This is a genomic window from Pseudomonas gessardii (assembly GCF_001983165.1).
GTDB lineage: Bacteria > Pseudomonadota > Gammaproteobacteria > Pseudomonadales > Pseudomonadaceae > Aquipseudomonas > Aquipseudomonas gessardii.
Map to the genome: position 1 here is coordinate 1 of NZ_MNPU01000005.1, position 114,423 is coordinate 114,423.

At 61.4% G+C, this 114,423-nt stretch carries 98 protein-coding genes, 2 tRNA genes and 2 pseudogenes (1 of these 102 only partly in view); 59 read left to right on the plus strand and 43 right to left on the minus strand.

Annotated elements, in window-relative coordinates:
• Positions 1-205: 205 nt before the first annotated feature.
• Positions 206-1,522: an OprD family porin gene (locus BLL38_RS05445; protein ID WP_076961628.1), complete on the plus strand. Its 1,317-nt coding sequence runs from the start codon at positions 206-208 to the stop codon at positions 1,520-1,522.
• A 79-nt stretch (positions 1,523-1,601) separates the two neighbouring features.
• On the opposite strand, the gene BLL38_RS05450 is transcribed toward BLL38_RS05445, so the two are convergent.
• From BLL38_RS05450 to BLL38_RS05465, 4 genes are all read right to left on the minus strand, one after another.
• On the minus strand, positions 1,602-3,167 hold the full coding sequence (locus BLL38_RS05450; protein ID WP_076961629.1) for a M48 family metallopeptidase: 1,566 nt from the start codon (positions 3,165-3,167) through the stop codon (positions 1,602-1,604).
• Positions 3,168-3,179: 12 nt separating this feature from the next.
• Complete coding sequence (locus BLL38_RS05455; protein ID WP_076961630.1) at positions 3,180-3,545, minus strand: hypothetical protein; 366 nt, start codon at positions 3,543-3,545, stop codon at positions 3,180-3,182.
• 38 nt (positions 3,546-3,583) lie between these two features.
• Positions 3,584-4,927, minus strand: a complete 1,344-nt coding sequence (locus tag BLL38_RS05460; protein ID WP_076961631.1) for a CHASE2 domain-containing protein — start codon at positions 4,925-4,927, stop codon at positions 3,584-3,586.
• A gap of 138 nt (positions 4,928-5,065) precedes the next feature.
• Positions 5,066-5,944 carry an EamA family transporter gene (locus tag BLL38_RS05465; protein ID WP_076961632.1) on the minus strand — a complete coding sequence of 293 codons (879 nt, stop codon included), beginning with the start codon at positions 5,942-5,944 and terminating at the stop codon, positions 5,066-5,068.
• Positions 5,945-6,061: 117 nt separating this feature from the next.
• Here BLL38_RS05465 and BLL38_RS05470 point away from each other — a divergent pair, with 117 nt between their 5' ends.
• Positions 6,062-6,859, plus strand: a complete 798-nt coding sequence (locus tag BLL38_RS05470) for an AraC family transcriptional regulator (protein WP_076961633.1) — start codon at positions 6,062-6,064, stop codon at positions 6,857-6,859.
• On the opposite strand, the gene BLL38_RS05475 is transcribed toward BLL38_RS05470, so the two are convergent.
• The 3 genes from BLL38_RS05475 to BLL38_RS05480 form a co-directional block, all read right to left on the minus strand.
• Positions 6,813-7,451, minus strand: a complete 639-nt coding sequence (locus BLL38_RS05475; RefSeq protein ID WP_076961634.1) for a Fic/DOC family protein — start codon at positions 7,449-7,451, stop codon at positions 6,813-6,815. The two genes, BLL38_RS05470 and BLL38_RS05475, sit on opposite strands and share 47 nt — an antisense overlap.
• Positions 7,448-7,615: a YhfG family protein gene (locus BLL38_RS30335; RefSeq protein WP_090412833.1), complete on the minus strand. Its 168-nt coding sequence runs from the start codon at positions 7,613-7,615 to the stop codon at positions 7,448-7,450. Before BLL38_RS30335 ends, BLL38_RS05475 begins: the two co-directional genes overlap by 4 nt.
• A gap of 290 nt (positions 7,616-7,905) precedes the next feature.
• A complete protein-coding gene (locus BLL38_RS05480; protein WP_076961635.1) occupies positions 7,906-8,358 on the minus strand; it encodes an Lrp/AsnC family transcriptional regulator in 453 nt (150 codons plus the stop codon).
• Between the two features lie 181 nt (positions 8,359-8,539).
• Between BLL38_RS05480 and BLL38_RS05485 the strand changes: the two genes are divergently transcribed.
• From BLL38_RS05485 to BLL38_RS05495, 3 genes are read left to right on the plus strand one after another with little or no spacing between them, the layout of a single operon-like run.
• Positions 8,540-9,157: a LysE family translocator gene (locus tag BLL38_RS05485; protein ID WP_076961780.1), complete on the plus strand. Its 618-nt coding sequence runs from the start codon at positions 8,540-8,542 to the stop codon at positions 9,155-9,157.
• A 25-nt stretch (positions 9,158-9,182) separates the two neighbouring features.
• Positions 9,183-10,025, plus strand: a complete 843-nt coding sequence (gene panB, locus BLL38_RS05490; protein ID WP_076961636.1) for a 3-methyl-2-oxobutanoate hydroxymethyltransferase — start codon at positions 9,183-9,185, stop codon at positions 10,023-10,025.
• Between the two features lie 30 nt (positions 10,026-10,055).
• Entirely contained in the window at positions 10,056-10,529 is a 474-nt protein-coding gene (locus BLL38_RS05495; RefSeq protein ID WP_076961637.1) for a MaoC family dehydratase, read from the plus strand.
• 242 nt (positions 10,530-10,771) lie between these two features.
• On the opposite strand, the gene BLL38_RS05500 is transcribed toward BLL38_RS05495, so the two are convergent.
• A tRNA-Thr gene (locus tag BLL38_RS05500) sits at positions 10,772-10,847 on the minus strand.
• Between the two features lie 443 nt (positions 10,848-11,290).
• Between BLL38_RS05500 and bcsQ the strand changes: the two genes are divergently transcribed.
• Positions 11,291-12,184, plus strand: a complete 894-nt coding sequence (bcsQ, locus tag BLL38_RS05505) for a cellulose biosynthesis protein BcsQ (RefSeq protein WP_076961638.1) — start codon at positions 11,291-11,293, stop codon at positions 12,182-12,184.
• Positions 12,185-12,426: 242 nt separating this feature from the next.
• On the opposite strand, the gene BLL38_RS05510 is transcribed toward bcsQ, so the two are convergent.
• From BLL38_RS05510 to BLL38_RS05530, 5 genes are all read right to left on the minus strand, one after another.
• Positions 12,427-13,641 (minus strand): methyltransferase, encoded by a 1,215-nt coding sequence (locus BLL38_RS05510; protein ID WP_076961639.1) that lies wholly within the window; start codon positions 13,639-13,641, stop codon positions 12,427-12,429.
• A complete protein-coding gene (locus BLL38_RS05515) occupies positions 13,622-14,311 on the minus strand; it encodes an ABC transporter permease (protein WP_076961781.1) in 690 nt (229 codons plus the stop codon). The genes BLL38_RS05510 and BLL38_RS05515 overlap by 20 nt, the downstream gene beginning before the upstream one ends.
• A gap of 38 nt (positions 14,312-14,349) precedes the next feature.
• Positions 14,350-15,045 (minus strand): ABC transporter permease, encoded by a 696-nt coding sequence (locus BLL38_RS05520; protein WP_076961640.1) that lies wholly within the window; start codon positions 15,043-15,045, stop codon positions 14,350-14,352.
• Between the two features lie 75 nt (positions 15,046-15,120).
• Complete coding sequence (locus tag BLL38_RS05525) at positions 15,121-15,870, minus strand: ABC transporter substrate-binding protein (RefSeq protein WP_076961641.1); 750 nt, start codon at positions 15,868-15,870, stop codon at positions 15,121-15,123.
• A 13-nt stretch (positions 15,871-15,883) separates the two neighbouring features.
• Complete coding sequence (locus BLL38_RS05530; RefSeq protein WP_029295861.1) at positions 15,884-16,657, minus strand: ABC transporter ATP-binding protein; 774 nt, start codon at positions 16,655-16,657, stop codon at positions 15,884-15,886.
• Between the two features lie 553 nt (positions 16,658-17,210).
• On the opposite strand from BLL38_RS05530, the gene gabP reads away from it, so the two are divergent.
• On the plus strand, positions 17,211-18,602 hold the full coding sequence (gabP, locus tag BLL38_RS05535) for a GABA permease (RefSeq protein ID WP_076961642.1): 1,392 nt from the start codon (positions 17,211-17,213) through the stop codon (positions 18,600-18,602).
• Between the two features lie 223 nt (positions 18,603-18,825).
• Here the strand turns inward: gabP and BLL38_RS05540 are convergent, their stop codons facing one another.
• Positions 18,826-19,239 carry a hypothetical protein gene (locus tag BLL38_RS05540; RefSeq protein WP_076961643.1) on the minus strand — a complete coding sequence of 138 codons (414 nt, stop codon included), beginning with the start codon at positions 19,237-19,239 and terminating at the stop codon, positions 18,826-18,828.
• Positions 19,240-19,309: 70 nt separating this feature from the next.
• On the minus strand, positions 19,310-20,218 hold the full coding sequence (locus tag BLL38_RS05545) for an alpha/beta hydrolase family protein (RefSeq protein WP_076961644.1): 909 nt from the start codon (positions 20,216-20,218) through the stop codon (positions 19,310-19,312).
• A 322-nt stretch (positions 20,219-20,540) separates the two neighbouring features.
• Between BLL38_RS05545 and BLL38_RS05550 the strand changes: the two genes are divergently transcribed.
• Complete coding sequence (locus tag BLL38_RS05550) at positions 20,541-22,181, plus strand: ArnT family glycosyltransferase (protein WP_076961645.1); 1,641 nt, start codon at positions 20,541-20,543, stop codon at positions 22,179-22,181.
• Positions 22,182-22,198: 17 nt separating this feature from the next.
• On the opposite strand, the gene BLL38_RS05555 is transcribed toward BLL38_RS05550, so the two are convergent.
• The 6 genes from BLL38_RS05555 to BLL38_RS05580 form a co-directional block, all read right to left on the minus strand.
• On the minus strand, positions 22,199-24,343 hold the full coding sequence (locus BLL38_RS05555) for a TonB-dependent siderophore receptor (RefSeq protein WP_236408491.1): 2,145 nt from the start codon (positions 24,341-24,343) through the stop codon (positions 22,199-22,201).
• A 192-nt stretch (positions 24,344-24,535) separates the two neighbouring features.
• Complete coding sequence (locus BLL38_RS05560) at positions 24,536-25,204, minus strand: hypothetical protein (RefSeq protein ID WP_076961646.1); 669 nt, start codon at positions 25,202-25,204, stop codon at positions 24,536-24,538.
• A 144-nt stretch (positions 25,205-25,348) separates the two neighbouring features.
• Positions 25,349-25,424, minus strand: a tRNA-Phe gene (locus BLL38_RS05565).
• Positions 25,425-25,527: 103 nt separating this feature from the next.
• Positions 25,528-25,800 (minus strand): oxidative damage protection protein, encoded by a 273-nt coding sequence (locus BLL38_RS05570; RefSeq protein ID WP_038445278.1) that lies wholly within the window; start codon positions 25,798-25,800, stop codon positions 25,528-25,530.
• The gene (gene mutY / locus BLL38_RS05575) at positions 25,797-26,864 is read right to left on the minus strand and encodes an A/G-specific adenine glycosylase (protein ID WP_076961647.1); all 1,068 of its coding nucleotides are present in this window, start codon (positions 26,862-26,864) and stop codon (positions 25,797-25,799) included. Before mutY ends, BLL38_RS05570 begins: the two co-directional genes overlap by 4 nt.
• Positions 26,861-29,080 (minus strand): AsmA family protein, encoded by a 2,220-nt coding sequence (locus BLL38_RS05580; protein ID WP_076961648.1) that lies wholly within the window; start codon positions 29,078-29,080, stop codon positions 26,861-26,863. Before BLL38_RS05580 ends, mutY begins: the two co-directional genes overlap by 4 nt.
• 297 nt (positions 29,081-29,377) lie before the next feature.
• Here BLL38_RS05580 and BLL38_RS05585 point away from each other — a divergent pair, with 297 nt between their 5' ends.
• The 7 genes from BLL38_RS05585 to BLL38_RS05615 all read left to right on the plus strand — a co-directional run bounded on the left by BLL38_RS05585 (position 29,378) and on the right by BLL38_RS05615 (position 35,188).
• Positions 29,378-31,039, plus strand: a complete 1,662-nt coding sequence (locus tag BLL38_RS05585) for an OFA family MFS transporter (protein WP_076961649.1) — start codon at positions 29,378-29,380, stop codon at positions 31,037-31,039.
• Positions 31,040-31,320: 281 nt separating this feature from the next.
• On the plus strand, positions 31,321-31,914 hold the full coding sequence (hisB, locus tag BLL38_RS05590) for an imidazoleglycerol-phosphate dehydratase HisB (protein WP_003218037.1): 594 nt from the start codon (positions 31,321-31,323) through the stop codon (positions 31,912-31,914).
• Complete coding sequence (hisH, locus tag BLL38_RS05595) at positions 31,914-32,552, plus strand: imidazole glycerol phosphate synthase subunit HisH (protein ID WP_076961650.1); 639 nt, start codon at positions 31,914-31,916, stop codon at positions 32,550-32,552. Before hisB ends, hisH begins: the two co-directional genes overlap by 1 nt.
• Positions 32,552-32,809 carry a DUF2164 domain-containing protein gene (locus BLL38_RS05600; protein WP_076961651.1) on the plus strand — a complete coding sequence of 86 codons (258 nt, stop codon included), beginning with the start codon at positions 32,552-32,554 and terminating at the stop codon, positions 32,807-32,809. The genes hisH and BLL38_RS05600 overlap by 1 nt, the downstream gene beginning before the upstream one ends.
• A gap of 39 nt (positions 32,810-32,848) precedes the next feature.
• Positions 32,849-33,586, plus strand: coding sequence for a 1-(5-phosphoribosyl)-5-[(5-phosphoribosylamino)methylideneamino]imidazole-4-carboxamide isomerase (hisA, locus tag BLL38_RS05605; RefSeq protein WP_076961652.1), 738 nt, complete (start codon positions 32,849-32,851; stop codon positions 33,584-33,586).
• Between the two features lie 9 nt (positions 33,587-33,595).
• Positions 33,596-34,366 carry an imidazole glycerol phosphate synthase subunit HisF gene (gene hisF, locus BLL38_RS05610; RefSeq protein WP_003171107.1) on the plus strand — a complete coding sequence of 257 codons (771 nt, stop codon included), beginning with the start codon at positions 33,596-33,598 and terminating at the stop codon, positions 34,364-34,366.
• Positions 34,367-34,432: 66 nt separating this feature from the next.
• Positions 34,433-35,188 (plus strand): substrate-binding periplasmic protein, encoded by a 756-nt coding sequence (locus BLL38_RS05615; protein ID WP_076961653.1) that lies wholly within the window; start codon positions 34,433-34,435, stop codon positions 35,186-35,188.
• Between the two features lie 3 nt (positions 35,189-35,191).
• On the opposite strand, the gene BLL38_RS05620 is transcribed toward BLL38_RS05615, so the two are convergent.
• The 4 genes from BLL38_RS05620 to gpmI all read right to left on the minus strand — a co-directional run bounded on the left by BLL38_RS05620 (position 35,192) and on the right by gpmI (position 40,886).
• A complete protein-coding gene (locus BLL38_RS05620) occupies positions 35,192-35,965 on the minus strand; it encodes a divergent polysaccharide deacetylase family protein (protein WP_076961654.1) in 774 nt (257 codons plus the stop codon).
• Position 35,966: 1 nt separating this feature from the next.
• Positions 35,967-37,274 carry a S41 family peptidase gene (locus BLL38_RS05625; RefSeq protein WP_076961655.1) on the minus strand — a complete coding sequence of 436 codons (1,308 nt, stop codon included), beginning with the start codon at positions 37,272-37,274 and terminating at the stop codon, positions 35,967-35,969.
• A 29-nt stretch (positions 37,275-37,303) separates the two neighbouring features.
• A complete protein-coding gene (locus tag BLL38_RS05630) occupies positions 37,304-38,590 on the minus strand; it encodes a murein hydrolase activator EnvC family protein (RefSeq protein WP_076961656.1) in 1,287 nt (428 codons plus the stop codon).
• A 769-nt stretch (positions 38,591-39,359) separates the two neighbouring features.
• The gene (gene gpmI / locus BLL38_RS05635) at positions 39,360-40,886 is read right to left on the minus strand and encodes a 2,3-bisphosphoglycerate-independent phosphoglycerate mutase (protein WP_076961657.1); all 1,527 of its coding nucleotides are present in this window, start codon (positions 40,884-40,886) and stop codon (positions 39,360-39,362) included.
• Between the two features lie 151 nt (positions 40,887-41,037).
• Here gpmI and BLL38_RS05640 point away from each other — a divergent pair, with 151 nt between their 5' ends.
• Genes BLL38_RS05640 through secB form a run of 3 tightly spaced genes read left to right on the plus strand, consistent with a single transcriptional unit; the run spans position 41,038 to position 42,237 of the window.
• Complete coding sequence (locus BLL38_RS05640; protein WP_076961658.1) at positions 41,038-41,451, plus strand: rhodanese-like domain-containing protein; 414 nt, start codon at positions 41,038-41,040, stop codon at positions 41,449-41,451.
• A 1-nt stretch (position 41,452) separates the two neighbouring features.
• On the plus strand, positions 41,453-41,707 hold the full coding sequence (grxC, locus tag BLL38_RS05645; RefSeq protein WP_076961659.1) for a glutaredoxin 3: 255 nt from the start codon (positions 41,453-41,455) through the stop codon (positions 41,705-41,707).
• Positions 41,708-41,751: 44 nt separating this feature from the next.
• Positions 41,752-42,237, plus strand: a complete 486-nt coding sequence (gene secB / locus BLL38_RS05650) for a protein-export chaperone SecB (RefSeq protein WP_029295909.1) — start codon at positions 41,752-41,754, stop codon at positions 42,235-42,237.
• Between the two features lie 152 nt (positions 42,238-42,389).
• Here secB and BLL38_RS05655 read toward each other — a convergent pair whose 3' ends face one another.
• Positions 42,390-42,845 (minus strand): tRNA (cytidine(34)-2'-O)-methyltransferase, encoded by a 456-nt coding sequence (locus tag BLL38_RS05655; RefSeq protein WP_057437141.1) that lies wholly within the window; start codon positions 42,843-42,845, stop codon positions 42,390-42,392.
• Between BLL38_RS05655 and BLL38_RS05660 the strand changes: the two genes are divergently transcribed.
• Positions 42,844-43,284, plus strand: coding sequence for a hypothetical protein (locus BLL38_RS05660; RefSeq protein WP_076961660.1), 441 nt, complete (start codon positions 42,844-42,846; stop codon positions 43,282-43,284). The genes BLL38_RS05655 and BLL38_RS05660 overlap by 2 nt on opposite strands.
• A gap of 428 nt (positions 43,285-43,712) precedes the next feature.
• On the opposite strand, the gene ntrC is transcribed toward BLL38_RS05660, so the two are convergent.
• The gene (gene ntrC, locus BLL38_RS05670) at positions 43,713-45,149 is read right to left on the minus strand and encodes a nitrogen regulation protein NR(I) (RefSeq protein ID WP_076961661.1); all 1,437 of its coding nucleotides are present in this window, start codon (positions 45,147-45,149) and stop codon (positions 43,713-43,715) included.
• Complete coding sequence (gene glnL, locus BLL38_RS05675; protein ID WP_076961662.1) at positions 45,146-46,231, minus strand: nitrogen regulation protein NR(II); 1,086 nt, start codon at positions 46,229-46,231, stop codon at positions 45,146-45,148. Before glnL ends, ntrC begins: the two co-directional genes overlap by 4 nt.
• Positions 46,232-46,653: 422 nt before the next feature.
• Between glnL and BLL38_RS05680 the strand changes: the two genes are divergently transcribed.
• From BLL38_RS05680 to BLL38_RS05735, 12 genes are all read left to right on the plus strand, one after another.
• A complete protein-coding gene (locus BLL38_RS05680) occupies positions 46,654-47,820 on the plus strand; it encodes an efflux RND transporter periplasmic adaptor subunit (RefSeq protein WP_076961663.1) in 1,167 nt (388 codons plus the stop codon).
• Positions 47,817-50,993, plus strand: coding sequence for an efflux RND transporter permease subunit (locus BLL38_RS05685; protein ID WP_076961664.1), 3,177 nt, complete (start codon positions 47,817-47,819; stop codon positions 50,991-50,993). Before BLL38_RS05680 ends, BLL38_RS05685 begins: the two co-directional genes overlap by 4 nt.
• On the plus strand, positions 50,990-52,483 hold the full coding sequence (locus BLL38_RS05690; RefSeq protein ID WP_076961665.1) for an efflux transporter outer membrane subunit: 1,494 nt from the start codon (positions 50,990-50,992) through the stop codon (positions 52,481-52,483). The genes BLL38_RS05685 and BLL38_RS05690 overlap by 4 nt, the downstream gene beginning before the upstream one ends.
• Before the next feature lie 59 nt (positions 52,484-52,542).
• The gene (locus tag BLL38_RS05695) at positions 52,543-55,098 is read left to right on the plus strand and encodes a heavy metal translocating P-type ATPase (RefSeq protein ID WP_076961666.1); all 2,556 of its coding nucleotides are present in this window, start codon (positions 52,543-52,545) and stop codon (positions 55,096-55,098) included.
• A gap of 63 nt (positions 55,099-55,161) precedes the next feature.
• Positions 55,162-56,181, plus strand: a complete 1,020-nt coding sequence (locus BLL38_RS05700; RefSeq protein WP_076961667.1) for a 2Fe-2S iron-sulfur cluster-binding protein — start codon at positions 55,162-55,164, stop codon at positions 56,179-56,181.
• A gap of 1 nt (position 56,182) precedes the next feature.
• Positions 56,183-56,431, plus strand: coding sequence for a hypothetical protein (locus tag BLL38_RS05705; protein WP_076961668.1), 249 nt, complete (start codon positions 56,183-56,185; stop codon positions 56,429-56,431).
• Between the two features lie 90 nt (positions 56,432-56,521).
• The gene (locus BLL38_RS05710; protein ID WP_076961669.1) at positions 56,522-56,716 is read left to right on the plus strand and encodes a heavy-metal-associated domain-containing protein; all 195 of its coding nucleotides are present in this window, start codon (positions 56,522-56,524) and stop codon (positions 56,714-56,716) included.
• Between the two features lie 512 nt (positions 56,717-57,228).
• Positions 57,229-58,197 carry an HOASN domain-containing protein gene (locus tag BLL38_RS05715; protein WP_076961783.1) on the plus strand — a complete coding sequence of 323 codons (969 nt, stop codon included), beginning with the start codon at positions 57,229-57,231 and terminating at the stop codon, positions 58,195-58,197.
• A 41-nt stretch (positions 58,198-58,238) separates the two neighbouring features.
• Entirely contained in the window at positions 58,239-59,216 is a 978-nt protein-coding gene (locus BLL38_RS05720; protein ID WP_076961670.1) for an HOASN domain-containing protein, read from the plus strand.
• Between the two features lie 30 nt (positions 59,217-59,246).
• Positions 59,247-60,680, plus strand: coding sequence for an adenylosuccinate lyase (gene purB, locus BLL38_RS05725; RefSeq protein ID WP_076961671.1), 1,434 nt, complete (start codon positions 59,247-59,249; stop codon positions 60,678-60,680).
• Positions 60,680-62,131: a class-II fumarase/aspartase family protein gene (locus tag BLL38_RS05730; RefSeq protein WP_076961672.1), complete on the plus strand. Its 1,452-nt coding sequence runs from the start codon at positions 60,680-60,682 to the stop codon at positions 62,129-62,131. The genes purB and BLL38_RS05730 overlap by 1 nt, the downstream gene beginning before the upstream one ends.
• A gap of 46 nt (positions 62,132-62,177) precedes the next feature.
• Positions 62,178-63,251, plus strand: coding sequence for a class I SAM-dependent methyltransferase (locus BLL38_RS05735; RefSeq protein WP_076961673.1), 1,074 nt, complete (start codon positions 62,178-62,180; stop codon positions 63,249-63,251).
• Positions 63,252-63,395: 144 nt separating this feature from the next.
• Here the strand turns inward: BLL38_RS05735 and glnA are convergent, their stop codons facing one another.
• Positions 63,396-64,802 carry a glutamate--ammonia ligase gene (glnA, locus tag BLL38_RS05740; protein WP_029295916.1) on the minus strand — a complete coding sequence of 469 codons (1,407 nt, stop codon included), beginning with the start codon at positions 64,800-64,802 and terminating at the stop codon, positions 63,396-63,398.
• 333 nt (positions 64,803-65,135) lie between these two features.
• Between glnA and thiI the strand changes: the two genes are divergently transcribed.
• Positions 65,136-66,590 (plus strand): tRNA uracil 4-sulfurtransferase ThiI, encoded by a 1,455-nt coding sequence (gene thiI / locus BLL38_RS05750; protein ID WP_076961674.1) that lies wholly within the window; start codon positions 65,136-65,138, stop codon positions 66,588-66,590.
• Positions 66,591-66,729: 139 nt separating this feature from the next.
• Entirely contained in the window at positions 66,730-68,550 is a 1,821-nt protein-coding gene (typA, locus tag BLL38_RS05755) for a translational GTPase TypA (protein WP_076961675.1), read from the plus strand.
• Between the two features lie 174 nt (positions 68,551-68,724).
• On the opposite strand, the gene BLL38_RS05760 is transcribed toward typA, so the two are convergent.
• Complete coding sequence (locus BLL38_RS05760) at positions 68,725-69,159, minus strand: YkgJ family cysteine cluster protein (protein ID WP_032862271.1); 435 nt, start codon at positions 69,157-69,159, stop codon at positions 68,725-68,727.
• A 239-nt stretch (positions 69,160-69,398) separates the two neighbouring features.
• Between BLL38_RS05760 and BLL38_RS05765 the strand changes: the two genes are divergently transcribed.
• The 4 genes from BLL38_RS05765 to BLL38_RS05780 all read left to right on the plus strand — a co-directional run bounded on the left by BLL38_RS05765 (position 69,399) and on the right by BLL38_RS05780 (position 77,551).
• Positions 69,399-71,849 carry a glycogen/starch/alpha-glucan phosphorylase gene (locus BLL38_RS05765; protein ID WP_076961676.1) on the plus strand — a complete coding sequence of 817 codons (2,451 nt, stop codon included), beginning with the start codon at positions 69,399-69,401 and terminating at the stop codon, positions 71,847-71,849.
• A gap of 185 nt (positions 71,850-72,034) precedes the next feature.
• Positions 72,035-75,091: a DUF2339 domain-containing protein gene (locus BLL38_RS05770; protein WP_076961677.1), complete on the plus strand. Its 3,057-nt coding sequence runs from the start codon at positions 72,035-72,037 to the stop codon at positions 75,089-75,091.
• Complete coding sequence (locus tag BLL38_RS05775) at positions 75,088-76,428, plus strand: DUF3999 domain-containing protein (protein WP_090412824.1); 1,341 nt, start codon at positions 75,088-75,090, stop codon at positions 76,426-76,428. Before BLL38_RS05770 ends, BLL38_RS05775 begins: the two co-directional genes overlap by 4 nt.
• Positions 76,429-76,540: 112 nt before the next feature.
• Entirely contained in the window at positions 76,541-77,551 is a 1,011-nt protein-coding gene (locus BLL38_RS05780) for a class 1 fructose-bisphosphatase (RefSeq protein ID WP_057437154.1), read from the plus strand.
• Positions 77,552-77,585: 34 nt separating this feature from the next.
• On the opposite strand, the gene BLL38_RS05785 is transcribed toward BLL38_RS05780, so the two are convergent.
• Positions 77,586-77,768, minus strand: a complete 183-nt coding sequence (locus BLL38_RS05785; protein ID WP_076961678.1) for a hypothetical protein — start codon at positions 77,766-77,768, stop codon at positions 77,586-77,588.
• 319 nt (positions 77,769-78,087) lie between these two features.
• Here BLL38_RS05785 and BLL38_RS05790 point away from each other — a divergent pair, with 319 nt between their 5' ends.
• Positions 78,088-78,342 (plus strand): lipoprotein, encoded by a 255-nt coding sequence (locus BLL38_RS05790; RefSeq protein ID WP_038445326.1) that lies wholly within the window; start codon positions 78,088-78,090, stop codon positions 78,340-78,342.
• 30 nt (positions 78,343-78,372) lie between these two features.
• Positions 78,373-78,942 (plus strand): lipocalin family protein, encoded by a 570-nt coding sequence (locus BLL38_RS05795; protein ID WP_076961679.1) that lies wholly within the window; start codon positions 78,373-78,375, stop codon positions 78,940-78,942.
• A 202-nt stretch (positions 78,943-79,144) separates the two neighbouring features.
• Here the strand turns inward: BLL38_RS05795 and BLL38_RS05800 are convergent, their stop codons facing one another.
• On the minus strand, positions 79,145-80,509 hold the full coding sequence (locus BLL38_RS05800) for a formimidoylglutamate deiminase (RefSeq protein WP_076961680.1): 1,365 nt from the start codon (positions 80,507-80,509) through the stop codon (positions 79,145-79,147).
• A 78-nt stretch (positions 80,510-80,587) separates the two neighbouring features.
• Between BLL38_RS05800 and hutC the strand changes: the two genes are divergently transcribed.
• The 20 genes and pseudogenes from hutC to BLL38_RS05900 all read left to right on the plus strand — a co-directional run bounded on the left by hutC (position 80,588) and on the right by BLL38_RS05900 (position 105,287).
• Positions 80,588-81,367, plus strand: coding sequence for a histidine utilization transcriptional repressor HutC (gene hutC, locus BLL38_RS05805; RefSeq protein WP_154220425.1), 780 nt, complete (start codon positions 80,588-80,590; stop codon positions 81,365-81,367).
• Entirely contained in the window at positions 81,364-81,924 is a 561-nt protein-coding gene (locus BLL38_RS05810; RefSeq protein WP_076961682.1) for a HutD/Ves family protein, read from the plus strand. Before hutC ends, BLL38_RS05810 begins: the two co-directional genes overlap by 4 nt.
• Before the next feature lie 391 nt (positions 81,925-82,315).
• A complete protein-coding gene (hutU, locus tag BLL38_RS05815; RefSeq protein ID WP_076961683.1) occupies positions 82,316-84,001 on the plus strand; it encodes a urocanate hydratase in 1,686 nt (561 codons plus the stop codon).
• Between the two features lie 175 nt (positions 84,002-84,176).
• The gene (locus BLL38_RS05820) at positions 84,177-85,640 is read left to right on the plus strand and encodes a purine-cytosine permease family protein (protein ID WP_076961684.1); all 1,464 of its coding nucleotides are present in this window, start codon (positions 84,177-84,179) and stop codon (positions 85,638-85,640) included.
• A 68-nt stretch (positions 85,641-85,708) separates the two neighbouring features.
• Positions 85,709-86,677, plus strand: a complete 969-nt coding sequence (locus BLL38_RS05825; RefSeq protein ID WP_076961685.1) for an ABC transporter substrate-binding protein — start codon at positions 85,709-85,711, stop codon at positions 86,675-86,677.
• A 72-nt stretch (positions 86,678-86,749) separates the two neighbouring features.
• A complete protein-coding gene (locus BLL38_RS05830; RefSeq protein ID WP_076961686.1) occupies positions 86,750-87,601 on the plus strand; it encodes an ABC transporter permease in 852 nt (283 codons plus the stop codon).
• Positions 87,598-88,422: a quaternary amine ABC transporter ATP-binding protein gene (locus tag BLL38_RS05835; RefSeq protein WP_076961687.1), complete on the plus strand. Its 825-nt coding sequence runs from the start codon at positions 87,598-87,600 to the stop codon at positions 88,420-88,422. Before BLL38_RS05830 ends, BLL38_RS05835 begins: the two co-directional genes overlap by 4 nt.
• A gap of 142 nt (positions 88,423-88,564) precedes the next feature.
• Positions 88,565-90,088 carry an HAL/PAL/TAL family ammonia-lyase gene (locus tag BLL38_RS05840; RefSeq protein WP_076961785.1) on the plus strand — a complete coding sequence of 508 codons (1,524 nt, stop codon included), beginning with the start codon at positions 88,565-88,567 and terminating at the stop codon, positions 90,086-90,088.
• Positions 90,089-90,107: 19 nt separating this feature from the next.
• Complete coding sequence (hutH, locus tag BLL38_RS05845; protein WP_090412821.1) at positions 90,108-91,646, plus strand: histidine ammonia-lyase; 1,539 nt, start codon at positions 90,108-90,110, stop codon at positions 91,644-91,646.
• Positions 91,647-91,756: 110 nt separating this feature from the next.
• Positions 91,757-93,166 carry an amino acid permease gene (locus tag BLL38_RS05850; RefSeq protein ID WP_076961688.1) on the plus strand — a complete coding sequence of 470 codons (1,410 nt, stop codon included), beginning with the start codon at positions 91,757-91,759 and terminating at the stop codon, positions 93,164-93,166.
• Positions 93,167-93,181: 15 nt separating this feature from the next.
• Positions 93,182-94,387, plus strand: a complete 1,206-nt coding sequence (gene hutI / locus BLL38_RS05855; RefSeq protein WP_076961689.1) for an imidazolonepropionase — start codon at positions 93,182-93,184, stop codon at positions 94,385-94,387.
• Positions 94,388-94,398: 11 nt separating this feature from the next.
• A complete protein-coding gene (hutG, locus tag BLL38_RS05860; protein ID WP_076961690.1) occupies positions 94,399-95,199 on the plus strand; it encodes an N-formylglutamate deformylase in 801 nt (266 codons plus the stop codon).
• Between the two features lie 255 nt (positions 95,200-95,454).
• The gene (gene pip / locus BLL38_RS05865) at positions 95,455-96,426 is read left to right on the plus strand and encodes a prolyl aminopeptidase (protein WP_076961691.1); all 972 of its coding nucleotides are present in this window, start codon (positions 95,455-95,457) and stop codon (positions 96,424-96,426) included.
• A complete protein-coding gene (gene dtd / locus BLL38_RS05870; protein ID WP_076961692.1) occupies positions 96,423-96,860 on the plus strand; it encodes a D-aminoacyl-tRNA deacylase in 438 nt (145 codons plus the stop codon). The genes pip and dtd overlap by 4 nt, the downstream gene beginning before the upstream one ends.
• 324 nt (positions 96,861-97,184) lie before the next feature.
• Positions 97,185-98,864 (plus strand): glucan biosynthesis protein G, encoded by a 1,680-nt coding sequence (locus BLL38_RS05875; RefSeq protein ID WP_169864002.1) that lies wholly within the window; start codon positions 97,185-97,187, stop codon positions 98,862-98,864.
• A pseudogene (gene mdoH / locus BLL38_RS05880) lies at positions 98,857-101,429 on the plus strand (glucans biosynthesis glucosyltransferase MdoH); the annotation flags it as partial. The gene BLL38_RS05875 and the pseudogene mdoH, both read left to right, overlap by 8 nt.
• Before the next feature lie 227 nt (positions 101,430-101,656).
• On the plus strand, positions 101,657-102,457 hold the full coding sequence (locus tag BLL38_RS05885) for a transporter substrate-binding domain-containing protein (protein WP_076961695.1): 801 nt from the start codon (positions 101,657-101,659) through the stop codon (positions 102,455-102,457).
• Between the two features lie 222 nt (positions 102,458-102,679).
• Positions 102,680-103,477, plus strand: coding sequence for a transporter substrate-binding domain-containing protein (locus BLL38_RS05890; protein ID WP_076961696.1), 798 nt, complete (start codon positions 102,680-102,682; stop codon positions 103,475-103,477).
• Between the two features lie 123 nt (positions 103,478-103,600).
• Positions 103,601-104,560: an amino acid ABC transporter permease gene (locus BLL38_RS05895; protein WP_076961697.1), complete on the plus strand. Its 960-nt coding sequence runs from the start codon at positions 103,601-103,603 to the stop codon at positions 104,558-104,560.
• Positions 104,553-105,287 (plus strand): amino acid ABC transporter ATP-binding protein, encoded by a 735-nt coding sequence (locus BLL38_RS05900; protein WP_038445359.1) that lies wholly within the window; start codon positions 104,553-104,555, stop codon positions 105,285-105,287. The genes BLL38_RS05895 and BLL38_RS05900 overlap by 8 nt, the downstream gene beginning before the upstream one ends.
• A 15-nt stretch (positions 105,288-105,302) precedes the next feature.
• Here BLL38_RS05900 and BLL38_RS05905 read toward each other — a convergent pair whose 3' ends face one another.
• The 11 genes and pseudogenes from BLL38_RS05905 to BLL38_RS05950 all read right to left on the minus strand — a co-directional run.
• A complete protein-coding gene (locus BLL38_RS05905) occupies positions 105,303-107,210 on the minus strand; it encodes a methyl-accepting chemotaxis protein (RefSeq protein ID WP_076961698.1) in 1,908 nt (635 codons plus the stop codon).
• Between the two features lie 187 nt (positions 107,211-107,397).
• Entirely contained in the window at positions 107,398-108,270 is an 873-nt protein-coding gene (locus BLL38_RS31805) for a methyl-accepting chemotaxis protein (RefSeq protein ID WP_415756548.1), read from the minus strand.
• A 30-nt stretch (positions 108,271-108,300) separates the two neighbouring features.
• A pseudogene (locus tag BLL38_RS31810) lies at positions 108,301-109,314 on the minus strand (methyl-accepting chemotaxis protein); the annotation flags it as partial.
• Positions 109,315-109,426: 112 nt separating this feature from the next.
• Positions 109,427-110,134, minus strand: a complete 708-nt coding sequence (locus BLL38_RS05915) for a 16S rRNA (uracil(1498)-N(3))-methyltransferase (protein WP_076961700.1) — start codon at positions 110,132-110,134, stop codon at positions 109,427-109,429.
• Positions 110,131-110,922, minus strand: coding sequence for a twin-arginine translocase subunit TatC (tatC, locus tag BLL38_RS05920; RefSeq protein ID WP_032862241.1), 792 nt, complete (start codon positions 110,920-110,922; stop codon positions 110,131-110,133). Before tatC ends, BLL38_RS05915 begins: the two co-directional genes overlap by 4 nt.
• The gene (gene tatB / locus BLL38_RS05925; RefSeq protein WP_076961701.1) at positions 110,919-111,326 is read right to left on the minus strand and encodes a Sec-independent protein translocase protein TatB; all 408 of its coding nucleotides are present in this window, start codon (positions 111,324-111,326) and stop codon (positions 110,919-110,921) included. The genes tatC and tatB overlap by 4 nt, the downstream gene beginning before the upstream one ends.
• A 10-nt stretch (positions 111,327-111,336) precedes the next feature.
• Complete coding sequence (locus BLL38_RS05930; RefSeq protein ID WP_076961702.1) at positions 111,337-111,606, minus strand: twin-arginine translocase TatA/TatE family subunit; 270 nt, start codon at positions 111,604-111,606, stop codon at positions 111,337-111,339.
• 28 nt (positions 111,607-111,634) lie between these two features.
• On the minus strand, positions 111,635-111,967 hold the full coding sequence (locus tag BLL38_RS05935) for a phosphoribosyl-ATP diphosphatase (protein ID WP_003187881.1): 333 nt from the start codon (positions 111,965-111,967) through the stop codon (positions 111,635-111,637).
• Positions 111,968-111,969: 2 nt separating this feature from the next.
• Positions 111,970-112,362, minus strand: coding sequence for a phosphoribosyl-AMP cyclohydrolase (gene hisI, locus BLL38_RS05940; RefSeq protein ID WP_076961703.1), 393 nt, complete (start codon positions 112,360-112,362; stop codon positions 111,970-111,972).
• A 64-nt stretch (positions 112,363-112,426) separates the two neighbouring features.
• Positions 112,427-114,031, minus strand: coding sequence for a ubiquinone biosynthesis regulatory protein kinase UbiB (gene ubiB / locus BLL38_RS05945; RefSeq protein ID WP_076961704.1), 1,605 nt, complete (start codon positions 114,029-114,031; stop codon positions 112,427-112,429).
• A protein-coding gene (locus BLL38_RS05950) for a ubiquinone biosynthesis accessory factor UbiJ (RefSeq protein WP_076961705.1) crosses the window boundary here: on the minus strand, positions 114,028-114,423 show its 3' portion. The gene runs 228 nt beyond the window's last position; only the last 396 of its 624 coding nucleotides appear in the window; the start codon falls outside the window, past its right edge — the gene reads right to left on this strand; it ends in the stop codon at positions 114,028-114,030. Before BLL38_RS05950 ends, ubiB begins: the two co-directional genes overlap by 4 nt.

Consider the following 114,423-nt stretch of genomic DNA (forward strand, 5'->3'; position numbering starts at 1 on the left):
ATGGTGAGTGAGTCGGTATCGATCTACAACGGCGAGCGTCCGCACCTGTCTTTGAAATACAAAACGCCCGATGCGGTGCATCGGGCGTTAGGGTGAAACAGGTGTAAACCTATTTCAGGACTAGACAAGGGAAAGTCGATACAAAAAAAGCCAAATGGAGTCAGGTGTCACAGCGCGTACTCAACCAGTAATAAGGAATAAGAAAATGTTGAATAAACGGATGGGTCTGATTGCTCTGGGGATTTTGAGCGCTACTCAGGCAATGGCAAACGACCAGGAGCAATCCAAAGGCTTCGTGGAAGATAGCCACTTGAACATCGCGGCGCGTAATGCGTATATCAGCCGCGATTACAAAAATGGCAAGCAAGACAAAGCTGAATGGGGTCAGGGCTTCATCGGTAAACTCGAGTCTGGCTTCACCCAAGGCACCGTTGGTGTAGGTGTGGACGTGATCGGTCAGTACGCCATCCGTTTGGATGGTGGCCAAGGTCGCGCTGGCGCTGGTGGTATCGACTTCTTCAAGCAAGGCAACGGCACTGTTGATGCCAATGGCAAGCCAAACCCTGGCCCGGCACCACATGACCTGGCCAAAGGCGGCGCTGCCGTGAAGTTTCGAGTGTCCAACACCGTGCTCAAGTACGGTGATCAGTTCCCTGCCGTACCTGTACTGCAGTACGACAACTCCCGTCTGTTGTCGGAAACCTACACCGGTACTTCGATCGTTTCCAAAGAGATCGCTGGCCTGCAACTTGATGCTGGTCACTTTACCAAGGAAGCTCGCAAGAGCATGGAAGGCACCGACAGCGGTCGCCTGAAGAGCATCGACTACATCGGTGGTAGCTACAAATTCACCGAAAGCCTGTCGGCCGCGCTGTACGCTTCCGACATGCAAGATGTACTGAAGAAGCAATACATCAACGTCAACTATGTGTTGGCCCTGCCACAAGAGCAGTCGCTGACTTTTGACTTCAACGGCTACAAAACCAAGCTGGACAAGAGCTTCGCTCTGGAAAACCAGAAAAACGAAGACGCCCGTGACAACAAGATCTGGAGCCTGGGCGCTACGTGGGCCGTTGGCGCGCATAGCTTCACCGTTGCTCACCAGCGCAGCACCGGTGACACCGGCTACCTGTACGGCGGCTACCGCAACGCTGGCGGCATTGGCGACGGCGGCAACACCATCCTGTTGGCCAACTCCTACTGGTCTGACTTCAACGGTAAAGACGAACGCTCCTGGCAGGTTGGCTATGGTCTGGACTTTAGTGCCTTCGGCGTACCAGGCCTGACCTACAACGTCGCTTACGTGCGCGGTACCAACATTGACGACGGTACCAACCGTGGCGATGGCTCCGAGCGTGAAATCTTCAACCAGTTCAAATACGTCGTACAAGCTGGTCCAGCCAAGGACCTGAGCCTGCGCGCTCGGGCGTCCTGGTTGCGGGTTTCCAACAACGCCAGTGAATACAACGTTGGTGGTAACGAAATCCGTCTGTTCGCCGACTACCCGATCAACGTGTTCTAAGATCGTACGTCGTGCCTGATACCAGGCCATAAAAAACCCCGACGTGTCGGGGTTTTTTTATAGCGGCGAAACGTCAAGCCTAGGCTTTGACCTGCGCCAACTTTTGGCAGTTGGCCTTGCGCGCCGGGTACTGCCCACACTTGCGCAGCACGCTTTGCACCTGCTGGGCATTCTGCAATTGCTGGTTGGCCAGCAGCTTCTCGGTGATAAACAACTCTTCCGAACCCAGGTGGCGCTCGGCTGTGTCGATCATTGCCAGCGCAGCCTTGCCGTCGCCGCGCTTGAGGTAGTAGCTGATCATCAAGTCATAGGTCGAAGGCCCGGCCAGGGACCAGTCCTTGATCGCCTGCAACTCCTTGAGCGCCTCGGCGTTCTTGCCCTGGGCCAGGCGCACGGCGTAGGCGGTGCGGCGGATGTTCGGCTGGTCCTTGACCGGTGAGCGCAAGGCCCGCCGGATAAACGCATCGGCCTCGGGCACCTTGTTTTTGGCCAGGGCCGCAGTGGCGGCATAGGCGTCCTTGTAACCCTGCATGGCCTTGGCCACTGGCGCGGCGTCACGCACCTTTGGCCAACTCGTGGTGTTGACCCGGGCGCGGCGCTCCTTGCGGTACTCGCGTTGCAGGTATTGGCGCAGCTCGGTATCACGGTCAAGAGCGGACATGTGGGAGCGGTTGAAGTACTGGCTGGTGGCGGTGAGGGTGGTGCTCAGGCCGTCCTTGACCAACACGTCCAACTCTTTGGTAAAACGATCAAGGTTGAACTGCTGCAACGAGTCTTGCATCGCGTCCTTGCGGGCGGTGAGAAAGCCCGTCAGCAATGGTTTCTGCTTACCCTGGAAATCATTCAGCCGTTCCAGGCTATGGGTGGCCGCACGGGGAGCGTAGCCGGCCCGGATCATCAGGTCGGTGCCGAGTAGATCTGCCTGATCTTCCTGGCTGCGGCCCCACGCAGTGCTCCAGACGTTGTCGGAAAAACTGTTGGCCAGCGAGGTATACAACACAGTATTGCCGATGGTTTTTTGCGTGCCGGCCGGGTCTTTGCTGAACAGTTTCATGGTGCCGGAACTGCTATCCACCCCGGTATTGGCCGCCACGGTTGCCAGGGCCACGGTAGAGGCCACCGTGGTAAACATTTCCTTCTGCTGCTGGAAAGCGGCGGCGCGATCATGGTGATGCAGCAGCACATGGCTCATTTCATGGCCGAGCATGGCGGCGATTTCGTCTTCGCTACCGACGTTTTCCAGCATGCCCAGGGGCACGAAGATATTGCCGTACGGGTCCGCCGACGGCCCGAAGCTGTAGCTGTCGGTGATCTTTACCTGCAACAGCGGCAACTGCCCCGGCCAGCCCTTGGACAGGCGCGTGACGATGCCCTGCAAGTACACCTGCAGCATCGGGATATCCACCAGGTTCTGCTGGCGTGCCTCGGCGGCAGGCACGGTGCGGCCGTCGTAACTCAGGCGCTGCTGGCCCGCGCGCTGCGGGTCGAGCTTGTAGTACTGGCGCACGTCGGCGTCATTTACATAGTGGCCCTGGACCTGCGACTGGGTTGATGGCCCCACCAGGTTCAGAAACGCCTGGTCTACACCTTTCAGGGTGGCGCAACCACTGAGCAATGCACTGGCCAGCAATAGATATCCCTTCACCGCGATACTCCTTTATTGGCTGCAGCCGGCGCCGTAGCCGAGCGTGGATTTGTTGTGCGTGTCGCTGGCCAGGCTCTGGGGCATTTGCTGGCACGGTAGCTCCATGACGTTGAGTGGCGGCTCGATGCGCAGGTCTCCAACATCCAGCCAGATTTTCTGGCCGGCCAGTTCCACCTGCACCAGATCCAACGCCTTGTTGAGCTGCAACACCGCAATGGGCTGCTTGGGTGTGTCCTTGCGGGCGATTTCCCGTTGCAGCTTGCCTTGCTCGTCCACCACCTCCACCGGGTCGGCCAGGAACGCCTTGATGACGTGGGTTTCGGCCAGTACCGCCTGGCTGTAGAGCGCGACGAGCAACACGATGAAAATTCTGGTCATCCTTGGTTTCCTTGAGTGAGACGACATGGCGGCACCCTTTAGCGGCCACGGTCGAAGAAGGCTTCGATCCGTTCGCTGAACAGCGCCAATGACAGCAAAACAATACCCAGCACGTTGACCAGGGTGATGTGGTTCAGATACAGCACCCCACACACCGTCAGCAGCATCAGCATGACCAACCCCCACGACGGGTAGGGCGAAGTGAAGAAGCGGACCTCCTGCTGCCGCCAGCGAGTCCAGGCAGGCAAGCCCGCCAGGCGCCGGGCATGCAGGGCCTTGAGCACGATAATCAGCGCTAGCAGCCCAAGCTCCAGCACGTCCACCCAATGCAGGTTCCATCCGGGGAAATTGGCCGGCTCGCGGTCGTAATCCATACCCTTGTTGATCAGGTTGTCCAGGGCCATGGCATGCAGGTAAACCCCGGGGATCAGCCCATGCACGGGCGACTGCACCAGGTCGCCGGTGGAGGTGATACTGGCCCCGACCATCACCAGCCGGTCGCGCAACAAACCGGCCACCAGCGCTTGATCCTCCGGCGCGCTGACCTCCAGGTCGCTGGCCGACAGGGTCAGGCTATACGGGCAACGGGCCTGGGCGGAGTCGTCGAGTTTCCAGAACACCGCCTGGAAAAACTGCGCCACCCAATCCAGCACAAAATTGCGCGGGGGTGCGCAATGCCGGATATCCGCAATCTGCGCCTGCCCGGGTGCCAGCTTCAGGCCCCACTGCACGGCGATCGGCTGCAACTGCGCAGCCGCTTCGGCATCCCGGGGCAGGTCTGCACACGGCCGGTCCTTGCAGAACTGGCGGTACAGCGCCAGGGCCGGGGTCTCCATCAGCCCCAACGCGGTCGGCATCGCCAGGGGGTACTTGTCATCCACCCCCGACCACATCACCAGCCCCGGCTGGCTGAACGCGGCAAATTGCTCGAGGGTATTGGCCTGCCCATTCTCGCCCCGCGTCACCCCGGTATTGGCCAACAGTAAGGGAATACCCCGGCGTTGATAGCGCTCGAACACATTCGCCAACACCTGACTGCCCCGCGTCGGGTCGCCCTGGGAGTGATCGTGGCTGTACAACAGGTCCACAAACACCGCCTTGGGCTTGTAGGCCAGCAAGCGCTTGAACAACTTGCTCTGCTCGCTATATGGCATTGGCCACGAGGTGTTATTGCGCATCAGGTAGGCGTCATCGACCAACACCACGGCAATGTGTTGCTGACCGGTGCTGGGGTACTTGCTGGAGAACATCCGGTTGAGCCACTGGGCGGATGCCTTGTCACTGGAGCTGGCCAGGCCGAAGGGGTCGAGCACTGCCAGCAAGACGATAAAAAACGCGAGCAAATAACGGCGGCGATTAAACAGAGGCGGGTTCTTCGACATCCATGTCTCGATAAAAAACGGCGGGTGCTGTTGGGGGCAGGGTTTCCCGCAGCGAATGCATGGGGTTTTAAAGGACGGGGAGGGGGGTGTCAATTAGAAATATGGCTAAGTGCCATCTTATGCTCGTCGCCCTTGGCATCAAGCGGGAGATGACGTCCTCGCTGGGCGAGATTTCACCAGCCCCACGGCCAATGCCGACACAATCAGCGCAATCGAGATCCCCTCGTTGAGATCGACCCGATGCCCCAGCAACAGCATGGAGCCGGTGACGCCAAACACCGGGATCAGCAACGACAGCGGCGCCACCTTGGAGACCGGGTACTCGCGCAGCAGTAGGTTCCAGCCCCAGTAACAAAAGTGCGTGGCCGCGTACACCTGAAACAACAGCGAGAACACCGTCAGCCACTCCATATGGGTGACCAGCGCAGTGAACGGCGCCGATCCATGGGCCAGCCACGTCAGCAGTAGCAACGGAAGCGGCGGGAACAGACTGGCCCACACCACAAAGGCAAACATCTCGCGCACTTTTGATTGCTTGATGATGACGTTGCCCACACTCCAACTGAACGCACTTACCAGCAACAGGCCATAACCCAGGGTTGTCGCCTCGCCCGGACTGCTGGCGATAATGCCGATCAGTCCTACAGCCGCCAGCCCCACCCCGAGGATCTGGCCGACGTTCAGTTGCTCGCGAAACAACAACACCCCCCAACCCAGGGTAAAAAACGCACTGAACTGGATCAACAAGGCCGCCGTACCTGGCGGTACACCCTGTTCAATCCCCAGGTTGATCAAGGCCCACATTGCCACCCCGAAAATCAGCCCGTAGGCCACCAACCACTTCATGGCAATGGCCGGACGCCGTACAAAAAACACCCACGGCAACGCCGCCAGTGTAAAGCGCAGGGCGGTCAGCAACAGCGGATCGATCCCCGCGAGCCCCAACTTGGTAATCGGAAAATTCAGCCCCCAGACAGCCGTCACCAACATGGCCAGGGCCAGATGTTTCTTTTGCATGGTGTTCTGATTCCACAAAGCAGCGCCGGCACCTCTGCGCCAGCCAAGGCGCAACTATGCGCAATAGGTGCGATGGCTTGCTTGCACTATCAGGTCATAAATCATTAAATTCGGGCCATGCGCCAAACTGAAATCGACCCCTACGAAAACACCCCCCGCGACGCCGTGGTCACCGCCAACGACTATGCCGACGGCCAGCACTTTGCGTTGCATAGCCATCGGCGTGGGCAATTCGCCTACGCAGCCTGCGGCGTGATCACCGTCTTCACCCAACAGGGCAACTGGGTGGTGCCACCCCACCGCGCCATCTGGGTCCCGGCGGGCGTGCCCCACGAAATGAGCATGAGCGGCCCGGTGACCATGCTCAACACCTACATCCGCACCCACGCCGCAACCCGCCTCAACCTGCCCGCCCAGTGCCAGGTGTTCGGCGTATCGACGCTGCTGCGCGAACTGCTGACCCGCGCTATCGACATACCGGCGCTGTACGAAAAGGACCATCTGCACGGCCGCCTGATGACCCTGCTGCTCGACGAAATAGCCGATATGCACCCCCTGTCACTCAACGCCCCACTCCCCAACGACCCCCGGCTGGCCCACATTTGCCGCCACCTGCTGGAACAGCCATCACTGGAAATCGGCATCGACGATATGACCCAACGCCTCGGCATGAGCCGCCGCACCTTCACCCGCTTGTTTCGCCAGCAGACGGGCATCAGCTTTGTGGAATGGCGCCAGCAAGCCTGCCTGTTGGCGGCGGTGGTCAGGTTGGGGAATGGGGAGTCGGTGACGCGGGTTGCGATTGATTTGGGGTATAGCAGCTCGAGTGCGTTTACGAGTGTTTTCAGGCGGGTGTTGGGGGAGGTGCCTAGTCGGTATTTTGCGAAGGGATCAGGTGGGCATTGTCTTCCCTGATTGGCAGGCCGATGCAACGGTCAAATATGTTGATCAGTGGGTTATCGTCGCCATGGAATGACTGATGATTTGCTTCAACCCATTCTTGTTTGTCGACTTCCCACCAATTGATCTCGTAGCCCACGTTGACGATGATCCACTCAAATAGAACTCGCTGGGCTCGCCCATTACCTTCGCGGAAAGGGTGTGCAACGTTCAGCGTGCCGTAGGACTCGGCGATGGCTTTGACCAGCAAGTTGCGTGAATAGCCTTCAAACCAGGCATTGGCCTCGATTTTTCGGAATTCTCTGGCAGCTTCCGGTTCTATGCGCTCAGGGATGCAAAACTGATTTCTACCCTTGCTGATCTTCACTGTCCTGATCTCGCCGGCCCAACTATAGATAGTTGAGAACAGGGTGCGATGAATTTGTTTCAGCGTGTCTAGGCTGTAGGGTGGCTCTGTAAACTCAAGTTGCTCTGCGGCAGATTCAGTGAGATAGCGCTCGGCCTCGTTGAGGTCGTCGTCTTCGTGCAAATCAAGCAGGTTTTTGAGGGTGGCTGTTCCCGGGTAACAGTAGGGGTCCTGATCGACCCCGTATTTGTCGTTACTCAAGCTTTGATTTGCCGAACGGCCACAAGTGCAGCCTCACGAGTCGGTAGCTTGTGATCGTCATTTTGGGAGGTCGTAAACCCCTCGAGGCGCAAGCTGGCCGCGAAGTTGGATTTGCGGTGTTTGGCGAAGTAGGCTTTTTTGGCTTGAAAACTCAGCTTTTCCACGTCTGCTCTCCACGAATGTGTGCTTGGCAGTATAGCTTATTCAACTGTCTGTTTGGTTCTGCATCAGCGGCACTCGTCGCCTTGGGGGCCACTTTGAAAACCGTGCTGACAGCAAAAGAAAGTGGTTTCTTCCCGACTCTTTTACTTTTGGCAGAGTCTTCCAGACTCGGATTTCACGTAGCGGCGTGCAAAAAAGCGTTTTAACAGTCAATGAGCGAGCTGTTTGGGCTGAGCGACTTTTCAACAGAATCGGCTAAAAGCGGCCTCAACTGCACAGCGACTACGCAAGATCACAACGGCAGCGGCCGATCCTGAACAACCCGTTTCATCACCAGCGTCGAGGTCAGGCGCTGAACATTGGGCAATGTTGAAAGGCTCTCGTCATACAGTCGCTGAAAGGCCGGCAGGTCCTGGGTGATGACGTGCAGCAAATAATCCGGCTCGCCAAACAGTCTTTGCGCATCGACCACCTGGGGGATCTCAATCAGCGCCGCCTCGAACGCCTCTACCGCTTGCCTGTCGCCCTCTCGCAGGGTGGCGAATACCATGGCGGAAAAGTTCAGGCCGAGCGCGGCGGGGTCCAGTTGCGCGCGATAGCCCAGCAATACACCGGACTCTTCCAATGCCCGCACTCGACGATGACAAGGTGAAAGGCTCAGGCCGACCCTTTCCGCCAGTTCAGTGACCGAAAGGCGACCATCTTTTTGCAGTTCAGCAAGAATATTTCGATCAATTCTATCCATTCAATAAAACCTTCCAATCTGAATTGTCATTGCGACAATCTTTGAAAGAATATTCTAGCCGGTTTTCATTATTCTTCCTCCAGCCATAAACGGCCGGGCTCTTCCAAAGAGGCGCGATCCTTGATTGACAGGAAGCGATAATGACAAAAACAACGTTGTCTCAATGGGCGTGGGTGACGCCATGACCTTCAGTGTGTTCGTCGCGTTCTGGGCAGTGTCGATTCTGTTCGTCATCACCCCGGGAGCAGATTGGGCCTACGCGATATCCGCAGGCTTGAAGCATCGAGTGGTTATTCCCGCTGTGGGTGGGCTGTTATCCGGCCACTTGATCGCCACAATGATCGTCGCGGCCGGTGTCGGCACGCTGGTTGCCAATCACCCGCTGGCCTTGTCCGTGCTGACGGTGGCCGGCGCGGGTTACCTACTTTGGTTGGGGGCCAATATGCTTGCCCGCCCTTCCACCCCCCGCGCTGATGAAAGCCAAACGACCGACTCATGGGTGCGATGGGGGCTAAAGGGGCTTTGCGTGAGCGGGCTGAATCCGAAAGTGTTTCTGCTGTTTCTGGCGCTCTTGCCGCAATTCACCGATACCACCGCGCCGTGGCCCGTGCCCATGCAGATGATTGTGCTCGGGCTGATCCACACCATCAGTTGCGGAGTGATCTATCTGCTGGTCGGATTTGGCTCACAAGTCGTGCTTCGAGCACGCCCTGGCGCTGCGCATCTGGTCAGCCGTTTGTCCGGAGTGATCATGATCATCATCGCGCTGGTGCTGCTGATCGAGCAGTTACGTGCCTAACCCATCCTGCCAGCGAGACGTCCCGATGAGCGAGCAAACTTCACCCTACGACCGTTCCCCCGAGACAAAACCTGCAACACGAATCCGGATCCCGCACCTCAAACAGATGAAAGTGGAAGGTCGCAAGTGGGCGATGTTGACGGCGTATGACATGTACAGCGCCGCCATTTTCGAGGATGCCGGCATACCTGTCCTGCTGGTGGGCGACTCCGCCTCTAACAATGTCTACGGTAATGAATCAACGCTTTCGGTCACCGTCGACGAACTTATCCCGCTGGTGCGCGCAGTCAACCGCTCGACACAGCGGGCACTGGTGATTGCCGACCTGCCTTTCGGCTCCTATCAGGCCTCGCCGGAGCAGTGCCTGCATACCGCCGTTCGATTCATGAAGGAAGCCGGTGCCCATGCCGTCAAGCTGGAAGGCGGGATCGAGTTGCTGCCACACATCGAAAAACTCACTCGTTCGGGTATCCCTGTCATGGCGCACATCGGCTTCACACCACAGATGGAACATCAACTGGGCGGCTATCGTGTACAGGGCCGAGGTGAAGATGCACAACGCTTGATAGACAGCGCCAAAGCACTGGAAGCCGCCGGTGCCTTTGCGATTTTGATCGAGATGGTACCCGGTGAAGTTGGAGCCGCAATCACCGATGCTGTTTCCATACCTACCGTCGGGATAGGTGCCGGAAACCAATGTGATGCTCAGGTACTGGTTTGGCAGGATATGGCCGGTTTGCGTCAGGGGCGTCTACCACGCTTCGTCAAACAGTACGCCGACCTCCGCTCTGTGCTTCAAACCGCAGCAAGAGATTTTGCACAAGATGTAGAAGCCGGGATATTTCCTGGCCCTGAGCACACTTTTTAACGACCGGCCCGCCGCTACCAGGAAGCCCTTATGAAAAACCCGAGAGAACGCGCTGCCGAAGGGCTGAGCGTAGGAGACCGCTTCACCGTTGTCCGCTGTTTTTCGCTAGACGATATCCAGCAATTCGCGCAGATCTCCCGGGACTACAACCCGGTCCACTGCGATGCGCATTACGCGCAGTTGCGCGGGTTCAAGGCACCCATTGCACACGGCTTGCTAACAGCAAGTTTGATTACCGAGATCGGCGGGCAGATCGGTTGGTTGGCTACCGGCATGAACTTCGAGTTCAAGCGTCCCGTATACCCAGAAGAACAAATCACCTGCCATTGGCTCATCGTTGACATTGATGAACGCGGTCATGCGAAAGCCGAGGTCAGGGTACTCAACGAAGAGGGAGTCACTGTGCTGCTGGCGATGACAACGGGCATGTTACCCGGTACCCAGGAGCGTGAATGCTTGAAGCGTATGCTTGCCGAGGGAGATCCTACCAACGCTGCGCTGTGAGGATGGCATTCGGCCAGGGGGGAGATAATACCCTGTGCAGTAAACAAACCCAGTCATTGAATTTGGAAAAGGGAAAAGGGGACGGATTTATTTTCACGTAATATGCAGGCCGTGAGTACCTCGGGTGGTAAATAGCCAGGTGAGGACGACGAGGACGTACACGGCAGAGTGGAAAAGACGGGTACGCTCATCCCCTCAGAAACAACAAAGCCCCCACATTTCTGTGGAGGCTTCGTTTTGTATGGTGCCGGCACCAGGAGTCGAACCCGGGACCTACTGATTACAAGTCAGTTGCTCTACCAACTGAGCTATACCGGCGTGTTAGGGCGACGATTATAGCGATTGGAAAGGTTCTGTAAACCCCTGAATTCTGACTATTTTTCAGCGCGCGATTTTTCCACGGCCGGTCGCGGGCTCCAGCGGTTTCGCAACGGGTGATGAGTGCCGCCTTGAGGCCCAGGGTTTGAGCATGGTTGGTCATCAGGGGGCCTTGACGGTGAGCAGACAATCTCAAGCCGGAATGGGTCGCACCGGGGGGAGTATCCCGTCGACCTGGCGCGGGTCAGTGCGTCCAGTGCCGGGCAGGTTGCCGAGCAGTGGGTGTACATAAAAAGTCATTAATTTGACGATTGTCCGCTCGTCGAATTGAGTGAGATAAAAAACAGCAAAATAATGACACTCTCCACATCCTGTCACACACTGTTTGAACAACAAGTGCACCCATGCTCTGCAAGAGGTGCCGTGGCAAGGGAGGATGGGCTGTGAGCCAGGACGATGAGTTTTTTGCAAAAAAGACGGCCAGTCATGACCGCCCGATGACGTCGGCGCTGCAGTTTTTTGAAGATACCCCCATCGACGCTGCCTCTTCCCCCGCTGAACAACCCCAGCCTACCGTTATGCCGGCCTGCCGAGCACAGGTGGTGGTGTTGGCGTCGGTCAATGGCGGAGTGGGCCGCAGTACCCTGGCGACGGCCTTGGGCAGTGGCTTGCAGCGCCTGGGGCGTGGGGTGACGGTCCTGGAGCTGGACCCGCAAAATGCCCTGCACCTACACTTTGGCCTGCCCCACGACGCCTTGGGCATCGGTCGCGCCAGCCTGGGCAATCAAGCGTGGGATCATCTCGCCCAGCCCGGTTTCTGCGGCTGTCGGGTGCTGGTCTTTGGCGAGACCGACAGGCAACAGCAGGAAGACTTGCAGCGCTGGCTCAAACAGGACCCGGATTGGCTGGCGCAGCATTTGTCGCACCTGGGCTTGAGTGAGCAGCACAGCGTCATTATCGACACCCCGGCCGGTAATAACGTGTACCTGCACCAGGCGTTGAATGTCGCCAATACCGTCGTCATCGTTGCCCTGGCGGACGCCGCATCGCTGAGTGCCCTGGAGCCGATGCAGCGGTTGCTGGCGCCGTACCTTGCGCGGCCATCGACACTGCGCTGTCACGTACTCGTCAACCAACTGGATGAGGGCAGTGCCTTCAGCCTGGATATGTTGGACGCATTCAAGCGGCGCCTTGGGGAAGATGGCATGGATGTGATCCATCGCGACCCGTTGATCAGTGAGGCGCTGGCTTTTGCCGATGACCCGCTGGACTGTGGGGCCGTGAGCATGGCCTGTGAGGATATCCATGGGCTGTGCCGGCGACTGAATGGCACTTGAATCGCGACTTGTGCGACGCCTTATACGGTTGTCTGCAGATGCTTATGCACAATCTGTTGCTCGGACAGGTGCTGAAACCGTCATTTTGTGGAGCTGTTCTCATTACGCTGCAACTGCCTGTTTTGCGTGCGTTTTATTTTGTGAACAAAAAATGATCAGTCAGCATTTTCCTCTGTAGCGCCCGCCTCTACGGCGTCCTACAGAAATTCATCAACAGAGTTATCCACAGGGCGCCTTGCCCTTTAATCGCGCTCGGCCAGCACCATCAGGTTGCGCGGGGTCAGGGCTGTTTCGCAGAAGCGGCCCACTTGAGCCTTGTAACCGTTTTCTTGCAGGAACAATGCCCGATCCAGAACCAGCCACACTTCCAGCGGGCGACGAAACAAGCTACGCACCAGTTCCAGGTTTCGTACATGGGCCAGACGTTGCCAGCCATGCTGTTCCAGGGCTGCCCAATCCTGCGCACCTGTGGATAACCCTTTGAGCGTCGCCAGGTGCTGGCAGTAGTCTGCGAAGGAGCGGTGCAGCCATTCGCTGGGCAGCGAAGGCGTGGGCAGGTACTCATCGCGCCCACGCAATTGCCGTTGTAACTGATCGAAGCCCAGGCGCCGGGCCATGGAGGTGTCGCGTTGCAGGCGCACCCGGGCGCCAGCGGTGACGGTTTCGCTCAGGGGCAAGCCAAGGTCCTCCCGTGACAAGCGCAGCGCCGAAGCGCGGGCCGCGGCCGACAGCGCCTGGTATTGCTCGCCGGCGATGCGGTTGTAGCAGCAGGGCGCCACGGCCAGGTGTTTGCAGCCGGCGGCGCTGGCCAATTGCAGCAGGCGTACGTGCAGGTCGCCACAGGCGTGCAGGGCCACAGGCGTGTGTTCGGGATTGATCGCTACATCCGCCATCACGTCTTGCCAGCGGTGGGTGGCGGGCAAGTGGTGGTGCGCGCTCAAGGCCTGACCAGCAGCGATCAGTGCCGGGTCGTACTCCAGACAGGTCAGGTGTTGCCCCGGTTGCAGCAGCCGACGGCCGAGGTGGCCTTTACCGGCGCACCAGTCGAGCCAATGGGTCGGGCGCTCGGCAAACTGCAGTGCGCTGCCAAACGCCTCGATTTGCTGCCATTTGCGGCCCGGTACATCCACATTCAGGCGCGACGACGGCGCATGCAGCACGCCCGACGGTAACTTATCCACAGCACTCAGGCGCGCGGCCAGCTCCGCCCATTGCGGAAACGGCGCCGGCGCCTGTAGGGCAGTGGGCAGGTTATGGCTGCTTTCGGCCTGTGCCAGCGAGCGCCGGCGCAGCCATTGGGCCAGCGCTGGATGCTGGGCTTCCCAGGGTAATTGCAGGTGGGTGAAGGGGCGTGGTCGCCACAGCCCTTGATGTTCGGTGAGGAACGCATCCAGTGCGAGAAAACGGGCCAACAGTCGCTCGCCCGTCAATCCGCTGTCAGCGTCCTTGGCAGGCATCGACCCGCAACCAGCGTTCCAGCAGCTTGAAGCCGCGCACCAGCACATAGGCCATCAGCAGGTAGAACATGCCGGCGGCAAAGAAGATCTCTACCGGCAGGTAAGTGCGGGCAATGATGGTGCGGGCCATGCCGGTCAATTCCAGCAGGGTCACGGTACTGGCCAGGGCGCTGGCCTTGAGCATCAGGATCACTTCGTTGCTGTAGGCCGGCAGGCCGATGCGCGCGGCACGCGGCAGGATGATGTAGAACAGCGCCTTGGGCTTGGACATGCCCAGCGCCCGCGCCGCTTCGATCTCACCGGGCGGGATGGCCTGGATCGCGCCGCGCAGGATCTCGGCGATGTAGGCGGCAGTGTGCAGGGTCATGGTGACGGTGGCGCACCAGAACGGGTCCCGCAGGTAGGGCCACAGGGCGCTTTCGCGCACGGCGTCGAACTGCGCCAGGCCGTAGTAGACCAAAAACAGCTGCACCAGCAACGGTGTGCCACGGAAGAAGAAAATGTAGCAGTAAGGCAGGGTGCGCACGTACCACCGGCGCGAAGAACGGGCGATGCCCAGGGGGATCGCCAGCAGTAGCCCGGCGATCACCGCGATGGCCACCAGTTCCAGGGTCAGGGTCGCGCCCTGGGCCAGTCGTGGCAGCCACTTGATGATCACGGCCCAGTTCAGGCCCAGGTCGAAATGCGCCAGCCAGCTGTAGTCGCCGTTCATTGCGTGCTCCTCGCAAAGCCGCGAGCGGCGCGTTTTTCCAGGAAGTACATGCCGGCCATGGCCAGGACGGTGAGGCCCAGGTACATAAAGGCCGCGACCATGAAGAAGGTGAAGGGCTGCTTGGTAACGGTCACGCCGATTTGCGCGTGGCGCATGATTTCTTCCAGGCCGATCACCGAGACCAGCGCGGTGTCCTTCATCAAAATCATAAACAGGTTGCCCAGGCCCGGCAGGGCGATGCGCCACATCTGCGGCATGATCAACCGGGTGAAAATACGCAGTTTCGACAGGCCCAGGGCAATGCCCGCTTCACGATGGCCTTTGGGGATCGCCAGGATCGCGCCACGAAACACTTCGGTGGCGTAGGCGCCAAAGCACAGGCCCAGGGCAATCACCCCAGCAGCGAAGGCGCTGAGCGACAGGTCGGGGTTGCCGAAAAACTCCCCCAGGGCCCGCATCATATTGACCGTGCCGAAATAGATCAGCAGCACCCACAGCAGTTCGGGAATGCCGCGGACAATGGTCGAGTAAGCGCCGCCAAGCCATTGCAGGAACTTGTACGGGGAAGTCTTGGCCAAGGCGCCGGCCAGGCCGAGCACCAGCCCCAGGCATAACGCCGTGAGTGCCAGTTTGACGGTCATCAGCGCGCCGGCAGCGAGTGCGGGGCCGAATCCGTAGAGATCGAAATTCATGGTTTTTTCATATCGCGCAAGGCATTGCGAAAAGCCGGCGCGCTCAAGCGAGCGCGCCGGTCTGGCCAGTCAGGATCATTCGATGCTGAAAGGGAAGTACTTGTCGTTGATCTTCTTGTAGGTGCCGTCGGCCTTGATTTCCGCCAGGGCCTTGTTCAGGCGCTCGCGCAGTGGGTCGCCTTTGCGCACGGCGATGCCGATCTTGTCGCTTTCTACAACCGGATCGCCCTTGAACTCGTAGGCCGAACCGTCTTTGCTCTTGAGCCACTCGTATTGCACGTACTTGTCGGCGAGCATCCCGTCCAGGCGGCCGGACGTCAGGTCGAGGTAGGCGTTTTCCTGGGTGTCATAGAGCTTGGCGGTGGTGTCTGGCAGTTTGTCTTCCAGGTAGGTCCCGGCCAGTGTCGCGCGCTGCGCCCCGATGATCTTGCCTTTGAGGTAGTCGGCGTCGGTCTTGAAGTCCTTGATGGACTTGGCCGCGATGAACTGCAGCTTGTTGGAGTAGTACGGGTCGGTGAAGTCAACGGCCTGCTTGCGCTCGTCGGTGATCGACAGCGACGACACCAGGAAGTCGAACTTCTTGGCGTTCAGGGCCGGGATGATGCCATCCCAGTCGGAAGTGACTACGCTGCATTCGACTTTCATCTTGGCGCACAGGGCGTCGCCGATGTCTTTGTCGAAGCCGACCACGTTGCCACTGGCGTCTTTATTGTTGAAGGGCGGGTAGGCCGCCTCGATCCCCATTTTCAAAGTCTCGGCCATGGCCGTGGCGCTGAACGCCATGGAAACGGCGGCGGCCAGGAGGAATTTTTTATAGTTCTGCATGCATGTTGCTCCGTTAGCGGTTGCTGGACATGAATTGTTTGCAGCGCGCCGAAAGCGGGTTCTCAAACACCTGCTGTGGCGATCCTTGCTCTTCGACCAGCCCCTGGTGGAGGAACACCACTTCGCTGGACACTTGGCGGGCAAAGCCCATTTCGTGGGTGACCAGCAGCATGGTGCGGCCTTCTTCGGCCAGCGCGCGGATCACATTAAGTACTTCCTGAACCATTTCCGGGTCAAGTGCCGAAGTGGGCTCATCGAACAGAATGACTTTGGGTTGCATCGCCAGGGTGCGGGCGATGGCCGCGCGTTGTTGCTGGCCGCCGGACAATTGCGCCGGGTAGGCGTGGCGCTTGTCGCCAATACCGACCTTGGCCAGCAGGGCCTCGGCCACTTCGATGGCTTCGGCCTTGCTCTGGCCGAGCACGCGGCGTGGGGCCTCGATGATGTTGTCGAGGATGCTCATATGTGGCCAGAGGTTGAAGTTCTGGAACACAAAGCCGATTTCGCTGCGCAGGCGGTTGATCTGCTTGCCGTCAGCGGCCATCAGCTCGCCGTTTTTCGCGGCCTTGAGCTTGAGCTCTTCGCCGGCCACCAGGATCTGGCCCTGGTGCGGGTTTTCCAGCAGGTTGATGCAGCGCAGGAACGTGGATTTGCCGGAACCGGAGGAGCCCAGGATCGAGATCACATCGCCGTCGCGAGCGGTCAGCGAGATGCCTTTGAGCACCTCCAGCTCACCATAGCGTTTATGCAAGTTGCGGATTTCAAGCGCGGGCGCGGCCAAAGCCATGAGCGGTCCTCATTGTGTGCATTGCGTTCCTGCTGTTGGGTCGCCTTCCTGGCGTGGCGCCAAGCTAGCATAGCGTTCGGATGACAGCCAACAGCGCCACGGGCGTTAAACAGACAGTGTGTGACAGGTTGTCGCATCGACACAGCAGCGTGTCGCGCCATCAACAACCGAACAGCCGTTTTAACCGATAAACCCATGGCAGTCGCGTAAAAAAGGGCGCGATGTTGCCAGCTTTGGCCGGGTGTTGGAAGGGTTAAACGGGTAAACGGTGCCTACGGGCCCTTTAATTGGGTGTCACATACTTTCTGTGTGGGTTTTTGGTGGACTCATTGGTTCTGGATGTGAGTCGGCCGGTAACGTTGTGGCGAATTGCCATTGATCTCAATGGCTTGCGAGCGCTGAAGGATTGTCCTATAGCCCGCGTCAACCTTGGCTTTGTAACATTTTGGCGCAAATCTTGCGTAAAGAATAAAGAACGCCCTGTTTGTTTCTTTTCACGAAGGCGCAGCAGGCCGGGCGGACCGTATTCGCAATTCCTCGCAAAGGTGTGTCAATGAGTCGTACGCAAAGCTCCAATGACCTCGAACAGGGGCTCAAACCGCGGCATGTCACCATGTTGTCAATTGCCGGTGTGATCGGCGCCGGTCTGTTTGTCGGCTCCGGCCATGCGATTGCGGCAGCCGGGCCCGCCGTGCTGCTGGCCTATGTCGCAGCCGGTACGTTGGTGGTGCTGGTGATGCGCATGCTGGCCGAGATGGCCGTCGCCTCACCCGACACCGGTTCATTTTCTACCTACGCCGACCGGGCTATCGGCCATTGGGCTGGCTTTACCATCGGCTGGCTGTACTGGTGGTTCTGGGTATTGGTCATTCCCCTGGAAGCCAACGCCGCCGCGACCATCCTGCATGCCTGGTTCCCTGATGTGGCGATCTGGGCCTTTACCCTGGTCATTACCTTGTTGCTGACGGCCACCAACCTGTTCAGCGTGAAGAACTACGGCGAGTTCGAGTTCTGGTTTGCCTTGATCAAGGTTGTCGCGATCATTGGTTTTGTGATCCTCGGCGTGCTGGCGATCTTCGGCTGGCTGCCGGGCAGCCAGGTCAGCGGCGTCTCGCACCTGTTCGACACCCAGGGCTTTTTGCCCAACGGCATGGGCGCGGTGTTGGCGGCGATCCTGACCACCATGTTTTCGTTCATGGGCACCGAGATCGTGACCATCGCGGCCGCAGAATCGAAGAACCCGGGCCAGCAGATCACCAAGGCCACCAACTCGGTGATCTGGCGGATCGGCTTGTTCTACCTGGTGTCGATCTTCATCGTCGTGGCCCTGGTGCCATGGAACGATCCGACCCTGGCGGCCGTCGGTTCCTACCAGACTGTGCTGGAGCGCATGGGCATCCCGAATGCCAAGTTGATCGTTGATCTGGTGGTATTGGTCGCCGTGACCAGTTGCCTGAACTCGGCGCTGTACACCGCGTCGCGCATGCTGTTCTCCCTGGGGCGTCGTGGCGATGCCCCGGCGGTCGCCAAGCGCACCAACAAGAGCGGCACGCCTTATTGGGCGGTAATGCTGTCCACGGGCGCGGCGTTCCTTGCGGTATTCGCCAACTATGTGGCCCCGGCGGCGGTGTTTGAATTCCTGCTGGCCAGCTCTGGCGCGATTGCGTTGCTGGTGTACCTGGTGATTGCCGTGTCGCAACTGCGCATGCGTCAGAAACGTACCGCGGCGGGCGAGAAAATTGCCTTCAAGATGTGGCTGTTTCCGGGCCTGACCTATGCGGTGATCGTGTTTATCGTCGGCGCGTTGACCATCATGCTGTTCCAGGAGGCGCACCGGGTGGAGATTATTGCGACCGGTGTGTTGAGCCTGCTGGTGGTTGCGGCGGGGTTGCTGGTGGCAAGCCGGCGCCGGGCCCAGAAGTTGGGGGCTGCGGTGCTCAACTGACGAGTCGAAATGCGTGTTGCCTAGCGCCAAAAAGCACTGTGGGAGCGGCGGTTCGACGATTCGACTTGCCCGCGATGGCGGTGGTTCAGTCGACTACGATATTGACTGGCCCACCGCCATCGCGGGCAAGCCCGCTCCCACATTTGATCTTCACTGCTTTGAGCATTGCGCTCGCTTAACTGATCGGCATTAGGGCAAGCCCGGCTCCCACATTGGTGTTGTATCAATCCTGCGCGCTGGTCAGCGTCTGGGATGCCGCCACGTAGTCCGCCTGGAACTGCGGCGATTCAATCCACGCCAACGCCGCCGTTTCATCGTCGCTGTCGGTGGACCACTGCCGATACTCGATCAGCGCCGCCAGGATAAAGTCCGTGGCGTTTTCTTCGCCTTCCTGCTCCAGCACCAGCGCCAGCAGCGGGTGCGCCAGGAATGCCGCACACAGCGCCTGCTGGCTGGTCTCGCCGGCCGCGCGCATTTGCACGAACAGTTCGGTCAAGTCCACCGACTCAAGGTCAATACGCTCGTCGTCACCGGCAAACGCATCCTGCTTCGGCGCATTGGCGCGCTGGGTGCGGTTCTGCTTGGCCTTGGCTTTGGCCCGTTGGGCACGTTTTTGCTGCTTGTCTGGCGAAGCCATGGGCTCACGTCCTTGGTTCAGGATCTGGGTGGCGTATTGAAACGCAGGTCTGGCGAAATCCCAAGGGTTTCTACAGCTGCGTACCCGGTGTGTCGCTCGCCAGTTGGCCGTGCTGCAGCCACGCCAGTGCAATCGGCCACAACCGATCCTGATATTCACTACGGAAAAACGCGAAATGCCCGACGGCTTCTTCGCCAATATCCATGGGGGCGATGCGCAAGTGCGTGCGTTCGCTGGCCTGGAAGTAATTCAGCAGGCGCTCAATGGCGGGCACCGTGCCAAACGGGTCGTCGCTGAGGCTGATGGCCAGGATCTGCGCCTGTACCCGGGCAAAGGGCAGTTCGCCCAGGACGCGCCCGCTGGGCCGTGTCTCATAGGTGGGCGTGGGTGTGCTCCAGTCGCGCACCACCCCGGCGGGCGTGTCTTCCAGCCAGCCCAGGCGCTTGCCCGGGAAGTACCCGCAGAGGGCGGTCACCAGTGGCATCACCAGGTGCCACTTGGCAAACATCCGCCAGCGCCCGTTCGCTTGATAGTCCCGCCAGTAGGCAAACTGCGCGCCCACGGTAACCAGGCGCCTGATGGCCGCCCCCGACGCCCCGAGACCGGCCGCACAGCCGCCAAAGCTGTGGCCGACCACATCAATGGGCTGCCCGGCAAACTCGCGCTGCGCTCGTCGCAGGATGGCCTCGAAATCCAGCCGGCCCCAGTCCGACCAGGAGGCCTTGAACCCACGCAACGAGCCACTACGCGACTCGCCGATACCGCGATAGTCGTAGGTGATGACGTCCAAACCATTGGCAAACAGATAGTCGGCAAAGCGCGAATAGTGGCGGCAGCGCACCGAGGTGGCGGCGTTGATGATGACTACCGGGCGCTCGATATCGGTGCGGATATGGCGCCAGGTGAAGCCGCCGATGGGGTAGTTGTCGGCGGCGGGCTCGTGGAATGTCTCGGGGTGCGGGCGGCTGGGCAGGTTCATCACTGGCCTCGATCCATGCGCTTTCGATGGGGGGTGAAGACCCGTGCGCAGTTTTTATTGGAGGCTGACACTAACAAAATCGCCAGCCAAAGGCGCGCGATACCTGCCAGCCAATCCCGTAAAAAAGTCTGTTGTGGCGAGCGGGCTTGCCCGTGTTGGGTCGCGCAACGGCCCTAAAAAATGGGACAGCTATGCAGTCCAGCGCGGGCAAGCCCGCTCGCCACAGGTGTGTACAGGTAAATGTTGCATTCGGTTCAGGCGTGATTCAGCCGGGCTGCCGGCAATATACGCCAGCATCTCCCCCGCCCTGGCAGGTTAAACCATGGAACACCGCAACCGTTTTCGTCTGGAGGCCCTGGGTGTTTTCCTGGTGGCCTTGTTGTTATTTACGCTGGGCATCTGGGATCAACAGCCGCAAGGCTTTGACGGACGCTGGGCGGTGTTCATGCAGGAGATGTTCCGCCACGGCGCGAGCCTCTTCCCCACCACCTACGGTGAGCCTTACCCGGACTATCCGGGCACCGCCACCTATTTGAGCCTGCTCTTTGCCCGATTGTTCGGTGCGCCCAACGACCTGGCCAATGTCATGCCCACCGCCCTGGCGTCGGCCGGGGTCATGGCCCTGGTCTACCGTTTGCTGGTGCCCTCGGGGCGGACATGGGCGTTGCTGACGGTATTGCTCACGGCCTTGACGGCGCAATTGCTGGAAAAGTCGCGCTCGGTCTGCCTGGACCAGATGGTCTCCCTGCTGTGCCTGGGCTGTTTCTACCTGCTGCACACCGGCGAGCGTTTGGGTTCAAAGCTGCGCCAGTACGCAATCTTTCCCTTGTTCGTGGCGGCGTTTGCCATTCGTGGCCCTTTGGGGTTGATCGAAGTCTGTGGGGTTGCCTGTGTGTACTGGGCGCTGGGGCCTGCCCGCTCGCGGGAAGAGAAGATTGGCCTGCTGAAAAAGGTGATGGCCCACGGTGTGATCGGCCTGGTCCTGCTCCTTGCCTGTTGGTGGGTGCTGTTGAAGCTGGCGCGGATCAGCGGTGGCGATGGGTTTGCCGACGAGGTGATGAAGATGCAGGTGGCCGGCCGCCTCGATGAAAGCGGCGAACCGTTCTACTTTTACTTCAAGCTGAGCTTGTACCGTTATTTCCCGGTGATCCCGCTGGCGCTGGCGACGTTGATTGCCCTGCGCCACACCTGGTCGGCGCGCAATGAGGATGCCGATGTGCAGTTGATGCTGCGCCTGGGCGGTTGTGGCTTGATGATCCTGCTGGGGCTGTCGGTGCCGAACTTCAAGCGTGCCTACTACATCGTGCCCATGGTCCCGATGTTTGCCGCTGTGGCGGCCTATGGGCTGCTTCAGGCCCGCGGCTGGTTGCTTGGCGTGCGGCGGGGGTATGAGTGGCTGGTGGCGATCCTGCCGCTGCTGGGGGTTGTCGTGGTCTTGGTCTGCCGGCAGCTGTGGAGCAAGCACGGTTACTGGCCTGATGTTTCAGTGCCGGGATTGATTGCGCTGCTGATCGTCCTGCAACTGGCGGCGGTGGCTGCCTGGCGTCGTATGCGCGGCCGTGTGGGGCCGCGATTGGTGGTGCTTAGCCTGATCGCGTTGGCCACTCAATGGCTGGTGCTGGTGACAGTCGTGGAGCCGGCCAAGGATCTGCAATTTGACACCAAAAACTTTGTTGGCGCGGTGGAAGCCCTGCGCGCCGAGCGCCCCGGGCCGCTGGTGTTTCTCAACCTCGGCAAGGACACCTGGGCCATCCGCTACATCATGAATCTGGATCATGACGAGCAGCCGCTGTTTGTCGGGCGTGACGACCTTGCGCGCCTGAACGCACTGCCGCGTTCGTCCTGGGTCATTGTGGCGCGCAAAGAAACCGAATTACTGCGGGGAACACCGCTGGAGCATCTGACGCCCGTGTTCAATGGGCGTCTCAATGACAACCCATTGCTGGTGTTCCGGGTGCCGTGATCCGTTTTACCACTCGGTCAAAAGTTGTAGGCCAGGGTACCGACAAGCGTACGGCGGTTGCCGATGAAGCAGTCGCCTCGCGCCAGGCAGGTTGTGTAGTAGGTCTTGTCTTCAAGATTGGTCGCGTTGAGGGTCAGGTTCCAGTTTTGGTAACGGTAGCCGAGCATGGCATCCACCAGGGTAGTAGATGGGGTTTTCAGGCGGTCGGCGCCATCCCAGCTTGTTCCTACATAGCGAACGCCTGCACCGACACTGAACCCGGATATATCGCCGATGCTGAACCGATGTTGGCTCCATACCGAGGCCATGTTCTCGGGAACGCTGGCCAGGCGTTTGCCTTGTTCGGCGGGTGAGCCCTTGATGACGGTGGTGTCGGTGTAGCTGTAGGTGCCAATCAGGTCCCAGTCGGGCGTGACCGCTACCAGGGCTTCGAGCTCCAGGCCACGGGCGCGGGTTTCACCACTTTGCAGGGTGTTCATTGCATCCAGGGGGTCGGGCATGCGGCGGTTCTGCTCGCGTATGTCATATACCGCTGCGGTGTAGAGACTGTTGCTGCCAACGGGCTGGTATTTCACGCCCAGCTCCCACTGTTTGCCCTTGAGCGGCACGTAGGGTTCCAGTGTTCGTCGGTTGAGGCCGACTTGCGGCTGGAATGATTCGCTGTAGCTCAAGTAGGGTGCTATGCCGTTGTCGAACAAGTAGGTCAGGCCCGCGCGGCCGGTCACTTTGTCGTCCTTTTGCCGGGCACTGCCCTGGGCCTGGCTGGCGGCCCAATCTTTGCGCAGGCCCAGGGTCAGCAACCACTGTTCGTATTTGATCTGGTCCTGGGCATACAGCCCTTGTTGCATGACCCGTTGTTCCGGGCTGGCGGTGAGGCGAATGACCGAGGGATCAAAGGTGCCATACACCGGGTCGTACACGTTCAGTGGTGTTGCCGGGCCGCTGGCACTGTCCTGGTTGATGACAGCATGTTGGTAGTCGCCCCCCAGCAGCAGGGTGTGTTGGAGCGGGCCAGTGTCAAACCGGGCCTCGGCGTTCTGGTCGGCGACCCACACTTTGACCTCAGGTTTGGAAACGTAATAGACGCGGTCGAGGGTCTGGTTATCGGGCTTGAACAGTGGTTTTTTGGCGAATGCCGAGTAAATCGATTGGTAGCTGACTTTGCTTTTCTGCCAGCGCAGGTTTTGGCGCAGCGTCCACGTATCGTTCAGGTGCCACGAGAATTGCGACGTCAGGGCTGTCTGGTCACTGTCGTATTCGTCAAAGCCGGGCTCGCTGGCGAAACGGTTGCTGTGGATCCGGCCATAGGGCGCATTCCAGACGGTGCCTGTGTGTGGGAAGAACTGTGTGGTGGAGCCGCTGTCATCACGCTGGATGTTGGCCAGGATGGTCCAGTCGATATCGTCGTTGGGGCGCCAGGTCAGCGATGGCATCAGGACCTGCCGGTTATCTTTGACATGATCAACCTGAGTATCACTGTCGCGCTGGATCGCCACCAGCCGGTACAACAGCGTGCCTTGTGGGTTCAGGGGGCCGGTGGTGTCCACGGCGACCTGCTTGCGGTTGTAATTGCCGTATTGCAGTTGCAGTTCGGTGTGCTGTTCGGTTTTGGGGCGTTTGCTGACCTGGTTGATCAGGCCCCCCACCGGGCTTTGCCCATACAGCATCGACGCAGGGCCCTTGAGCACTTCAAGGCGTTCCAGGGTGAAGGGATCGGTGCGTACGTTGGTGTAAGTGCCGAAGCTCTGCTGTAAACCATCAAGGAACAGGGCCGGCGAGCTGCCTCGCACTTTCGACCAGTCTCCCCGGCTATCCAGCCCGAAGGTCTCGGCCCGTACCCCAGAAACATAACGCAATGCGTCTTGCACGGTCAGTGCGCCCTGATCGCGCATACGGTCGGCGCTGATAACGGAAATCGACTGAGGGATCTCAGTGATGGGTGTGTCGGTCTTGGCCCCCGTTGTGCTGCGCTTGGCAACATAGCCGGTGATCGGGCCATCGGCCGTTTCTTCTGAGGCTGTTGCCGTAATGCTTTGGCTGGGCAGTTCGAGCTGGCCTTTTTCCTCGGCCGCGACGGCGACGGGGGCAAGCATCGAAGCGAATCCGAAGGGGGCCAGGCCGAATGCCTTCAACCATGAACCTGGCTCGCGTGCAGAGGGCATCGCAGCTCCTTGATTATTTTTAGTGGGGCAGGGGAGGATTTTGCGCGCAAGCTTAAATGATAATAATTGTTATTAGCAACCGTGGGTGGCAGTCGAGCCTGGCTTTTGCGGGAGGATTTGATGCGGGCGACCTGATGGGGTCGCCTTGTGCGGGGAGGGGGCAACCAAGGCTGGCTGTCGTGGGTTGACGAACTATTTGCAGCGGTAACCCTCGGGCATCGTGACGCTGTAGTTGCGCTGCACACGGTCCTGGAAATTCAGGTTCTGCAGGCCCTGCTGCACCACAAAGGCTTCGACTTTGGCGGCTTGGCAGTCATCGTTATAGGACGTGACACGCAGCAGGTACACCGCGCGTTTGCTCGCTTCATCCCGGGCGGTGGCGGTGAAGGTGGTGAGGGTGGTGTAGCCGGTACGCTCCGAGCTGCCCACCGGGCCATAGGTGGTGTTGGGCGTGCTGGTGCAGATCATCTGGTCGCTTTTTTTCTTGCTGTTCTTGCACACCGTGGAAGTGCTGGTTGGCACCTGTCCATAGTCGGTGGCGGTGTAGCGGTAAGTCTCCCGACGGCTGTCGATATCGAGGGTGACGGTCATTTTCGGTGGTCGATTCTTGGGGAGGGTCATGTCGGTATAGACCTCGCGAAAGCCCTGGTCCTTCATGGCGCTGACCATATCGCGCAGGTAGTAGCGGGCATTGAGCGCACGCTCGTCATTGCCACCGACCGACGTCACCAGCACCGTTGCCTGGCGGTCAAAGCGATAGTCCGGGTCAGGTGTGGCATTGATCGCCACGTCCATTTGCGTGGCGCATCCGCTGAGCAGCGTGGTCAGCAGGCAGAGTACGCAGAACAAGTACCGGGTCATGAGGTCATTACCTTGCAACTGAAAATTGAGTAAAGGCTAAACGAGGGAGCCTCGCAATAAACAACTCTCAAGCCTGTAGCCATTAAATCGCAGGCAATAAAAAACCCCAAGGAATCATCTTCACTTGGGGTTTTTCGGTATTAGTGGTGCCCAGAGACGGAATCGAACCGCCGACACGGGGATTTTCAATCCCCTGCTCTACCGACTGAGCTATCTGGGCAACGGGGCGCATTAAACGGGTTTTTCAGGGGGTCGTCAAGCAAGTTTTCAAAAAATATTTAATTATTACCGTCGCTTACGTGCCAACCCCGGTTTTTGCTCAATTATTGAGCAGGCGGCACGTAGCCGTCGGCCTTGGCGTAATCCTCGCCGGAAAAGTACTTGTCCATCTCGCCCTGCAGATATTTGCGGTCTTCGGCGTTCATCATGTTCAGGCGTTTTTCGTTGATCAGCAGGGTCTGGTGCTTCTGCCAGTCGGCCCAGGCCTTGGCGGAAACGTGGTCGAAAATGTCCTGGCCCTTGGCGCCCGGGAATGGGGCGCGTTCCAGGGCGGGCAGTTCTTCGTGGTACTTGCGGCAGATGATGGTGCGGGTCATGACGAAACTCCTGCGTTCAATACGTCGGCCGCGCGCTTCAACAGTTTTTTCACCGGGGCGGCAAGGCCCAGGCGCGGCGGGGTGGCGAGGTTATACCAGAGCCAGTCGGCCTCGGCCACGTGATGGGCCGATTCCTCGACCTGCACCAGCCAGGGTTCGATCGCCAGCTGGAAGTGGCTGAAGGTGTGCACCAGCCCCGGCAGTTCCTGGTGTTTGCCCAGCGCCAGCGAGTGCTGGTTGGCCAGGTGTTCCAGGTCATCCAGGTCGTCCAGCTCCGGCAGGCTCCACAGCCCGCCCCACAGGCCCGTGGAGGGGCGCCGGTAAAGCAGGATCGCGCCCTCCTGGTTGGCCAGCAAGGGCATCAGCGTGCGCTTTTGCGGGATGGACTTGCGTGGTTTGGGGATCGGGTAGCGGGTTTCCAGGCCCAGCATGTGCGCCTCGCAGCCCTTCTCCAGGGGGCACAGCAGGCAACTGGGCTTGCTGCGGGTGCAGAGGGTGGCGCCCATGTCCATCATGGCCTGGGTGTAGGCATTGACGCGGGTCTGCGGGGTAAAGCGCTCGGCGGTGGCCCACAGCTGCTTGGCCACCTTGGGCTCGCCCGGATAGCCTTCCTGGGCGGTGAAGCGTGCCAGCACGCGCTTGACGTTACCGTCGAGGATCGGCGCGCGCAGGCCCATGCTCAGGCTGGCGATGGCGCCGGCGGTGGACAGGCCGATGCCCGGCAGTTCGGTGAGTTTCTCGACGTCGCGCGGGAATTCGCCACCGTATTGGGCAACCACGATCTTGGCGGTCTTCTGCAGGTTGCGCGCCCGGGTGTAGTAGCCCAGCCCGGTCCACAAGTGCAGCACTTCATCTTCCGGCGCGGCCGCCAGGGCCTCGACCGTTGGCAGCGAGGCCATGAAGCGGTCGAAGTAGTTGAGCACGGTGCTGACCTGGGTCTGTTGCAGCATGATTTCCGAGACCCACACCCGATACGGGGTGATGCCCTGTTGCCAGGGCAGGTCATGGCGACCGTGGCGGTCGTACCAGTCCAATACGGCCGCTGAAAATTGTTCGTTTTTCATCGGTTGAACAAACCTTTGAGGGCGTCTTTGAGCTTGGGGTTGACCTTGTCGAGCTTCTCTTCAATTTTCTCGCTGAGCTTGTTGCCCGCCATCTTGGCGGCCACCTGGCCCAGGCCGTCCTTGTCCAGGCGGCAGGCCTTGGCGCCCAGTTCCAGCGGGCCACGGCAGCGCAGCGGCACTTCGATGCCCTGGAAGTTCGAGCCGACCTGGCAGGCCGGGTCCGGCATGTCGCGCTTGTCGCCTTCGACGATGATGCCCACGCGGTAGTCCATGCCCAGCACGCGCAGGTCCACGTCGCCATTGCCGTTGACGGTCAGGCCGGGGATGCGCACTTTCAGGTCCGGGTTGCTGGCCACGCCGTTGCGCAAGGTCAGGTTGCCCTTGAGTTCCTGGAACGGTGTGTCCTTGCTGCGTGGCGTGGTGGCGAGCGTCTTGCGGTTGAGCAGGGCAATGCCGGTGCACAGCTGTTGCTCAAGGTTGGCATTGAGCAGCACGCCATTGTTGATGACGAAGCTGGCGGTGCCGTTGAGGCTGTCGACCAGGGCTTTCTGGCTGTTGCCGCGCCCGGTCAGGTTGCTGTCGAGGGTGATTTGGCCCTTGACCGGCGGGGTCTGCCCCTGGGCCTGCAGGATGCGTTCGACCGGCACTTGCTTGATTTTGGTCTGCAACGCCAGCACCGGCACATCTTCGCGGGCGTCGAGGCTGCCGCTTGCCTGGAACGTGCCGTTGTAGAGGCCGCCGCTCAAGGTGTCGAGCTTGAGCTGGCCACCCTGGCCGGAGGCCTTGAGGGCTGCATTCTCGATAGGCAACTGGCTCAGGGTCAGTTGGCCGAAGGACAGGTCGGCAATCACGTCCAGGTTGCGCAGGCGCGCCAGGGGCAGCAGTTTGTCGGTGCTCCAGGCGCCTTGGGTCGGCGCATCCGGCAACGGCGTGGTGCCACCGGCGGCCATGGCCCCGGCTTCGCTGCTCTGCACTTGGGCCTGGCGCGCGACGGCGGCGCTGTTGGCGGCCTCGGACTTGGCGGGCAGGTAGTGGTCGGCATTGAACGTGTCGGCCTTTAACTGCACGCGCAGGGCTTGCCTGGCAAAGTCTTCCACCGCCAGGCGCCCGGTAAAGGTGCTGCCATCGAGTTTCAGGTTGAGGTCTTCCAGGGCCAGGCTCGACGGCGTGCCTTGCAGGCGGCTGACCAGTTCGACCTTGCCCAGGCTCCCTGGGGCCATGGCCGGCAGGGGCTGGCCGACGCTGTCGAGGAACTTGGCCAGGTCGAACTGGGCAATCGACAGGGCGCCGCTGAGCTGCGGGGTTTTATCCAGGTCGTTGACCTTCAGTTCGCCCAGTGCCCGCAGTTGGTTAAGCGAGAGCTTGAGGCCGGTCCACTCGGCAATGTTCGCCGACAGGTCCACCAGCAACTGGCCCTGGGTGGCAAAGGTCACGGTCTTGCCTTGCAGTGGCTCGCCAGTGGCTTCGCCGGAGAATTTCATGTCTTCAAACTGGTAGCGCTTGAGGGCACGGTCAAAACGCAGCTCGCCGTTGAGCTCGCTCTTGACCCGCATCACCGGCTGGTTGCTGCCGAAGAAGGCGGTGAGCTTGACCGGAATGCTCGCGCCTTCATGCACGGCGCCGGTGCTCAGTTGGATGCTTTCGGCGCTGAACTGCTTGCCGGTCTGCTCGTCGTTGTACTCGATACGGGCGTTGTTGACCGTCAGGCTGTCGATATCCAGGCGGATCGGCTGGGCCGGCTTCTCTGGCGCTGGCGCCGTGGTTGGCGCGCTCGTCGCGGGTGCCTCGGGGGTGCCGGTGGCCGCAACGGGCGGTGCCTTGCCGATATCTTCCCAGTTGCCGTGGCCTTGCTTGTCACGGCTCAGGCGCAGGTTCAGGCCTTCGACGCGTACATCGCTCATCTGCACTTCGCGGCGCAGCAGCGGCAGCACGCGCACCGACAGGCCGAGCATTTGCAGGTCGGCAAACGGTTGGGCAGGGTTGCTCAGGGTGGCCACGCTGGCTTCATGCAGCTCCAGGCCCAGCCAGGGGAACAGGCTCCAGCCGATATCGCCATTGAGCGTCAGCTCGATGTGGGCCTTGTCGCGGGCAATCTGGCGAATCTCTTCTTTGTAGTCGTTGGGATCGAAGAGGTGGGTCAGGGCAAAGCCCAGAGCCACAATGATCAGCAACAGCCCGAGGAGTACCAGACCCAGGATTTTGCCGAACGCTTTCATGGGCGAGTCCTTGTATGTCGATTTTAAAATTTAGCCGCAGAGTATAACGCCGCCAGGCCCATGGCTGTTTACGCATCGTTACATAGTGTCAAACAAAACAGATGAGCCGAAAAAGGTAGTGTCAGTTTGGTTTTTCTCGCCGCGCCAAGTGCTAATCTTTGCGCGTTCGCCCGCCTTCTGCGACGAAACGTCGCGCCTACAGGGAGCTTTAACTCAACAAAACGGCCACGCATTGCGTGCAAAGGCCGAGGAGGAGAGCGCCTGGCGAACACAGACTAATAACTGGGGGAAACACCAATGAGCACTAGCACTGCGGCGGGCATCTCTGCTGCGCAGCCTGCGTTCCTGTCCAAGGAGCGCATCATCGCCAAGCCCGGGTTCAACCGCTGGCTGGTTCCGCCGGCCGCCCTGGCCATCCACTTGTGCATCGGCATGGCCTACGGCTTTTCGGTGTTCTGGCTGCCACTGTCCAAGGCGCTGGGTGTCACCGCGCCGGTGGCCTGTGCACCGGACATGAGCTTTATCGCCCAGGTCTTCTCGTCGTCCTGCGACTGGCCGATCTCTATGCTGGGCTGGATCTACACCCTGTTCTTCATCTTCCTGGGCTGCTCGGCGGCGATCTGGGGCGGCTGGCTGGAACATGCCGGGCCGCGCAAGGCCGGTGTGGTCTCGGCCCTGTGCTGGTGTGGTGGCCTGCTGATTTCGGCGTTGGGGATTTATACCCACCAGATCTGGCTGATGTGGCTCGGCTCCGGGGTCATCGGCGGTATCGGCCTGGGCCTGGGCTATATTTCGCCGGTCTCGACCCTGATCAAATGGTTCCCGGACAAGCGCGGCATGGCCACCGGCATGGCGATCATGGGCTTTGGCGGTGGTGCGATGGTCGGCGCGCCCCTGGCGGCGGCGCTGATGGGCCACTTTGCCTCGCCGGCCGGCGTGGGGGTGTGGCAGAGCTTTTTGGTGATGGCCGCGATCTACTTCGTGTTCATGATCGGCGGTGCCTTGTCCTACCGCGTGCCGCCGACTGGCTGGAAGCCTGAGGGCTGGACCGCACCGGCGAAAAAAGCCAGCAACGCGATGATCACCCACCGTCACGTCCATGTGAACGTGGCCTGGAAAACCCCGCAGTTTCGCCTGGTGTGGCTGGTGCTGTGTCTGAACGTGTCGGCCGGTATCGGTATCCTGGGCATGGCGTCGCCATTGTTGCAGGAAGTGTTTGGCGGCAAATTGCTGGGCGTGGATGTGCCATTTGGCCAACTGGATGCTGGGCAACTGGCCTCCATCGCGGCCATTGCGGCGGGTTTCACCGGGTTGTTGAGCCTGTTCAACATTGGTGGGCGGTTCTTCTGGGCCTCGTTTTCCGACTACCTGGGCCGCAAAAACACCTATTTCGTGTTCTTCGCCCTGGGTTTTGCCCTGTATGCGCTGATCCCGAACCTCGGCCACCTGGGCAACGTCTCGCTGTTCGTGGCGGCGTTCTGCATCATCCTGTCGATGTACGGCGGCGGCTTCGCGACTGTGCCGGCCTACCTGGCGGACCTGTTCGGTACGCAAATGGTTGGTGCGATCCACGGTCGCCTGCTCACCGCGTGGGCTGCAGCCGGCGTTCTGGGCCCGGTGCTGGTGAACTACCTGCGCGAGTATCAGTTGAGCATCGGCGTCGACCGCGCCGCAGCCTATGACATCACCTTGTATATCCTCGCCGGCCTGCTGGTGCTGGGCTTTATCTGCAACCTGCTGGTGCGTCCGGTGGCCGATAAGTACTTCATGACCGACGCGGAACTGGCGGCCGAACAGGCCCTGGGCCATGACAAGGGCGCCGATGCCAGCACGTCCCTGGAGTGGAAAGCCGCGTCCGGCACCGTGCCATTGGCCATTGCCGCCTGGCTGGTGGTGGGGATTCCGCTGGCGTGGGGTGTGTGGGTGACCTTGCAGAAGACGGCAGTGTTGTTCCACTGATCACCGCGCGATAATTGATCGTTCCCACGCTCCCGCGGGGGATGATCGTTCCCACGCTCTGCGTGGGAATGCCAACCCGGACGCTCTGCGTCCCGATCATGGGGTGACGCCGAGCGTCACGGGATGCATTCCCACGCAGAGCGTGGGAACGATCTTTGCGGTTGTATGGACATGTCTATGCCCGACAGGCCGTCAGTCTTATCCCCTTCGATGTTTCTGTTTAGCGCCCGCAGCCCCTATAATGGCCACCTTTTTCGCCCAATGATTTTGCGGAGCTGGTGATGGCCGAACGTAAGGCGTCCGTCGAGCGCGACACTCTGGAAACCCAGATCAAAGCCTCGATCAACCTGGATGGCACCGGAAAGGCCCGATTTGATATCGGTGTTCCTTTTCTTGAGCACATGCTGGATCAAATCGCCCGTCATGGGCTGATCGACCTGGATATCGTCAGCAAGGGTGACCTGCATATCGACGACCACCATACCGTGGAGGATGTCGGTATCACCCTCGGCCAGGCGTTTGCCAAGGCCATCGGCGACAAAAAAGGCATCCGCCGTTATGGCCATGCCTATGTCCCGCTGGACGAGGCGCTATCGCGTGTAGTCATCGACTTCTCCGGCCGCCCAGGCCTGCAGATGCATGTGCCGTACACCCGTGCCACCGTGGGCGGCTTTGATGTGGACCTGTTCCAGGAGTTCTTCCAGGGCTTCGTCAACCACGCCCTGGTCAGCCTGCACATCGACAACCTGCGTGGCACCAACACCCACCACCAGATCGAAACCGTGTTCAAGGCTTTCGGCCGCGCCCTGCGCATGGCCGTGGAGCTGGATGACCGCATGGCCGGGCAAATGCCTTCGACCAAGGGCGTTCTGTAATGCAGACGGTCGCGGTTATCGACTACGGCATGGGCAACCTGCATTCGGTGGCCAAGGCCCTCGAGCACGTAGGCGCCGGCAAGGTGCTGATCACCAGCGACGCACAGGTGATCCGCGAAGCCGACCGGGTGGTGTTTCCCGGTGTGGGCGCGATTCGCGATTGCATGGCTGAAATCCGCTGCCTGGGCTTTGACAGCCTGGTGCGCGAAGTCAGCCAGGACCGGCCGTTCCTCGGGATCTGCGTGGGCATGCAAGCCTTGCTCGACCGCAGTGAAGAAAACGGCGGCGTCGACTGCATCGGCCTGTTCCCGGGGGAGGTGAAGTTCTTCGGCAAGGACCTGCACGAAGACGGCGCACACCTGAAAGTCCCGCACATGGGCTGGAACGAAGTGCGCCGCACCGTCGACCACCCGTTGTGGCACGACATCCCGGACATGGCGCGTTTCTACTTCGTGCACAGCTATTACATTGCCGCCGGTAACCCGCGCCAGGTGGTGGGTGGCGGGCACTATGGCGTCGACTTTGCCGCAGCGCTGGCCGAAGGTTCGCGCTTTGCCGTGCAGTTCCACCCGGAGAAGAGCCATACCCATGGCTTGCAGTTGCTGCAGAACTTCGCCAGTTGGGACGGGCGCTGGTAATGGCCAAGAAGATCAAGCCGCCGATCCTCAATCTCACTCCCCAGCAGGAGAGTGAGGCGACCGACAAGGTCAAGCGCTTCATGGAAGACCGCTTCGAGCTCAAGCTCGGGTCGTTCGAGGTGGCTGAGATCCTCGAACTGTTCACCACTGAAATTGCTCCGCACTATTACAACAGGGCGATTTTCGATGTGCAGACGCACCTTAAAGAAAGGTTCGAGAGCATCGAAAGCGACTTGTGGGCGCTCGAAAAACCCTGATTTTCCGAGCAATGCTGAATATCGAATAAGGTTTGCCAGATGCTGATTATCCCCGCTATCGATCTCAAGGACGGCGCTTGCGTACGTCTGCGCCAGGGCCGCATGGAAGATTCCACAGTGTTTTCCGATGACCCGGTGAGCATGGCTGCCAAGTGGGTGGAGGGCGGCTGCCGTCGCCTGCATCTGGTGGACTTGAACGGCGCCTTTGAAGGCCAGCCGGTCAATGGCGAAGTGGTCACGGCCATCGCCAAGCGCTACCCGAACCTGCCGATCCAGATCGGCGGCGGTATCCGTTCCCTGGAAACCATCGAGCACTACGTCAAGGCGGGCGTGAGCTACGTGATCATCGGCACCAAGGCCGTGAAAGACCCGGCCTTTGTCGCCGAGGCCTGCCGCGCGTTCCCGGGCAAGGTCATCGTGGGCCTGGACGCCAAGGATGGTTTTGTCGCTACAGACGGTTGGGCGCAAATCAGCACCGTGCAGGTGATCGACCTGGCCAAGCAGTTCGAGGCCGACGGCGTGTCCGCCATCGTTTATACCGATATCGCCAAAGACGGCATGATGCAGGGCTGCAACGTACCCTTCACCGCTGCGCTGGCGGCCGCCACCAAAATCCCGGTGATCGCTTCCGGCGGTATCCACAACCTGGGCGATATCAAATCGCTGCTGGACGCCAAGGCGCCGGGGATCATCGGCGCCATTACCGGCCGCGCGATCTACGAAGGCACCCTGGATGTTGCGCAAGCCCAGGCTTACTGCGATGCCTACAACGGCTGAGGACTGACCATGGCGCTGGCCAAACGCATCATCCCTTGCCTGGACGTCGACAACGGTCGGGTGGTCAAGGGCGTCAAGTTCGAGAACATCCGTGATGCCGGCGACCCGGTAGAAATTGCCCGTCGCTACGACGAGCAGGGTGCCGACGAGATTACCTTTCTCGACATCACCGCCAGCGTCGACGGCCGCGACACCACGTTGCATACCGTGGAGCGCATGGCCAGCCAGGTGTTTATCCCGCTGACCGTGGGCGGTGGCGTACGCACCGTGCAAGACATCCGCAACCTGCTCAATGCCGGTGCAGACAAGGTCTCGATCAATACCGCGGCGGTGTTCAACCCGGAGTTTGTCGGCGAAGCGGCGCAGCACTTCGGTTCACAATGCATTGTGGTGGCCATCGACGCCAAGAAAGTCTCAGGGCCCGGTGAAACCCCGCGCTGGGAGATCTTCACCCATGGCGGGCGCAAGCCTACCGGCCTGGATGCGGTGGAGTGGGCGATGAAGATGGAAGGCCTGGGCGCCGGTGAGATCCTGCTGACCAGCATGGACCAGGACGGCATGAAAAACGGCTTCGACCTGGGGGTGACCCGCGCTATCAGCGATGCGCTGGGTATTCCGGTGATTGCGTCTGGTGGCGTGGGCAACCTGCAACACCTGGCCGACGGCGTTATCGAAGGCCACGCCAGCGCGGTGCTGGCGGCGAGTATTTTCCATTTTGGCGAATACACGGTTCCCGAGGCCAAGGCCTACATGGCTGCACGCGGCATCGTCGTACGCTAAACGCCACTGGACACCATGGCAGGCTCGCGGCACTCTTGGGCCTGCCATGGATTCCGGTAACCCTACATGCTCAAAGACCTGCTGCTTGCCCTCGCCAGTTCTTCCATTCTGTTGGCGGGCTCGGCCAACGCCGCCGAGCCTTCCGGCACCTCCCTGGTGCTGCTGACGGAAAACTTTCCGCCCTACAACATGGCGAAAAACGGCAAAAACTTCGCCAGGGACGAGAACATCGAAGGCATCGCCGTGGATATCGTGCGCGAGACCTTCAAGCAGGCCGGCATTTCCTACAACCTCACGCTGCGCTTCCCCTGGGAGCGGATCTATAAACTCGCCCTGGAAAAGCCAGGCTATGGTGTGTTCGTCATGGCGCGGCTGCCGGAGCGCGAAGCCCTGTTCAAATGGGTCGGCCCCATCGGCCCGGATGACTGGGTGCTACTGGCCAAGGCCGACAGCAAGATCCAACTGACTGACCTTGAGCAAGCCCGTAGCTACAAGATCGGTGCCTATAAAGGCGATGCCATTGCCCAGACCCTGGAAAAACGCGGTCTCAAGCCGACCATCGTGCTGCGTGACCAGGACAATGCGCAAAAGCTCATGGACGGGCAGATCGACCTCTGGGCCACTGGCGACCCTGCCGGGCGCTATCTGGCGCGCCAGGTGGGGGTTTCCGGGCTCAAGACGGTGCTGCGTTTCAACAGCGCGCAGTTGTATCTGGCGCTGAACACGGAGGTGCCGGATGAGGTCGTGGCCAAGTTGCAGGCTGCGCTTGATCAGCTACGCCAGGACGGCGTTGTGGACCAGATCATGGCGCGCTACCTATAGGTTTCAGCGGTAAACCCCATCCTTGCCGTGCCCAGCCATGGCCCGGTTGCTGCGCACACTGATCATCAGCTTGAGATCAATCCACTCGACGCCCTGGGCCTTGAGCTTGGGCAGCTCGCGCTCCAACACCGCCAGGGTCTGTGGGTAAGGGTGGCCGATCATCACCGCCGAACCCTGTTTGTGCGCCAGCTTTATCGCGGTCTGCAGCTGCGTGGTGATGGCTGCTTCGGTACGTTCATCATCGAGGAACACATCCCGTGAGACATGGGCCAGGTTGATTTTCTGTGCCTCGGCGGCGGCCACGGTCTTGGCGCTGGTGCGGCTGTCGACGAAGAACTTGTGCCGACGCTGCAACTCGCCCATCAACCACGCCATGGCGCCAGGCTCGGCGGTCATGCGGCTGCCCATATGGTTGTTGACCCCGGCGGTGTAGGGCACGGCCTTGAACGCCGCATCCAGGCGCTTGCCCAGTTCTTCGACAGGCAGCTCGGGGTGCCAGGCGAATGGGCCGGTGGCCGGATCCATAGGCATGTGCAGGATCACGATCTTGCCGGCGCGGTGGGCCTCGCGGGCGAATTCGGCGGCGTGGGGCGTGTCGGGCATGATCGCTGCTGTCACTGGGCCGGGCAGGGCCAGCACACGACGATCCCGGGGCAGGTTTTGCCCAAGGTCGTCGATGATCAGGGTCAGGTAGGCTTTGTGAGACTTATCGGCAGGGGTCGCTTGGGCGACCCCTGCCAGGCTGCACAGCACCGCGATGATCAGGGCAAAACGCATATCAACGATTGCGCGTAATGCTCAAGCCCTTGAGCAGGCTCAACGCCTGGGCCAGCTGGTAATCGTCGTCCTGCGGCATCGGCTTGGCTTTCGGGCCGCTGCCGGTCGGCTGGTCGGCGCCGCCGTTGCCATTGCCCAGGTGACCTTGCAGGTCGGCTTCCTTGAAGTACTCGTTGTCGCTCTCGTTGGTGATCTTGGCCCGGCGTACCTCGATATCCGGCACGATGCCCTGGGCCTGGATAGAACGACCATTAGGCGTGTAGTACAGCGCCGTGGTGATCTTCAGCGCGCGCTCGTTGTTCAGCGGCAGCACGGTTTGCACCGAGCCTTTGCCGAAGCTGGTGGTGCCCATCAGTACCCCGCGTTTCTGGTCTTGCAGGGCGCCGGCGACGATTTCCGAGGCCGAGGCGCTGCCGCCGTTGATCAGCACGGCCAGCGGCACGTTTTCGCTGAGGTCGTGGCCGGTGGCCGAGAAGTGCAGTTCGGAGTTGGCGATACGGCCCTTGGTGTAGACGATCAAGCCCTTGGTGATGAAGTGGTCGACCACTTCCACCGCCGATTGCAGCACGCCGCCGGGGTTGTTGCGCAGGTCCAGGACGATGCCGTTAAGCTTCTTGCCGTTGTCCTTGCGCAGCTTGGCCAGGGCCTTGGCCACTTCGTCGCCGGTCTTGACCTGGAATTGGGTGATGCGGATATAGCCGTAGCCCGACTCCAGCAACTGGCTCTTCACACTCTTGACCACGATGGTGGCGCGGGTCAGGGTCACGTCAAACGGGCTGCCGCCGTCGCGTACCAGGGTCAGGGTGATTTTCTGGCCGACCTTGCCGCGCATCTTGTCGACGGCTTCGGTCATGGTCTGGCCACGGGTCGGCTGGCCGTTGATCTTGACGATCAGGTCACCGGCCTGGATGCCGGCCTTGGACGCCGGGGTGTCGTCGATTGGCGACACCACCTTGATGATGCCGTCCTCGGCACCGACCTCAATGCCCAGGCCGCCGAATTCGCCGCTGGTGCTTTCCTGCAACTCGGCGAAATCTTCCGGGCCCAGGTAGGCAGAGTGCGGGTCGAGGTTGCTGAGCATGCCTTTGATGGCGTTTTCCAGCAGGGTCTTGTCGTCCACAGGTTCGACATAGGCTGCCTTGATCCGGTCCATGACCTCGGCGAAGGTGCGCAATTCGTCCAGGGGCAGCGGTGCCTTGGTGGTCGCGGCCGTGGCTGATGGCGCGGTCTGGTCGGCGAATGCCAAAGGCGCGCCGATCACCAGGGCGATCGTCAGGGCCAGCGAAGTGAGGCGGGACAAATGCAGCATGTCGAACGAACTCCTAATGTAGGTGCGGCCTATCCTTGGGCGCGACACCATTGTGCAGGGTCGCTCGGGCGGCCCTGCTGACGAATAGCGAAGTACAGCGCCGGGGTGTCCTGGCCACCACTGTTACCGACAGTGGAGATGGATTCACCGGCTTTTACAACATCACCTGCGGCCTTGAGCAACGTTTGATTGTGGCCGTAAAGGCTCAAATAGCCATTACCGTGGTCAAGAATCACCAATAAACCGGCGCCGCGCAGCCAATCGGCAAACACCACGCGCCCGCCGTGCACGGCATGCACCTGGCTGCCCGCAGAGGCGCTGATCATCACGCCGTCCCACTTGGTACGGGTGTCATCACCACGGGTTTCACCAAAGCGTGCCAGTAGTCGACCATTAACTGGCCATGGAAGTTTGCCGCGGGCAGTAGCAAAAGGCCCGCCAAACGACTCGCCGGCGCTGGAAACCAGGGGGCCAGGTGCTGCACGCGCCGGTTTACGCGGGGCGTCGCTGGCGAGCGCCTCGGCTTCACGCTGGCGCTTTTTTTCTGCTTCCTGCTGGGCGATCAGCGCTTTTTGCCGCGCCTGCTCCGCCTCGCGGGCCTGGCGCGCCAGGGTTTCCTCGATGGTTTTCAACACTTTGGCCAGATCGGCCTGGTCCTGTTGCCGCGCCTGCAACTTGGCATCACGGGCTTTTACGTCGCTGTTGAGCTTGGCCAGGGCCTGCTGACGCTCCTTGCGTACCTTGTCCAGTTCGTCGCGCTGGGTGTCCAGGCTGCTTTTTTGGGCCAGCAGTTGGCTTTGCTGGTCGGCGATTTCCTGCTCGACGTTGGCCAACTGGCGCAGGGTCTCGTTGAAACTCTTGAGCTGCTCCAGCCGCGCGGTGCTCAGGTAGTCGTAGTAGGTCAGGGTGCGGGCGAATTTTTCCGGATTCTGCTGGTTGAGCAGCAGCTTGAGGTATTCCTGGCGGCCGTTCTGGTAGGCAGCACGGGCCTGGATCGCGATCAGGCGTTGCTGTTCAACGCGCGCGCTCTGGAGTTTTTTTTTCTCACCGTCGAGTCGCTCCAGTTCCGACTCGCTCTTCTTTAGTTCTTTTTGCAGCTCCTGGACCTGCTTCTCCAGCTTGCCCATTTCGGTTTCCGTGCCGCGCAGGTCTTTCTGCACCCCGGATTTTTCTTCCTGGAGCTTGCCGAGCAGTTTCTTCAGCTCGGTAATGTCCTGACGCGTAGCGTCCAACTGTTGTTGGGTTTGCGCACGCTCGTCGGCCAGGGCCGGTTGGAGCACGCAGACAAGAGCAAGGGTAATCAAGGCGCGAAGCATAGAGGCGGGCGACACCAGGGAAAGGGACGGCCTAGTATGCCCGCCCCACGCTGCAAAAAAAACGCCCAATTCGGGCTGGCGGGCAAGTTAGGCGCTGAGTGGCGGGGGTGTGGCTAAAAGCCACCTTCAAAAACACCACTTACCCATGTGGGAGCGGGCTTGCCCGCGATTGCGTTGTGTCAGCCATAGAAATGTCGACTGATCCGCCGCTATCGCGGCATAGGTATCTACACAACTTTCTTTTGGATATGAGTACATATCCATTGCTGCGGTAACGGCCACTTAGGGTTCCGCCCTGACGGCGGCTCACTTTTGAAAAGCGCAAAAGTAAGCAAAACGCTCTTGCCCCACCACTCGGCACCTCGCCTAGGCTCGGTGTGCCCGTCATCCGACATTGATTTGGGGGGCCGCCGCGATGGGCCATCCATGGCCCAGCGCGGCTAAACCGGCGTCCTGCCGGTTTACCCCCCAAATCAATATCGGATGACGGCCAGCGTGGTTTAACGGGGCGCCTAAGATCAAAATCACAAGCAAAGCGAGGCGGCCTGACAGCCGACCTGATCCTTGAGGCGTGCGCGTACCCCTGTGGGAGCGGGCTTGTCGGGTCGCCGCATCGCCGCGATGACGGTGTATCAGTCGATAAATGTATTGGCTGACCGGCCGTTATCGCAGCAATGGATATGTACACAGACCGAGAAGAGAGTTGTGTAGATACCTATGGCTATCGCGGGCAAGCCCGCTCCCACATTGTTAATGGTGGGTTTGAGAGTCAGACCAGAATCGAGGTACCGGTCATCTCGGCAGGTTTCTCCAGGCCCATCAGCATGAGCATGGTTGGTGCCACGTCCGCCAGCACGCCGCCTTCGCGCACCTTGAAGTCGCGCTTGCCCACATAAATGAACGGCACCGGCTCGGTAGTGTGGGCGGTGTGGGCCTGGCCGGTGGATTCGTCGGACATCTGCTCGCAGTTGCCGTGGTCGGCAGTGATCAGTGCTTCGCCGCCGACCTTTTCCAGGGCCTCGACGATCCGGCCTACGCACAAGTCCAGGCATTCCACGGCCTTGACCGCCGCTTGCAGGTTACCGCTGTGGCCCACCATGTCGCCGTTGGCGTAGTTGACCACGATCACGTCATAACGCTGGTGTTCGATGGCGTCGACGATCTTGTCGGTCACCTCCGGCGCGCTCATTTCCGGTTGTAGGTCGTAGGTGGCGACTTTCGGCGATGGGATCAGGATGCGCTCTTCGCCCGGGAACGGTTCTTCACGCCCGCCGGAGAAGAAGAACGTGACGTGGGCGTATTTCTCGGTTTCGGCAATGCGCAGCTGGGTCTTGCCGTTTTTGGCCAGGTAATCGCCCAGCACGTTTTCCAGGCTGCCCGGGGCGAAAGCCGACGGGGCCGGGATGTTGGCGGCGTATTGGGTGAGCATCACGAACTCGACTTTCGGCTGGCGCGCGCGCGCGAAGTCTTTGAAATCGTCATCGACAAACACATGGCTCAGCTCGCGGGCACGGTCGGCGCGAAAGTTCATGAACACCACGGCGTCGCCATCTTCGACTTTCACCGGCTCGCCGAGGGTGGTGGCCTTGACGAACTCATCGCTCTCGCCACGGGCGTAGGCGGCTGCCAGGCCTTGCTGGGCGGTGGCCGCGTTGAATTCGGCGTTGCCGTCGACGATCAGGTTGTAGGCCTGGGACACGCGGTCCCAACGGTTGTCGCGGTCCATGGCGAAGTAGCGGCCGACCAGGCTGGCGATGCGGCCCTTGCCGAGGGCGGCGAAGGTGGCGTCCAGCAGCTCGATGGACGATTGCGCGCTTTTGGGCGGGGTATCGCGGCCATCGAGGAAGGCGTGCAGGTAGATCTTCTCGGCACCGCGCTGGTAGGCCAGTTCGGCCATGGCCACCAGGTGGTCCTGGTGGCTGTGCACGCCACCGTCCGACAACAGGCCCATCAAATGCACGGCCTTGCCGGCGGCGACGGCTTTATCCACCGCGGCGCAGAGGGTCGGGTTCTCGAAGAACTCGCCATCGCGGATGGCTTTGGTCACGCGGGTGAAGTCCTGATAGACCACTCGTCCGGCGCCCAGGTTCATATGGCCGACTTCAGAGTTGCCCATCTGGCCGTCCGGCAGGCCGACGTCCATGCCCGAACCGGAGATCAGGCCATTGGGGACACTGGCGCACAAGCGGTCCAGCACGGGCTTGTTCGCCGCGAATACGGCGTTGTCGTGGTGGTTTTCACTGTGACCGAAGCCATCGAGAATCATCAGGACCAAAGGTTTAGGCGTGGTAGTCATAGATCCTCTCGCGGCGGTATTAAAGGAAGGCGATTGAAAAGGGAGTGGCAGTTTAAAGCGAAGTTCCGATGCCGTCACCGCTTTACGGGGGTTGGCCCCCCATGGCGGCTGTGTATACTTACCGCCATTTTAACGCCCTGGAACCTCCTTGATGGTTGATCACCTGATTGCATTTGCTACCTCTCACTATCTGCTGGTCGGTGCCTTCGTCGTACTGCTGGCGCTGCTGATTGCTCATGAAGTGAGCCGTGGCGGCCGTAGCCTCAGCACCGCCGAGCTGACTGCGCTGGTCAACAAGGACCAGGCCGTTGTCGTCGATATCCGCCCAGTCAAGGACTTTGCCGCCGGTCATATCGTCGGCGCGCTGAATATTCCCCAGGATAAGCTGATTGCCCGCATCGCCGAGCTGGAAAAGCACAAGGCCAAGACCATTATCCTGGTCGACGCCCAGGGCCAGCATTCCGGTGGCCATGCCCGCGAAATGCTCAAGAGCGGTTTCACCGCCGCCAAGCTGTCGGGTGGTATCTCCAGCTGGCGCGCCGATAACCTGCCGTTGGTGAAGTGATATGAGCCAGGTTGTCATTTATTCCAGCGATTATTGCCCCTATTGCATGCGAGCCAAGCAGTTGCTCCAGAGCAAACAGGTTGCCTTCGATGAGATCAAGGTCGATGGCAAGCCGGCGGTGCGTGCCGAGATGACCCAGAAGGCTGGGCGTTCATCCGTTCCGCAGATCTGGATCGGTTCCAGGCACATCGGTGGATGCGACGACCTGTTCGCCCTGGAGCGCGCCGGTAAATTGGACGCGCTGCTTCACGTCTGACTCCAATACCCTAAAAGACCCCAAGATCAAGAAGGATCTGCGCGATGACTGACCAACCGAACACCGAAGCGGCAGCAGAAGAGGCTCAAGGCCCACAATTTTCCCTGCAGCGTATCTACGTGCGTGACCTGTCGTTTGAAGCGCCGAAAAGCCCGGCGATCTTCCGCCAGGAGTGGACCCCAAGCGTCGGCCTGGACCTGAACACCCGTCAGAAGCAGCTGGAAGGTGACTTCCACGAAGTCGTGCTGACCCTGTCGGTCACCGTCAAGAACGGCGAAGAAGTGGCCTTCATCGCTGAAGTGCAGCAGGCCGGTATCTTCCTGATCCAGGGCCTGGACGATGCGTCCATGAGCCACACCCTGGGCGCGTTCTGCCCGAACATCCTGTTCCCGTATGCCCGTGAGACCCTGGACAGCCTGGTCACCCGTGGCTCGTTCCCGGCCTTGATGCTGGCCCCGGTGAACTTCGATGCCCTGTATGCGCAAGAGCTGCAGCGCATGCAACAGGAAGGCGCACCGACGGTTCAGTAAGCGGCACGTCGATCCCATGTGGGAGCGGGCTTGTGTGGGAGCTGGCTTGCCTGCGATAGCATCACCTCTGTGTGACTGACACACCGAGGTGCCTGCATCGCGGGCAAGCCCGGCTCCTACACAAGCCCGCTCCCACATTTGGTTTTGGGGGGTTATTTGAACCCGAGCTGGCGCCAGCCCTCGTAGACCGCGACGGCCACGGTGTTGGACAGGTTCAGGCTGCGGCAGCCCTCACGCATCGGCAAACGCAGGCGCTGGCCGTCGGGCAGGGCGTCGAGTACGTCTGCCGGCAGGCCACGGCTCTCAGGGCCGAACAGAAAGGCGTCCCCCTCGGCAAAGCTGGCATCATGAAACGGCCGCGAGCCCTTGGTGGTGAACGCAAACAGGCGCGGCTGGCCCAGGCTCTCCAGGCAACTGGCGAGGTCGGCGTGGCGCTGCAGGGTGGCGTACTCGTGATAGTCCAGGCCCGCGCGGCGCAGGCGCTTGTCGTCCATCTCGAAGCCCAGCGGCTCGATCAAATGCAGGTGGCAGCCACTGTTGGCGCACAGCCTGATAACGTTGCCGGTATTCGGCGGAATTTCTGGTTGGAAAAGGATGACGTGAAACATGCACGGCTCCGAAGATAAAGATGCAGCGCATTCTACCCCTGAAGACGACCCCAGGCCGAAGCTATTGCCCAGGGTCCTGGGCTCGCTGGCGATTGTCGGCCTGATGGTGGGCTTGATGATCGGTCGCCTGACCACCCCGGACCCGACCGCCTTGCTGCAGGTCGAGCCCGCCACCGACGGCCTGGTGGTGTGGTTCAACCACGAGCCAAAGCTGCACGGCGAGCATATCGACGGCACCGTGGCGCTGCTGTTCGACGCCCAGGGCCCTGCGCAGGCGGGGCAATTGAAGGTCAATGACAAGGATGTGAACTGGCGCGTGCGCAAGACCGATGCCGGCTTGCTGCTGAACCTGGTGGCGGCGCGGCCGCTGCGCGGGGAGTGGTCGGGCCAGGCGGTCGATGACCGCTGGCGACTGGAGATCGATCTCCTGGAGCAATAAAAGAGGGAGTTCCCGGCCTGCCTGTACCAGGGCTCCCAAAACGGTTTGAAACTCGAATTAAAGAGGGGATTCTCGGCCTGCCTGTACCAAGGTCCCCGAAACTGGGTAGTACCAGGGTTATTGCAGGGGGCGTGCCAGAGTTGGGTGGTGGCCCAAAAATCTTATTCAGAAAGCGCAAAGCCCCGGATTACGGGGCTTTGGTGTTTTCGGGGTTCAGTGGGTATTTCATCCGGGCGTTGAATGTGTGCGCGATGCCGGTTCATGGTGCGTTGAAGCGGTGCACACGAAACAACTGTGGGAGCTGGCTTGCCTGCGATAGCGGTGTATCAGTGCCATATTTACTGGCTGACCCAGCGCCATCGCAGGCAAGCCAGCTCCCACACAAGCCCGCTCCCACAGGGGATCTTTACTGGCCTGGAGGGCTGTGTTCAGCCCTCTTCACCCTCGTCATCATCCCCACCATCGACCTTCATCCCCAACTCCTTGATCTTGCGGGTCAAGGTATTGCGGCCCCAGCCCAGCAGCACGGCGGCATCACGCCGCCGGCCAGCGGTGTGTTTGAGGGCGGTCTCGATCATGATCCGCTCAAAGGTCGGCACGGCGCTGTCCAAGAGGTTGGACTGGCCACGGGCCAGGGCCTGGTCGGCCCATTGGCGCAAGGCCTGTTCCCAGTTGGTCACCGGCGCCGAATCCTGCGGCAGGTTCAACAGCTCCGGCGGCAAGTCGCTGATATGCACTTCGCGCCCGGACGCCATCACCGTGATCCAGCGGCAGGTGTTCTCCAGCTGGCGCACGTTGCCCGGCCACGGCAGGTTCTTCAGGTATTCCTCGGTCTCGGTCTTCAGCAGCTTGGGTTCCACCGCCAGCTCCTGGGCGGCGCGGCTGAGGAAGTGGCGGGCCAGGGTCGGGATATCTTCGCGACGGTCCGACATGCGCGGGATATGGATACGGATCACATTCAGGCGGTGGAACAAGTCCTCGCGAAACTTGCCGGCGTGTACCAGGGTTTCCAGGTTCTGGTGGGTCGCGGCAATGATGCGTACATCGACCTTGACCGGCGTATGGCCGCCGACACGATAGAACTCACCGTCGGCCAGCACCCGCAACAGCCGGGTCTGGGTGTCGGCCGGCATGTCGCCGATTTCATCGAGAAACAGCGTGCCGCCATCGGCCTGTTCAAACCGGCCGCGGCGCAGGTTGGCCGCGCCGGTAAACGCGCCTTTCTCATGGCCGAACAGCTCGGATTCCATCAAGTCCTTGGGAATCGCCGCCATGTTCAACGCGATGAACGGCGAGGCGGCCCGTGGGCTGTGGCGGTGCAGGGCATGGGCCACCAGCTCTTTGCCGGTCCCGGACTCACCGTTGATCAGCACGGTGATGTTGGAGTGGCTCAGGCGCCCGATGGCGCGAAACACTTCCTGCATCGCCGGTGCTTCACCGATGATCTCCGGGGTGCGGGTCAGGGTCGGCGCCACGGCCTGGCCTTGCTGTTCCTGGGCGTGCTGGTTGGCGCGCTTGACCAGCGCTACCGCCTCATCGACGTCGAACGGCTTGGGCAGGTATTCAAAGGCGCCGCCCTGATAGGACGCGACAGCACTGTCCAGGTCCGAGTGCGCGGTCATGATGATCACCGGCAAGCGCGGGTGCTGCTCGCGGATCCGCGCCAGCAAATCCAGGCCACTGGCGCCGGGCATGCGGATATCGGAGATGATCACGTCGGGCTGCTGGCGCGCCAGGCGGCTCATCACCCCGTCGGCGCTGTCGAAGCTCTGGGTGGTCATGCCCTCCTGTTGCAAGGCTTTCTCCAGGACCCAGCGGATGGAACGGTCGTCATCGACGATCCACACAGTTTCACTACGGCTCATGTCGATGGGGCTCCTTGTTCCAGTGGCAGAAAGATCGAAAAAGTCGTGTGGCCGGGATGGCTGTCACATTCGATCAGGCCCTGGTGCTGGCTGATGATGTTCTGGGTAATGGCCAGGCCCAGCCCGGTACCGTCCGGGCGGCCACTGACCATCGGGAAGAAAATGGTTTCTTGCAGTTCGGCCGGGATGCCCGGGCCGTTGTCGATGATCTCGACCTTGGTCACCAGACGATGGCGCACATGGCCGATAGTGAACTGGCGCAAGGCGCGGGTGCGCAGGCTGATGCGGCCCAGGCGCAGCTCGTTCTGGCTGCTGATGGCCTGCATGGCGTTGCGCACGATATTGAGCACCGCCTGGATCATCTGCTCACGGTCGATCAACACGTCGGGAATACTCGGGTCATAGTCGCGCACCAGGGTGATGCAACCCTGGCTTTCGGCCTCCACCAACTGGCAGACACGCTCCAGCACCTCGTGCACGTTGGTCAGCGCCAGCGATGGCAGCTTGTTGGAGCCCAGCATGCGGTCCACCAGGTTGCGCAGGCGGTCGGCTTCTTCGATGATGACGTTGGTGTAGTCCTTGAGGTGCTCATCCGGCAGCTCGCGGGCCAGCAACTGCGCGGCGCCGCGAATCCCGCCCAACGGGTTCTTGATCTCATGGGCCAGGCCGCGCACCAGCATCTTGCTGGTTTCCTGCTTGGACAGCTGCGCCTCTTCCTTGGTGATGCGCAGCAGGCGGTCGCGGGGGTGCACCTCCAGCAACAGCAACGTGGTGCCGTGGCTCAGGATCGGGGTGACCGCGTAGTCGACAGTCAGCGTCTGGCCGGTAAGGGCGGTGAGCATTGCTTCGCGCTTGGTGAACGGGTGGGCCTGCTCCACGGCCTGGCGCAAGGAACTCAAGGCCTCGGCGGACTCGGTGAACAGCTCGCTGATAAATTGCCCATGGCTGCGCTGGCCGCTGATGGCCAGGAGCATTTCCGCCGCAGGGTTCATGTACTCAAGGCGCAGTTCGCCGTTGAGCAGGATGGTCGCGGTGGTCAGGTTGTCGAGTAGCAAGCGGTGCAGTGCGTCGCTGATGGTCATTAGGACCTCTTTTGGAGCAAGGCGCGGGCTTGAGGCTCACGCTGATACCAGGAAAATGCAAAAAACAAACCAAGGCTCCGAAAAGAAGCGTAAAAGCCCTGAAATGGGGGCTTTAGGCGCGAAATTATGGCGCTCTGCCAGCCTGCACGGGAGATTTCGACCCAAAATGGGTTGGTAACGGGGCGTTTGTGCAACCTATTGCACCAATATAGTGCGAATCCAGCACTTTGTTCAGCCTCCCTGCATTGGCAGCAGGCCGGCGGTTCAAACAGGGGGCTGGCCTGTGCCTGCGATAGGGCCCCGGCCATCCGTGAAGCGCGAAAAAAAAGGTTGACCTTCCTGACGTGTCAAGCCCGATAACCGCTGCGAAAGCTGTTTCATCTCAGCGAACCCAAGTCGAATCCAGCCCAGGAAGGCACACGATGAAGCTCACTCACATAACCCTGATCTCTGCGGCGATAGGTGTCGCGCTCACGCTGGCTGGCTGCAAGGAGACAGTGCCCTCCGCCGGGCCGCCACAACCCCCCAGTGTCCCGGTTGCACAGGTGATCGTTCGCCCGGTGACGCCATTTGTCGAGTTCACCGGTTCACTCACCGCCATCGAGCGGGTCGAACTACGTCCGCGCGTCGCCGGCTATATTCAGGACGTCAGCGTGCCGGAAGGGCGCCTGGTGGAGAAAGGCAGCCGGCTGTTTCTCATTGACCCGCGGGTATTCCAGGCGGCGGTGAATGTGGCCACGGCGCGCCTGCGGGAGGCTGAGGCCGCCTCATTGCTGGCCCAGGCGGAACATGTCCGGGCTGAACAGTTGTTCGTCAAAAAAGTCGTCGCCCGCGATCGCCTGGACACGGCGATTGCCTCGCGTAATGCAGGCAAGGCCCAAGTGGACGCCGCCAAGGCGGCGCTGGAGGCGGCGCAACTGGACCTGAGCTTCACCCGCGTCACCGCACCGATCAGTGGCCGTGTTGGGCATGCGCAAGTCACTGAGGGCAACTATGTCACCAGTGGCGTGACGCCCCTGACCACGATCGTCTCGGTCGACCCGCTGCATGTGTATTTCGATGTCGACGAACGCACCTACCTGAGCGCCCTTGCCCCCGGGCGAGCCAAGGCAACGGCCAAGGCCTCGCAGGCGCCGAAGGTCATGGTGGCGCTACTGAGCGACAAGACCTATTCACGCGCCAGCCGCCTCGACTTCCTGTCCAACACGGCCGATCGTGGGACAGGCACGGTGCGGGTCCGCGCGATTGTCGACAACCCGGATGGCCAACTGACGCCGGGGCTTTTTGCCAAGGTCAAGCTGGACACCGGCGCCGCGCAGAATCAGGTGCTGGTGTCCGATCAGTCAATTGGCACCGACCAGGGCAGCCGCTATGTACTGGTGGTCGGCGACGGCGACAAGACCCAATACCGGCCCGTGGAACTGGGGCCGATGGTCGATGGCTTGCGTGTCATCAAGCAAGGCCTGCAAGCCGGGGAGCGCATTGTCGTCAAGGGGCTGGTCCGCCCGGATATGCAGATCACGCCGAAGCTGGCCGAAATTGATGGCACGCCGATCGATCTGTCGCAAACCGTGGGAGTCACGCCATGACTTTTCCACGTTTCTTCATTGATCGCCCGATCTTTGCCATCGTCCTCTCGGTATTGATGATGATCGCGGGCGCAGTGGCCTTCTTCCACTTGCCACTGAGTGAATACCCGGCCGTGACGCCCCCCACGGTGCAAGTGACCGCCGCCTATCCGGGCGCCAACCCCAAGGTCATCGCGGAAACCGTCGCGGCGCCCCTTGAGCAGGCGATCACCGGGGTGGAGGGCATGCTGTACATGTCGTCGCAATCGGCAACCGATGGCCGGATGATCCTCACCGTCACCTTTGCCCAGGGGGTCAACGCCGACATGGCCCAGGTCCAGGTGCAGAACCGGGTCTCGCGGGTGCTGTCGCGGTTGCCCGAAGAGGTGCAGCGCCAGGGCGTGGTGACGCAGAAGACCTCGCCGGACATCTTGATGGTGGTTCATCTGCTGTCGCCCGACAAACGCTACGACCCCCTGTACATCTCGAACTATGCCTACCTCCAGGTTCGCGACGAACTGTCCCGTATCCAGGGGGTCAGCGATGTGCTGGTGTGGGGCGCCGGCGAGTACAGCATGCGCCTGTGGCTCGACCCGAACCTGATTGCCGCACGCGGGCTGACCGCTGGCGATGTGATTGCCGCCGTACGCGAACAGAACGTACAGGTGGCGGCCGGCTCGGTTGGCCAGGCGCCTGATTCCACTGCGGCATTCCAGATCACCGTGAACACCCTTGGGCGCTTGAGCGACGAAGAGCAGTTCGGTGACATCATCATCCGCACCGGTCAAAACGGCCAGGTGACACGCCTGCGCGATGTGGCACGCATCGAGATGGGCGGCGATGCCTACGCACTGCGCAGTTTGCTCGATGGCGAACCGGCGGTGGCACTGCAGATCATTCAGAGCCCGGGGGCGAATGCGCTGGATGTTTCCCAGGCGGTGCGCGAAACCATACAGCGGCTTGAAGGCAACTTCCCGGCAGGGCTCACCTCGCGCATTGCCTATGACCCGACGGTGTTTGTCCGCGCCTCGCTGGAGACGGTGGCGACCACGTTGCTGGAAGCGATCCTGCTGGTGGTCATCGTGGTCGTGGTGTTCCTGCGCAACTGGCGGGCTTCGCTGATCCCGTTGATGGCCGTGCCGGTATCACTGGTCGGTACTTTTGCCGTCATGCACCTGATGGGGTTTTCCCTCAACACCTTGTCATTGTTTGGCCTGGTACTGTCCATCGGTATCGTCGTCGACGATGCGATCGTGGTGGTCGAGAACGTCGAGCGCCATATCGAAAATGGCGAGCCTCCCACCCAGGCCGCCAGGCGTGCCATGGATGAGGTGACCGGGCCGATCGTTGCGATTACCTCAGTGCTCGCGGCGGTGTTTATCCCGACCGCGTTCCTGAGTGGCTTGCAGGGCGAGTTTTATCGCCAGTTCGCGCTGACCATCGCCATTTCGACCATTCTCTCGGCGGTCAACTCGCTGACCCTGAGCCCGGCACTCGCCGGCATGCTGTTGCGTCCACGTCAGGCTCAGGTCGCCCGCGACCCGCATAGCCTTGCAGGGCGCGCGGTGCGTGTGTTGCAAGTACTGGGGCGGCCCTTCCAGGGTGTTCCGGGGGCTTATGGCGACATCGTGCGCAAGGTCGTGCGGGTCCGTGGGGTGGCACTGCTGGCGTACGTGGGGCTGCTGGGGCTGACGTTCTTCGGTTTCCAGGCGGTTCCGCCGGGCTTTGTGCCGATGCAGGACAAGTATTATCTGGTCGGCATCGCCCAGTTGCCGAACGGGGCATCGCTGGATCGCACCGAGGACGTGGTCAAGCAAATGTCCAGGATCGCGCTGGCGGAACCTGGCGTTGAAAGCGTCGTTGCCTTCCCCGGGCTGTCGATCAATGGCTTTGTCAACGTGCCGAACGCGGCGGTCATTTTCGTCATGCTCGACCCGTTCAAGGACCGTGCGACGCCTGACCTCGGGGCGACCGCCATTGCCGGGCGCCTGCAGGCGCAATTTGCCACAATCCCCGACGGCTTTCTCGGCGTGTTCCCGCCACCGCCGGTGCCTGGCCTGGGGGCTACCGGTGGTTTCAAAATGCAGGTCGAAGACCGTGGTGGCGCCGGGCTTGAAGCCCTGGTCCAGCAGACCCAGATCCTGATGATGAAAGCCACCGAGACCGGCCAGCTGGCGGGGCTGATGACCAGCTTCGACATCAATGCGCCGCAGCTCGATGTGGTCATTGACCGGACCCAGGCCAAAAGCCAGGGGGTGAAGCTGGCGGATGTGTTCGAGTCGCTGCAGGTCTACCTGGGCTCGCTCTACATCAACGACTTCAACCGCTTTGGCCGCACCTACAAGGTGACCGCACAAGCCGATGCCGACCATCGCATGCAGGCCGAGGCCATCGGCCGCTTGCAGGTTCGCAACGAGGCGGGGGCGATGTTGCCGCTGTCTTCGTTTGTCACGGTTTCGCCGAGTTCCGGCCCGGACCGGGTGATCCGCTACAACGGCTACCCCTCGGCCGACATCACCGGCGGCGCGATGCCCGGCGTCAGTTCGGGGCAAGCGGTTGCGGTCATGGAGCGTCTGGCCAAGGAGGTGCTGCCAGAAGGGATGAGCGTTGAATGGACCGACCTGACCTACCAGCAAAAACTGGCCGGTGATAGCGCGCTGTTTATTTTCCCGCTGTGTGTGCTGCTCGCCTACCTGATCCTCGCGGCGCAGTACAACAGCTGGCTGCTGCCGCTGGCGGTGCTGCTGATCGTGCCGATGTGTCTGTTGAGCGCAATCATCGGTGTGTGGCTGGTGGATGGCGACAACAACGTCTTCGTCCAGATTGGCCTGGTTGTGCTGGTCGGCCTGGCGGCGAAGAACGCCATTCTTATTGTCGAGTTTGCCCGAACGCTGGAAGCCCAGGGATCCAGCACGCTGGAAGCGGTGGTCGAGGCCTGCCGGTTGCGGTTGCGGCCAATCCTGATGACCTCGCTGGCCTTTATCGCCGGGGTCGTGCCGCTGGTGCTGGCCAGCGGCGCCGGGGCCGAAATGCGCCAGGCCATGGGCGTCGCGGTGTTTGCCGGGATGCTCGGGGTGACCGTGTTCGGCTTGCTCCTGACACCGGTTTTCTATGTGGTGATCCGCGGCCTGACGGTTCGTTTCGAGCAGTACAGAGCCAAATCGCAGCCGCGCCTGGAGGAGAGTACGTCATGAGAAGCCCCTTTCAGAACCTGCTGATGCCGCTCGGCGCGGCCTTGCTGCTGGGCGGTTGCGCGGCGGTAGGGCCCGACTATTCTGCGCCTTCGGCGACGGCGCACTATCCCGTCAGTTTCGGCGAGACCTCCGCGGGGCTCGGCCCGGGGAATGTGGAGGTGCAGTGGTGGCGCGCCTTTGATGAGCCGGCGCTGGTGACCTTGATTCAGCGCGCACTCGCCGCCAACCATGACATTGCCATCGCCGCCATGCGCCTCGAAGAAGCCAAGGCCATTTTGCGCGAGAACCGCCAGAGCTTCCTGCCGAGCGGCGGGCCAGCCATGGGTTATGAGAGCTTCAAGCGGAGCGACGCTGAAACCCCCGCTGGGCAGGATCGGCATATCGAAACCTATCGCGCGTCAGTCGATGCCGCGTGGGAAATCGACCTGTTTGGCCGTGTGCGGCGCTCCGTGGAAGCGGCGCAGGCACAAGCGGGGTCGCGCGAGGCGTTGCTGCGTGAAGTGCAGGCCAGTGTCGCGGCGGCGGTGGCACAGACCTGGTTCGAGCTGCGCGGTCTTGAAGTCGAGCTGGCAGTGGTTGACGACATCAGTCAAAACCAGCGCGAAAGCCTGCATATGGTCGAGCGCCTTGTCAGCGCAGGCTCCGCCCACGAGTTCAACCGGCTGCGTGCCGAGGCGTTATTGCGCAATGTCGAGGCCACCGCGCCGGACCTGGAGCGCCGCCGTGCCGCCGCCAACAACGCCTTGGCGGTACTGCTCGGCGAGTCGCCGCAGACATTCCGCTTGCCGGCTGCCCCGCCAGAGGCGCAAACCCTGGTCATTCACACCATCGGGGTCGGGGACCCCGCCGGGCTCCTTTCGCGACGCGCCGATATTGCCGCAGCCGAACGCAACCTTGCGGCAGCGACGGCCCAGATCGGCGTGGAGACCGCCGGTCTGTATCCCGAGGTTCATGTACGCGGTTCGCTCGGGCTGGTGGCCGGCAGCCTCGATGGGTTGAACGACTCTGGAGCGCCCTCGAACTTCATTGGCCCGGTGATTCGCTGGTCGCTGCTCGATCGCGGGCGGGTGCGCGCGCGGATTGCCGCCAGCGAGGCCCGCAGCCAGCAAGCGTTGCTGCTCTACGACCAGACGCTATTGCGCGCCCTGCAAGAAACCGACGATGCCTTCAAAGGCTATGGCGCGGCGGGCAAAATCCTGGAGCTGCGGCTGCTTGAGTCAGCGGCAAATCGCGAGGCCGCGCGTCTTGCGCGGGAGCGTTTTTCGGAAGGCGAGGGCTTTTACCTGGATGTGCTGGAGGCCGAACGGTCCGACTTCACCAGCCGGCGTGCGCTGGTGGTCGCCCGCACCAATCAGCGCCTGGCGGTTGTCAGCATCTACAAGGCACTGGGGGGCGGCTGGGAGGTTTGTGCGCGTGGGGATCAGGACTGTAGCGGCGCGGGTGGCGGTGAAAACCTGTCTTTTGTGGAAAAAATCAGCACCAGGCCTTGACCTTCCCCTCTTGGGAAGCTTCAAGCTTTTCGTCAATAGCACATTAGAGGGGTAATCCAATGGCTTCTGTTGCGGTTCAACCAGGTTCCAAATCACCCATGGCCTCCAGTCGCCTGAGTCTGCCGGTCGAGGGCATGACCTGCGCCTCCTGCGTCGGTCGGGTCGAGCGTGCCTTGAAAGCAGTGCCCGGCATCGACTCCGCTGCGGTCAACCTTGCCACCGAGCGCGCCGATATCACCTTCAGCGGCCAGGCGGATCCGCAGGCGGCGGTCAGTGCCATTGAGCGCGCGGGGTATGCGGTTCGCGAGGAGACCCTTGAACTGGCAATCGAGGGCATGACCTGCGCCTCGTGCGTTGGCCGTGTCGAGAAGGCGCTGAAAAAAGTTGCGGGGGTGCTCGAAGCCAACGTCAACCTGGCCACCGAGCGCGCTCGCGTGCGCTACCTGGCTGGAATGGTCGCGGCCGCCGACCTGGAAGCGGCGGTCAAACAGGCTGGCTACAGCGCTCGCCGTTTGTCTTCTGAAACACCGGGGGCAGACGATCCAGACAGTGACCGCCGTGAGCGCGAAGCCCGTGGATTGCGCTGGTCCTTGCTGATTGCGGCGCTCCTCACCTTGCCGGTGTTCATCCTGGAGATGGGCTCGCACCTGATCCCCGGGATGCACCATTGGGTGATGGAAAACATCGGCCAGCAGACCAACTGGTACATCCAGTTTGGGCTCGCCACCCTGGTTCTGTTCGGCCCGGGGCTGCGTTTCTTCCACAAGGGCGTGCCCGCGTTGTTGCGTGGCGCTCCCGACATGAACTCGCTGGTCTCGGTCGGCACGGCGGCCGCCTATGGCTATTCGGTGGTCGCCACCTTCGTTCCCAAAGTGCTGCCGCCAGGCACCGCCAACGTGTATTTCGAGGCGGCGGTGGTCATCGTGACCCTGATCCTGCTGGGGCGTACCCTGGAGGCCCGGGCCAAGGGCAAGACCTCGCAAGCCATCAAGCGTCTGGTCGGGCTGCAAGCCAAGACTGCGCGTGTCGAACGCGATGGCAAGACCCTCGAAGTTGCCCTCGATGAGGTCACCACTGGCGATATCGTCTTTGTGCGTCCGGGCGAGAAGGTGCCGGTCGATGGCGAAGTCATCGAGGGCTCTTCCTACGTTGACGAGAGCATGATCAGTGGCGAACCGGTGCCCGTGTCCAAAGGGGTCGGCAGCGAAGTGGTCGGCGGTACGATCAACAAGACCGGCGCATTCAGCTTCCGCGTCACCAAGATCGGCGCCAATACCGTGTTGGCCCAGATCATCCGCCTGGTGGAGGAGGCACAAGGCTCCAAGCTGCCGATCCAGGCACTGGTCGACAAGGTGACCATGTGGTTCGTGCCGGCGGTGATGGTCGCGGCCACGCTGACCTTTCTGGCCTGGCTGGTATTCGGCCCGGAGCCGGCGCTGACTTTTGCCCTGGTCAACGCCGTGGCGGTGCTGATTATTGCTTGCCCCTGCGCCATGGGCCTGGCCACACCGACCTCGATTATGGTCGGTACCGGACGGGCCGCCGAGCTCGGCGTGCTGTTTCGCAAGGGCGAAGCCTTGCAAGCGCTGCGCGATGTGACCGTGGTTGCGGTCGACAAGACCGGCACCCTGACCAAAGGCCGCCCGGAACTGACCGACCTGATCACCGCCGAGGGCTTTGAATACGACGAAGTGCTGGCCCTGGTGGCCGCGGTCGAGACCCGCTCCGAACATCCGATTGCCGAAGCTATTGTGGCGGCGGCAGAGCAGCGCGAGCTCAAGGTCGCTCCGGTTGAGCGCTTCGACGCCACACCCGGCTTCGGTGTCTCTGCCACTGTGACGGGCCGTACCGTCGCGGTTGGCGCGGATCGCTTCATGACCCAGCTCGGTCTTGATGTGTCGAGTTTCCTGCCCACGGCCAAGCGCCTCGGTGAGCAGGGCAAGAGTCCGCTCTATGCGGCGATCGACGGCCGGCTGGCCGCGGTGATTGCGGTCGCCGACCCGATCAAGGAGTCGACGCCCGAAGCCATCAAGGCGCTGCACGCGCTGGGACTCAAGGTTGCGATGATTACCGGCGACAACGCGGCCACCGCCGCCGCGATTGCCAAACAGCTGGGCATCGATGAAGTGGCTGCTGAAGTCCTGCCCGACGGCAAGGTGGCGGCCCTGAAGAAATTCCGCAGTGAGGGCGCCCGGGTCGCGTTCGTCGGTGACGGCATCAACGACGCCCCGGCCCTGGCCGAAGCCGACGTTGGGCTGGCCATCGGTACGGGGACTGATGTGGCAATTGAAGCGGCCGACGTGGTGCTGATGTCGGGCGACCTGCGCGGCGTGCCGAATGCCATCGCCCTGAGCCAAGCGACCATTCGTAATATCAAGCAGAACCTGTTCTGGGCCTTTGCCTACAACGCGTTGTTGATCCCGGTCGCGGCCGGGGTGCTGTACCCGGTGAACGGCAGCTTGCTGTCGCCGATTTTCGCCGCAGCGGCGATGGCGCTTTCCAGTGTCTTCGTGCTTGGCAACGCATTGCGCCTCAAGCGCCTGCAGGTTCCGCTGTCGGTTGACTCGCGCCCTGAGGCCGCCGTCAGCAGCCCTGTGGCCGTACCGGCGAATTAATCCTTGATCATTGACCCCGGCCTGCGGGCCGGTTGATCCCGCCCCCCTGAGAAGAGCGTCCTGATGAAACAGATCGAAATACGCCAGGCCGCACGGACCATCGCTGTGCCAGAAGGCATGACGATACTGCAAGCGGCCCTCGCCAACAGTATCGCTTACCCCCATGGCTGCCGGTCCGGGCGCTGTGGCTCATGCAAGTCACGGCTGATCAGTGGCGAAGTGGAGCTGCTGAAACACAGCGGCTTCGCGCTCTCGGACGAGGAGAAAAGCCAGGGGCTGATCCTTGCCTGCTGCGCCCTCCCGCGCACCGATGCGATCCTGGCCTGGGTGGGTGGCGACGAACAGCTCCCGGCCCACCCCCGTCGCCAGCTCGATTGCCGGGTTAAAGCCATCGACAATGCGACCCACGATATCAAGCGGCTCCAGCTCGATATCGGTGAGGCCGAGCCGCTGGTATTTACTGCCGGCCAATATGCGCGGCTGACGTTTCCGGGTGCACCTGCTCGCGATTACTCGATGGCGAACGGGCCTGGTGAGCGAGTGCTGGAGTTTCACATTCGACGGGTGCCGGACGGTGCCACCACCGAGCACGTTCATCAACGCTTGAAACCCGGCGACCCGGTCGTGCTCGAAGGGCCGTTCGGTTCTGCCTGTCTGCGCGAGCAGCACGCCGGGCCGATCTTGTGTATCGCCGGTGGCTCGGGCCTTGCGCCTATCAAGGCGATCGTCGAGACGGCCGTTGCCCAGGGAATGAAGCAACCGATCCACGTTTATTTTGGGGCGCGCAGCGAGCGTGACCTCTATCTGGTCGAGCATTTCCAGGGGCTGACGCAACGCTACGCAAACCTGAGGTTTATTCCTGTGCTCTCGCAGGCCTCGGTCACGGGGCACTGGCGTACCGGTTACGTCACCGATGCGATTGCCCACGACCTAACATATCTCGATGGCTGGAAAGCCTATGTGGCAGGGCCGCCCTTGATGGTCGAGGCGGCTATGCAGATCACCCGGGCCCGCGAGCTGCGTGCCGAGGACCTGCATGCCGATGTGTTCTTTACGCCGACAGAAAAACTTGAGGAGACATGAGGTGAACAAGTTAGTTGCTGCTTTGATAGTTGCCAATATTGCACTGGGTTCCACGGCAGTCATGGCAACAGGAGGCAACCCGTATAACAATGGTCATTATGAATTGATGAATAAAGACACTACGCCAATGCTGGTCTGGCGTAATGGGAAGTTGGTCAAGAACCCTGAATACGCAATCGAGCGTAGCAACGCCCAGGAGTCGCGTCAGAACGTCCCCCCTACCAGTGACGGCTCCAAGCAAGATGAATAAAAGAGTGGTTTTTTTTCATTTGAAAGTATTTGACCTTGCCACACAGGGAAGGACTATATTTTTAACGTCGTTAATAATCAGGAGGTCCAGATGTATAGTTTCAATGTTCCCAACATGACATGCGGCGGCTGCGCCAGGGCAGTCACCAGTGCCCTGAAAAGTGTTGATCCAGATGCCCAGATAAAAACCGACCCGCCCACCCGCGAAGTCCAGATCGAAAGCTCGCGGGACAGGAGCGTTTTTGTGCAAGTGCTCAGCGAGGCCGGCTATCCCGAAAAACCGTAACCCCCAACATTAACGCCACTGCAAGCGCGTCCGGGCCCGGATCCACCGCATGTGTGCGTGTTTTTCCTGATTGCGGCTGAGCGCGAAAAAAATTGTATTAATTGCTTGACCTTTCCACCGTGGGAAGCTTTAGGCTCATCCTAACAACAATAAGAGGATAGTCCGATGCGTTCCGTTACTTTACAAAATCGCTGTAACTCCGCCCCCTATTCCGCTGTTCTGTTTATCCACTCGGATCGACCGAATAAAGGTGTATCTGCGTCCCCTATATTGAACTTACGCCACACTTATTAGTGTGCACTAACGTTCATATAACCACGGTTCAACTCACTGCTTCGCTCGCCAGAGTGGCGTTCGCGTAGGCAGGCATCATGCTCATGATCAGGGATATAGCCGTAGCCTTGAATATGAAGTCATGGTGAAAGGGAATGTGTGTGTCGCTAATGGAGCTCTACATGGATAAGTTAAGCGAAAATCGCAATACCGTTGTCTCAGAAAATACCTTGGGCAAAATGCACACCGCTGTGCCGGATGTGCCGGCGCTGTTGGCCGAAGCCTTGAAGCCAGGCGCCAGCTACTCGCGGGTTGCACAGGCACTTGAAGCCCTTCTTGAACTGACTGCCAATGGATTGGCCGGAGACGCAACTGCCTACGCGCAATACCAGGCATTGCTGCTCGAACTGCACGTTCCGGGTGAGGCTAGCACCGAGCCAACCCGTCGCTGGATGGCGAGCCAGGTGTACCTGATCGAAGACGAATTTGCCCCCCCGTTACCCGACTTTGAAGTGGTCTCGGTGGACGAATTCCGTAAAAAGATCGATGCCGAAATCGAAGCACGCAGCCGTGTGAACCACCCGATGTCGGTTCACCTGTTCCAGGGCACGCCGCCGCATGAAGACGTGCGCTTCTTCCTTGAGCACCACTGGACCCGTTCCTACAACTTCTACAGCCTCCTGGCCGAGCTCGCGTTCCGCTTTGAAGCGATTGAAGATGCCTCTGTGTTCTACCGCAACCTGTATGGCGAAGCGGGTGCAGAAACCCCGGATCGTTCGCATCCGGCATTGCTCTCCCATCTTATGACGCATTTCAACATTCCTCTGCGCATCGATTTTCCTGCGCTGCACCCCTTGGAAAAGGCTTACCTCAACAACCGCATTCGTTGTGTGCGCCACACCGACGTGGCCTGGGGCCTGGCCTTGCTCTACGCGGTCGAGTCGGTCAGTTGCGTCAACCATCGACGTATCTACGAGATGTTGCAGCGCCTGGGTGTTCCAGAAGAGCCCAGCGAGTTTCATCGCCTTCACGGTACTCAGGATGAGATCGATACCGAAGAGATGTGGGCACTGATTGCCAAGTTCGCGCCGAGCCCCGCGTTCCAGCACTCGTTCATGCAGGCACTGGCACGCCACTTTGAAATCAACAAGGCGTACTTCGACATGCTGTGGCAACAAATGCAGGCGCAATCGAGCCACAAAGCCTGAGCCAATGCGGTGCACGTAGAACGAGATAAGGAGCACACAGGATGAATTTTTCTTTGCAGCAACTTCAGCAACTTGATACCCGCGAAGCACGTATTGTCGTCGACGCGCTCGGCCCCGATGCAACGCCTGGCCAAATCGAAACCGCGGCCAGCATGCTTACCGTTTTGACCGAGACCGCCCTTAAGGGCAATGCTTCGGCCCAGGCCGAGTATCAGCAACTGCTTTATATCCTCTCGCTGAGCGATGACGTGGCAACCGCGCTGACCCGGCGCTGGCTGGCCAATGCGGTCTACCGCGTAGAAGAGCGCTTCATGCCTTCTACCGATCTGACGTCGCCGCTGTCCGAAGAGGCGTTCGAGCAACGGCTCAAGCAAGAGATTGCCGCGCAATCGCGGGAAAACCACCCAATGTCCCAGTATGTGTTCGCAGGCTCTGCCTCCCGCGCACAACTGCAGGTCTTCTTGCGCCACCAGTGGTTTCGCACATTCCGCCTGTACCGGGATGCGGCAGACCTGCTGGTGAACCTGACCGATGTCGACGAGGCGGCAGCGCTCGCCCGCTACCTGTACGGAGAGTTGGGCGAAGAAGACGAGCGGGCGTCACACCCGCGCTTGCTGGCCAGGCTGCTCAACGCCATTGGCCTGGAGGCTGACTTCGAGGCGATCTCGACGATGCCCGAAGAAATCGCCTACCTCAATAACCGCGCCCGCAGCTTCCGTAATCCAGATGCTGGCTGGGGCCTGGCGGTGTTCTACATCACTGAGCTGGTCGTCCCCGGCAACCACGAGAAGCTCTATCACGCGCTGCTCCAGGCCGGGCTCAGTGAAGAGGCGGCTGAGTACTACAAGATTCACATCAGCCTCGTCCCGCCTCGCGCCAAGCGTGAATGGCAACTGATCGCGCGACGCATCCCCGACGTGGCGTTCCAGAATGCCTTCCTGACCTCATTGTCGCAGCACTTCCGTGTGGAACGGGCGTATTACGACGCGGTCTGGAAGCAACTGCAAAGCCTTCAGTGACCGTCCCCGGGACCTAGCGAGCAAGCAGACATGCCGAGTCACATAACAGAATCCCGTATCCACGGGGGCGCTTACTCGTCCCCGGAATTTGCCGCGATCTTCTCTGATAGCAATCAGGTGCAGACGTGGCTTGATGTCGAGCAAGCCTTGGCGGCAACCCAGGCCGAGATGGGCATCATTCCCCATGAGGCCGCGCGGGAGATCGCCCGCGTGGCCAAGGTGGAACTGTTCGATCTGCAGGCCCTGGGCCAGGAAAGCATGGAGACAGGACATATCCTGGTGCCTACCATCCGGGCACTGGCCAAGGCCTGTAGCGCCCACTGGGGGGAATACGTGCACTACGGCGTGACCACCCAGGACATCCTTGATACAGGGCTCATCCTGCAGATCAAGGACGCCTGGGGTCACACCCTGAGCCGGCTGCATTCGATCCGTGAGCATTTGCGCGTCCTGGCGTTGCGTTACCAGCACACGCCGATGGTTGCGCGAACCCATGGCCAGCAGGCGCTGCCCACGACGTTCGGCTACAAGGTGGCGGTCTGGCTCGATGAAATCGACCGTCATCTGGAGCGTTTTGACGAGGCCCAGGCGCGGGTACTGGTGGGCAACCTGACCGGGGCGGTGGGCACCATGGCCGCGTTCGGTGCGCAGGGTTTTGAGATTCAGCGGCGCACGCTGGCCAGGCTCGGGTTGGCGGCACCGCTGACCAGTTGGCACAGCGCACGAGACCGGGTGCTGGAGGCTGCATGGCTCCTGGTCCAGACCTCGATGACCCTGGGCAGGGTGGCGAATGAAATCTATCACCTGCAACGCACCGAGATAGACGAAGTGCGCGAGCACAGCCGAGCGGGGCAGGTTGGCAGCAGCACCATGCCGCACAAACAAAACCCGTCGACGGTCGATCTGATCAGCGCTCTGTCGCGGCTGGTCCGGGCGCAGATGGTGGCGCTGACCGACGCCGCGTTTCAGTTGCACGAACGGGATGGTACGACCTGGCGCATCGAGTGGGCGGCGTTGCCCGAACTGTTCATTTATGCCGGTGCCCTGCTCACCCGCATGGATGGCGTGCTGGCGGCAGGGCTCGATGTCCGGGAGGAGCGCATGCGTTCCAACCTTGACCTGCTGGGCGGCCTGATTCTGTCGGAGCGGGTGATGCTCGCCCTGGCGGCGCAGTTTGGCAAACAGACGGCCCATGAGCTGGTGCATGAGGTGTCCCTGGATTCACGGCGAAGCGGGATTTCGTTTCGTGACGCCTTGCTCAAGCACAAACGTTTGCAGGGCTGTTTCACCCCGCAGGCGCTCGAAGATCTGCTCAACCCCGCCACCTATACCGGGCTGGCGGCGGACATGGTCGAGCAGGTCGCTCGCAAGCCGCTGTCCACCCCTTTACATGGAGCTGGTGAAGGGGCGATCTCAACTCAAGGAACTCTCAGTCAGTCTCAGTACGTGATGGAGGATATGTGATGGATTCACAAACGCTGGAAATGGTCGGGCGTTCGTCGTGCACCGTACATTCGGACAACCTCGGCACCGATCAGGCCGAATCGGCGTGCCGGCACGAGCATAGCCACATTCTCGATTCGCAAACCCATGGAGGAGGGTATGCCGGCCCCGTCAGCCGGAGAATTTTCTGCAGCCACTGCCGCCTGCAGCGCTGGCTCGACGTGGAGGCCGCGCTGGCGATGGCGCAGGCGGATGTCGGCATCATCCCGCAACAGGCCGCGCTCGAAATTGAGAAGGCGGCACGGCTCTCGACCGTCAACTTGCTCCAGATCGCCGAGGGCGTGGCCAGTACGGGCCACTCGCTGATGCCGCTGCTCAGTGCCTTGCAGCAAAACTGTAGCCCGAGTGCCCGTGAATACGTGCACTTCGGCGCCACCACCCAGGACATCCAGGACACCGCCCAGTCCCTGGAAATGCGTGATGTGCTGGACGCCATGGAGGGTTCGCTCGAAGGGCTGTTGCTCAAGCTGACCACGTTGGCGAACGAGCAGCGCAATGCCCTTATGGTCGCCAGAACCCACTCGATTCCGGCCTTGCCCACTACGTTCGGGCTGAAAGTGGCGGGCTGGATCGACGAACTCATGCGCCATCGCGAGCGCCTGGGGGAAGCCCGCAAGCGGGTTCTGGTGGTGCAGCTGTTTGGTGGCGTCGGCACGATGGCGGCGTTTGGCACTGAGGCCATGCCCATGCTTGAGCGCTTTGCGCAGCGGCTGTCGTTGGATGCACCCCTGGCCGGTTGGCATGTGTCCCGTGACCGCGTGGCGGAATTCGTCAGCACCCTGGCGATGGTCACCGCGTCGCTGGCGCGGATTGCGGATGAGATCCGCACCCTGAACCGCTGGGAGATCGGCGAGCTTGAGGTGGGCTGGAGCGCGCAGCAGATCGGCAGCAGTACCATGCCGCACAAGCGCAACCCTGAAGGCTGCGAACAGGTGGTCGTGCTCGCGCGTTTGGCCAAGGTCCAGGTCATGCTCGCTCTGGATGCAATGATTTTGGAGCACGAGCGCGACTATCGCGGCACGCGCCTTGAGTGGTGCGCGGTTGCGGATGTCTCCCACTATGCGCTGATGGCGATCTCGCTGCTGACCGACACGATCATTGGCCTGACCGTCAACGACAAAACCATGGAACGCACGGCAAACGCCTTCAGCGAGGCCATTTGCACCGAGGCATTCGTGTTTGAAATGGCGAAAAAACTGGGCAAGAGCAGCGCCTACGCAATCATCTTTGAGATCACCCAGGCGAGCCAGCGCAACCGGGTGTCGATGCGTGAGGCCATTGAGTCCGATCCGCGGGTCAGTGCGGTCATGGGGGAGGAAACCCTGGCAAAGCTGTTTGAGCCTAGAAGTCATCTGGGCATGGCTGAAAAAATCGTCGACAACGTGCTGGGCAAGGCTGCCGGGCATTACTGAGTCACCCACCGCTTATGCGGGCGCAGAAATAATCCAGGAGAGAGAAATGTCAAAGGCTATGGAAGTGGATAACGCGAAGGTCGAGCAGTTTTCTGCGAGAATCATGGAAGATTATGGCAACACCCTGCGTGGGGCCATGCTCTACATCGGCGATCAGTTGGGCTTGTTCAAGACCCTTGCGGACAGTGAGTGGGTGACCTTGGAGGAGCTGGCGCAAAAGAGCGGCTACAACGCGCGTTACCTGCGTGAGTGGCTGGGCAGCATGGCGACCGGCAACTACGTCACCTACGATCCGCAAACCAGGCGCTACCGCATGCCGCCCGAATTTGCGCCCGTGCTGGCGGACGAAGAGTCACCGTATTTCGCCGGTGGCATCATCCAACTGAGCGTTCCTTTTGTGAGCATGGCGCCGAAAGTTATCGAGGCCTTCCGCAATGGGGGTGGCTGCGCAGAAGAAGCGTTCCCGCTTGAGACCTGGGAGGGGATGGAGCGCATGACCATGCCCTGGTACAAGCACTACCTTGTCCAACACTGGATCCCGTCGCTGGACGGCGTCGAAGAAAAGCTGCGCACCGGTGGCAGCGTGCTTGATTTTGGCTGCGGCAGCGGCCTGGCCGCGATCACCATGGCCAAGGCGTATCCTGAGGCTCAGGTCTATGGCTGTGACTTCCATGGGCCGTCCATCGAACGTGCGCGGGCCAACGCCAAGGCTGCCGGGGTGGCTGACCGGGTGCATTTTGAAGTCAGTGATTCCGATGCGTTGGTCGGTAAGAAATTCGACTTCGTCACCACCTTTGTGGTGATCCACGATGCCACCGATCCACAGCAAATGATCAAGGACCTGCGCGAATCGACCGCTGATGACGGCACCTTCCTTATGGTCGAGCTCAACCTCTCCGATGAGCTGCATGAAAACATGAACCTGTTCGGTCGGGTGATGTACCCGCAGAGCACGCTTTACTGCATGACCTGCTCGCTGTCCCATGGCGGTGAAGGGCTGGGTGCCTTCATGGGCGAGGACCGTGCGCGGCAGATGGCCGAGAAGGCGGGGTTCAGCCGATTCCGCAAAGTCCCCTCGGCCCGACCTGCGCTGCCCGCGTTGTTCGAGCTCAAGCCTTAACGCCAGCCCAATCCTGGTGTGAGCGAGACCTGCTCACTCACACCAAGGATCGCCCACAGGTATTTTGAACAAAAAAATAGCCCTCGAAACGAGGGCTATTTTAGTGGGGCTTGGTGTCACGCCACGTCAAGCAGCGCTACCGGATCAGCAGCTGTAGTACAGCTCGTATTCCAGTGGGTGTACGAAGGTGCGGACCTTGATTTCTTCTTCGCTTTTCAGGGCGATGTAGGCATCGATAAAGTCGTCGCTGAACACGCCGCCTTTGGTCAGGAACGCACGGCCCTTGTCCAGCTCTTCCAGGGCTTCTTTCAGGCTGCCGCACACTTGTGGGATCTCTTTGGCCTCTTCAGGCGGCAGGTCGTACAAGTTCTTGTCGGCGGCGTCGCCTGGGTGGATCTTGTTCTGGATGCCGTCCAGGCCAGCCATCAGCAGTGCAGCAAAGCCCAGGTACGGGTTGGCGGCTGGATCCGGGAAACGTGCTTCGATACGGCGAGCGCGAGGGCTGGACACGTAAGGAATACGGATCGACGCGGAACGGTTGCGTGCCGAGTAGGCCAGCATGACCGGCGCTTCAAAACCTGGCACCAGACGCTTGTAGGAGTTGGTCGACGGGTTGGTGAAGCCGTTCAGGGCCTTACCGTGCTTGATGATACCGCCGATGAAGTACAGGGCGGTGTCGGACAGGCCGGCATAACCTTCGCCAGCGAAGGTGTTCTTGCCATCTTTGGCGATGGACAAGTGAACGTGCATCCCCGAACCGTTATCGCCGTACAGAGGCTTAGGCATGAAGGTCGCGGTACGGCCGTAGGCTACAGCTACGTTGTGTACGCAGTACTTGAGGGTCTGTACTTCGTCAGCCTTGGCCACCAGGGTGTTGAACTTCACACCGATTTCGTTCTGGCCGGCAGTCGCCACTTCGTGGTGGTGAACTTCGATGACCAGGCCCATGTCTTCCATGGCGTTGCACATGGAGGTACGGATTTCGTGGTCATGGTCGAACGGTGGCACCGGGAAGTAGCCGCCTTTGACGCCTGGACGGTGGCCATGGTTGCCGCCTTCCACGTCCTGGTCGGACATCCACGAGCCCTGGTCGGAGAAGATCTTGAACATGGAGCCGGAGATGTCGGACTTGAACTTCACTTGGTCAAAGATGAAGAACTCAGGCTCAGGACCCACGAATACGGTGTCACCGATACCGGTGGACTTCAGGTATTCCTCGGCACGCTTGGCGATCGCACGTGGGTCGCGGTCGTAGCCTTGCATGGTCGAAGGCTCGATCACGTCGCAGACGATGATCAGGGTCGGCTCTTCGGTGAACGGGTCGAGTACGGCGGTGGAGTCGTCCGGCATCAGGATCATGTCGGAGGCTTCGATGCCTTTCCAGCCGGCAATGGAGGAACCGTCGAACATTTTGCCTTCTTCAAAGAAGGCGTCATCCAGCGCGTCGCGAGCCGGCATGGTCACGTGGTGCTGAGTGCCTTTGGTGTCCGTGAAGCGCAGATCAATCCATTTAACGTCATGATCTTTGATGAGTTGAACCGACTTCGACATAGTGTCCTCCGGGTGGCTTCGGGCTGGGGTAGTGGAGTAGCCCTTAGAATGTGGGTGATGCCGGCGCGGATAGTCCGCCATGGCAACCTGCCTCACAAGAGAGCAAATTACATGCCAGTGCCCCGACATGGGTTTTTTGCCTCAAAATGGCCCCTATAACGGTGCAAATCGTTAAAGCGGCAAAAAATACGCACTGCAATGTAGCGTAACGCTTTATTTATGCACTTATTTGGTGCGCGATACGCCGTTTGTATATTAACTGGTTAAACCTTGAGCGATTTCCGCTATAATCCGCGCCCCCCTTTTTCGGCTGGCCCTGTGCGCGCTGTTTCCATGAAATTAATCGTTAAAGTCTTTCCCGAGATCACCATCAAGAGCCGACCGGTACGGATGCGTTTCATCCGTCAGTTGGCCAAGAATATCCGCGCCGTGCTCCGTGACCTGGACCCGGCCGTGGTGGTGAATGGTGTGTGGGACAATCTCGAGCTGGAAACCCGCGTTACCGACCCTAAGGCCTTGAAAGATATGACCGAGCGCCTGAGCTGCATGCCGGGCATCGCGCATTTCCTGCAGGTGGACGAGTACCCCCTGGGCGACTTCGACGACATCACGCAAAAATGCAAACTGCACTTTGGCAGCAGCCTTGAAGGCAAGATTTTTTCGGTACGTTGCAAGCGTGCCGGCAAGCACCCGTTCAGCTCCATGGACGTCGAGAAATACGTCGGCAGCAAGCTGCGTCGCGAGTGCGGCGCCGCTGGAATTTCGCTGAAAGAGCCGCAAATCGAAGTGCGCATCGAAATTCGCGACCAACGGTTGTTTGTGATCCACAGTCAGCACAACAGCATCGGCGGCTACCCGCTGGGCGCACTGGAGCAGACCCTGGTGCTGATGTCCGGCGGTTTCGACTCCACCGTGGCGGCCTACCAGATCATGCGCCGTGGCCTGATGAGCCACTTCTGCTTCTTTAACCTGGGCGGGCGTGCACACGAATTGGGCGTGATGGAAGTCGCGCACTATATCTGGAAGAAGTACGGCAGTTCCCAGCGCGTGCTGTTTGTCAGCGTACCGTTCGAGGAAGTCCTGGGAGAAATTCTCGGAAAAGTCGATAACGGTCATATGGGCGTCGTATTGAAGCGTATGATGTTGCGCGCAGCGTCGAAAATCGCCGACCGCCTGCAAATCGAAGCGCTGGTGACCGGCGAGGCGATTTCCCAGGTCTCCAGCCAGACCCTGCCGAACCTGTCCGTGATCGACTGCGTGACCGACAAGCTGGTATTGCGCCCGCTGATCGCCAGCCACAAGCAGGACATCATCGACCTGGCCAACGAAATCGGCACCGCTGATTTCGCCAAGCACATGCCAGAGTACTGCGGGGTCATCTCGGTGAACCCCAAGACCCATGCCAAGCGCTACCGCGTGGAGCATGAAGAGAAAGAATTCGACATGGCGATTCTGGAGCGAGCGCTCGAGAACGCCAAACTGGTGCCGATCGATCGGGTCATCGACGAGTTGGGCCAGGATGTACAGATCGAAGAAGTCAGCGAAGCCCTGGCCGGCCAGATCGTCATCGACATCCGTCACCCGGATGCCGCTTGCGACGAGCCGCTGGAAATCGCTGGCATCGACGTGCAAGCGCTGCCGTTCTATGCACTGAACGCGCGTTTCAAGGAACTGGATAACAGCCGTCAGTACCTGCTGTATTGCGACAAAGGCGTGATGAGTCGCCTGCATGCCCACCATTTGCTCAGTGAGGGGCATGCCAATGTGCGCGTTTATCGACCGAGCTAAGAGCCCGGGGCTGTTTGCCTGTGGCCTGCGTCACCGGCCCCCCGACTCTGCCGTCAAGCTGTAACGGCAAGGCCTGACTCTACTGTTAATCGCTGCCACGACCTGTCAGCACACCGAATCCTCTGATCGAGATACACAAGTGATCGAAAATCTACGTAACATCGCCATCATTGCCCACGTTGACCATGGTAAAACCACCCTGGTAGACAAACTCCTGCGTCAATCCGGCACCCTGGAGCGCAACGAGCTCAACGACGAGCGCGTGATGGACTCCAACGACCAGGAAAAAGAGCGCGGTATTACCATCCTGGCGAAAAACACCGCCATCAACTGGAACGGCTACCACATCAACATCGTGGACACCCCGGGCCACGCCGACTTCGGCGGCGAAGTTGAACGTGTGATGTCGATGGTCGACTCCGTTCTGCTGCTGGTTGATGCCCAAGACGGCCCTATGCCGCAAACCCGTTTCGTGACCAAGAAGGCTTTTGAAGCCGGCCTGCGTCCAATCGTGGTGATCAACAAGGTTGACCGTCCAGGCGCGCGCCCGGACTGGGTTCTGGACCAGATCTTCGACCTGTTCGACAACCTGGGCGCCACCGAAGAACAACTGGACTTCAAAGTCGTCTACGCCTCGGCCCTGAACGGCATTGCCGGTCTGGAACACACCGCCATGGCTGAAGACATGACCCCGCTGTACCAGTCGATCGTCGACAACGTACCTGCGCCGAAAGTCGACCGTGACGGTCCGTTCCAGATGCAAATCTCGGCACTGGACTACAACAGCTTCCTCGGTGTTATCGGCGTTGGCCGTATCGCCCGTGGTCGCGTCAAGCCGAACACGCCGGTCGTGGCTATCGACGCCACCGGCAAGAAGCGTAACGGTCGTATCCTGAAGCTGATGGGTCACCACGGTCTGCACCGTATTGACGTTGAAGAAGCGGCGGCTGGCGACATCGTGTGCATCAGCGGTATGGACTCGCTGTTCATCTCCGACACCCTGTGCCACCCGGACATGGTTGAAGCAATGGTGCCGTTGACCGTTGACGAGCCAACCGTTTCCATGACCTTCCAGGTAAACGACTCGCCTTTCTGCGGTAAAGAAGGCAAGTTCGTGACTTCCCGTAACATCAAGGAACGTCTGGACAAAGAGCTGCTGTACAACGTTGCACTGCGCGTTGAAGAAGGCGACTCGGCTGACAAGTTCAAGGTTTCCGGCCGTGGTGAGCTGCACCTCTCGGTACTGATCGAAACCATGCGTCGCGAAGGCTTCGAAATGGGCGTAGGTCGTCCTGAAGTGATCATCCGTACCGTTGACGGCGTGAAGCAGGAACCGTTTGAAAACGTCACCATCGACACCCCGGAAGAATCCCAGGGCAAGGTCATGGAAGAGATGGGCCTGCGTAAGGGCGACCTGACCAACATGGTGCCGGATGGCAAAGGCCGTGTGCGTCTGGAATACAACATCCCTGCTCGTGGTCTGATCGGTTTCCGTAACCAGTTCCTGACCCTGACCAACGGTGCTGGCATCCTGACCTCGATCTTCGATCGCTACGACACCATGAAGTCCGGCGACATGTCCGGCCGTCAGAACGGTGTTCTGGTATCGGTAGAAACCGGCAAGGCGCTGACCTACTCCCTGGAAACCCTCCAGGCGCGTGGCAAGCTGTTCGTTGAACACGGTCAAGAGATCTACAACGGCCAGATCGTTGGTCTGAACAGCCGTGACAACGACATGGGCGTCAACCCAACCAAAGGCAAGAAGCTCGACAACATGCGTGCTTCGGGTAAAGACGAAACCATCGCCCTGGTTCCACCTGTTCGCTTCACCCTGGAACAGGCTCTGGAATTCATCCAGGACGACGAGCTGTGCGAAGTGACGCCTAAGTCCATCCGTCTTCGTAAGAAGATCCTGGACGAAGGCGAGCGTACCCGCGCTGCCAAAAAGGCCAAGAACTGATCCTTAGTTCCAGCTGAATAAAAACGCCCCCGGTCGAAAGGCCGGGGGCGTTTTTTTATGCCTTGTGATCGTTCCCACGCTCCGCGTGGGAATGCCTCCTGGGGCGCTCTGCGCCCCGCTGCCAAGGGCAAGCGGCTGCATTCCCACGCGGAGCGTGGGAACGATCCATCCGGGTTAGAACTTGTCGAGCGTGCGCAGCTTGGTCTCGCGCACCACTTCCTTGGGCTTGTACGCGCAATACCCCGGCCGTGGCCCGATCTTCGGATGATTGCGGCAGGTATCCGGGCGTTTGTCATAAATAGTGCAGAAGCGCGTCTTACGATCCAGGTACAGGCAGTCGTTGTTGCTCATGCGCTGCAGGGTAAAGATCTCGGACTTGGAGTTGAACCGTTCGACAATGCCTTCCTTCTGCAAGCGCTTGGCGATGTTCTTCGGCGGGTCGCCGCGCTCGAATTCATCGACGATGCCAATGCGGATCAAATCCTTGATCTTCACCTCAACCGGCAGCGTGCAGCAGTTGGACGTGCAGCCGCCGCACATGTGGCTGGAGTATTTCTGCCACGTTTCGAGACGGTCGAGTTCCGCAGCGGCGATCAGTTGAGGCTTCATCAGGTTTCCAAGAGGGGCTTTGTCCGGGCGCGCGATCATACCGGGATTGGTGATTTTTTGAACAGTATTTTACGGGTTTCGGCTCAAAGGCGGCTTTGGCACGTAAACAGGCACGGCCCCTGCATCTAATTGCTCTATGGATGAATGAGTGAAAAAACTGCCGAACCGTCAGTCACGGGGTTTGTCAGACCGTCTAGGCTCTAAGACTTCCCTTCTTCTATCTCGCCCGAGGTGCACCGATGTCTGAGGAACCGCTTGTACGAGAAGCAGAGGTAGCCGCGTTTCGCGAGGCTGTCTTGACCAAGCTCACTTATGCGGTGGGCAAGGATCCCGATCACGCCTTTGACCACGACTGGTTTGAAGCCATTGCCCTGGCGGCGCGCGACCATATGGTCGAGCACTGGATGGACCACACGCGGCGTATCTACCGGCGCGGGCAGAAGCGGGTGTATTACCTGTCCCTGGAGTTCCTGATAGGCCGCTTGCTGTTTGACAGCCTGAGCAACCTCGGCCTGCTGGAGGTGGCGCGCGAAGCCCTCGGCGAGTTGGGTGTGGACCTGGAGCGCATTCGCCTGCTGGAGCCCGATGCGGCCCTGGGCAACGGTGGCCTGGGGCGCCTGGCCGCGTGCTTTATGGAAAGCATGTCGACCTTGGGCATTGCCGGCCATGGCTATGGCATTCGCTACGAGCACGGGCTGTTTCGCCAGGCGATTGTCGATGGCTGGCAGCAGGAACAGACCGAGCGCTGGCTGGATTTTGGCAACCCCTGGGAGTTCGAGCGCGCCGAGGTGATCTACCCGATCGGCTTTGGCGGCAGCGTCGAGACCGTGCTGGATGAGTCCGGCAAGTCGGTTCAGGTCTGGTCGCCCAATGAAACCGTGCGCGCGGTGGCCTATGACACCCCGGTGGTCGGCTGGCGTGGGGCCAGTGTGAACACCTTGCGCCTGTGGCGTGCCCGCGCCGTGGAAGACCTGCACCTGGAGCGCTTCAACGCCGGCGACCATTTGGGCGCCGTTGCCGAAGTGGCCCGTGCCGAAAGCATCTCCAGGGTGCTTTACCCGGCCGACAGCACCGAAGCGGGGCAGGAATTGCGCCTGCGCCAGGAATACTTCTTCGTCTCGGCCTCCCTGCAAGACCTGCTGCGCCGCCACAAAAACATGCACGGCTCGGTATTGAGCCTGGGCGAACACGCAGCCATCCAGCTCAACGACACCCACCCGTCCATCGCCGTGGCCGAATTGATGCGCCAATTGGTCGACTTGCACGATATCGCCTGGGATGCGGCCTGGCAGGTCACGGTGGAGACGCTGTCCTACACCAACCACACCCTGCTCCCCGAAGCCCTGGAAACCTGGCCAGTGGGCCTGATGGAACGCATGCTGCCGCGGCACATGCAGATCATCTATCTGATTAACGCCCAGCACATCGACTCGCTGCGGGCCAAGGGCATCCACGATTTCGACGTGCTGCGTGCGGTCTCGCTGATCGAAGAAGACAACGGCCGGCGCGTGCGCATGGGTAACCTGGCGTTTCTTGGTTCCCACAGTGTCAACGGCGTCTCGGGGCTGCACACGCAGTTGATGCGCAGCACGGTGTTTTCCGAACTGCACAAGCTCTACCCCGACCGAATCAACAACAAGACCAACGGTATTACCTTCCGTCGCTGGCTGTTCCAGGCCAACCCCAAGCTTACGGCCATGCTGGTGGACGCCCTGGGCCCGGACATCCTCGACAATATGGAGGAGCGCCTGGTAGAGCTGGAGACCTTTGCCGAGAAGGAGGCGTTCCGCAAGGCTTTCGCCGAGCAGCGCCTGCACAGCAAGCGCGTGCTGGCCGATATCATTCATGAGCGCCTGGGGATTTCGGTCAACCCGGCGGCGATGTTCGATGTGCAGGTCAAGCGGATCCACGAGTACAAGCGCCAGTTGTTGAACCTGTTGCACACCGTTGCCCTGTATCAGGCGATTCGTGCCGAGCCCGAGGTGAATTGGGTGCCGCGGGTGAAAATCTTTGCCGGTAAGGCGGCGGCCAGCTATCACCAGGCCAAGCTGATCATCAAGCTGACCAACGACATCGCCCGTACCGTGAACAACGACCCGACCGTGCGCGGCCTGCTCAAGGTGGTGTTCCTGCCCAACTACAACGTCAGCCTGGCAGAAAACATCATCCCGGCGGCCGACCTGTCGGAACAGATCTCCACCGCCGGGTTCGAGGCGTCGGGCACCAGCAACATGAAATTCGGCCTCAACGGCGCACTGACCATCGGCACCATGGACGGCGCCAACGTCGAGATGCACGAGCGCATCAGCTGCGAGCACATGTTTATCTTCGGCCTGAGCGCCGAGCAGGTGGATGCACGCAAACAGGCCGGTGAATTCAATGCCGCTCCCGATATTGCGGCGTCCCACCGCTTGAACGACGTGCTGCAAGCGATCCGTGGCGGGGTGTTCTCGCCGGACGATCCGGGGCGCTATGTGGGGCTGATTGATTCGTTGATCGACTACGACCGCTTCCTGGTGTGTGCCGACTTCGATGCCTACTGGGCCGCCCAGGCGCGGGTCGAAGCCCATTGGCATGACTCCAAGGAATGGTGGCGTTCGGCGGTGCTCAACACGGCGCGCACGGGCTGGTTCTCGTCCGACCGAACCATCCGGGAATATGCGACCGAGATCTGGAAAGCCTTGGACTAGACGCCACGCAACCCCCTGTAGGAATGGGCTTGTGTAGGAGCTGGCTTGCCTGCGATGCAGACGCCTCGGTGTATCAGTGATACCGAGGGGATGCTATCGCAGGCAAGCCAGCTCCCACACAAGCCAGCTCCCACATGGGTTGCGCGTCTATATACTAGGCCTCGGTTTGCTTAGGGATTTGGACCATGCAATGGATGTTCATGCTGATTGGCCTGGTGCTCGGCTGGGCGCTGGATGAATCGTTCAGTGATGCAGGCTTCGGTGCACTGCTGGGTTTGGGGATTGGCCAGGCCATTCGCCTGTCGCACCTCGGCAGTGCCCTGAAGGCGCTGGAGCAACGCCTCGCGCTGCTGGAAAAGCCGCCTCAGGTCGAACCATCCATGGCCGAACCCGCGCCTGCCCCAGAGCTGGTCTGGGAGTTGCCCGCCGAACTGCAACCCATCTCTGCTCCCGAGCCGAGCCCGCCGCTGCCGGACGACCTGTGGAAACCGGCCGCCGTTGCCCGCGAAGCTGAACCCGAAACACCCCGTGCCCCCAACCTGATCGAACGGGCCATCGGCGCCGCGCGCAACTGGCTGCTGGGCGGCAATACCGTGCTGCGGGTCGGTGTCGTCCTGCTGTTTTTGGGCCTGGCGTTTTTGCTGCGCTATGCCACCGAAGGTGTGGACGTGCCCATTGAGCTGCGCTACGTCGGGGTCGCCGCCTGCGCCCTGGGCTTGCTGGGCCTGGGTTGGTGGCTGCGCCTGCGCCGGGGCAGTTACGCGCTGATCCTGCAAGGCACCGGTATTGCGGTGTTGTACCTGACGGTGTTCGCCGCCATGCGCCTGCATCCCTTGCTCGACCCCGGCGCGGCGCTCGGCCTGTTGGTGGCGGTGACGCTGTTCTCGGCGATCCTGGCGATTACCCAGGACGCCATCGGCCTGGCCTGCGCCGCTGCCCTCGGCGGGTTTGCCGCGCCGATCCTGGCGTCCACCGGCGAAGGCAGCCATGTGGCGCTGTTCAGCTACTTCGCCCTACTCAACGCCGGCATTCTCGCCATCGCCTGGTTCAAGGCCTGGCGCTTGCTCAATGTGATTGGCTTTGCCGGCACCTTCGGCATTGGCTTCGCCTGGGGCATTCGTTCCTACACCCCGGAACTGCTGTGGAGTACCGAGCCATTCCTGATCCTGTTTTTCCTGATGTACCTGGCCATCGGCCTGTTGTTTGCGCGGCGCAAACTCCTGGAAACCCCCGACGCTCCGGCCGATGCCAGCCGTGGCGCGCTGCTGCGCTGGTCGGCAGCCAAGGGCGATTATGTCGATGGCGGCCTGTTGTTCGGCCCGCCGCTGGTGGCGTTTGGTTTGCAGTTCACCCTGGTGCAACACCTGGCCTTTGCTCCGGCTTTCAGTGCGCTGGCATTGGGCATCATCTATATGGCCCTGGCGCGGGTGCTCAGGGGCGGGCGCACGGTGTTGCTGGCAGAAACCTGCCTGGCCCTGGGCGTGATCTTCGCCAGCCTGGCGATCCCCCTGGGCCTGGATGCGCGCTGGACCGCCGCCGCCTGGGCGGTGGAGGGCGCGGGGATCCTCTGGCTTGGCCTGCGTCAGCAGCGCACGTTGGCGCGTGGGTTCGGCCTGTTGTTGCAACTGGGTTCAGCGCTGGCCTTTCTCAGTGAGCTGGAGGTGGGCGAACACACGCTGCTGGACGGCGCGGCGCTGGGTGCCTTGTTGCTCGGCGTGGCGTTGCTGTTCAGCTTCCAGCAACTGCGTACGGCTGCGCATGGGCAGATCAGCCAGTGGGAGCGCAAGGGCTTGCCGGTCCTGGCCGGCCTAGGCCTGGGTTTTGTGTATCTGCTGGCACCGTTGCTGCTGGCCGAGCAGGGCACCGCGATCAGCTGGGCGCTGGCGGGGCTGGTCAGCGTGTTTGTCGGCCTGCATATCGCTTCGCGCACTGTCCTGTTCTGCGCGCTCGGCGTGCAAGTGTTGGCGGGGGCGTTGCTCACGCTGACGTCATGGGGCGCCGAGGAATTGCCGGTGTTTCGCCATATCGGTTTCTGGGCGCCCATGCTGGTCGGGCTGGCCGCCTTTGTCGGGGCCTGGCGTTTGCAGGGCGGCGGTCAACGGCTCAACTTGCCGCTGCTAGCCAACGGCCTGCTGGCCTGGGGCGCGGCGTGGTGGGTGTTGGCGCTGAACCACGAAGTGCTGCGCTTCACCCCGCCGGAGTTGCAAGCCACCTTCCTATTGGCGGCGGCAGCGGCCAGCGCGGCACTGTGGACGCTGCTGGCGTTGCGCCTGCGCTGGGCCTCCCTGGCCACCCTCTGCCTGTTGCTGATGCCGGCGGCGGCGCTGGTGCTGCTGGTGTCGTTGCATCGCTATTACCATCCGGCAGCCGAATGGGGCTGGCTGGCCTGGCTCGCGGTGTTCGCCGTGCATTTTATTGCGCTGCGTTATTTGGCTGACCTGGCGGCGGCCAAGGCCCTGAGCGTGGCCCATGTGCTGGGCTGCTGGATGCTGATCGGCATGCTGGCCCTGGAGTTACGCTACGGCCTGTTGGTGCTCTCGGTGCAATACAACGCCTGGCGCTGGCTGGGCTGGGCGATTTTCCCCAGCCTGTACCTGATAGCGGTTGCTGCGCCGCGCCAGTGGCCGTGGCCGATATCTGCTTATGTGCGTGAATACCGCTTGCTGGCCGCGCTGCCGTTGGCGGCGTTGATGCTGGTGTGGTTCTGGCTGGCCAATAGCTTCAGCGACGGTACGGCCAGGCCATTGCCATATGTGCCGTTGCTCAACCCCTTGGATCTTGGCCTGCTGTTCGCGCTGCTGGGTGTGTACCTGTGGGCGCGCAGCGCGGCGCCGCAACTGGGCGGCCGCACCCCGTGGATTGCCCAGGGCGTTGCCGGGGTCTCGCTGTTTGCCTTCTTCACCGCCTTGGTGATGCGCGCGGCGCACCATTGGGGCGGCGTGCCGTTTGAGCTGGATGCGTTGCTCGATTCGATGCTGGTCCAGGCCGGGCTGTCGATTGTCTGGACCCTGATTGCCCTGGGCCTGATGATCGGCGGCCATCTGCGCAATCGTCGGGAGGTGTGGCTGGTCGGCGCGGTGCTGATTGGGGTGGTGGTCGCCAAACTGTTCCTCGTCGAGCTGAGCAACCGTGGCGGGCTGGAGCGGATTGTGTCGTTTATCGGCGTGGGCGGGTTGTTGCTGGTGGTGGGTTATTTCGCCCCGCTGCCGCCTAAACGTGAACTGCAAGGAGCATCCTCTTGATCGGCAAACTGAGCATCGCGCTATTGGGCCTGTGTGCCGCCTTATCGGCAGGGGCCCGGGAAGCCCCCGGCGACTTCACCCGCCAGGCGCCACTGCTGATCAGCGGCGAAGGCCCTTGGTACCGCCTGGAACTGCCGCTGGCCGTGCAATTGAGCGCCCGTCAGGCGGATCTGCGTGATGTGCGGGTCTTCAATGCGGCCGGTGAGCCCCTGGCATATGCGCTGGTGCGGCAGTCGGCCCAAGGCACAGAAAACCTGACCCGCCTCAAGGGCTTCCCGTTGTACGCCACCGCCGACAGTGGCGACACCGCACCGGGCGTGCGCGTGCAATCCAGCGCCACCGGCACCTTGGTCCAGGTGCAACCTGCCAGTGAAGCGCCGACCGGCACGCAGGTGCGGCGCGGCTGGTTGCTTGATGCCAGTGCGGTCAAGGCACCGTTGCACAAACTGATCCTCGACTGGAGTAGCGAGCGCGACGGTTTCCAGCGTTTCAGCATTGAAGCCAGCGACGACTTGCAGCAGTGGCGGGCGTGGGGCGAAGGGCAGGTGGCGCGCCTGGCGTTTGCCGATGAACGGGTAGAGCAGCGTGAAGTCGCTTTGCCAGGGCAGCCGGCCCGCTATTTACGCCTGTTATGGCAAGGCCAGGCCGCGCCTGAGTTGACGTCCATCCAAGTGCAGAGCACCAGCAGCCTGCCATTGGCGCTGGTATGGTCGCAGCCGATGGCCGGTAGCGTCATCCAGCCCGGGCAATACAGCTGGCAGTTGCCCACGGCGCTGAATATCGAACGGGTGCGCATCGAGTTGCATCAATCCAATAGCCTGGCGCCGGTTGGCCTGCTGGGGCGCCAGGGCAGCCAGCAGGCGTGGCAGCCGTTGAGCCGTGGTTTGCTCTACCGGTTGACGCAGGGCGGGCAAGACGTCACCCAGGATCAATTGCAGCTGCCGGGTTACCCGGTCGAGCAACTCAAGCTGGAGGTCGATGAGCGCGGTGGCGGCCTGGGGGCCGAAGCCCCGGCGTTGCGCTTTGCCGTGCGGGCCACGCAACTGGTGTTCCTGGCGCGGGGCGAGCCGCCGTTCACCCTGGCGGTGGGCAACCCGTCGGTCAAGGCGGCGAACCTGTCGTTGGCGACGCTGATCCCCGACTACTCAGCGCAGCGCCTCGCAGCGTTGGGCCAGGCCAGGGTCGATGGCCAGTGGCATGCCAATGTGCCGGTCGCACCCACTGTCGCAGGTATCAACTGGCAGGCAATCGGCCTGTGGGCCGTATTGCTGCTGGGCGTAGCGGCACTCGGGGGCATGGCCTACAGCCTATTGCGCAAGCCGCCGGCCAAGCCCTGAGCCGGGGCCTACATGAACTCTGTCAGGCTTATCTCGTCTGATAGGAGGAAATGCGCCCCGACTCGCGCTAAACTGCGCGGGTTTTTAGCCCCCCCATTCTCCGGAGCCGTCCATGTCCCGCGTTACCCTGAGTCGCTATTTGATTGAGCAGACCCGCAGCAACAACACCCCTGCCGATCTGCGCTTCCTGATCGAAGTGGTGGCGCGTGCTTGCAAGGAAATCAGCCACGCCGTGTCCAAGGGCGCGCTGGGCGGTGTCCTGGGCAGCATGGGCACTGAAAACGTGCAAGGCGAAGTGCAGAAGAAACTCGACGTGATTTCCAACGAAATCCTGCTCGAAGCCAACGAATGGGGCGGTCACCTGGCCGGCATGGCGTCTGAAGAAATGGACAATGCCTACCAGATCCCGGGCAAGTACCCCAAAGGCGCGTACCTGCTGGTATTCGATCCGCTGGACGGCTCGTCGAACATCGACATCAACGCGCCAGTCGGCACCATCTTCTCGGTGCTGCGTTGCCCTAACGAATACCTGAGCCAGAACGAAGCCCTGAACGAAAAGGCCTTCCTGCAGCCAGGCACCGAGCAGGTCGCTGCCGGCTATGCGATCTACGGCCCGCAGACCATGCTGGTGCTGACCCTGGGCGATGGCGTCAAGGGCTTTACCCTGGACCGTGAAATGGGCAGCTTCGTGCTGACCCACGAAGACATCTCCATTCCTGCCTCGACCCAGGAATTTGCGATCAACATGTCCAACCAGCGCCACTGGGAAGAACCGGTCAAGCGCTACGTCAACGAGCTGATGGAAGGCGAAGAAGGCCCGCTGAAGAAAAACTTCAACATGCGCTGGGTGGCCGCGATGGTTGCCGACGTGCACCGCATCCTGACCCGTGGTGGCCTGTTCATGTACCCACGCGACAGCCGCGAGCCGTCCAAGCCGGGCAAACTGCGCCTGATGTACGAAGCCAACCCGATGTCGTTCCTGGTTGAGCAGGCGGGCGGTGCGTCGACTGACGGCCACCAGCGCATCCTCGACATCCAGCCTGAAGGCCTGCACCAGCGTGTGGCGGTGTTCCTGGGGTCCAAGGAAGAAGTGGCGCGTGTGACGGGTTACCACAAGGCGTAAGGTCTTTCGGTAAAAAAGACGCCCCGAAGTGTTCTCAGCGCTTTGGGGCGTTTTTGTTCATGCATTGCTCCGTTGGCTGATCTTGGTCGAGCTCCCCGAACACCTGTTCCATATCTTGAAAATTTCCTGCTTCGATCTCTCGGTTTCCCTGCGCCAAAATTGCCAGTAGCGCTGCGGTTTGTAGAGATTCTTCATTGGTTTTTCGACTGTCGCTCATTTGTTTTTCCCCTTCAGGTCGTAGACGCGGTGTAGCAGTTGTCTAGCTTAAGCGAAGCCGTCGTAAACTATGCGACACGGTGTACCTGGAACACCATTGTCGCTGGATTGCGAGTGCTGCGCATTTTAACGCAGAGCTGCTATGAAATTTTTGGGATGACGAGCCAGGCGGTATCTACGCAATACTTGCGTTTGAAGTCGTGTAAATACACGCTGGGCAGAAAAAAGAAATACCACCCCCCTCTGGGAACCAGACCCCCCTTTTCCCTTCTAAGCTTCTGGCAGACCCCACTGCTGTGTGTCCCTCCAGGAGCTCTACCATGTCGTTACGCCGTCTCGCCCTCTTGTGCTTTTGCGTGCTGTTGGCCGCTTGCAGCAAGGTCACCCAGGAAAACTACCAGAAGCTCTCGGCTGGCATGGCCAAGGCCGAGGTGGAGTCGCTGTTGGGCAAGCCCACTGATTGTTCCGGCGCGCTGGGCATGTCCAGTTGCACCTGGGGCGATAAAAACAGCTTTATCAGCGTGCAGTACGCCGGTGACAAAGTTCTGATGTTTTCCGGGCAAGGCCTGAAGTAAACCGGGGCGCAAGCCTGCGGGAGAAGAAGAATGATGCGTTTTGTTTTGTACCTTTGCGCCAGCCTGTTTTTGGCAGGCTGCGCCAGCCATTCTGGCGATGATCTGCAACCCAAGACTGTTGGCAGCGTCAACCTCAAGCGTTACCAGGGCACCTGGTACGAGCTGGCCCGTCTGCCCATGTACTTCCAGCGCAACTGCGCGCAATCCGAGGCCCGTTATTCCCTGCTGCCCGATGGCGACATGTCAGTGTTCAACCGCTGCCTGACCACCGAGTGGAAGTGGGAAGAAGCCAAGGGCACGGCTACGCCGCAGGTCCCGGGCAAGACCGACAAGCTGTGGGTCGAATTCAATAACTGGTTCACCGCCCTGCTGCCGGGCGTGACCAAGGGCGATTACTGGGTGTTGTATGTCAGCGATGACTACAAGACCGCCATCGTCGGCAGCCCGAGCCGGCGCTATATGTGGCTGTTGTCACGCACGCCGACTGTCAGTGCCGACACCCGCGAAGACCTGCTGAGCAGGGCGCGCCAGCAGGGTTACGACACCACACGGTTGATCTGGCGTACGTCGGATAAACAGATGGCCAAGACCTCGCAGTAACCCGAAACAAGGTCGAGTAAAGAAGGGCGGGCTTGCCATAAAGCCCGCTCTTTTTTTGGTTTTTTGCAAAGCCAGAAGGGCACCACGCTACCCAATGTGGGAGCTGGCTTGCCTGCGATGGCGGCGGGCCAGTCGATGACGATTTCGACTGACACACGGCTATCGCGGGCAAGCTCGCTCCCACATGGGTTATGGGTTGTTCTTAAGACAACAAGTCTCTCAGGACTTGCGCGAAGGCCCGGCTGCTCTCTTCCTCGCCCGCATGATGCCCATCGCGCACCACCCACTGGCCATTGACCAGCACATCCCGCACCTGCCGATCCCCGCCGGCAAACAGCCAGCGATTAAGAATGCCATCCTCATGGGCCGTGGCCAGGTATGGATCATTGCCATCGAGCACCAGCCAGTCCGCACGCTTGCCCACTTCCAGGCGGCCAATGGTTTGCCCCAGCGCCTGGGCGCCGCCGTCCAGCGCCGCGTCATACAGGGTGCGGCCGACCATCGGTTGATCGCTGCGGTACAGCCGGTTGCGCCGCTGGTCGCGCAGGCGCTGGCCGTATTCCAGCCAGCGCAGTTCTTCGACCACGCTCAAGGACACATGGCTGTCCGAACCAATGCCCATGCGCCCGCCCTGGGCCAGGAAGTCCACTGCCGGGAAAATCCCGTCGCCCAGGTTGGCCTCAGTGGTCAGGCACAGCCCGGCGATCGCCCGGCTGTTGGCCATCAATGTCACTTCGTCGGGGTTGGCGTGGGTGGCATGCACCAGGCACCAGCGCTGGTCGACGTGCACGTTGTCATACAGCCATTGCAGCGGGCGCTTGCCGCTCCAGGCCAGGCAATCGTCGACTTCCTTTTGCTGCTCGGCGATATGGATATGCACCGGGCAGGCCTTATCGCTGGCGGCCAGCACTGTGCTGATCTGTTGCGGCGTTACCGCGCGCAATGAGTGGAAGCACAGGCCCAGTTGCTGCGCCGGTTGTGCCGCCAGGATCGGTTGCAGGCGTGCCTGCAGGTCCAGGTAGTTATCGGTGCTGTTGATAAAACGGCGCTGGCCGTCGTTCGGCGCCTGGCCGCCAAAGCCCGAGTGGCTGTACAGCACCGGCAGCAAGGTCAGGCCGATCCCGCTGCTGGCCGCCGCCAGGCTGATCTGGCGCGACAGTTCGGTGGGGTCGCTGTAAGGCTGGCCGCTGATATCGTGGTGTACATAGTGGAACTCGGCGACCGAGGTGTAGCCGGCCTTGAGCATCTCGATATACAGCTGGCGGGCGATGACCTGCAGTTGCTCGGGGCTGATCTGGCCGACCATGCGGTACATCAGGTCGCGCCAGGTCCAGAAACTGTCATTGGGGTTGCCGGCGACCTCCGCCAGCCCCGCCATGGCCCGTTGAAACGCATGGGAATGCAGGTTCGGCATGCCCGGCAACAACGGGCCTCTCAGCCGTTCGGCGCCGTCTGCGCTGGCATTGGCCGCAACGTTGGTCAGCAGGCCATCAGCGCTGACTTCAAGGCGTACATCAGTGGCCCATCCATTAGGCAGCAGTGCGCGTTCGGCAAAGAAAGCGGACATGATCAAGGCACCCCGGTCGTGTGTTTATTTGTATATACATATACAGACGTTTGCCTGCTCGGTAAACTCCGGCAATCTATGCATCTTTTCCCCCTGCAAGGATTCCCCGTGCCGACTCCGCCCGCCAAGTCCCCGCTGGCTGCCCACATGGACGAAAGTCCGGCGCCCTTGTATGCCCGCGTCAAGCAGATGATCAGCCAGCAGATTCTCAACGGCAACTGGCCGCCGCACTATCGCGTGCCGTCGGAAAGCGAGTTGGTCAACCAACTGGGCTTTAGCCGCATGACCATCAACCGGGCCCTGCGCGAACTGACCGCCGAAGGGCTGCTGGTGCGCATGCAAGGTGTTGGCACCTTCGTCGCCGAGCCCAAGAGCCAGTCGGCGCTGTTCGAGGTGCATAACATCGCCGACGAGATCGCCTCCCGTGGCCATCGCCACACCTGCCAGGTGATTACCCTGGGCGAAGAAGCCGCGGGTTCCGAGCGCGCCGTGGCCCTGGAAATGCGTGAAGGCGGGCGGGTATTCCACTCGCTGATCGTGCACTACGAAAACGATATTCCGGTGCAAATCGAGGACCGTTTCGTCAACGCCCTGGTCGCCCCCGAATACCTGCAACAGGATTTCACCCAGCAAACCCCCTATGCCTATCTCAACCAGGTGGCGCCGCTGACCGAGGGCGAACATGTGGTGGAAGCGATCCTGGCCGACCCGCAGGAATGCAAGCTCTTGCAGATCGAGGCCGGCGAGCCGTGCCTGCTGATTCGCCGGCGCACCTGGTCCGGGCGCCAGCCGGTGACCGCCGCACGCCTGATCCACCCCGGTTCCCGGCATAGCCTTGAAGGACGTTTCAGCAAATGAGTGCAGTCAAGGTCTGGCGCGCTGCCGATTACGTACGCATGCCGTGGAAGAACGGCGGCGGCAGCACCGAAGAAATCACCCGCGATGCCGGCCAGGGCCTGGACGGTTTTGGCTGGCGCCTGTCGATTGCCGATATCGGCGAGTCGGGCGGCTTTTCCACGTTTGCCGGGTACCAGCGGGTGATTACCGTGATCCAGGGCGCGGGCATGGTGTTGACCGTGGATGGCGAGGAACAGCGTGGGTTGTTACCGCTGCAGCCCTTTGCCTTCAGCGGCGAAAGCCAGGTGACATGCCGCCTGATCACCGGGCCGATTCGCGACTTCAACCTGATCTATTCGCCCCAGCGTTACCATGCGCGCTTGCAGTGGGTGGATGGGGTGCAGCAGTTTTTCAGCACCGCGCACACCGTGCTGGTGTTCAGCGTGGCCGATGAGGTGAAGGTGCTGGGCGAAGTGCTGGGGCAGCATGATTGTTTGCAGGTGGACGGTAACGTCGGGTTGCTGGATATCAGCGTGACTGGCCGCTGCTGCCTGATCGAACTGACCCCGCGCGATTAAACCTGTGGGAGCTGGCTTGCCTGCGATTGCGGTGTGTCAGACAAATGGCTATCGCAGGCAAGCCAGCTCCCACATGGGTTATGCATAGGCTGCACAATCTGTTTCCAGTCCCGCACCAAGTTGTTACCGAATGCCCCAGCAGGGCGCAATGTCCTGCCTTTGTAGCGACTCCTCGGATTTTTAAACCATCGCTGTAGGAAATTTCACCAAGCCTGGAAGCCTTGATTTCAGAGGCTTACGCGTCCATGAAAAAAAATCTTAGCCACCCATTCATCAAGTTGGCCGCTTGATTGCATATGCTTGTATGTACAAGTAAAGGTGTGTGCATAAGAGTCGCTAAACATCCTCTTCGCACCATCGTGTTCGCGCATCGATTGCTGAGGAGTTTTTTGTGACTGACTTTTCCCAGAACAAGCCTACCAAGTACCGCGACGTTGAAATCCGCGCCGCCCGTGGCAACACGCTCACCGCCAAAAGCTGGCTGACTGAAGCGCCGCTGCGCATGCTGATGAACAACCTCGACCCGCAAGTGGCCGAGAACCCCAAGGAGCTGGTGGTGTACGGCGGTATCGGCCGGGCGGCGCGTAACTGGGAGTGCTACGACCAGATCGTCGACAGCCTGACCCACCTGAACGACGACGAAACCCTGCTGGTGCAATCCGGCAAGCCGGTCGGTGTGTTCAAGACCCACAGCAATGCCCCGCGCGTGCTGATCGCCAACTCCAACCTGGTGCCGCACTGGGCCAGTTGGGAGCACTTCAACGAACTGGATGCCAAGGGCCTGGCCATGTACGGCCAGATGACCGCCGGTAGCTGGATCTACATCGGCAGCCAGGGCATCGTCCAGGGCACCTACGAAACCTTCGTCGAGGCCGGTCGCCAGCATTACGATTCCAACCTCAAGGGCCGTTGGGTGCTCACCGCCGGCCTCGGCGGCATGGGCGGCGCCCAGCCTCTGGCCGCGACCCTGGCCGGTGCGTGCTCGCTGAACATTGAATGCCAGCAGGTCAGCATCGACTTCCGCTTGAACAGCCGTTATGTCGACGAACAAGCCAGCGACCTCGACGACGCCCTGGCGCGCATCGCCAAGTACACCCAGGAAGGCAAGGCTATCTCCATCGCCCTGCTGGGCAACGCTGCCGAAATCCTCCCGGAACTGGTCAAGCGCGGCGTACGCCCGGACATGGTCACCGACCAGACCAGCGCCCACGACCCGCTCAATGGCTACCTGCCCGCCGGCTGGACCTGGGACCAGTACCGCGCCCGCGCCAAGACCGAGCCCGCCGCAGTGATCAAGGCCGCCAAGCAATCGATGGCCGTGCACGTGCAGGCGATGCTGGCCTTCCAGAAAATGGGGGTTCCGACCTTCGACTACGGCAACAACATCCGTCAGATGGCGCAGGAAGAAGGCGTGGAAAATGCCTTCGACTTCCCAGGCTTTGTCCCGGCCTATATCCGCCCACTGTTTTGCCGTGGCATCGGCCCGTTCCGTTGGGCGGCCCTCTCGGGTGACCCGCAAGACATCTACAAAACCGACGCCAAGGTCAAGGAGCTGATCCCCGACGACGCCCACCTGCACAACTGGCTGGACATGGCCCGCGAGCGCATCAGTTTCCAGGGCCTGCCGGCGCGCATCTGCTGGGTCGGTCTGGGCCAGCGCGCCAAGCTCGGCCTGGCGTTCAACGAAATGGTACGCAGCGGTGAGCTGTCGGCACCGGTGGTGATCGGCCGTGACCATCTGGACTCCGGCTCGGTGGCCAGCCCCAACCGCGAAACCGAATCCATGCAGGACGGTTCCGATGCCGTGTCCGACTGGCCGTTGCTCAACGCCTTGCTCAACACTGCCAGCGGCGCGACCTGGGTTTCGCTGCACCACGGCGGTGGGGTGGGCATGGGCTTCTCCCAGCACTCGGGGATGGTGATTGTCTGCGACGGCACCGACGAAGCCGCCGAGCGGATTGCCCGCGTGCTGCACAACGACCCGGCCACCGGGGTGATGCGTCACGCCGATGCGGGCTATCAGATCGCCATTGATTGCGCCAAGGAGCAGGGCCTGAACCTGCCAATGATCAAGTAACGCCTGGCTCGGTTCCTGTGGGAGCTGGCTTGCCTGCGATGCGGGCGACTGGGTCTGTCAGGCAGATCACAGTGATGCAATCGCAGGCAAGCCAGCTCCCACATTTGACTTGCTGTGTATTTGAAACATGTTTGATCCGCACCACCGAAAACAATCCATTAGAGGTTGAACACCCATGGCTGCAAAAGACGCACGTGCAAGCTCCACCCCGTTGATCGAAAGGCGTTCGATCGACTACATCCCGGAAGCGGAAAGACACGGTCGTCTCTTGAGCCAGTTCACCCTGTGGATGGGCGCCAACCTGCAAATCACCGCGATTGTCACCGGGGCCCTGGCCGTGGTGCTGGGCGGTGATGTGTTCTGGTCGTTGATCGGTCTGTTGATCGGTCAACTGCTGGGCGGCGGGGTGATGGCGTTGCATGCGGCGCAAGGGCCCAGGCTGGGCCTGCCGCAGATGATTTCCAGCCGGGTGCAGTTCGGTGTGTATGGCGCGGCCATCCCGATTGTGCTGGTGTGTTTGATGTACCTGGGTTTCACCGCCACCGGCACCGTGCTGTCCGGCCAGGCGTTGGGCCAGTTGTTTGGGGTCAGCGACAGCGTTGGCATCCTGATCTTTGCCAGTGTCATCGTGCTGGTCACGGTGCTCGGGTATCGGGTGATCCATTTCATCGGGCGTGTCGCCAGCGTCATTGGGGTGGTTGCCTTTGTTTATCTGTTCAGCCGCCTGATGAGCCAGACCGATGTGGGGGCGCTCCTGCAAATCCGTCATTTCAGCTGGAGCAGCTTCTTGCTCGCGGTGTCGCTTGCGGCCTCCTGGCAGATCGCCTTCGGGCCTTACGTGGCGGACTACTCCCGCTACCTGCCGCGCCACACGTCTTCGCTGAAAACCTTTCTGGCCGCAGGCGCAGGTTCGGTCATTGGCGCACAGGTGGCGATGATCCTCGGCGTGTTTGCCGCCGCCATGTCCAACGGGCAGTTTGCCGGTAACGAAGTGGCCTACATCGTGGGCCTGGGCGGCACGGGGGCTACGGCGGCATTGCTGTACTTCAGCATTGCGTTTGGCAAGGTCACCATTTCCACATTGAACTCCTACGGCAGCTTCATGTGCATTGCCACCATCATCAGCGGCTTTCGTGGACGCATGGAGGTCACGCGTTTGCAGCGCCTGGTCTTCGTGCTGCTGATCGTCGGCGCGGCGACCCTGATTGCGTTACTCGGCCAGCACTCGTTCCTCAGTGCGTTCAAGTCCTTCATCCTGTTTTTGCTGGCGTTCTTTACGCCCTGGAGCGCGATCAACCTGGTGGACTACTACTGCATCACCCGCGATCGCTATGACGTGCCGGCGCTGGCCGATCCGAATGGTCGCTACGGCCGCTGGAACCCGCTGGGTATCAGCGTCTATGTGTTCGGGGTGCTGGTGCAATTGCCGTTCATCGCCACCAAGTTCTACACGGGGCCCCTGGTGGCCAGCCTGGGCGGGGTGGATATTTCCTGGATCATCGGCCTGGTACTGCCCGCTGCCCTGTATTACGTGTGTGCGAAAAAATGGCACGGCGCAATACCTGAACGACTGATCCTGCCGGTAGAGCAGGGCGCTACACCCAGCGCTAAAAACAACGGGCTGATTGCACAGGCCTGATGGGACGTGGACAAGGCAGGATGCCTTTTGACTGCCGTAATCCATTTCATGATTGGGAGCGTCACATAATGAGAATGTATAAGACCCTGCTGACCCCATTGCTCGCCGCCGGCCTGCTGGCCAGCGCTGGCGCCATCCAGGCGGCCGGCTGGTGCGAGTCGGGCAAACCGGTGAAATTCGCCGGCCTGAACTGGGAAAGCGGCATGTTGCTGACCGACGTGCTGCAAGTGGTGCTGGAAAAAGGCTACGACTGCAAAACCGATAGCCTGCCGGGCAACTCCATCACCATGGAAAACGCCCTGGGCAGCAACGATATCCAGATCTTCGCCGAAGAGTGGATTGGCCGCAGTGAAGTGTGGAAAAAGGCCGAGAAGGCCGGCAAGGTCGTGGGTGTCGGCGCCCCCGTGGTCGGCGCTGTGGAAGGCTGGTACGTGCCGCGCTATGTGATCGAGGGTGACGCCAAGCGCAAGCTCGAAGCCAAGGCCCCGGACCTGAAAAACATCGCCGACCTGGCCAAGTATTCCGCGGTATTCAAGGACCAGGAAGAGCCTGCCAAAGGCCGCTTCTACAACTGCCCGGCCGGTTGGACCTGCGAGCTGGACAACAGCGAAATGCTCAAGAGCTATGGCCTGGAAAGCTCCTACACCAACTTCCGCCCAGGCACCGGCCCGGCGCTGGATGCAGCGGTGCTGTCGAGCTACAAGCGTGGCGAACCAATCCTGTTCTACTACTGGTCGCCGACACCGCTGATGGGCCAGGTGGACCTGGTCAAGCTCGACGAAAAACCCGGCGTGGATAAAAGCGTGACCATCAAGGTCGGCCTGTCCAAGACGTTCCACGAGCAGGCCCCGGAACTGGTGGCGGTGCTGGAGAAGGTCAACCTGCCGATCGACCTGCTCAACCAGAACCTGGCGCGCATGAGTAAAGAGCGCATCGATTCGGCGAAACTGGCGAAGATTTTCCTCAAGGAACACCCGGAAATCTGGCACGCCTGGGTCAGTGAAGACGCGGCCAAAAAAATCGACGCGGCCTTGTAGGCACAGGGCTCCCGGCTACCCTGAACAGGCAGCCGGCCACCCGGCCACACTCCATTGGATCGAGAGCACGCTATGTTTCCTGAGAGTTTTACGTTTTCCATCGCCGACTGGGTCAACGGTTGGGTCGATGGGCTGGTGACCAACTACGGTGATGTGTTCCGGCAGATTTCCGACACCTTGCTGTGGGCCATCGTCAACCTGGAAGGCCTGCTGCGCGCGGCGCCCTGGTGGCTGATGCTGGCGATTGTCGGCGGCGTTGCCTGGCACGCCACCCGCAAGGTGCTGACCACGGCGGTGATCGTCGGCCTGTTGTTCCTGGTGGGTGCAGTCGGCCTGTGGGACAAATTGATGCAGACCCTGGCGCTGATGATGGTGGCCACGGTGATCTCGGTGCTGATCGGCATTCCCCTGGGCATCCTCTCGGCGCGCAGCAATCGCCTGCGCTCGGTGCTGATGCCGCTGCTGGACATCATGCAGACCATGCCCAGCTTCGTGTACCTGATCCCGGTGCTGATGCTGTTTGGCCTGGGCAAGGTGCCGGCGATTTTCGCCACGGTGATCTACGCCGCGCCGCCATTGATTCGCCTGACCGACCTGGGCATTCGCCAGGTGGATCGGGAAGTGATGGAAGCCATCAATGCCTTCGGCGCCAACCGCTGGCAGCAACTGTTTGGCGTGCAACTGCCGCTGGCCCTGCCGAGCATCATGGCCGGGATCAACCAGACCACCATGATGGCCCTGTCGATGGTGGTGATCGCCTCGATGATCGGCGCCCGTGGCCTGGGTGAAGATGTACTGGTGGGCATCCAGACCCTTAACGTCGGGCGCGGCCTGGAGGCCGGCCTGGCGATTGTGATTCTCGCAGTGGTCATCGACCGCATTACCCAGGCCTATGGTCGTCCACGGCATGAGGCGAGCAAATGACTACTGTCAGCAAGATCGAAGTGAAAAACGTGTTCAAGATTTTCGGCGCCCGTGACAAGGAAGCCCTGGCGCTGATTGGCCAGGGCCAGACCAAGGACCAGGTGCTGGCGCAGACCGGTTGTGTGGTGGGGGTCAATGACCTGTCCCTGAGCATCGGCACCGGCGAGATCTTTGTGATCATGGGCCTGTCGGGTTCCGGCAAGTCCACCCTGGTGCGCCACTTCAACCGCCTGATCGACCCCACCAGCGGCGCGATCCTGGTGGACGGCGAAGACATCCTGCAACTGGACATGGACGCCCTGCGCCAGTTCCGCCGGCACAAGATCAGCATGGTGTTCCAGAGCTTCGGCCTGCTGCCCCACAAGAGTGTGCTGGACAATGTGGCCTATGGCTTGAAAGTACGCGGTGAAACCAAGCAAGTGTGCACCGAGCGTGCCTTGCACTGGATCGCAACCGTGGGTTTGAAGGGCTACGAAAGCAAATACCCGCACCAGTTGTCGGGCGGCATGCGCCAACGGGTGGGCCTGGCCCGGGCCCTGGCGGCTGACACCGACATCATCCTGATGGACGAAGCGTTCAGTGCCCTCGACCCGCTGATCCGCGCCGAGATGCAGGACCAGTTGCTGGAACTGCAAAAGACCCTGCACAAGACCATCGTGTTTATCACCCACGACCTGGATGAGGCCGTGCGCATCGGCAATCGCATCGCCATCCTCAAGGACGGCCAGCTGATCCAGGTCGGCACGCCGCGGGAGATCCTGCATTCGCCGGCGGATGAGTATGTGGACCGGTTTGTTCAGCGGCGGGCGGCGGTGGTCTGAACCGAGCCTTGTGGTGAATTGGCGGGCCTCATCGCGGGCAAGCCCGCTCCCACATTTGAATGCATTCACAAATCAAAATGTGGGAGCGGGCTTGCCCGCGATGAGGCCGGCAAGGCCGCAAAAAATTCCAGAAGGTATGAAGATGTCCCAGGCAAAAAAAATCATCATCGCCGACACCCCCCTGCACTGGCAGGACGTGGTCGCTGTCGCTCGCTTCGGCGCCGAGCTTGCGTTGTCGGGCCAGGCCTGGGCGCGCATCGACAATGCCCAGGCCATCGTGCAGCGCATTGTCACTAGCGGCGAGCGCGCCTATGGCGTCAACACCGGCCTGGGTGCCTTGTGCAATGTGTCGCTCAAGGGCGAGCAACTGAGCCAACTGTCGCGCAATACCCTGCTCAGCCACGCCTGTGGTGTGGGTGCGCTGCTGAGCGATGAACAGACCCGCGCCATCATCTGCGCGGCCATCCTCAACTACAGCCAGGGCAAGTCCGGCCTGCATCCGCAGGTGGTGCATTCACTGCTGGCGCTGCTCAACCATGGCATCACCCCGCAAGTACCGTCCCAGGGTTCGGTGGGCTACCTGACCCATATGGCCCATATCGGCATTGCCTTGCTGGGTGTGGGAAATGTCAGCTATCGCGGCCAGATTGTTACGGCCCAGGCGGCGTTGGCCGCCGAAGGCCTGCAGCCGGTGGTGCTCGGCGCCAAGGACGGCCTGTGCCTGGTCAACGGCACGCCGTGCATGAGCGGCCTGAGCTGTCTGGCCCTGGCCGATGCCCACCATTTGCTGCAATGGGCCGATGTGATCGGCGCCATGAGCTTTGAAGCACAGCGCGGGCAGATCGATGCGTTCGACGAGCAGATCATTGCCCTCAAGCCACACCCGGGCATGCAGCAGGTCGGCAACAACCTGCGGGCCTTGCTCGAGGGCAGCGAGGTGATTGCCGCCAGCCGGGGCATTCGTACCCAGGACGCGCTGAGCATCCGTTCGATCCCCCAGGTCCACGGCGCTGCCCGCGATCAACTGGAGCACGCCACCCGGCAGATCGAAACCGAACTCAACGGCGCCACCGACAACCCGTTGCTGCTCGGCACGCCAGACAACTACCGCGTGGTGTCCCAGGCCAACCCCCACGGCCAGTCCGTGGCGCTGGCGGCGGATATGCTGGCCATCGCCATGGCCGAGATCGGCGCCATCGCCGAGCGCCGCCTGGACCGCCTGATCAACCCCCACGTCAGCGGCCTGCCGGCCTTCCTGGTGAGCAACCCCGGCGTCAACTCGGGGATGATGATCGTGCAGTACGTCGCCGCTTCCCTCTGTGGGCAGAATCGTCAACTGGCGCAGCCGGCGGTGCTCGACAATTTCGTCACCTCGGGCCTGCAGGAAGACCACCTGAGCATGGGCACCAACGCCGCGCTCAAGCTGCACGCGGTGTTGGCAAATGTCACCCAGATCCTCGCCATCGAATACCTGCTGGCGGCCCAGGCCTTTGAGTTCCTCAAGGAACAAGGCTTCGGCACCGGCACCCACGCGGCCTGGCGCCTGCTGCGCGAGCACGTCCCGGCTTATGAACAGGACCGCTGGCTGGCGCCGGATATTGCGACCACGGCGGCCCTGCTCAAGAACACCGATTTGCTGAACCACACTTTACCAAATGTGCACTGAACCCTATTTCAAAAGGAGCATGAATGTGACTGCGCTAAATCTGATTCCAGGCCAACTGAGCCTTGCCCAACTGCGGGCCATCTACCAGCAGCCGGTAACCCTCAGCCTGGATGACAGCGCCTCGGCGCAGATCGAAGCCAGTGTGGCCTGTGTCGAGCAGATTCTCGCCGAGAACCGCACCGCCTATGGCATCAACACCGGTTTCGGCCTGCTGGCCTCGACCCGTATCGCCAGCGAAGACCTGGAAAACCTCCAGCGCTCCCTGGTGTTGTCCCACGCGGCGGGCGTCGGCGAGCCGATCAGCGATGCACTGGTGCGTTTGGTGATGGTGCTCAAGGTCAACAGCCTGAGCCGGGGTTTCTCCGGGATTCGCCGCCAGGTGATCGACGCGCTGATCGCCCTGATCAACGCCGAGGTCTACCCGCATATCCCGCTCAAGGGCTCGGTGGGCGCGTCCGGTGACTTGGCGCCGTTGGCCCATATGTCCCTGGTGCTGCTGGGCGAAGGCAAGGCCCGTTACAAAGGTGAGTGGCTGGAGGCGACCGAAGCGCTGAAAGTCGCCGGCCTCACGCCCCTGACCCTGGCTGCCAAGGAAGGCCTGGCGCTGCTCAACGGCACCCAGGTCTCCACCGCCTACGCCCTGCGCGGTCTGTTTGAAGGCGAAGACCTGTTCGCCGCCGCTATCGCCTGTGGCGGCCTGACTGTGGAAGCGGTACTGGGTTCGCGTTCACCGTTCGACCCACGCATCCATGCAGCCCGTGGCCAACGTGGGCAGATTGATTCGGCGGCCGCGTATCGCGACCTGCTCGGCGACAGCAGCCAGGTGTCCCAGTCCCACCAGAACTGCGACAAGGTGCAAGACCCGTACTCCCTGCGTTGCCAGCCGCAAGTCATGGGCGCCTGCCTGACCCAGTTCCGCCAGGCGGCCGACGTGTTGGTGGTTGAAGCCAACGCAGTCTCGGATAACCCGCTGGTATTCGCCGCTGAAGGCGATGTGATCTCCGGCGGTAACTTCCACGCCGAACCGGTGGCGATGGCCGCCGACAACATGGCCCTGGCCATCGCCGAAATCGGCTCCCTGAGCGAGCGCCGTATTTCGTTGATGATGGACAAGCACATGTCGCAACTGCCGCCGTTCCTGGTGGGCAATGGCGGGGTCAACTCCGGTTTCATGATCGCCCAGGTGACCGCTGCGGCGTTGGCCAGCGAGAACAAGGCGTTGTCCCATCCCCATAGTGTCGACAGCCTGCCCACCTCCGCCAACCAGGAAGACCACGTGTCGATGGCGCCGGCTGCTGGCAAGCGCCTGTGGGAAATGGCTGAAAACACCCGGGGGATTCTCGCGGTGGAATGGCTGGCCGCCTGCCAGGGCCTGGACCTGCGCGATGGCCTGAAAACCTCGCCGAAGCTGGAAAAGGCCCGTGGCATCCTGCGCGCCAAAGTGGGGTTCTATGACAAGGACCGCTTCTTCGCCCCGGACATCAACGCCGCCAGCGAGCTGCTGGCCAGTCGCTGCCTGAATGAGTTGGTGCCGGCCAAGCTGCTGCCAAGTCTCTAAGCAGCACCCCGGTCCCGTGTGGGAGCTGTCTCGCCAAGGCTCGACAGCTCCCACAGGTGATCGCCCATAGGTTCGGATTCTCTCTGGATAACAATAATTAGGGACGAGAAATGCACCAGCAAGCACAAGGTCTCAAACGCGGGCTGACCGCCCGTCATATTCGCTTCATGGCACTGGGGTCGGCGATCGGCACCGGGCTGTTCTACGGCTCCGCCTCGGCTATCCAAATGGCCGGCCCGGCGGTGTTGCTGGCCTACCTGATCGGTGGCGCTGCGGTGTTCATGGTGATGCGCGCCCTCGGCGAAATGGCCGTGCACAATCCGGTGTCCGGCTCGTTTGGCCAGTACGCCAGCACCTACCTGGGGCCGATGGCCGGTTTTATCCTCGGCTGGACCTACGCCTTTGAAATGATCATCGTCTGCCTGGCGGACGTCACCGCCTTCGGCATCTATATGGGCTTCTGGTTTCCCGAAGTCGCCCGCTGGGTCTGGGTGCTCGGCATTGTCCTGCTGATCGGCGGGCTGAACCTGTGCAACGTCAAAGTGTTTGGCGAAATGGAGTTCTGGCTGTCGCTGCTCAAGGTCGGTGCGATTGTTGCGATGATCCTCGGCGGGTTCGGCATCATGCTGTTCGGCGTGCATTCGGCGGGCGACGCCCCGGCCAGCGGCTTGAGCAACCTGTGGGCCCATGGCGGCTTTATGCCCAATGGTGTGGGCGGCTTGATCGCCTCGTTTGCGGTGGTGATGTTTGCCTTTGGTGGCATCGAAATCATCGGCATCACCGCCGGCGAAGCCAAGGACCCGCAGCGGGTAATCCCCAAGGCGATCAACGCGGTGCCGCTGCGCATCCTGCTGTTCTACGTGCTGACCCTGTTTGTGCTGATGGCCATCTACCCATGGCCGCAGATCGGCAGCCAGGGCAGCCCATTCGTGCAGATCTTCAGCAACCTGGGGATTGGCTCGGCGGCGACCATCCTCAATATCGTGGTGATCTCGGCGGCGGTCTCGGCCATCAACAGTGACATCTTCGGCGCCGGCCGCATGATGTACGGCCTGGCCCAGCAAGGGCAGGCGCCCAAGGGCTTTGCGCAACTGTCGCGCCACGGTGTGCCGTGGATGACCGTGGTGGTGATGGGCGCCGCATTGCTGGGCGGTGTGGTATTGAACTACCTGATCCCGGAAAACGTGTTCCTGGTGATTGCCTCGATTGCCACGTTCGCCACCGTGTGGGTGTGGTTGATGATCCTGGTCACGCAGGTGGCAATGCGCCGCTCGATGAGCAAGGAACAGATCGCCGAACTGAAATTCCCGGTGCCGTTCTGGCCCTATGCGCCGGCGGCGGCCATTGTGTTCATGCTGTTTATTTTTGGCGTACTGGGCTACTTCCCGGACACCCAGGCCGCGCTGCTGGTGGGCGCCGCGTGGATTGTGCTGCTGGTCGTGGCCTACCTGCTGTGGGTCAAGCCCGCGGCCGGGCAAGCGGCCAAGGTCGATTACGACCCGGCTTTGTCTCACCGATAACTTAGGGAGGCGTTGATGAAAACGCTTTGGCAACACTGCCACATCGCAACCATGGCCCGGGGCGAGTACTCGATCATCGAGGATGGCGCCATGGTCACGGCCGGTACGCTGATCGAGTGGATCGGCCCCCGCGCCGAGCTGCCGCCTGGCGACTACGCGCAGACCCATGACCTGCAAGGGGCGTGGGTCACGCCGGGGCTGATCGACTGCCATACCCACACGGTATTTGGCGGCAACCGCAGCGGCGAATTCGAGCAGCGCCTGCAGGGCGTGAGCTACGCCGAGATCGCCGCAGCCGGTGGCGGCATCGCCAGCACCGTGCGCGCCACGCGTGCGGCGAGCGAAGACGAGCTGTTCGACAGCAGCCGCCAGCGCCTGCGCAGTTTGCTGCGCGATGGCGTGACCACGGTGGAGATCAAGTCCGGCTACGGCCTGGACCTGGCCAACGAGCGCAAGATGCTGCGGGTGGCCCGGCGCCTGGGTCAGGAACTGCCGGTCAGCGTGCGCGCTACATGCCTGGCAGCCCATGCCTTACCGCCGGAATACAAGGATCGCGCCGACGACTATATCGAACACATCTGCAACGAGATGCTGCCAGCCCTGGCCGCAGAAGGGTTGGTGGATGCGGTGGATGCGTTCTGCGAATACCTGGCGTTTTCCACCGAGCAGGTCGAGCGTGTGTTTAAAGTCGCCCAGCGTTTGGGCTTGCCGGTAAAACTGCACGCCGAGCAATTGTCGTCGCTGCACGGCTCCAGCCTGGCGGCGCGGTATCAGGCGCTGTCGGCGGATCACCTGGAGTTCATGACCGAAGAAGACGCCATCGCCATGGCCGCAGCCGGCACCGTCGCCGTGTTGCTGCCGGGGGCGTTCTACTTTTTGCGCGAAACCCAGTTGCCGCCGATGGACGCCTTGCGCAAGCACGGGGTGCAGATCGCCATCGCCAGCGACCTCAACCCCGGCACCTCGCCGGCCTTGTCCGTGCGACTGATGCTGAACATGGCCTGCACCCTGTTCCGCATGACCCCGGAAGAAGCCCTGGCCGGTGCCACCCGGCATGCCGCCACGGCCCTGGGCATGGGTGACACCCACGGTTCGCTGGAAGTGGGCAAGGTGGCGGACTTTGTCGCCTGGCAGATCGATCGCCCCGCCGACCTGGCCTACTGGCTGGGTGGCGAGTTGGATAAACGCGTCGTGCGCCATGGCGTCGACGTCACTGTGTAAGGAGTACCGTTGTGGACAAGGTTCTGAACTTCAAGCAAGGCAGCACGCCGCTGCTGATCAGCATGCCCCACGCTGGCCTGCGCCTGACGCCTGCGGTGGCGGCGGGCCTGATCCCCGAGGCACAAAGCCTGCCGGATACCGACTGGCATATCCCCACGTTGTACGATTTTGCGGCAGAGCTGGGGGCCAGCACCCTGGCGGCCGAGTATTCGCGGTTTGTGATCGACCTGAACCGGCCAGCTGACGATAAGCCGCTGTATGTCGGCGCGACCACCGGCCTGTTTCCCGCGACGCTGTTTGACGGGGTGCCGTTGTTTATTGAAGGCAAGGAGCCGTCGAAAGAGGAACGGGCGACCTACCTGGAGCAGATCTGGACGCCTTATCACCAGACCCTGCAAAACGAACTGGCGCGGCTCAAAGCCGAATTCGGCTACGCGTTGCTGTTCGACGCCCACTCGATCCGCTCGGTGATCCCACACCTGTTCGACGGCAAGCTACCGGACTTCAACCTCGGCACCTTCAATGGCGCCGCCTGCGACCCCGAGTTGGCCAGCCAGTTGGAAGCCATCTGCGCGGCGCACCCGCAGTACAGCCATGTGCTGAACGGGCGCTTCAAGGGCGGGCACATCACCCGGCACTACGGCAACCCGGCGCAGGATATTCATGCGGTGCAGCTGGAGTTGGGGCAGTGCACATATATGGAAGAGTTTGCGCCGTTCAGGTATCGGCAGGATCTGGCCGAGCCGACGCGGGTGGTGTTGAGGCAGTTGTTGGAAGGGTTCCTGGCGTGGGGCCAGAAGCACTACACCTGAGTCAACGAAGCTCAAACTGTGGGAGCGGGCTTGCCCGCGATAGCGGTGCTTCAGTCGCCGAATATATTGACTGACACACTGCTATCGTGAGCAAGCCCGCTCCCACACTGGGTTGCGTGAACCTTCCTGGCGGATCGCTGACACAGGTCTAAGACCTCAAGGACATGCTCATTGCACAATTCGGGTTTATGATGCCAGACGGCAAAATAATAGACGTCCCCCCGGGGATGGAACCGACCCCTTACGGAGCGCGCAATGCAGACTTTGTTCCCGCAGATCAAACCCTACGCCCGGCACGATCTGGCCGTCGATGAAACCCACACGCTGTATGTCGACGAAAGTGGTTCCCCGCAAGGTTTGCCCGTGGTCTTCATCCATGGCGGCCCCGGCGCCGGATGTGATGCCAACAGTCGCTGCTATTTCGATCCGAACCTGTACCGCATTGTCACCTTTGACCAGCGCGGCTGCGGGCGTTCCACCCCGCGGGCCAGCCTGGAAAACAACACCACCTGGGACCTGGTGGCCGACCTTGAGCGGATCCGCGAGCACCTGGGTATCGACAAATGGGTGCTGTTCGGCGGTTCCTGGGGCTCGACCCTGGCCCTGGCCTATGCGCAAACCCACCCCGACCGTGTGCATGGCCTGATCGTACGCGGGATCTTCCTGGCCCGCCCCCAGGATATCCAGTGGTTCTACCAGGCCGGCGCCAGCCGCCTGTTCCCCGACTACTGGCAGGATTACATCGCGCCGATTCCCCAGGATGAGCGCCACGACATGATCAGCGCCTACCACAAGCGCCTGACCGGCAACGACCAGATCGCCCAGATGCATGCCGCCAAGGCCTGGTCCACCTGGGAAGGGCGCATGCTCGGCCTGTGCCCCAGCCCGCAGTTGATCGAGCGCTTCTCCGAGCCACAGCGCGCCTTGTCGATTGCGCGCATCGAGTGCCACTACTTCACCAACAACTCGTTCCTGGAGCCCAACCAACTGATTCGCGACATGCACAAGATCGCCCATCTGCCTGGCATCATCGTGCATGGCCGCTACGATATGATCTGCCCTCTGGACAATGCCTGGGAGCTGCACCAGGCCTGGCCGAACAGTGAGCTGCAGGTGATCCGCGAGGCGGGCCACGCGGCTTCCGAGCCGGGCATCACCGATGCGCTGGTGCGGGCGGCGGGCCAGATGGCACGACGCCTGCTTGATTTGCCGCCTGAAGAAGCATGAAGGGCCTTTTACAGCGGGTGCGTGGCGCCCGGGTCGAGGTGGCGGGGCATGTGGTGGGCGCGATAGACCAGGGTTTGCTGGTACTGGTGGCCGTCGAGCCTTCAGATACAGCGGCCAGTGCCGACAAGTTGTTGCATAAGCTGCTTAACTATCGGGTGTTCAGTGACGATGAGGGCAAGATGAACCTGTCGCTGAAGGACATTGGCGGTGGTTTGCTGCTGGTGTCCCAGTTCACCCTGGCGGCCGATACCAAGAGTGGCCTGCGCCCCAGCTTCTCCACAGCGGCGCCTCCGGCGTTGGGCGAGGCGCTTTTCGAGCACTTGTTGTCAAAAGCGCAACAATTGCATGGCACGGTGGCATCGGGGCGTTTTGGCGCGGATATGCAGGTGCATCTGGTCAACGATGGGCCGGTCACCTTCCTTTTACAGACCTGATTGTATGAAAAACGACTTTTAATGCGCAAAAACGCAAGTTTTCGCTACAAATACTTTGCTGCCCCTGCTGCGTTATCTCACCGGCTACTAGATAATCGCGCGCTACGGGGATCAGCGTAAATTGATCCATTTTTGACTTAGGTAGAGACTTGTCCGCTCGCTCATGGGGAATCATTTAGCCCCATCGGAGTCGGAACAATGCTCGCCAACCTGGCATATAGATAGCTGGCCGTTGGTTTTTTGATCTGTTTTCGGCGAGGGTTGCTCGTGATTGTTAGTCCCTGTAATGCACCAAAATTGTCTGCCAAACGGTTACGAAACGCACTGGTAACGGGCTCTGCCCTGTTTTGCCTGTTCGGCGCGGGTCAACTGTGGGCATTCAGTCTGGATGATGTGTCGGCCAAGGCAAAAGAGCTGGCCGGGCAGAAATACGAAGCCCCGCGCAGCAATCTGCCGAACGAATTCCGCGAAATGAAGTTCGCTGACTACCAGAAAATTCGTTTCCGCAATGAAAAAGCCGAGTGGGCCGAGCAGAAAACCCCGTTCAAGTTGTCCTTCTATCACCAGGGCATGCACTTCGACACGCCGGTGAAAATCAACGAAGTCACCGCCACCGACGTCCAGGAGATCAAGTACGACCCGACGCGCTTCGATTTCGGCGACGTCAAGTTTGATCCCAAAGCCACCGAACAGCTGGGTTATGCCGGCTTTCGCGTGCTGTACCCGATCAACAAGGACGACAAGCAAGACGAAATCATGACCATGCTCGGCGCCAGCTATTTCCGCGTCGTGGGCAAGGACCAGGTCTATGGCCTGTCCGCCCGTGGCATGGCGATCGATACCGCGCTGCCGTCCGGCGAAGAGTTCCCGCGTTTCACCGAGTTCTGGATCGAGCGTCCAAAGCCGGGCGACAAGCACCTGGTGATCTTTGCCCTGCTGGATTCGCCACGGGCCACTGGCGCCTATCGCCTGATCCTGCGCCCGGGCACCGACACCATTGTCGACGTCAAGTCGCAGATGTTCCTGCGCGACAAGGTCAGCAAGCTGGGCGTTGCCCCGCTGACCAGCATGTTCCTGTTCGGCGCCAACCAGCCGTCCAAGGTCCTCAACTACCGGCGTGAACTGCACGATTCCAGCGGCCTGTCGATCCATGCCGGCAACGGCGAGTGGATCTGGCGCCCGCTGAACAACCCAAAACACCTGTCGGTCAGCAACTTCTCGGTAGAAAACCCGCGTGGTTTCGGCCTGTTGCAGCGTGGTCGCAACTTCAGCCAGTACGAAGACCTCGACGACAACTACGACAAGCGCCCAAGCGCCTGGATCGAGCCTGAAGGCGACTGGGGCAAGGGTTCGGTCGACCTGGTAGAGATTCCGACCGCCGATGAAACCAACGATAACATCGTTGCCTTCTGGAGCCCGGCCGAACTGCCCAAGCCCGGCGAGCCGCTGGATATCGCCTACCGCCTGCACTGGACTCTCAATGACGCACCGTTCCACTCGCCGGACAGTGCCTGGGTCAAGCAGACCCTGCGTTCTACCGGTGATGTGAAACAGTCCAACCTGATCCGCCAGCCAGACGGCAGTGTGGCCTACCTGGTGGACTTCGAGGGCCCGTCCCTCAAGGCCCTGAAGCCCGATGCGGCCGTGCGCAGCCAGGTCAGCGTCGGCGATAACGGCGAAGTTGTGGAAAACAGCGTGCGCTACAACCCGCACACCAAAGGCTGGCGCCTGACCCTGCGCCTGAAGATCAAGGATGCAGGCAAACCGACCGAAATGCGTGCGGCCCTGGTCCAGGATATCGTCAAGCCTGAGCCAGAGCAGGTTTCCACCCAAGTCCTGAAGGCTGACAAAGTCCTGGCCAAGCAACACGAGAAACACGCCAAGAAAGACGCCAAGGACAAGGAAACCCAGCAGCCAGAAGCTGCCCCAGCCACCCCGGAGCCGGTCAAGACAGAACAAGTCCTGACCGAAACCTGGAGCAATCAGTTGCCTGCCGATGAGTAACTCTCAAGTCCAGCCAGAGACGCTTGCCGAGTACCTGGCGCACCTTCCGATGACCGATGAGCAGCGCGCCGAACTGGCGGGCTGCAAGTCCTTCTCTGAACTGCACGAGCGCCTGTCGTCGTCGACCTTTGACGCGCCAGTGGACGCCGCGCAGGCGTCGGTTGGCCGCCGGCTGACCCTCAACACAGCCGAGGAGCTAGAAGACGCCGAGATGCTGGTGCTCGACGCCAGCGGCCGGGTGTGCCTCAAGGCCACGCCGCCGATCCGGCGTACCAAGGTGGTGCCCGAGCCTTGGCGCACCAATATCCTGGTGCGTGGCTGGCGCCGGCTCACCGGCCGCAGCAACCCGCCGGCACCGCCCAAAGACGAGCGCGTGCTGCCGGCTGCGCGCTGGCGCACCGTCGGTTCGATCCGCCGCTATATCCTGCTGGTGCTGATGCTCGGCCAGACGATTGTGGCCGGCTGGTACATGAAAGGCATCATGCCTTACCAGGGCTGGTCCCTCGTCGACTTTGACGAAATCCGCAACCAGACCCTGCTGCAAACCGCTACCCAGGTACTGCCATACGCCCTGCAAACCAGCATCCTGATCATGTTCGGGATTCTGTTCTGCTGGGTGTCGGCAGGGTTCTGGACGGCGCTGATGGGCTTCCTCGAACTGCTCACCGGTCACGACAAGTACCGGATCTCCGGGAAAAGCGCCGGCGACGAGCCGATCCCGAAAGAGGCCCGTACTGCGCTGGTGATGCCGATCTGCAACGAAGACGTGCCCCGGGTATTTGCCGGCCTGCGTGCGACCTTTGAGTCGGTGGCCGCCACCGGCGACCTGGATCGTTTCGACTTCTTCGTGCTCAGCGACAGCAACGACGCCGATATCTGCATCGCCGAACAGCAAGCCTGGCTCGACGTGTGCCGCGAGGCCGGTGGCTTTGGCAAGATCTTCTATCGCCGCCGTCGCCGTCGCGTCAAACGCAAGAGCGGCAACCTCGACGACTTCTGCCGGCGCTGGGGCGGTGACTACAAGTACATGGTGGTCCTGGACGCCGACAGCGTGATGAGCGGCGAATGCCTGACCAGCCTGGTACGCCTGATGGAAGCCACGCCGGACGCCGGGATCATCCAGACCGCGCCACGGGCCTCGGGCATGGATACCCTGTATGCACGCATGCAGCAGTTCGCCACCCGCGTCTACGGCCCGCTGTTCACCGCCGGCCTGCACTTCTGGCAGTTGGGCGAATCCCACTACTGGGGTCACAACGCGATCATCCGCATGAAGCCGTTTATCGAGCACTGCGCCCTGGCGCCATTGCCGGGTAAAGGTGCGTTCGCCGGCTCCATCCTGTCCCACGACTTTGTTGAAGCCGCGCTGATGCGCCGCGCCGGCTGGGGCGTGTGGATTGCCTACGACTTGCCCGGCAGCTATGAAGAACTGCCGCCCAACCTGCTCGACGAGCTCAAGCGTGACCGTCGCTGGTGCCACGGTAACCTGATGAACTTCCGCCTGTTCCTGGTCAAGGGCATGCACCCGGTGCACCGTGCGGTGTTCCTCACCGGCGTGATGTCGTACCTGTCGGCGCCGTTGTGGTTCCTGTTCCTGGTGCTGTCCACGGCCCTGCTGGCGGTCAACACCCTGATGGAGCCGCAGTACTTCATGGCGCCACGCCAGTTGTACCCGCTGTGGCCGCAATGGCACCCGGACAAGGCGGTGGCCCTGTTCTCCACCACCATCGTGCTGCTGTTCCTGCCCAAGCTGCTGAGCATCATCCTGATCTGGGCCAAGGGCGCGAAAGAGTTCGGCGGCAAGTTCAAGGTGACCTTGTCGATGCTCCTGGAGATGCTGTTCTCCGTGCTGCTGGCACCGGTGCGGATGATCTTCCACACCCGCTTCGTGCTCGCCGCGTTCCTCGGCTGGGCCGCGACCTGGAACTCGCCGCAACGTGACGATGACTCCACGCCCTGGAGCGAGGCGGTCAAGCGCCACGGCCCGCAGACCTTGCTGGGCTTCTTCTGGGCCCTGCTGGTGGTGTGGTTGAACCCAAGCTTCCTGTGGTGGCTGGTGCCGATTGTCGGTTCGCTGATGCTGTCGATCCCGGTCTCGGTGATCTCCAGCCGGGTCAAGCTGGGCCTCAAGTCCCGTGACGAGAGCCTGTTCCTGATCCCCGAGGAATACAACCCGCCGCAGGCGCTGCTGTCGACCGACCTCTACACCCACGAAAACCGCTGGCATGCACTGCATGATGGTTTTGTGCGGGCAGTGGTCGATCCGCAGCAGAACGCCCTGGCCTGCGCCCTGGCAACCTCCCGCCATGGCCAGGCGGAGCCGATCGAGTGGCTGCGTACCGAGCGTGTGCGGCATGCGTTGAAGGTCGGCCCTGCTGGCCTGAATAACAACGAGCGTGTGGCCTTGCTCAGCGACCCGGTGGCCCTGGGCCGCCTGCATGAGCAAGTCTGGAGCGAAGGGCATGCCGAATGGCTGGGTGCCTGGCGCGAGTCGGTCAAGGCCGACCCGCATGCGCCGTTGCTGCCGCTCAAACCGCTGTCATCCCAGGCTCAGCCAGCCTGATTCAGACGCCCCCGGGATTTTTCTCGGGGGCGCTTGATACGCCCGTCCTACAGCGCTTGGCGCTTGTGCCCCGTCCTTCTAACTTCGATACAAAAGACCCCGGTTCAAGGCGTATTGCCGTGCCTGCCAGTGGGTTAGGATCGCCCCCAAAATCTGACTCGACCGCCTCTGGTTTGCGCTGAACCCGCAACGCCCGGTACGCGGCTGCTTAATGAAAAAGGGGATTTTCATGATCAAGGGTAACTGGTCGGTACTGTTGCTGGGCATCGCCGCGCTGCTTCACATCCAGCTGGCGCATGCAGGTGCCATCGATGAAGCTGTGCGGCGCGGGGTCTTGAAAGTGGGGACCGACCCCAACTACGTGCCCTTTGAAATGACCGACAAACAGGGGCGTGTCATCGGCTTTGAAGCCGACCTGCTCGAAGAAATGAGCAATGCCCTGGGGGTGACCCTGGAATGGGTCCCGGTGGCCTATACCGAGCTGATCCCGGGCCTGTTGGCCGGCCGCTTCGACATGATCGGCAGTGGCATGACCGTGACCCAGGAGCGCAACCTCAAGCTCAATTTCAGCGATTCATTCATCATTGTCGGCCAGACCGTCCTGCTGCACCCGCGCCTGGCCGGCAAGGTCGGCAGCATTGAAGACTTGAACGAAGCCGGCTATCGGATAGCCGCCGCACACGGCACCACGGGCGAAGCGGCGGCGCGGCGTTTCCTGGGGGCTGCACAGCTGCGCAGCTTTGCCACGGCCGAGGAAGGGGTACGCCAGGTGGTCAGCGGCGAGGCGGATGCCTTTATCCATGACGCACCCTATAACCTGATTGCCCTGGCCAAGCCGCAAAACCGCGAGCTGCTGGCCCTGGAGCAACCCTTCACCTATGAACCCCTGGCGTTTGGCGTGCCGAAGGGCGATTACGACAGCCTGAACTGGATCAATCACTTCCTCAGTCAGGTTGCCCAGGACGGCACCTACGATCGGCTGCATGACAAGTGGTTCCGGGATACCGACTGGTTATCAGAGATCGAATGATGGTCACACCTGCTTACATAACTCACTGGGCAGGCGCTTGCGCGGCGAACCGTCTAATCGTGCTTTTCTCTGGGTTTTTGTGGGGTTTTTCTGTCATATCCACCAACAAATCCCGGCTGGACCTTTGTGCCGGTGGGCGAGTGGGTTAGCATCGCTCCCCGAAGAAACAGTGCAGCCCTGCGAAGGTCTGCATCAAAATAAAATGAGTCAGGGGACTTGGTGATGAAAAAGTATCTATCGATGCTGATGCTCGGCGTGACGGCCCTGTTGGCAGTCAATACGGCCCAGGCCGGGGCGATTGACGAAGCGGTCAAGCGCGGCACCTTGAAAGTCGGCATGGATCCGACCTACATGCCGTTCGAGATGACCAACAAGCGCGGCGAAATCATTGGTTTTGAAGTCGACCTGCTCAAGGCGCTGGCCAAGTCCATGGGGGTCAAGCTGGAGCTGGTCTCCACCGGTTACGACGGCATCATCCCGGCCTTCCTCACCGGCAAGTTCGACATGATCGGCAGCGGCATGACCCTGACCCAGGAGCGCAACCTGCGCCTGAACTTCAGCGAACCCTTCATTGTGGTGGGCCAGACCCTGCTGATCCGCAAGGAACTGGAAGGCACCATCAAGTCCTACAAAGACTTGAATGACGAGAAGTACCGCTTGACCTCCAAGCTCGGCACCACTGGCGAGATGGTGGCCAAGAAGCTGATTTCCAAGGCCAAGTACCACGGCTACGACAACGAGCAGGAAGGTGTGCTCGACGTGGTCAACGGCAAGGCCGACGCCTTTGTCTACGACGCGCCGTACAACGTGGTGGCCGAGAAAAAAGTCGGCAATGGCAAGCTGGTGTACCTCGAAGAACCCTTCACCTACGAGCCTCTGGCATTCGGTCTGAAGAAGGGCGACTACGACAGCATCAACTTCATCAACAACTTCCTGCACCAGATCCGCAACGACGGCACCTACGATCGCATCCATGACAAGTGGTTCAAGAGCTCCGAGTGGCTCAAGGACATGGAATAAGCTAGAAACCGCGTCGCGCCCATCGCGGGCAAGCCCGCTCCCACCTTGGAATGCATTCCAACTGTGGGAGCGGGCTTGTCCGCGATGGCGGCCTGACAGCCGATACACATCCCGGAACCCGCAATGAAACAGAAAAAAGCCCAATGGCCCTGGCACCTGCTGACCGTGCTGGTGCTGGTCGGCATGGCCGGCGCGTTGTACTACGCCACCTCGCTGATGTCCTACGAATGGCGCTGGAACCGCGTGCCGCAATACTTCGCCTACCAGGCTGAGGAATCCAAGCGAGCGGCGGATATTTCCACGGTGGTCGAATTGGTGCGCCAGGGCGATGTGGCGCAAGTCACCCTGCGTAACGATGCCGGTGTCGAGCAGCACCTGAGCGTTGCCGACAACAGCCTGCAAGTGGCCCGTGGCGACGATGTGGCCGAGGGCGATGTGATCGGGGTGACCCGGCACTGGGCGCTGGGCCCGTTGATGTGGGGGTTGTGGACCACCCTGTGGCTGTCGCTGGTCTCGGGGGTATTGGGCCTGTTCATCGGCCTGGCGACCGGCCTGTGTCGTTTGTCGAATAACCCGACCTTGCGCGATCTATCGACGATTTACGTCGAACTGGTGCGCGGCACGCCGTTATTGGTACAGATCTTCATTTTCTACTTCTTTATCGGCACGGTGCTGAACCTGTCGCGGGAGTTTGCCGGCATCGCCGCGCTGTCGCTGTTTACCGGTGCTTATGTGGCAGAAATTGTCCGCGCTGGCGTGCAGTCGATTGCCCGTGGCCAGGGCGAAGCGGCCCGTTCCCTGGGCCTGAGCGCCAGCCAGTCGATGCGCCACGTGGTACTGCCGCAGGCGTTCAAGCGCGTGCTGCCGCCGTTGGCCGGGCAATTTATCAGCCTGGTCAAGGACACCTCGCTGGTCTCGGTGATCGCCATTACCGAACTGCTCAAGAGCGGTCGCGAGGTCATCACCACCTCGTTCTCGCCGTTTGAAATCCTGTTCTGTGTTGCAGGCCTGTACCTGCTGATCAACCTGCCGCTGTCGAAAATGGCCAGCCGGCTTGAGCGGAGGCTCGCCCAAAGTGATTGAAGTGCGCGATCTGGTAAAAGTCTTCGACACCCGTGGGCATGTGGTGCGCGCGGTGGATCACGTCACCACCCAGGTGGCCAAGGGCGAAGTGCTGGTGGTGATCGGCCCGTCCGGTTCCGGCAAATCGACGTTCCTGCGCTGCCTCAATGGCCTGGAAGCGTTCGATTCGGGCTCGGTGAGCATCGACGGCCTGCAACTGGCCGACCCCAAGACCGATGTGAACGCCTATCGCCGGGAAGTCGGCATGGTGTTCCAGCACTTCAACCTGTTCCCGCACATGACCGTGCTGGAAAACCTGTGCCTGGCGCAGAAGGTCGTGCGCAAGCGCGGCAAGAAGGAGCGCGAGGCCAAGGCCCTGGCCTTGCTGGAAAAGGTCGGCATTGCACAGAAAGCCAACGAGTTCCCCTCGCGGCTTTCCGGCGGCCAGCAACAGCGCGTAGCGATTGCCCGGGCCTTGGCCATGGAGCCCAAGGTCATGCTGTTTGACGAGCCCACCTCGGCGCTGGACCCGGAAATGGTCGGTGAAGTGCTGGACGTGATGAAGACCCTGGCCCTGGAAGGCATGACCATGGTCTGTGTGACCCACGAAATGGGCTTTGCCCGGGAAGTGGCGGACCGCGTGTTGTTCTTCGATCACGGCAAGCTGCTGGAAGACGCTGCGCCCGCGCAGTTCTTCGATGCGCCGAAGGACCCACGGGCACAGGCGTTCCTGCGCCAGGTTCTGTAAGGCACGGGGGCAGGTTCATACCTTGAACTTGCCCACGTACTTCTGAAGATTGCTCCCCAGTCGTGCCAATTCAATGCTGGCCGCTGCCGTCTGTTCGCTGGCGGCGGCGGTTTGTTCCGACACATCCCTGACTTTCAATACGCTGCGATTGATTTCCTCGGCCACCGCGCTTTGCTCTTCGGCGGCAGCGGCGATCTGTGGGTTCATTTCTTGGATGACGGACACGGTGCGCGCAATCTCGTTCAGGGCATCCCCGGCGTTGCGGGTCAGGCCCACGCTGCGATCGGTCAGGGTGCGGCTGTTGTCCATGACGTCGGCGACCTGTTGCGTGCCGTGATGCAAACCGCCAATCAACTCTTCGATTTCCTCGGCGGACTGCTGGGTGCGCTGGGCCAGGCTGCGCACCTCATCGGCCACCACTGCAAACCCTTGGCCGGCCTCCCCGGCGCGTGCGGCTTCGATTGCCGCATTGAGCGCCAGCAGGTTGGTCTGCTGGGACACCGACTTGATCACCTCCAGCACGCTGCCGATCTTCTGGCTTTCCCGTTGCAGGGCCAGCATCGCCTGGCTTGAGCGCGCCATCTCGTGGGCCAGGTGTTCAATGTGCGCCACCGCGTCCGTCACCACCTGGTCGCCCAGTTCGGTCTGTTGATTGGCCTGGTTGGCGGCAATCGAGGCCTGTTCGGCATGCCGGGCGACTTCCTGGGCGGTGGCGAGCATCTGGTTCATGGCGGTTGCCACCTGCTCGGTTTCGTCGCGCTGATTGTTGACGCCCGCCCGGGTTTGCTCGGTGACGGCCGACAGTTCCTCGGCGGCGCTGGCGATCTGCCGGGCATTGTCGCTGATGCTGCCAATCAGCCCCCGCAGGTTGAGGGTCATTTGCGCCATGCTGCATTGCAACTGGCCTAGTTCATCCTTGCGACGGGTCTGTACATCGTGGCTCAGGTCGCCCTCGGCAATGCGATTGGCCACGGCCAGGGCCCTGCGCAGTGGCTTGACGATCTGCCCGGCGATGATCCAGGCGGCCAGGGCGCCGAAGAGCAAGGCGGCCCCGGTAATGGCCAGGGTCTGGGTGCGAGCCTGTTCGGCTTCCCGGTCGCGGCGCTGGGTCTGGTCCTGGCTGAGCAAGTCACTTTGTACCAGCAGTTGGTCCAACAGTTGCTCCAGCTGGTTTTGCGCGGCCTCGGTCGTCAGCTGGGTGTCCCGCAGGCGTGTCAGGTGAGTGCGGATGCTGAGCACGGCATTTTTCAAGGCGCTGCTGTCCACGGGCAGCTTCTCCACGGCCGCCTGGGCCAGTTCGAGGCTGCGTTCGGCATCGCTGACGGCCTGGGCATAGGCATCCAGGCTGCTGGCCGCCCAGGCCGGGCTCAGGGCGCGGTCTTCGGCCTGTTCGATCGCCAGGCGCAGCCCTTCGACGGTATCGAGGGCTTTTTCGTCTTCCTGGTCCGGCAGGTCGCTGGCTACTTGTGCCAGGACGTCGCTGGTGCGCACCGAGCTTTGTTTCAACTGCTCACGGGCGGTTTCCCGTTGTTTGACCAGCGCAGGCACATCCTTGAGCGTGGTTTTGAAGCGCTCGGAAAAGCCCGTCATGTTGCGCAAGTACTCCTGGGACGTTGGCACTTTGAGGCGGTTTGAAAGCTCGGCCAGATACCCATCGATCTTCTTGATGGACAGGCTCAGTTTGTTGAGGCTGGCCTCGTCGTCCAGGGTGCGATAAACGATGCGGTCGGCCCGTAGTTCTTCGCCGGTAACCGCCAGTTGCGCGAGAACGGTCAGGGTTTGTGAGCGGTAGAGGGAGGCGGCGAGGGCCTGCCAGCCGGTCAGGGCAATCACAAGGCTCAGGGCCAGCACCAAGGCAAAACCCAGGACCAGTTTGAGGGTGACGCTGGCGTTACCCAGCAGTTGAGTCATTCGACGAAGCATGGCCAACCTCCGGCAAGTGAACAAAGGTGTTCGACGTGTCGGGGCGCCGAAGGGCGCGGGCACATTGAACCCTCTTGAACGCTAGTTCCCTTGGGCGCGGGGCGTGGCGATGGAGGCCTGAAAAACGTGTAGGAAATTTCACAAGCTGCAAGCGGCGACCCGGACGGATCGCCGCGAAGGGCAGGCCTCAGACCCGGAAGCGGCCCACCAAGGCCTGCAGATGGGTGCCCAGGCGCGCCAGTTCGGTACTGGAAGCGGCGGTTTCTTCGCTGGCCGCTGCGGTCTGCTCGGACACATCGCGCACATTCAGCACGCTGCGGTTGATCTCTTCGGCCACGGCGCTCTGTTGTTCGGCGGCGGTGGCGATCTGTTGGTTCATGGCCTGGATGGCCGAGACCGTGCGGGTGATGTTTTCCAGGGCATTGCCGGCCCGTCGGGTCAGCTCGACGCTGCTGTCGGTAAGGCTGCGGCTGTTGTCCATGATGGTCGCCACCTGCTGGGTGCCACTTTGCAGGCCGACGATCAGCTCTTCGATTTCCTCGGTGGATTTTTGCGTGCGTTGCGCCAGGCTGCGCACCTCATCGGCCACCACCGCGAAGCCACGGCCGGCTTCTCCGGCGCGTGCCGCTTCAATGGCCGCGTTAAGGGCCAGCAGGTTGGTTTGCTGGGCCACAGACTTGATCACGTCCAGCACACTGCCGATCTTGTCGCTTTCGCGCTTGAGATGGCCCATGGCCTCGGTGGAGTTGCCGACTTCGCCCGCCAGGCGCTCGATCTGGGCGATGGCTTCGCCAACCACCCGGTCACCTTCGCGGGCCTGTTGGTCGGCGGCGACGGCGGCTTCCGAGGCTTCTTCGGCATTGCGCGCCACTTCCTGCACGGTGGCCGCCATTTCGTTCATCGCGGTGGCGACCTGGTCAGTCTCGACCTTCTGGTTGTTGACCCCGGCGCTGGTCTGCTCGGTAACCGCCGACAATTGTTCGGCGGCGCTGGCGATTTGCGTCACGCCGTCGCTGATCCCGCCGATCAGGTCGCGCAGGCCCATGGTCATGCTTTGCATGGCGCGTTGCAGTTGACCCAGTTCGTCCTGGCGTTGCGAGACCAGGTTGTGGCTCAGGTCACCGGCGGCGACACGTTCGGCGACCTTGAGGGTCTGGCTCAAGGGGATCACGATCTGCCGGGTAATCGCCCAGGCGGCGAACAAGCCGAAAGCCAGGGCCAGGGCCGTCGCCAGCATCAGCAGTTGCTTGGCCTGTGTGGCATCGTTGTCGCGGACCACGGTTTGCGACGCGGTGAGTTTCTTGCTGCGGTCAAACAGCAGGTCGCCTTGCTCGGCCATGGCCTTGAGGGCTGCCGCACTGGCCACTTGGGAGTCGCGGAATTGACTGACGGCGGCGAGGTAGGCCTTGAGGGCGTCGTTGGCTTCCAGCAGGTTGGCGCCGTACTGTTCCGGTAGTTGACTGCGCAGGCTGTCGAGGTTTTTCAGGGCATTGCTGATGGCGTCCAGGGCCGGCTGCTCGGCCTCGGCTTTGGCACTGTAGCTGTAGCCGCGCACCTGGAAGCGCGCCTGCTGAATCAGCTTGCTCAGCTCGACCACGCTGTTGAACTGGGTGACGCTGTCGCCTTGCAGCAGGGTTTTTTCGATTTCCGAGACACGCACGACGGCACTGTCGGCGGTAGCGCCCAGTTTGCTGCGGGCATCTTCGCGGTGGGCACCGGCCTGGACCATGGTGCTGAAGGCCTGTCGATACTTGGCAACGGCGGCCAACTGCTCATCGATGATGGCGATATCGGCCGGTTGCTCGAGCTGGCTGCGCGCGGTTTTCAGGCCGCTGTCGAGTTTGTCCATCAGCTCGTTGACCAGCCCCGGGCCTTGTTCGCCACGGCGCATTTCATAGTCCAGGCGGGCCTGGCGCAGGTCTTTGGTCAGTTCATTGAGGCTGGCAATAAAGCCCAGTTTGTCGCCACGGCTGATCACACCACCCAGGCCCGTCCAGCCGGTGAAGGTGATCAGGAGCGTGAGGACCAAGACCAGGCCAAAGCCCACGCTCAGCTTGCGATTGACGCTTACATTCCCCAGTTTTTCAGCTAGCCAACGGTGCATGCGGTGAACTCCCCTGAACAAGGCTTGGACTTATCCTGAGGCTATCGGCATGCAAGCGCGATTCTGTAGCGGCATAAAGACTTGTGGGAGCTGTGGTGTTTGGAGGGTGGGGTTAGAAGAGGCGGGCGAGCAGGGCGGTCACGGCCGTTTCCACGCGCAGGATCCGCGCGCCCAGTTGCACCGGCTGCAACCCGGCCTTGGCCAGCAAATCCACCTCATAGGGGATCCAGCCACCTTCCGGGCCGATGGCCAGGGTCACCGGTTCATCCAGGCCGCGTGGGCACGGTGGGTAATCGCCGGGATGCCCGACCAGGCCCAGGGTGCCCTGGGCCAGGGCCGGCAGGCGGTCTTCGACGAAGGGCTTGAAGCGCTTTTCGATGATGATCTCGGGCAATACCGTATCCCGTGCCTGCTCCAGGCCGAGGATCAGTTGCTCGCGAACCGCTTCGGGCTCCAGGAAGGGGGTCTGCCAGAAGCTTTTCTCGACCCGATAGCTGTTGACCAGCACCACCCGTGGCACCCCCATGGACGCCACGGTCTGCAATACCCGGCGCAGCATTTTCGGGCGCGGCAGGGCCAGCAGTAACGTCAGCGGTAGTTTGGCCGGTGGCGGCTGGTCGAGGCTGATTTGCAGCTCGGCTTCGCCCGCTTCCAGGCGCAGCACCTGGGCATTGCCCATCAAGCCGCCAATGCGCCCCACGCGCAGGCTGTCGCCGACTGCCACGCGATGCACCTCCTGCATATGCACCAGGCGCCGGTCACGCAAAACCACCCGGTCGGCCGCGATAAAGTCGGCCTCTTCCAGCAACAGCAGGTTCACGGTTGGGTCGCTGGCGGCTGGTCGTCATCGGCAGGTTGGTCGTCCGGGTGTTCGCCGCGCTTGCTCACCAGGCTGCCAAACAGGATGCCCACTTCAAACAGCATCCACATCGGCACGGCCAGCAAGGTCTGCGAGAAGATATCCGGCGGGGTGAGGATCATGCCGACCACAAAGCAGCCGATAATCACGTACGGGCGGATCTTGCGCAGGTACTTGACGTCGACCACGCCGATCCACACCAGCAACACCACCGCCACCGGGATCTCGAAGGCCACGCCAAAGGCGAAGAACAGCGTCATCACGAAGTCGAGGTAGCTGGTGATGTCGGTCATCATTTCCACGCCGGCCGGGGTGGCGGCGGCGAAGAACTTGAAGATCAACGGGAACACCAGGAAGTAGGCGAACGCCATGCCGGTGTAGAACAGCATGATGCTCGACACCAGCAGTGGCACCGCGATGCGTTTTTCATGCTTGTACAGGCCGGGGGCGATAAAGCCCCAGATCTGGTGCAGGATCACCGGGATCGCCAAAAACAGCGACACCATCATCGTCAGCTTGAGCGGCGTGAGGAACGGCGAGGACACGTCGGTGGCGATCATCGTCGCGCCCACCGGCAGGTACTCGCGCAGCGGCGTCGAGACGAAGGTGTAGATCTGCTGGGTAAAGGCAAACAGCCCGGCAAAGATCACGAAAATCGCCGCGACGCAGCGCAGCAGGCGGGTGCGCAACTCGGTGAGGTGCGAGACCAGCGGCATATGCTGGTCGTTTTCCGGTTTATCAGCGCTCATGGGGCTCGCGGCGGCAATGTAGGGTCGTGGGGCGCGGGCGACGCGGTGGGCGTCGGCGCGGGCTCTGCTGGGGGCGCGGGCGTTGCGCAGGCAGTGGTTTGGACCACGGGTGCAATGCTCTGCTCGGCCACCGGCTCAACCGGTGTCGGCGCCTGTTGCTGGGGCGCGAGGATTTTGCGCGCCTCCTGCTCCAGGGACAGAATATGTTCGTTGTGCAGCTGACGACGAATCTCGTCGGCGCCGATTTCCCGTTCAACTTCCTGCTTGATGGCGTTGAAACTGCGTTTCAGGCGCCCGACCCACAGGCCAGCCGTGCGCGCCGCGCCAGGCAGGCGTTCAGGCCCCAGCACCAGCAGGGCGACGAGGCCGACGAGCAGCAGTTCAGAGAAGCTGATACCAAACATTAGTCAGTGCTCACGAGTCTTTGCGGGACGGCTCTTCGACTTTTTCGGCCTGCACGTCGAAGGTGCGGCGTTCAGTGATCGGCTGTGCGGCCTGCGGGTGCACAGGCTGCGCCGGGTTGGCGCCGGTGTCGGCTGGCTTTTCGTCGTCGTTCATGGCCTTGCGAAAGCCCTTGATGGATTCGCCGACGTCGGTGCCCAGGTTCTTCAGTTTCTTGGTACCGAACACCAGGACGACCACCACGAGAATAACCACCCAGTGTTTCCAGTCAAAAATGCCCATGCTGCAATTCCTTAAGTCAGAAAGTTATTCAGGCGGACGGGCGCGAGGCCTTTTCGGCATGCCCGGACAAGCCGAAGCGACGGTCCAGTTCATCCAGCACGGCCTGTGGGTGCTGCCCCAGTTGGGCGAGCATCACCAGGCTATGGAACCACAAGTCGGCAGTCTCATAGATTACATCGCTGTAATCGCCGCTGATTTGTGCATCCTTGGCCGCGATGATGGTCTCGACGGATTCTTCGCCGAGTTTTTCCAGAATCTTGTTCAGGCCCTTGTGGTACAGGCTGGCGACATAGGAGCTGTCGGCGTCCGCACCTTTGCGGTCCTCCAGCACCTGGGCCACACGGTTGAGGGTATCGCTCATGTTCAATGTCCTGCCGAGTAAATGGCGTGCGGGTCTTTGAGCACCGGCTCGACGGTTTTCCATGCGCCGTTCTCGAACACCCGGTAGAAGCAGCTGTGGCGGCCGGTATGGCAGGCGATGTCGCCGACTTGCTCGACCATCAGCACGATCACGTCGGCGTCGCAGTCCAGGCGCATTTCATGCAGTTTTTGCACATGCCCGGACTCCTCGCCCTTGCGCCACAGTTTGCCACGGGAACGTGACCAGTAGATGGCACGCTGCTCGGCGGCAGTCAGGCCCAGGGCCTCGCGGTTCATCCAGGCCATCATCAGGATGCGCCCGGTCTTGTGGTCCTGGGCAATGGCTGGCACCAGGCCATCACTGTCCCATTTGATCTCGTCCAGCCAGTCTTTCATTTTTAACTCCAACAACCGTGCGCTAGCCGCTCCGGCGATGTGCAACAGTGTATAACCGCTCGGGCTATCGACGCACGACCAGATAAAGGCCCACGGCGACCATGATGCCCGCAGGCCAGTAACCCAGTGCGTTCAAGGGCCCACCGGCCGCGAGCACCGCGCCACCGCCCAGGTGCGCTGCGCCCAGCAGGCGCAGGAACCAGTCGTCCTTGCGTTGATGCCACGGCGGCGCCGGGTCCTTGGCGTGGGGCTGGGACATGCGCTCCAGCAGGTCGCGGGTCATGTTGGCCAGGTGCGGCAGTTGCTCGACCTGGCTGTGCAGGTTGCCCAGCAGGGTTTTCGGGCTGACGCGTTCGCGCATCCAGCGTTCGAGGAACGGTTGCGCGGTGTTCCACAGGTCCAGGTCCGGGTACAGCTGGCGGCCCAGGCCTTCGATATTGAGCAGGGTCTTTTGCAGCAGCACCAGTTGCGGTTGCACTTCCATATTGAAGCGCCGCGCGGTCTGGAACAGGCGCATCAGCACCTGGCCGAATGAAATATCTTTTAACGGTTTTTCAAAGATCGGCTCGCACACGGTGCGGATCGCCGCCTCGAATTCATTGAGCTTGGTTTCGGCCGGCACCCAGCCCGAGTCGATGTGCAACTGCGCCACGCGGCGGTAGTCACGCTTGAAGAAGGCGAACAGGTTACGTGCCAGGTAGTCCTGGTCCTCGGGCGTGAGGCTGCCGACGATGCCACAGTCGATCGCAATGTACTGCGGGCTCCACGGGTTCACCGTGCTGACGAAGATATTGCCGGGGTGCATGTCGGCGTGGAAGAAACTGTCGCGGAACACCTGGGTGAAGAAAATCTCCACCCCGCGCTCGGCCAGCATCTTCATATCGGTGCGCTGGTCGGCCAGGGTCGCGAGGTCGGTGACCTGTACGCCGTAGATGCGCTCCATCACCAGCACTTTGGGCCGGCACCAGTCCCAATACACCTGCGGCACGTACAGCAGCGGCGAGCCCTCGAAGTTGCGCTTGAGCTGGCTGGCGTTGGCCGCTTCACGCAATAGGTCGAGTTCGTCGTAGATGGTTTTTTCGTAGTCGGCGACCACGTCCACCGGGTGCAGCAGGCGCGCATCGGCCGAGAAACGCTCGGCGGCACGGGCCAGGATGAACAGCCACGCCAGGTCCTGGCCGATGATCGGCTTGAGGCCGGGGCGGATCACCTTGACCACTACCTCTTCGCCGGTTTTCAGCTGCGCGGCGTGCACCTGGGCGACCGAGGCCGAGGCCAGGGGCTCGACGTCGAACCGGCTGAACACGTCGCTGATTTTCTTGCCCAGCTGTTCTTCGATCAGCTTCATCGACTGCTGTGAGTCGAACGGCGGCACGCGGTCCTGCAACAGCATCAGCTCGTCGGCGATGTCTTCAGGCAGCAGGTCGCGGCGGGTCGACAGGATCTGCCCGAACTTGATGAAGATCGGCCCCAGGTCCTGCAAAGCCAGGCGCAGGCGCGCGCCACGGCTCAGGTCCAGGGTCTTGCGCGGGAACCAGCGCCACGGCAGCACATAGCGCACTGCCAGCAACAACCACGGCAGCGGCAGGGCGAACAGCAGGTCATCGAGGCGGTAGCGAATGACGACGCGTTGGATGCGGAACAGACGGCGGACGGCGAGCAGCTTCATGCGTTATCGCTTGGATCAAGGGAGCGGCTCAGGCGCTCGAAGCGCGCCTCAAGCCGTTCCAGGTCGAGTTTGGCCTGGTCGAGTTCACGAAAGCGCGCTTCGGCTTCCCGTTGTCCGACGAGGGTGCGCGATTCTTCGCTCAGGTATTCGGCGAGGTTCTGGTTGAGGCTGGCGAAACCCTGCTGGTACCAGCGCGAGCGGCTGCGCAGGTGCCCGCTGATCAACTGGGTGGCCACCGGGCCGAGCCAGCGCGACAGCTCGTATTCCCAGTCCAGCTCCAGGTCTTGCAGCACGGCGGCCAGGTCCATCAGCACCGCGCTGTCGCCTTCAAGGGTCACGTCCGGGCCGTGCAGGACCGCGGTCTTGTCGCGGCTCAGGGCCAGGCGCAGCAG

What these genes read in the sequence shown, in the direction of transcription:
- BLL38_RS05445 (WP_076961628.1), top strand. Translation starts at nt 206, where the DNA reads ATGTTGAATAAACGGATGGGTCTGATTGCTCTGGGGATTTTGAGCGCT.
- BLL38_RS05455 (WP_076961630.1), bottom strand. Translation starts at nt 3,545, where the DNA reads ATGACCAGAATTTTCATCGTGTTGCTCGTCGCGCTCTACAGCCAGGCG.
- BLL38_RS05460 (WP_076961631.1), bottom strand. Translation starts at nt 4,927, where the DNA reads ATGTCGAAGAACCCGCCTCTGTTTAATCGCCGCCGTTATTTGCTCGCG.
- BLL38_RS05465 (WP_076961632.1), bottom strand. Translation starts at nt 5,944, where the DNA reads ATGCAAAAGAAACATCTGGCCCTGGCCATGTTGGTGACGGCTGTCTGG.
- BLL38_RS05470 (WP_076961633.1), top strand. Translation starts at nt 6,062, where the DNA reads ATGCGCCAAACTGAAATCGACCCCTACGAAAACACCCCCCGCGACGCC.
- BLL38_RS05480 (WP_076961635.1), bottom strand. Translation starts at nt 8,358, where the DNA reads ATGGATAGAATTGATCGAAATATTCTTGCTGAACTGCAAAAAGATGGT.
- BLL38_RS05485 (WP_076961780.1), top strand. Translation starts at nt 8,540, where the DNA reads ATGACCTTCAGTGTGTTCGTCGCGTTCTGGGCAGTGTCGATTCTGTTC.
- panB (WP_076961636.1), top strand. Translation starts at nt 9,183, where the DNA reads ATGAGCGAGCAAACTTCACCCTACGACCGTTCCCCCGAGACAAAACCT.
- BLL38_RS05495 (WP_076961637.1), top strand. Translation starts at nt 10,056, where the DNA reads ATGAAAAACCCGAGAGAACGCGCTGCCGAAGGGCTGAGCGTAGGAGAC.
- BLL38_RS05510 (WP_076961639.1), bottom strand. Translation starts at nt 13,641, where the DNA reads ATGCCTGCCAAGGACGCTGACAGCGGATTGACGGGCGAGCGACTGTTG.
- BLL38_RS05520 (WP_076961640.1), bottom strand. Translation starts at nt 15,045, where the DNA reads ATGAATTTCGATCTCTACGGATTCGGCCCCGCACTCGCTGCCGGCGCG.
- BLL38_RS05525 (WP_076961641.1), bottom strand. Translation starts at nt 15,870, where the DNA reads ATGCAGAACTATAAAAAATTCCTCCTGGCCGCCGCCGTTTCCATGGCG.
- BLL38_RS05530 (WP_029295861.1), bottom strand. Translation starts at nt 16,657, where the DNA reads ATGGCTTTGGCCGCGCCCGCGCTTGAAATCCGCAACTTGCATAAACGC.
- gabP (WP_076961642.1), top strand. Translation starts at nt 17,211, where the DNA reads ATGAGTCGTACGCAAAGCTCCAATGACCTCGAACAGGGGCTCAAACCG.
- BLL38_RS05540 (WP_076961643.1), bottom strand. Translation starts at nt 19,239, where the DNA reads ATGGCTTCGCCAGACAAGCAGCAAAAACGTGCCCAACGGGCCAAAGCC.
- BLL38_RS05545 (WP_076961644.1), bottom strand. Translation starts at nt 20,218, where the DNA reads ATGAACCTGCCCAGCCGCCCGCACCCCGAGACATTCCACGAGCCCGCC.
- BLL38_RS05550 (WP_076961645.1), top strand. Translation starts at nt 20,541, where the DNA reads ATGGAACACCGCAACCGTTTTCGTCTGGAGGCCCTGGGTGTTTTCCTG.
- BLL38_RS05555 (WP_236408491.1), bottom strand. Translation starts at nt 24,343, where the DNA reads ATGCCCTCTGCACGCGAGCCAGGTTCATGGTTGAAGGCATTCGGCCTG.
- BLL38_RS05560 (WP_076961646.1), bottom strand. Translation starts at nt 25,204, where the DNA reads ATGACCCGGTACTTGTTCTGCGTACTCTGCCTGCTGACCACGCTGCTC.
- BLL38_RS05570 (WP_038445278.1), bottom strand. Translation starts at nt 25,800, where the DNA reads ATGACCCGCACCATCATCTGCCGCAAGTACCACGAAGAACTGCCCGCC.
- mutY (WP_076961647.1), bottom strand. Translation starts at nt 26,864, where the DNA reads ATGAAAAACGAACAATTTTCAGCGGCCGTATTGGACTGGTACGACCGC.
- BLL38_RS05580 (WP_076961648.1), bottom strand. Translation starts at nt 29,080, where the DNA reads ATGAAAGCGTTCGGCAAAATCCTGGGTCTGGTACTCCTCGGGCTGTTG.
- BLL38_RS05585 (WP_076961649.1), top strand. Translation starts at nt 29,378, where the DNA reads ATGAGCACTAGCACTGCGGCGGGCATCTCTGCTGCGCAGCCTGCGTTC.
- hisB (WP_003218037.1), top strand. Translation starts at nt 31,321, where the DNA reads ATGGCCGAACGTAAGGCGTCCGTCGAGCGCGACACTCTGGAAACCCAG.
- hisH (WP_076961650.1), top strand. Translation starts at nt 31,914, where the DNA reads ATGCAGACGGTCGCGGTTATCGACTACGGCATGGGCAACCTGCATTCG.
- BLL38_RS05600 (WP_076961651.1), top strand. Translation starts at nt 32,552, where the DNA reads ATGGCCAAGAAGATCAAGCCGCCGATCCTCAATCTCACTCCCCAGCAG.
- hisA (WP_076961652.1), top strand. Translation starts at nt 32,849, where the DNA reads ATGCTGATTATCCCCGCTATCGATCTCAAGGACGGCGCTTGCGTACGT.
- hisF (WP_003171107.1), top strand. Translation starts at nt 33,596, where the DNA reads ATGGCGCTGGCCAAACGCATCATCCCTTGCCTGGACGTCGACAACGGT.
- BLL38_RS05615 (WP_076961653.1), top strand. Translation starts at nt 34,433, where the DNA reads ATGCTCAAAGACCTGCTGCTTGCCCTCGCCAGTTCTTCCATTCTGTTG.
- BLL38_RS05620 (WP_076961654.1), bottom strand. Translation starts at nt 35,965, where the DNA reads ATGCGTTTTGCCCTGATCATCGCGGTGCTGTGCAGCCTGGCAGGGGTC.
- BLL38_RS05625 (WP_076961655.1), bottom strand. Translation starts at nt 37,274, where the DNA reads ATGCTGCATTTGTCCCGCCTCACTTCGCTGGCCCTGACGATCGCCCTG.
- BLL38_RS05630 (WP_076961656.1), bottom strand. Translation starts at nt 38,590, where the DNA reads ATGCTTCGCGCCTTGATTACCCTTGCTCTTGTCTGCGTGCTCCAACCG.
- gpmI (WP_076961657.1), bottom strand. Translation starts at nt 40,886, where the DNA reads ATGACTACCACGCCTAAACCTTTGGTCCTGATGATTCTCGATGGCTTC.
- BLL38_RS05640 (WP_076961658.1), top strand. Translation starts at nt 41,038, where the DNA reads ATGGTTGATCACCTGATTGCATTTGCTACCTCTCACTATCTGCTGGTC.
- grxC (WP_076961659.1), top strand. Translation starts at nt 41,453, where the DNA reads ATGAGCCAGGTTGTCATTTATTCCAGCGATTATTGCCCCTATTGCATG.
- secB (WP_029295909.1), top strand. Translation starts at nt 41,752, where the DNA reads ATGACTGACCAACCGAACACCGAAGCGGCAGCAGAAGAGGCTCAAGGC.
- BLL38_RS05660 (WP_076961660.1), top strand. Translation starts at nt 42,844, where the DNA reads ATGCACGGCTCCGAAGATAAAGATGCAGCGCATTCTACCCCTGAAGAC.
- BLL38_RS05655 (WP_057437141.1), bottom strand. Translation starts at nt 42,845, where the DNA reads ATGTTTCACGTCATCCTTTTCCAACCAGAAATTCCGCCGAATACCGGC.
- ntrC (WP_076961661.1), bottom strand. Translation starts at nt 45,149, where the DNA reads ATGAGCCGTAGTGAAACTGTGTGGATCGTCGATGACGACCGTTCCATC.
- glnL (WP_076961662.1), bottom strand. Translation starts at nt 46,231, where the DNA reads ATGACCATCAGCGACGCACTGCACCGCTTGCTACTCGACAACCTGACC.
- BLL38_RS05680 (WP_076961663.1), top strand. Translation starts at nt 46,654, where the DNA reads ATGAAGCTCACTCACATAACCCTGATCTCTGCGGCGATAGGTGTCGCG.
- BLL38_RS05685 (WP_076961664.1), top strand. Translation starts at nt 47,817, where the DNA reads ATGACTTTTCCACGTTTCTTCATTGATCGCCCGATCTTTGCCATCGTC.
- BLL38_RS05690 (WP_076961665.1), top strand. Translation starts at nt 50,990, where the DNA reads ATGAGAAGCCCCTTTCAGAACCTGCTGATGCCGCTCGGCGCGGCCTTG.
- BLL38_RS05695 (WP_076961666.1), top strand. Translation starts at nt 52,543, where the DNA reads ATGGCTTCTGTTGCGGTTCAACCAGGTTCCAAATCACCCATGGCCTCC.
- BLL38_RS05700 (WP_076961667.1), top strand. Translation starts at nt 55,162, where the DNA reads ATGAAACAGATCGAAATACGCCAGGCCGCACGGACCATCGCTGTGCCA.
- BLL38_RS05710 (WP_076961669.1), top strand. Translation starts at nt 56,522, where the DNA reads ATGTATAGTTTCAATGTTCCCAACATGACATGCGGCGGCTGCGCCAGG.
- BLL38_RS05715 (WP_076961783.1), top strand. Translation starts at nt 57,229, where the DNA reads ATGCACACCGCTGTGCCGGATGTGCCGGCGCTGTTGGCCGAAGCCTTG.
- BLL38_RS05720 (WP_076961670.1), top strand. Translation starts at nt 58,239, where the DNA reads ATGAATTTTTCTTTGCAGCAACTTCAGCAACTTGATACCCGCGAAGCA.
- purB (WP_076961671.1), top strand. Translation starts at nt 59,247, where the DNA reads ATGCCGAGTCACATAACAGAATCCCGTATCCACGGGGGCGCTTACTCG.
- BLL38_RS05730 (WP_076961672.1), top strand. Translation starts at nt 60,680, where the DNA reads ATGGATTCACAAACGCTGGAAATGGTCGGGCGTTCGTCGTGCACCGTA.
- BLL38_RS05735 (WP_076961673.1), top strand. Translation starts at nt 62,178, where the DNA reads ATGTCAAAGGCTATGGAAGTGGATAACGCGAAGGTCGAGCAGTTTTCT.
- glnA (WP_029295916.1), bottom strand. Translation starts at nt 64,802, where the DNA reads ATGTCGAAGTCGGTTCAACTCATCAAAGATCATGACGTTAAATGGATT.
- thiI (WP_076961674.1), top strand. Translation starts at nt 65,136, where the DNA reads ATGAAATTAATCGTTAAAGTCTTTCCCGAGATCACCATCAAGAGCCGA.
- BLL38_RS05760 (WP_032862271.1), bottom strand. Translation starts at nt 69,159, where the DNA reads ATGAAGCCTCAACTGATCGCCGCTGCGGAACTCGACCGTCTCGAAACG.
- BLL38_RS05765 (WP_076961676.1), top strand. Translation starts at nt 69,399, where the DNA reads ATGTCTGAGGAACCGCTTGTACGAGAAGCAGAGGTAGCCGCGTTTCGC.
- BLL38_RS05770 (WP_076961677.1), top strand. Translation starts at nt 72,035, where the DNA reads ATGCAATGGATGTTCATGCTGATTGGCCTGGTGCTCGGCTGGGCGCTG.
- BLL38_RS05780 (WP_057437154.1), top strand. Translation starts at nt 76,541, where the DNA reads ATGTCCCGCGTTACCCTGAGTCGCTATTTGATTGAGCAGACCCGCAGC.
- BLL38_RS05785 (WP_076961678.1), bottom strand. Translation starts at nt 77,768, where the DNA reads ATGAGCGACAGTCGAAAAACCAATGAAGAATCTCTACAAACCGCAGCG.
- BLL38_RS05790 (WP_038445326.1), top strand. Translation starts at nt 78,088, where the DNA reads ATGTCGTTACGCCGTCTCGCCCTCTTGTGCTTTTGCGTGCTGTTGGCC.
- BLL38_RS05795 (WP_076961679.1), top strand. Translation starts at nt 78,373, where the DNA reads ATGATGCGTTTTGTTTTGTACCTTTGCGCCAGCCTGTTTTTGGCAGGC.
- BLL38_RS05800 (WP_076961680.1), bottom strand. Translation starts at nt 80,509, where the DNA reads ATGTCCGCTTTCTTTGCCGAACGCGCACTGCTGCCTAATGGATGGGCC.
- hutC (WP_154220425.1), top strand. Translation starts at nt 80,588, where the DNA reads ATGCATCTTTTCCCCCTGCAAGGATTCCCCGTGCCGACTCCGCCCGCC.
- BLL38_RS05810 (WP_076961682.1), top strand. Translation starts at nt 81,364, where the DNA reads ATGAGTGCAGTCAAGGTCTGGCGCGCTGCCGATTACGTACGCATGCCG.
- BLL38_RS05820 (WP_076961684.1), top strand. Translation starts at nt 84,177, where the DNA reads ATGGCTGCAAAAGACGCACGTGCAAGCTCCACCCCGTTGATCGAAAGG.
- BLL38_RS05825 (WP_076961685.1), top strand. Translation starts at nt 85,709, where the DNA reads ATGAGAATGTATAAGACCCTGCTGACCCCATTGCTCGCCGCCGGCCTG.
- BLL38_RS05830 (WP_076961686.1), top strand. Translation starts at nt 86,750, where the DNA reads ATGTTTCCTGAGAGTTTTACGTTTTCCATCGCCGACTGGGTCAACGGT.
- BLL38_RS05835 (WP_076961687.1), top strand. Translation starts at nt 87,598, where the DNA reads ATGACTACTGTCAGCAAGATCGAAGTGAAAAACGTGTTCAAGATTTTC.
- BLL38_RS05840 (WP_076961785.1), top strand. Translation starts at nt 88,565, where the DNA reads ATGTCCCAGGCAAAAAAAATCATCATCGCCGACACCCCCCTGCACTGG.
- hutH (WP_090412821.1), top strand. Translation starts at nt 90,108, where the DNA reads ATGAATGTGACTGCGCTAAATCTGATTCCAGGCCAACTGAGCCTTGCC.
- BLL38_RS05850 (WP_076961688.1), top strand. Translation starts at nt 91,757, where the DNA reads ATGCACCAGCAAGCACAAGGTCTCAAACGCGGGCTGACCGCCCGTCAT.
- hutI (WP_076961689.1), top strand. Translation starts at nt 93,182, where the DNA reads ATGAAAACGCTTTGGCAACACTGCCACATCGCAACCATGGCCCGGGGC.
- pip (WP_076961691.1), top strand. Translation starts at nt 95,455, where the DNA reads ATGCAGACTTTGTTCCCGCAGATCAAACCCTACGCCCGGCACGATCTG.
- dtd (WP_076961692.1), top strand. Translation starts at nt 96,423, where the DNA reads ATGAAGGGCCTTTTACAGCGGGTGCGTGGCGCCCGGGTCGAGGTGGCG.
- BLL38_RS05885 (WP_076961695.1), top strand. Translation starts at nt 101,657, where the DNA reads ATGATCAAGGGTAACTGGTCGGTACTGTTGCTGGGCATCGCCGCGCTG.
- BLL38_RS05890 (WP_076961696.1), top strand. Translation starts at nt 102,680, where the DNA reads ATGAAAAAGTATCTATCGATGCTGATGCTCGGCGTGACGGCCCTGTTG.
- BLL38_RS05895 (WP_076961697.1), top strand. Translation starts at nt 103,601, where the DNA reads ATGAAACAGAAAAAAGCCCAATGGCCCTGGCACCTGCTGACCGTGCTG.
- BLL38_RS05905 (WP_076961698.1), bottom strand. Translation starts at nt 107,210, where the DNA reads ATGCTTCGTCGAATGACTCAACTGCTGGGTAACGCCAGCGTCACCCTC.
- BLL38_RS31805 (WP_415756548.1), bottom strand. Translation starts at nt 108,270, where the DNA reads ATGCAAAGCATGACCATGGGCCTGCGCGACCTGATCGGCGGGATCAGC.
- tatC (WP_032862241.1), bottom strand. Translation starts at nt 110,922, where the DNA reads ATGAGCGCTGATAAACCGGAAAACGACCAGCATATGCCGCTGGTCTCG.
- tatB (WP_076961701.1), bottom strand. Translation starts at nt 111,326, where the DNA reads ATGTTTGGTATCAGCTTCTCTGAACTGCTGCTCGTCGGCCTCGTCGCC.
- BLL38_RS05930 (WP_076961702.1), bottom strand. Translation starts at nt 111,606, where the DNA reads ATGGGCATTTTTGACTGGAAACACTGGGTGGTTATTCTCGTGGTGGTC.
- BLL38_RS05935 (WP_003187881.1), bottom strand. Translation starts at nt 111,967, where the DNA reads ATGAGCGATACCCTCAACCGTGTGGCCCAGGTGCTGGAGGACCGCAAA.
- hisI (WP_076961703.1), bottom strand. Translation starts at nt 112,362, where the DNA reads ATGAAAGACTGGCTGGACGAGATCAAATGGGACAGTGATGGCCTGGTG.
- ubiB (WP_076961704.1), bottom strand. Translation starts at nt 114,031, where the DNA reads ATGAAGCTGCTCGCCGTCCGCCGTCTGTTCCGCATCCAACGCGTCGTC.